This is a genomic window from Amycolatopsis sp. PS_44_ISF1 (assembly GCF_032335455.1).
Lineage (GTDB): Bacteria > Actinomycetota > Actinomycetes > Mycobacteriales > Pseudonocardiaceae > Amycolatopsis.
This window is the reverse complement of record NZ_JANUXO010000002.1, coordinates 570,709-684,874: the sequence shown is the minus strand read 5'-3', so window position 1 is coordinate 684,874 and position 114,166 is coordinate 570,709. Positions and strand designations below refer to the sequence as shown.

The 114,166-nt window shown below is 72.7% G+C and carries 102 protein-coding genes and 1 pseudogene (2 of these 103 running past the window's edge); 34 read left to right on the top strand and 69 right to left on the bottom strand.

Annotated elements, in window-relative coordinates; translation table 11 throughout:
• The 3 genes from NYF13_RS17900 to NYF13_RS17890 form a co-directional block, all read left to right on the top strand.
• On the top strand, positions 1-1,857 hold the 3' portion of the coding sequence (locus NYF13_RS17900) for a DEAD/DEAH box helicase (RefSeq protein ID WP_315660353.1). The gene continues 513 nt to the left of window position 1, outside the view; only the last 1,857 of its 2,370 coding nucleotides appear in the window; its start codon lies beyond the left edge, outside the window; the stop codon is at positions 1,855-1,857.
• On the top strand, positions 1,854-2,501 hold the full coding sequence (locus tag NYF13_RS17895) for an SWIM zinc finger family protein (RefSeq protein WP_315658230.1): 648 nt from the start codon (positions 1,854-1,856) through the stop codon (positions 2,499-2,501). The genes NYF13_RS17900 and NYF13_RS17895 overlap by 4 nt, the downstream gene beginning before the upstream one ends.
• Before the next feature lie 141 nt (positions 2,502-2,642).
• Complete coding sequence (locus NYF13_RS17890) at positions 2,643-3,743, top strand: NAD(P)/FAD-dependent oxidoreductase (protein WP_315658228.1); 1,101 nt, start codon at positions 2,643-2,645, stop codon at positions 3,741-3,743.
• Here the strand turns inward: NYF13_RS17890 and NYF13_RS17885 are convergent.
• The 3 genes from NYF13_RS17885 to NYF13_RS17875 all read right to left on the bottom strand — a co-directional run bounded on the left by NYF13_RS17885 (position 3,729) and on the right by NYF13_RS17875 (position 6,664).
• Positions 3,729-4,391 carry a class I SAM-dependent methyltransferase gene (locus NYF13_RS17885; RefSeq protein ID WP_315658227.1) on the bottom strand — a complete coding sequence of 221 codons (663 nt, stop codon included), beginning with the start codon at positions 4,389-4,391 and terminating at the stop codon, positions 3,729-3,731. The two genes, NYF13_RS17890 and NYF13_RS17885, sit on opposite strands and share 15 nt — an antisense overlap.
• A gap of 67 nt (positions 4,392-4,458) precedes the next feature.
• On the bottom strand, positions 4,459-6,075 hold the full coding sequence (locus NYF13_RS17880; protein ID WP_315658226.1) for an acyl-CoA dehydrogenase family protein: 1,617 nt from the start codon (positions 6,073-6,075) through the stop codon (positions 4,459-4,461).
• Positions 6,059-6,664 carry a TetR/AcrR family transcriptional regulator gene (locus NYF13_RS17875; protein ID WP_315658225.1) on the bottom strand — a complete coding sequence of 202 codons (606 nt, stop codon included), beginning with the start codon at positions 6,662-6,664 and terminating at the stop codon, positions 6,059-6,061. The genes NYF13_RS17880 and NYF13_RS17875 overlap by 17 nt, the downstream gene beginning before the upstream one ends.
• 634 nt (positions 6,665-7,298) lie before the next feature.
• Between NYF13_RS17875 and NYF13_RS17870 the strand changes: the two genes are divergently transcribed.
• The gene (locus tag NYF13_RS17870; RefSeq protein ID WP_315658224.1) at positions 7,299-8,288 is read left to right on the top strand and encodes a tyrosine-type recombinase/integrase; all 990 of its coding nucleotides are present in this window, start codon (positions 7,299-7,301) and stop codon (positions 8,286-8,288) included.
• 15 nt (positions 8,289-8,303) lie between these two features.
• On the opposite strand, the gene NYF13_RS17865 is transcribed toward NYF13_RS17870, so the two are convergent.
• Positions 8,304-8,687: a hypothetical protein gene (locus tag NYF13_RS17865; protein ID WP_396287611.1), complete on the bottom strand. Its 384-nt coding sequence runs from the start codon at positions 8,685-8,687 to the stop codon at positions 8,304-8,306.
• 66 nt (positions 8,688-8,753) lie between these two features.
• Between NYF13_RS17865 and NYF13_RS17860 the strand changes: the two genes are divergently transcribed.
• A complete protein-coding gene (locus NYF13_RS17860; RefSeq protein ID WP_315658222.1) occupies positions 8,754-9,539 on the top strand; it encodes a glycerophosphodiester phosphodiesterase in 786 nt (261 codons plus the stop codon).
• Positions 9,540-9,625: 86 nt separating this feature from the next.
• Here NYF13_RS17860 and NYF13_RS17855 read toward each other — a convergent pair whose 3' ends face one another.
• Positions 9,626-10,324 (bottom strand): transglycosylase family protein, encoded by a 699-nt coding sequence (locus tag NYF13_RS17855; protein WP_315658221.1) that lies wholly within the window; start codon positions 10,322-10,324, stop codon positions 9,626-9,628.
• Positions 10,325-10,571: 247 nt separating this feature from the next.
• Between NYF13_RS17855 and NYF13_RS17850 the strand changes: the two genes are divergently transcribed.
• The 4 genes from NYF13_RS17850 to NYF13_RS17835 all read left to right on the top strand — a co-directional run bounded on the left by NYF13_RS17850 (position 10,572) and on the right by NYF13_RS17835 (position 13,906).
• The gene (locus NYF13_RS17850; protein ID WP_315658220.1) at positions 10,572-11,972 is read left to right on the top strand and encodes an MFS transporter; all 1,401 of its coding nucleotides are present in this window, start codon (positions 10,572-10,574) and stop codon (positions 11,970-11,972) included.
• A 21-nt stretch (positions 11,973-11,993) separates the two neighbouring features.
• Positions 11,994-12,773 carry a thymidine kinase gene (locus NYF13_RS17845; RefSeq protein WP_396287610.1) on the top strand — a complete coding sequence of 260 codons (780 nt, stop codon included), beginning with the start codon at positions 11,994-11,996 and terminating at the stop codon, positions 12,771-12,773.
• A 225-nt stretch (positions 12,774-12,998) separates the two neighbouring features.
• Positions 12,999-13,346 (top strand): RNA polymerase-binding protein RbpA, encoded by a 348-nt coding sequence (locus NYF13_RS17840; RefSeq protein ID WP_315658219.1) that lies wholly within the window; start codon positions 12,999-13,001, stop codon positions 13,344-13,346.
• A 188-nt stretch (positions 13,347-13,534) separates the two neighbouring features.
• A complete protein-coding gene (locus NYF13_RS17835) occupies positions 13,535-13,906 on the top strand; it encodes a VOC family protein (RefSeq protein ID WP_315658217.1) in 372 nt (123 codons plus the stop codon).
• Positions 13,907-14,146: 240 nt separating this feature from the next.
• Here NYF13_RS17835 and NYF13_RS17830 read toward each other — a convergent pair whose 3' ends face one another.
• From NYF13_RS17830 to NYF13_RS17820, 3 genes are read right to left on the bottom strand one after another with little or no spacing between them, the layout of a single operon-like run.
• Positions 14,147-14,914 carry a polyprenol monophosphomannose synthase gene (locus NYF13_RS17830; protein ID WP_315658216.1) on the bottom strand — a complete coding sequence of 256 codons (768 nt, stop codon included), beginning with the start codon at positions 14,912-14,914 and terminating at the stop codon, positions 14,147-14,149.
• Between the two features lie 60 nt (positions 14,915-14,974).
• Positions 14,975-16,570, bottom strand: coding sequence for an apolipoprotein N-acyltransferase (gene lnt, locus NYF13_RS17825; protein ID WP_396287609.1), 1,596 nt, complete (start codon positions 16,568-16,570; stop codon positions 14,975-14,977).
• A gap of 10 nt (positions 16,571-16,580) precedes the next feature.
• The gene (locus tag NYF13_RS17820) at positions 16,581-18,185 is read right to left on the bottom strand and encodes an amidohydrolase (protein WP_315658215.1); all 1,605 of its coding nucleotides are present in this window, start codon (positions 18,183-18,185) and stop codon (positions 16,581-16,583) included.
• A 156-nt stretch (positions 18,186-18,341) separates the two neighbouring features.
• Here NYF13_RS17820 and NYF13_RS17815 point away from each other — a divergent pair, with 156 nt between their 5' ends.
• A complete protein-coding gene (locus tag NYF13_RS17815) occupies positions 18,342-19,730 on the top strand; it encodes a lysine 2,3-aminomutase (protein WP_315658214.1) in 1,389 nt (462 codons plus the stop codon).
• 61 nt (positions 19,731-19,791) lie between these two features.
• Here the strand turns inward: NYF13_RS17815 and NYF13_RS17810 are convergent, their stop codons facing one another.
• From NYF13_RS17810 to ahcY, 3 genes are read right to left on the bottom strand one after another with little or no spacing between them, the layout of a single operon-like run.
• Complete coding sequence (locus NYF13_RS17810) at positions 19,792-21,048, bottom strand: aminotransferase class III-fold pyridoxal phosphate-dependent enzyme (protein ID WP_315658212.1); 1,257 nt, start codon at positions 21,046-21,048, stop codon at positions 19,792-19,794.
• A 22-nt stretch (positions 21,049-21,070) separates the two neighbouring features.
• Complete coding sequence (locus NYF13_RS17805) at positions 21,071-22,018, bottom strand: cupin domain-containing protein (protein ID WP_315658211.1); 948 nt, start codon at positions 22,016-22,018, stop codon at positions 21,071-21,073.
• Between the two features lie 13 nt (positions 22,019-22,031).
• Positions 22,032-23,474, bottom strand: a complete 1,443-nt coding sequence (gene ahcY / locus NYF13_RS17800; RefSeq protein ID WP_396287689.1) for an adenosylhomocysteinase — start codon at positions 23,472-23,474, stop codon at positions 22,032-22,034.
• A gap of 524 nt (positions 23,475-23,998) precedes the next feature.
• On the opposite strand from ahcY, the gene NYF13_RS17795 reads away from it, so the two are divergent.
• Complete coding sequence (locus tag NYF13_RS17795; RefSeq protein ID WP_315658209.1) at positions 23,999-24,829, top strand: hypothetical protein; 831 nt, start codon at positions 23,999-24,001, stop codon at positions 24,827-24,829.
• Between the two features lie 40 nt (positions 24,830-24,869).
• Here NYF13_RS17795 and NYF13_RS17790 read toward each other — a convergent pair whose 3' ends face one another.
• From NYF13_RS17790 to NYF13_RS17750, 9 genes are all read right to left on the bottom strand, one after another.
• The gene (locus NYF13_RS17790; RefSeq protein ID WP_315658208.1) at positions 24,870-26,177 is read right to left on the bottom strand and encodes a hypothetical protein; all 1,308 of its coding nucleotides are present in this window, start codon (positions 26,175-26,177) and stop codon (positions 24,870-24,872) included.
• 33 nt (positions 26,178-26,210) lie between these two features.
• Positions 26,211-26,996, bottom strand: coding sequence for an ABC transporter permease (locus NYF13_RS17785; RefSeq protein ID WP_315658207.1), 786 nt, complete (start codon positions 26,994-26,996; stop codon positions 26,211-26,213).
• Positions 26,997-27,006: 10 nt separating this feature from the next.
• Complete coding sequence (locus NYF13_RS17780; protein WP_315658206.1) at positions 27,007-27,777, bottom strand: ABC transporter permease; 771 nt, start codon at positions 27,775-27,777, stop codon at positions 27,007-27,009.
• Entirely contained in the window at positions 27,774-28,736 is a 963-nt protein-coding gene (locus tag NYF13_RS17775) for an ABC transporter ATP-binding protein (RefSeq protein WP_315658205.1), read from the bottom strand. Before NYF13_RS17775 ends, NYF13_RS17780 begins: the two co-directional genes overlap by 4 nt.
• Positions 28,733-29,794 (bottom strand): nucleotidyltransferase family protein, encoded by a 1,062-nt coding sequence (locus NYF13_RS17770; RefSeq protein WP_315658204.1) that lies wholly within the window; start codon positions 29,792-29,794, stop codon positions 28,733-28,735. The genes NYF13_RS17775 and NYF13_RS17770 overlap by 4 nt, the downstream gene beginning before the upstream one ends.
• Positions 29,795-29,807: 13 nt before the next feature.
• Positions 29,808-31,010 (bottom strand): pitrilysin family protein, encoded by a 1,203-nt coding sequence (locus NYF13_RS17765; RefSeq protein ID WP_315658203.1) that lies wholly within the window; start codon positions 31,008-31,010, stop codon positions 29,808-29,810.
• A 95-nt stretch (positions 31,011-31,105) separates the two neighbouring features.
• Entirely contained in the window at positions 31,106-32,491 is a 1,386-nt protein-coding gene (locus tag NYF13_RS17760) for a helix-turn-helix domain-containing protein (protein WP_315658202.1), read from the bottom strand.
• A 72-nt stretch (positions 32,492-32,563) separates the two neighbouring features.
• Positions 32,564-33,247: a hypothetical protein gene (locus NYF13_RS17755; protein ID WP_315658200.1), complete on the bottom strand. Its 684-nt coding sequence runs from the start codon at positions 33,245-33,247 to the stop codon at positions 32,564-32,566.
• 356 nt (positions 33,248-33,603) lie between these two features.
• The gene (locus NYF13_RS17750) at positions 33,604-33,741 is read right to left on the bottom strand and encodes a hypothetical protein (RefSeq protein WP_315658198.1); all 138 of its coding nucleotides are present in this window, start codon (positions 33,739-33,741) and stop codon (positions 33,604-33,606) included.
• Positions 33,742-34,285: 544 nt separating this feature from the next.
• On the opposite strand from NYF13_RS17750, the gene NYF13_RS17745 reads away from it, so the two are divergent.
• A complete protein-coding gene (locus NYF13_RS17745; RefSeq protein ID WP_315658197.1) occupies positions 34,286-34,486 on the top strand; it encodes a helix-turn-helix transcriptional regulator in 201 nt (66 codons plus the stop codon).
• 100 nt (positions 34,487-34,586) lie between these two features.
• Here the strand turns inward: NYF13_RS17745 and NYF13_RS17740 are convergent, their stop codons facing one another.
• Complete coding sequence (locus NYF13_RS17740; protein WP_315658196.1) at positions 34,587-35,522, bottom strand: hypothetical protein; 936 nt, start codon at positions 35,520-35,522, stop codon at positions 34,587-34,589.
• A gap of 325 nt (positions 35,523-35,847) precedes the next feature.
• Between NYF13_RS17740 and NYF13_RS17735 the strand changes: the two genes are divergently transcribed.
• A complete protein-coding gene (locus tag NYF13_RS17735) occupies positions 35,848-36,615 on the top strand; it encodes a trypsin-like serine protease (protein ID WP_315658195.1) in 768 nt (255 codons plus the stop codon).
• Positions 36,616-36,695: 80 nt separating this feature from the next.
• On the opposite strand, the gene NYF13_RS17730 is transcribed toward NYF13_RS17735, so the two are convergent.
• Positions 36,696-37,028: a hypothetical protein gene (locus NYF13_RS17730; RefSeq protein WP_315658193.1), complete on the bottom strand. Its 333-nt coding sequence runs from the start codon at positions 37,026-37,028 to the stop codon at positions 36,696-36,698.
• Positions 37,029-37,460: 432 nt separating this feature from the next.
• On the opposite strand from NYF13_RS17730, the gene NYF13_RS17725 reads away from it, so the two are divergent.
• The 3 genes from NYF13_RS17725 to NYF13_RS17715 are packed head-to-tail and all read left to right on the top strand — an operon-like array spanning position 37,461 to position 39,679.
• Complete coding sequence (locus NYF13_RS17725; protein ID WP_315658192.1) at positions 37,461-38,612, top strand: hypothetical protein; 1,152 nt, start codon at positions 37,461-37,463, stop codon at positions 38,610-38,612.
• A gap of 45 nt (positions 38,613-38,657) precedes the next feature.
• Positions 38,658-39,101, top strand: a complete 444-nt coding sequence (locus NYF13_RS17720) for a MarR family transcriptional regulator (RefSeq protein WP_315658191.1) — start codon at positions 38,658-38,660, stop codon at positions 39,099-39,101.
• Between the two features lie 17 nt (positions 39,102-39,118).
• On the top strand, positions 39,119-39,679 hold the full coding sequence (locus NYF13_RS17715) for an isochorismatase family protein (protein ID WP_315658190.1): 561 nt from the start codon (positions 39,119-39,121) through the stop codon (positions 39,677-39,679).
• Here NYF13_RS17715 and NYF13_RS17710 read toward each other — a convergent pair whose 3' ends face one another.
• The 5 genes from NYF13_RS17710 to NYF13_RS17690 all read right to left on the bottom strand — a co-directional run bounded on the left by NYF13_RS17710 (position 39,680) and on the right by NYF13_RS17690 (position 47,745).
• Complete coding sequence (locus NYF13_RS17710) at positions 39,680-40,438, bottom strand: DUF3592 domain-containing protein (protein ID WP_315658189.1); 759 nt, start codon at positions 40,436-40,438, stop codon at positions 39,680-39,682.
• Between the two features lie 92 nt (positions 40,439-40,530).
• Positions 40,531-41,409 carry a lysozyme gene (locus NYF13_RS17705; protein WP_315658187.1) on the bottom strand — a complete coding sequence of 293 codons (879 nt, stop codon included), beginning with the start codon at positions 41,407-41,409 and terminating at the stop codon, positions 40,531-40,533.
• A 162-nt stretch (positions 41,410-41,571) separates the two neighbouring features.
• Positions 41,572-42,843: a S53 family peptidase gene (locus tag NYF13_RS17700; RefSeq protein ID WP_315658185.1), complete on the bottom strand. Its 1,272-nt coding sequence runs from the start codon at positions 42,841-42,843 to the stop codon at positions 41,572-41,574.
• Positions 42,844-43,004: 161 nt separating this feature from the next.
• Positions 43,005-46,421, bottom strand: a complete 3,417-nt coding sequence (locus NYF13_RS17695) for a glycoside hydrolase family 3 C-terminal domain-containing protein (RefSeq protein ID WP_315658184.1) — start codon at positions 46,419-46,421, stop codon at positions 43,005-43,007.
• Positions 46,422-46,620: 199 nt separating this feature from the next.
• The gene (locus NYF13_RS17690; RefSeq protein ID WP_315658182.1) at positions 46,621-47,745 is read right to left on the bottom strand and encodes a S1 family peptidase; all 1,125 of its coding nucleotides are present in this window, start codon (positions 47,743-47,745) and stop codon (positions 46,621-46,623) included.
• 308 nt (positions 47,746-48,053) lie between these two features.
• Here NYF13_RS17690 and NYF13_RS17685 point away from each other — a divergent pair, with 308 nt between their 5' ends.
• Positions 48,054-50,384: a chitobiase/beta-hexosaminidase C-terminal domain-containing protein gene (locus tag NYF13_RS17685; RefSeq protein WP_315658181.1), complete on the top strand. Its 2,331-nt coding sequence runs from the start codon at positions 48,054-48,056 to the stop codon at positions 50,382-50,384.
• A 75-nt stretch (positions 50,385-50,459) separates the two neighbouring features.
• Here NYF13_RS17685 and NYF13_RS17680 read toward each other — a convergent pair whose 3' ends face one another.
• Positions 50,460-51,377 (bottom strand): family 16 glycosylhydrolase, encoded by a 918-nt coding sequence (locus tag NYF13_RS17680; RefSeq protein WP_315658180.1) that lies wholly within the window; start codon positions 51,375-51,377, stop codon positions 50,460-50,462.
• A 281-nt stretch (positions 51,378-51,658) separates the two neighbouring features.
• Here NYF13_RS17680 and NYF13_RS17675 point away from each other — a divergent pair, with 281 nt between their 5' ends.
• On the top strand, positions 51,659-52,006 hold the full coding sequence (locus NYF13_RS17675; RefSeq protein WP_315658178.1) for an STAS domain-containing protein: 348 nt from the start codon (positions 51,659-51,661) through the stop codon (positions 52,004-52,006).
• A 7-nt stretch (positions 52,007-52,013) separates the two neighbouring features.
• On the opposite strand, the gene NYF13_RS17670 is transcribed toward NYF13_RS17675, so the two are convergent.
• The gene (locus NYF13_RS17670; RefSeq protein ID WP_315658177.1) at positions 52,014-52,817 is read right to left on the bottom strand and encodes a helix-turn-helix transcriptional regulator; all 804 of its coding nucleotides are present in this window, start codon (positions 52,815-52,817) and stop codon (positions 52,014-52,016) included.
• Positions 52,818-52,913: 96 nt separating this feature from the next.
• Here NYF13_RS17670 and NYF13_RS17665 point away from each other — a divergent pair, with 96 nt between their 5' ends.
• Both NYF13_RS17665 and NYF13_RS17660 read left to right on the top strand, forming a co-directional pair.
• Positions 52,914-53,768, top strand: coding sequence for an oxidoreductase (locus NYF13_RS17665; protein WP_315658176.1), 855 nt, complete (start codon positions 52,914-52,916; stop codon positions 53,766-53,768).
• 62 nt (positions 53,769-53,830) lie between these two features.
• Positions 53,831-54,910, top strand: a complete 1,080-nt coding sequence (locus NYF13_RS17660) for a GDSL-type esterase/lipase family protein (RefSeq protein ID WP_315658174.1) — start codon at positions 53,831-53,833, stop codon at positions 54,908-54,910.
• Positions 54,911-55,015: 105 nt separating this feature from the next.
• Here the strand turns inward: NYF13_RS17660 and NYF13_RS17655 are convergent, their stop codons facing one another.
• The 6 genes from NYF13_RS17655 to NYF13_RS17630 form a co-directional block, all read right to left on the bottom strand.
• Entirely contained in the window at positions 55,016-55,315 is a 300-nt protein-coding gene (locus NYF13_RS17655; protein ID WP_315658172.1) for a hypothetical protein, read from the bottom strand.
• Positions 55,302-55,529, bottom strand: a complete 228-nt coding sequence (locus tag NYF13_RS17650) for a hypothetical protein (protein ID WP_315658171.1) — start codon at positions 55,527-55,529, stop codon at positions 55,302-55,304. The genes NYF13_RS17655 and NYF13_RS17650 overlap by 14 nt, the downstream gene beginning before the upstream one ends.
• Before the next feature lie 82 nt (positions 55,530-55,611).
• The gene (locus NYF13_RS17645) at positions 55,612-56,067 is read right to left on the bottom strand and encodes an Lrp/AsnC family transcriptional regulator (protein ID WP_315658169.1); all 456 of its coding nucleotides are present in this window, start codon (positions 56,065-56,067) and stop codon (positions 55,612-55,614) included.
• Positions 56,064-57,206, bottom strand: coding sequence for a Xaa-Pro peptidase family protein (locus NYF13_RS17640; protein ID WP_315658166.1), 1,143 nt, complete (start codon positions 57,204-57,206; stop codon positions 56,064-56,066). The genes NYF13_RS17645 and NYF13_RS17640 overlap by 4 nt, the downstream gene beginning before the upstream one ends.
• 36 nt (positions 57,207-57,242) lie before the next feature.
• On the bottom strand, positions 57,243-57,911 hold the full coding sequence (locus NYF13_RS17635; RefSeq protein ID WP_315658164.1) for a CPBP family intramembrane glutamic endopeptidase: 669 nt from the start codon (positions 57,909-57,911) through the stop codon (positions 57,243-57,245).
• Positions 57,908-58,804, bottom strand: a complete 897-nt coding sequence (locus tag NYF13_RS17630) for an NAD(P)H-binding protein (protein ID WP_315658162.1) — start codon at positions 58,802-58,804, stop codon at positions 57,908-57,910. Before NYF13_RS17630 ends, NYF13_RS17635 begins: the two co-directional genes overlap by 4 nt.
• 149 nt (positions 58,805-58,953) lie before the next feature.
• On the opposite strand from NYF13_RS17630, the gene NYF13_RS17625 reads away from it, so the two are divergent.
• On the top strand, positions 58,954-59,898 hold the full coding sequence (locus tag NYF13_RS17625) for a 5'-3' exonuclease (RefSeq protein ID WP_315658161.1): 945 nt from the start codon (positions 58,954-58,956) through the stop codon (positions 59,896-59,898).
• A 63-nt stretch (positions 59,899-59,961) separates the two neighbouring features.
• Here NYF13_RS17625 and NYF13_RS17620 read toward each other — a convergent pair whose 3' ends face one another.
• The 11 genes from NYF13_RS17620 to NYF13_RS17570 form a co-directional block, all read right to left on the bottom strand.
• The gene (locus NYF13_RS17620; protein ID WP_315658159.1) at positions 59,962-61,179 is read right to left on the bottom strand and encodes a GNAT family N-acetyltransferase; all 1,218 of its coding nucleotides are present in this window, start codon (positions 61,177-61,179) and stop codon (positions 59,962-59,964) included.
• Positions 61,180-61,211: 32 nt separating this feature from the next.
• Positions 61,212-61,577 carry a DUF4333 domain-containing protein gene (locus NYF13_RS17615; protein ID WP_315658157.1) on the bottom strand — a complete coding sequence of 122 codons (366 nt, stop codon included), beginning with the start codon at positions 61,575-61,577 and terminating at the stop codon, positions 61,212-61,214.
• Positions 61,578-61,620: 43 nt separating this feature from the next.
• Complete coding sequence (locus NYF13_RS17610; protein WP_315658155.1) at positions 61,621-62,820, bottom strand: GNAT family N-acetyltransferase; 1,200 nt, start codon at positions 62,818-62,820, stop codon at positions 61,621-61,623.
• A gap of 63 nt (positions 62,821-62,883) precedes the next feature.
• Positions 62,884-63,690, bottom strand: coding sequence for a DUF4333 domain-containing protein (locus NYF13_RS17605; protein ID WP_315658154.1), 807 nt, complete (start codon positions 63,688-63,690; stop codon positions 62,884-62,886).
• A 133-nt stretch (positions 63,691-63,823) separates the two neighbouring features.
• The gene (locus NYF13_RS17600; protein ID WP_315658153.1) at positions 63,824-66,607 is read right to left on the bottom strand and encodes a DEAD/DEAH box helicase; all 2,784 of its coding nucleotides are present in this window, start codon (positions 66,605-66,607) and stop codon (positions 63,824-63,826) included.
• Positions 66,608-66,676: 69 nt separating this feature from the next.
• The gene (locus NYF13_RS17595; RefSeq protein WP_315658152.1) at positions 66,677-67,561 is read right to left on the bottom strand and encodes a YegS/Rv2252/BmrU family lipid kinase; all 885 of its coding nucleotides are present in this window, start codon (positions 67,559-67,561) and stop codon (positions 66,677-66,679) included.
• Between the two features lie 7 nt (positions 67,562-67,568).
• Positions 67,569-68,534, bottom strand: a complete 966-nt coding sequence (gene tatC, locus NYF13_RS17590) for a twin-arginine translocase subunit TatC (RefSeq protein ID WP_315658150.1) — start codon at positions 68,532-68,534, stop codon at positions 67,569-67,571.
• A gap of 92 nt (positions 68,535-68,626) precedes the next feature.
• Positions 68,627-68,998, bottom strand: coding sequence for a Sec-independent protein translocase subunit TatA (tatA, locus tag NYF13_RS17585; protein WP_315658149.1), 372 nt, complete (start codon positions 68,996-68,998; stop codon positions 68,627-68,629).
• A 36-nt stretch (positions 68,999-69,034) separates the two neighbouring features.
• The gene (locus NYF13_RS17580) at positions 69,035-69,247 is read right to left on the bottom strand and encodes a bacteriophage holin (RefSeq protein WP_315660349.1); all 213 of its coding nucleotides are present in this window, start codon (positions 69,245-69,247) and stop codon (positions 69,035-69,037) included.
• A gap of 10 nt (positions 69,248-69,257) precedes the next feature.
• Positions 69,258-70,238 (bottom strand): WYL domain-containing protein, encoded by a 981-nt coding sequence (locus NYF13_RS17575; RefSeq protein WP_315658148.1) that lies wholly within the window; start codon positions 70,236-70,238, stop codon positions 69,258-69,260.
• On the bottom strand, positions 70,235-71,227 hold the full coding sequence (locus NYF13_RS17570; RefSeq protein ID WP_315658147.1) for a WYL domain-containing protein: 993 nt from the start codon (positions 71,225-71,227) through the stop codon (positions 70,235-70,237). Before NYF13_RS17570 ends, NYF13_RS17575 begins: the two co-directional genes overlap by 4 nt.
• Positions 71,228-71,363: 136 nt before the next feature.
• On the opposite strand from NYF13_RS17570, the gene NYF13_RS17565 reads away from it, so the two are divergent.
• Positions 71,364-72,062, top strand: coding sequence for an SDR family NAD(P)-dependent oxidoreductase (locus NYF13_RS17565; protein WP_315658146.1), 699 nt, complete (start codon positions 71,364-71,366; stop codon positions 72,060-72,062).
• Between the two features lie 9 nt (positions 72,063-72,071).
• Here NYF13_RS17565 and NYF13_RS17560 read toward each other — a convergent pair whose 3' ends face one another.
• Entirely contained in the window at positions 72,072-73,106 is a 1,035-nt protein-coding gene (locus tag NYF13_RS17560) for a WD40/YVTN/BNR-like repeat-containing protein (RefSeq protein ID WP_396287688.1), read from the bottom strand.
• 102 nt (positions 73,107-73,208) lie between these two features.
• Complete coding sequence (gene pafA, locus NYF13_RS17555; RefSeq protein ID WP_315658144.1) at positions 73,209-74,567, bottom strand: Pup--protein ligase; 1,359 nt, start codon at positions 74,565-74,567, stop codon at positions 73,209-73,211.
• Between the two features lie 145 nt (positions 74,568-74,712).
• On the opposite strand from pafA, the gene NYF13_RS17550 reads away from it, so the two are divergent.
• Positions 74,713-76,212, top strand: coding sequence for a phosphatase PAP2 family protein (locus NYF13_RS17550; RefSeq protein WP_315658141.1), 1,500 nt, complete (start codon positions 74,713-74,715; stop codon positions 76,210-76,212).
• Between the two features lie 133 nt (positions 76,213-76,345).
• Complete coding sequence (locus NYF13_RS17545; RefSeq protein ID WP_396287607.1) at positions 76,346-77,578, top strand: alpha/beta hydrolase; 1,233 nt, start codon at positions 76,346-76,348, stop codon at positions 77,576-77,578.
• A gap of 85 nt (positions 77,579-77,663) precedes the next feature.
• Here the strand turns inward: NYF13_RS17545 and NYF13_RS36735 are convergent.
• From NYF13_RS36735 to dop, 5 genes and pseudogenes are all read right to left on the bottom strand, one after another.
• A pseudogene (locus NYF13_RS36735) lies at positions 77,664-78,534 on the bottom strand (FAD-dependent oxidoreductase); the annotation flags it as partial.
• Between the two features lie 384 nt (positions 78,535-78,918).
• Entirely contained in the window at positions 78,919-79,725 is an 807-nt protein-coding gene (gene prcA, locus NYF13_RS17525; RefSeq protein ID WP_315658133.1) for a proteasome subunit alpha, read from the bottom strand.
• A gap of 67 nt (positions 79,726-79,792) precedes the next feature.
• Positions 79,793-80,653 carry a proteasome subunit beta gene (gene prcB, locus NYF13_RS17520; protein WP_315658131.1) on the bottom strand — a complete coding sequence of 287 codons (861 nt, stop codon included), beginning with the start codon at positions 80,651-80,653 and terminating at the stop codon, positions 79,793-79,795.
• Positions 80,654-80,791: 138 nt separating this feature from the next.
• A complete protein-coding gene (locus NYF13_RS17515) occupies positions 80,792-80,986 on the bottom strand; it encodes a ubiquitin-like protein Pup (RefSeq protein WP_315658129.1) in 195 nt (64 codons plus the stop codon).
• Positions 80,987-81,073: 87 nt separating this feature from the next.
• Positions 81,074-82,576 carry a depupylase/deamidase Dop gene (dop, locus tag NYF13_RS17510; RefSeq protein WP_315658127.1) on the bottom strand — a complete coding sequence of 501 codons (1,503 nt, stop codon included), beginning with the start codon at positions 82,574-82,576 and terminating at the stop codon, positions 81,074-81,076.
• 41 nt (positions 82,577-82,617) lie between these two features.
• On the opposite strand from dop, the gene NYF13_RS17505 reads away from it, so the two are divergent.
• Complete coding sequence (locus tag NYF13_RS17505) at positions 82,618-83,130, top strand: NUDIX domain-containing protein (protein WP_315658126.1); 513 nt, start codon at positions 82,618-82,620, stop codon at positions 83,128-83,130.
• Here NYF13_RS17505 and NYF13_RS17500 read toward each other — a convergent pair.
• From NYF13_RS17500 to arc, 4 genes are all read right to left on the bottom strand, one after another.
• Positions 83,121-83,732: a hypothetical protein gene (locus tag NYF13_RS17500; protein WP_315658125.1), complete on the bottom strand. Its 612-nt coding sequence runs from the start codon at positions 83,730-83,732 to the stop codon at positions 83,121-83,123. The genes NYF13_RS17505 and NYF13_RS17500 overlap by 10 nt on opposite strands.
• Before the next feature lie 69 nt (positions 83,733-83,801).
• Positions 83,802-84,725: an aldo/keto reductase gene (locus NYF13_RS17495; protein ID WP_315658124.1), complete on the bottom strand. Its 924-nt coding sequence runs from the start codon at positions 84,723-84,725 to the stop codon at positions 83,802-83,804.
• 73 nt (positions 84,726-84,798) lie between these two features.
• Positions 84,799-85,140: a hypothetical protein gene (locus tag NYF13_RS17490; RefSeq protein ID WP_315658123.1), complete on the bottom strand. Its 342-nt coding sequence runs from the start codon at positions 85,138-85,140 to the stop codon at positions 84,799-84,801.
• Positions 85,141-85,272: 132 nt separating this feature from the next.
• Positions 85,273-87,075 carry a proteasome ATPase gene (gene arc, locus NYF13_RS17485; RefSeq protein WP_315658122.1) on the bottom strand — a complete coding sequence of 601 codons (1,803 nt, stop codon included), beginning with the start codon at positions 87,073-87,075 and terminating at the stop codon, positions 85,273-85,275.
• A gap of 351 nt (positions 87,076-87,426) precedes the next feature.
• Here arc and NYF13_RS17480 point away from each other — a divergent pair, with 351 nt between their 5' ends.
• On the top strand, positions 87,427-88,374 hold the full coding sequence (locus NYF13_RS17480; RefSeq protein WP_315658121.1) for a hypothetical protein: 948 nt from the start codon (positions 87,427-87,429) through the stop codon (positions 88,372-88,374).
• A 10-nt stretch (positions 88,375-88,384) separates the two neighbouring features.
• The gene (locus NYF13_RS17475; protein ID WP_315658120.1) at positions 88,385-88,852 is read left to right on the top strand and encodes a hypothetical protein; all 468 of its coding nucleotides are present in this window, start codon (positions 88,385-88,387) and stop codon (positions 88,850-88,852) included.
• 3 nt (positions 88,853-88,855) lie between these two features.
• Here NYF13_RS17475 and NYF13_RS17470 read toward each other — a convergent pair whose 3' ends face one another.
• Complete coding sequence (locus NYF13_RS17470; RefSeq protein WP_315658118.1) at positions 88,856-89,686, bottom strand: tRNA (adenine-N1)-methyltransferase; 831 nt, start codon at positions 89,684-89,686, stop codon at positions 88,856-88,858.
• A 73-nt stretch (positions 89,687-89,759) separates the two neighbouring features.
• On the bottom strand, positions 89,760-90,917 hold the full coding sequence (locus NYF13_RS17465; protein ID WP_315658117.1) for a M50 family metallopeptidase: 1,158 nt from the start codon (positions 90,915-90,917) through the stop codon (positions 89,760-89,762).
• Positions 90,918-91,530: 613 nt separating this feature from the next.
• Here NYF13_RS17465 and NYF13_RS17460 point away from each other — a divergent pair.
• The 3 genes from NYF13_RS17460 to NYF13_RS17450 are packed head-to-tail and all read left to right on the top strand — an operon-like array spanning position 91,531 to position 94,213.
• Complete coding sequence (locus NYF13_RS17460) at positions 91,531-92,424, top strand: RecB family exonuclease (protein WP_315658115.1); 894 nt, start codon at positions 91,531-91,533, stop codon at positions 92,422-92,424.
• Entirely contained in the window at positions 92,424-93,242 is an 819-nt protein-coding gene (locus NYF13_RS17455) for a thioesterase family protein (protein WP_315658114.1), read from the top strand. The genes NYF13_RS17460 and NYF13_RS17455 overlap by 1 nt, the downstream gene beginning before the upstream one ends.
• A gap of 35 nt (positions 93,243-93,277) precedes the next feature.
• On the top strand, positions 93,278-94,213 hold the full coding sequence (locus NYF13_RS17450) for a ParA family protein (protein WP_315658113.1): 936 nt from the start codon (positions 93,278-93,280) through the stop codon (positions 94,211-94,213).
• Positions 94,214-94,535: 322 nt separating this feature from the next.
• Here the strand turns inward: NYF13_RS17450 and hisG are convergent, their stop codons facing one another.
• The 3 genes from hisG to NYF13_RS17430 form a co-directional block, all read right to left on the bottom strand.
• Positions 94,536-95,381: an ATP phosphoribosyltransferase gene (gene hisG / locus NYF13_RS17440; protein ID WP_315658111.1), complete on the bottom strand. Its 846-nt coding sequence runs from the start codon at positions 95,379-95,381 to the stop codon at positions 94,536-94,538.
• A gap of 35 nt (positions 95,382-95,416) precedes the next feature.
• Complete coding sequence (locus tag NYF13_RS17435) at positions 95,417-95,680, bottom strand: phosphoribosyl-ATP diphosphatase (RefSeq protein ID WP_091614552.1); 264 nt, start codon at positions 95,678-95,680, stop codon at positions 95,417-95,419.
• 66 nt (positions 95,681-95,746) lie between these two features.
• Entirely contained in the window at positions 95,747-96,433 is a 687-nt protein-coding gene (locus NYF13_RS17430) for an HAD family phosphatase (RefSeq protein WP_315658108.1), read from the bottom strand.
• Between the two features lie 158 nt (positions 96,434-96,591).
• Here NYF13_RS17430 and NYF13_RS17425 point away from each other — a divergent pair, with 158 nt between their 5' ends.
• The gene (locus tag NYF13_RS17425) at positions 96,592-97,506 is read left to right on the top strand and encodes a PAC2 family protein (RefSeq protein ID WP_315658106.1); all 915 of its coding nucleotides are present in this window, start codon (positions 96,592-96,594) and stop codon (positions 97,504-97,506) included.
• 173 nt (positions 97,507-97,679) lie between these two features.
• Here the strand turns inward: NYF13_RS17425 and NYF13_RS17420 are convergent, their stop codons facing one another.
• The 3 genes from NYF13_RS17420 to NYF13_RS17410 are packed head-to-tail and all read right to left on the bottom strand — an operon-like array spanning position 97,680 to position 100,332.
• Positions 97,680-98,510 (bottom strand): metallophosphoesterase, encoded by an 831-nt coding sequence (locus tag NYF13_RS17420; RefSeq protein ID WP_315658105.1) that lies wholly within the window; start codon positions 98,508-98,510, stop codon positions 97,680-97,682.
• Positions 98,474-99,748, bottom strand: coding sequence for an MFS transporter (locus NYF13_RS17415; RefSeq protein ID WP_315658103.1), 1,275 nt, complete (start codon positions 99,746-99,748; stop codon positions 98,474-98,476). The genes NYF13_RS17420 and NYF13_RS17415 overlap by 37 nt, the downstream gene beginning before the upstream one ends.
• Positions 99,745-100,332 (bottom strand): helix-turn-helix domain-containing protein, encoded by a 588-nt coding sequence (locus NYF13_RS17410; protein ID WP_315658101.1) that lies wholly within the window; start codon positions 100,330-100,332, stop codon positions 99,745-99,747. The genes NYF13_RS17415 and NYF13_RS17410 overlap by 4 nt, the downstream gene beginning before the upstream one ends.
• Before the next feature lie 147 nt (positions 100,333-100,479).
• Between NYF13_RS17410 and NYF13_RS17405 the strand changes: the two genes are divergently transcribed.
• Positions 100,480-100,968 carry a MarR family transcriptional regulator gene (locus NYF13_RS17405; RefSeq protein ID WP_315660347.1) on the top strand — a complete coding sequence of 163 codons (489 nt, stop codon included), beginning with the start codon at positions 100,480-100,482 and terminating at the stop codon, positions 100,966-100,968.
• 150 nt (positions 100,969-101,118) lie between these two features.
• Complete coding sequence (locus tag NYF13_RS17400) at positions 101,119-102,744, top strand: ABC-F family ATP-binding cassette domain-containing protein (RefSeq protein WP_315658099.1); 1,626 nt, start codon at positions 101,119-101,121, stop codon at positions 102,742-102,744.
• Positions 102,745-102,774: 30 nt separating this feature from the next.
• Here the strand turns inward: NYF13_RS17400 and NYF13_RS17395 are convergent, their stop codons facing one another.
• Positions 102,775-105,813: a DEAD/DEAH box helicase gene (locus tag NYF13_RS17395; RefSeq protein ID WP_315660346.1), complete on the bottom strand. Its 3,039-nt coding sequence runs from the start codon at positions 105,811-105,813 to the stop codon at positions 102,775-102,777.
• Between the two features lie 303 nt (positions 105,814-106,116).
• On the bottom strand, positions 106,117-107,355 hold the full coding sequence (gene mshC, locus NYF13_RS17390; protein ID WP_315658098.1) for a cysteine--1-D-myo-inosityl 2-amino-2-deoxy-alpha-D-glucopyranoside ligase: 1,239 nt from the start codon (positions 107,353-107,355) through the stop codon (positions 106,117-106,119).
• 195 nt (positions 107,356-107,550) lie between these two features.
• Between mshC and NYF13_RS17385 the strand changes: the two genes are divergently transcribed.
• On the top strand, positions 107,551-110,832 hold the full coding sequence (locus NYF13_RS17385) for a beta-galactosidase (protein WP_315658096.1): 3,282 nt from the start codon (positions 107,551-107,553) through the stop codon (positions 110,830-110,832).
• 45 nt (positions 110,833-110,877) lie between these two features.
• On the opposite strand, the gene NYF13_RS17380 is transcribed toward NYF13_RS17385, so the two are convergent.
• Together NYF13_RS17380 and NYF13_RS17375 are read right to left on the bottom strand one after the other, a co-directional pair.
• A complete protein-coding gene (locus NYF13_RS17380) occupies positions 110,878-112,842 on the bottom strand; it encodes a VWA domain-containing protein (RefSeq protein ID WP_315658095.1) in 1,965 nt (654 codons plus the stop codon).
• Between the two features lie 113 nt (positions 112,843-112,955).
• On the bottom strand, positions 112,956-114,166 hold the 3' portion of the coding sequence (locus NYF13_RS17375; RefSeq protein ID WP_315658093.1) for an ATP-binding protein. Its footprint extends 190 nt past the window's final position; the window shows 1,211 of its 1,401 coding nt (coding positions 191-1,401); its start codon lies off the right edge, out of view; its stop codon occupies positions 112,956-112,958.

The window sequence follows — 114,166 nt, the reverse complement described above, 5'->3', positions numbered from 1 at the left end:
TCGGGCGGCACGCAGCGGCTAGCCGAGGCGGGCATCGCCGTGCACTGGCCCGCGGAGCTGACCGGACTGAGCGCTCGGGCGGTGGTGGCCGCCGGGGACGCGCCCGGCGATCTGCCGTCGTTCTTCGGCGGCGGCCGGGTGCTGGAGTTCGACTGGCAGCTCGCGCTCGGCGGCGCGGCGCTGACCGCGGCCGAGCTGGACGAGCTGGCCCAGGCGCGGCGTCCGGTGGTCCGGCTGCGCGACCGCTGGGTGCTGCTCGACCCGGTGTCGGCGGACCGGGCCCGGCAGCGGACGCTCGAGCCGCTCACCGCGGTCGGCGCACTCGGCGCGGTGCTGACCGGGACCACCGAAGCCGACGGCCGACCGGTGGAGGTCATCACCGAAGGCTGGCTGGAGGCGGTGCGCGAACAGCTCTCCCGGGCTCCCGAGCCGGGGGAGCAGCCGCCCGGACTGGCCGCGACGCTGCGGGACTACCAGCTGCGCGGACTGCGCTGGCTGAGCACCCTGACCTCGCTCGGGCTGGGCGGCTGCCTGGCCGACGACATGGGCCTCGGCAAGACCGTCACGCTCATCGCGCTGCACCTGCACCGCCATCCGGACCACCGCGGCGGCCCGACGCTGGTGGTCGGCCCGGCCTCGCTGCTGGGCACCTGGGAGGCAGAGATCCGCCGGTTCGCACCCGGCACCCCCGTGCGCCGCTTCCACGGTGGCGAACGCTCGCTGGACGACCTCGCCGGGTTCGTCCTCACCACCTACGGCACCCTGCGCTCGGACCCCGGCCCGCTGGCCGGGATCGACTGGGACCTGCTGGTGGCCGACGAGGCCCAGCACGTGAAGAACTCCCGCTCGGAGACGGCGAAAGCGTTGCGGGAACTGAAATCCGCGGCCCGCGTCGCGCTCACCGGAACCCCGGTGGAGAACACGCTCTCGGAGCTGTGGGCAATCCTCGACTGGACGACGCCGGGCCTGCTCGGCTCCCACGCGGAATTCCGGGCCCGATGGGCCCAACGCGTCGAGTCCGGGGGCGACCCGGCGCCGGCGGAGCGGCTTTCCCGCCTGCTGCGGCCGTTCCTGCTGCGACGGCGCAAGTCCGACCCCGGGATCGCGCCCGAGCTGCCGGCCAAGACCGAGACCGACCGGCCGGTGCCGCTGACCACCGAGCAGGCCGCGCTCTACGAGGCGGCGGTGCGGGAGCTGCTGGCCGAGGTGGGCGCGAGCGACGGGATGGCGCGGCGCGGCCGGATCGTCAAGCTGCTCACCGCGCTCAAGCAGATCTGCAACCACCCGGCCCACTACCTCGGCGAAGGCGAGGACGCGCCGTTGCCCGGGCGCTCGGGGAAGCTGGAGCTGCTCGACGAGCTGCTGGACACCGTCCTCGCCGAGGGCAGCTCGGTGCTGGTGTTCACCCAGTACGTGGCGATGGCCCGCCTGCTGGAGCGCCACCTGGCCGCCCGCGGCGTCGCCACCCAGCTCCTGCACGGCGGCACGCTGGTGCGAAGGCGGGAGGAGCTGGTCCGCCGGTTCCAGGACGGGGCCGTGCCGGTGTTCCTGCTCTCGCTCAAGGCCGTCGGCACCGGGCTCACCCTCACCCGGGCCGATCACGTCGTGCACTACGACCGCTGGTGGAACCCGGCGGTGGAGGACCAGGCGACCGACCGGGCGCACCGGATCGGGCAGACCCGCCCGGTCCAGGTGCACCGCCTGATCGCCGAAGGCACGATCGAAGACCGGATCGCGGTGATGCTGCGAGAGAAGCGGGCACTGGCCGACGCGGTGCTCTCCGGGGGCGAGGCGGCGTTCACCGAGCTGTCCGACGCCGAGCTGGCGGAACTGGTCACGCTGGGGCGGCGCGGATGAGCGAGCGGGTGCGGGGCTTCCCAGCGTTCCCGGCCCGCGCCGGACGGGGCCCGTTCGCCCGGTCCTGGTGGGGCCGCGCGTGGCAACGGGCGATGGAGGACACGGCACTGGACCGGCGGCCGCTGCGGCGCGGCCGGCAGTTCGCGGCGGCGGGGCTGGTCGGGCCGATCGCGGTCGGCCCGGGGCGGATCGCCGCGACGGTGGAGGACGCCGACGGCGGCCCGTACCGCACCGCCCTGCGGCTGGCCGAACTGTCCACAGCGGACTGGAACCGGCTGCTCGGCCGGGCCGCGGACCGCGCGGCGCACCTGGCCGCGCTGCTGGACCGCGAACTGCCGCCGGAGCTGGCCGACGACGTGGGCCTGCTGCCCGGCCTCGGCGACCTCGACCCGGAGTGCGACTGCCCGGGCTGGGAGCTGCCGTGCCGGCACGCCGCGGCGCTGTCGTTGCAGGTGTCGTGGCTGCTGGACGCGGACCCGTTCGTGCTGCTGCTGATGCGGGGCCGCGCCGAGCGGGAGGTGCTCGACGAGCTGGGCCGGCGCACCTCGCGTCCACCGGAGGGGGTCTCGGCCGCGCAGGCCTACGCCCGGGCGCGGCCGCCGTTGCCGGACCTCGCGGCGTTCACCCCGGTGCCGCGCCGCTGAGCGGATTTCCGCGACCGCGCCGGTGGTCGGGACCGGGAGCAGCCGGGTGATCGCCCGGGTTTCGCCTCTGCCCACCCTGGGTTGACGCGAACGGTGTTCGTAATATAGAACATTGTTCGTTACCTAAACCAGGAGGTTGTCATGCGAGTAACGATCAGCGGAGCCGGACTCGGGGGCCTGTGCCTGGCGCAGGGCCTGCGCCAAGCCGGGATCGACATCGACGTGTACGAGCGGGACCCGGCGATCACGGCCCGGTTCCAGGGCTACCGGCTCATGCTGAGCCCGGCCGGCCTCGAGGCGTTGCGCGGCTGCCTGCCCCCGCGCTGGCACCGGCTGCTGGACGCGATCCTCGGCGACGCCCGCGCCGGGCGGCTCATCCTCGACCCCCAGCTCAACCCGATCGGCGAGCTGGGCCAGGTCCGGACCGGGATCGTGGCCGACCGGCACGTACTCCGGCACCTGCTGCTGACCGGGCTCCCCGTACACACCGGCGCCGCGCTGACCGGCTACGAACCGCGGGACGACGGCCGGGTCGAAGCCCGCTTCACCCACCGTGACCCGGTCACCGCCGACCTGCTCGTCGGGGCGGACGGCATCACCTCCGCGGTCCGCGCCACGCTCTCTCCGCAGACGCGCCCGACCGACACCGGAGTCCGGTTCGTCATCGGCCGCACACCGTTGACCGGGCAGTTCGCCTCACTGGAACCGGCGCTGGGCTCGAAGATCACCGGCGACGGGGTGAGCCTGCTGCTCGGCGCCATGCAGTTCCGCACCCCGCCCCGGGAAGCGGCGGAAACGCTGGCGCCCGAGGTGACGCTGCCCGACGTCGGCGACTACATCCGCTGGGCGATGGTGCTGCCGCCGGCGGGCTCGCTCGACGGGATGACCCCGCAGGAAGCCGTGCTGTCGAGGACCGAAGGCTGGCACCCGGACCTGCGGGCCCTGATCGAACAGGCCGACGCCGACCACAGCACGCTGCTGTCCATCCGCGTGGTCGAGCCCCGCGAACGCTGGACCCCCGGGCCGGTCACCCTGCTCGGCGACGCCATCCACGCCACCTCACCCACCGGCGGCAACGGCGCGAACACCGCCCTGCGCGACGCCGACGTCCTGCGCCGCTGCCTGATCGCGACACCCCAGGACCGGCTGGGCGCGGTCGAGCACTACGAGCGCCAGATGTTCGAGTACGGCGCCGAGGCAGTGCGCTCCAGCCTCGACGCCCTTCCCTCACTGACGCGCTGACGAGGAACCGAGCCCCTTCCGCACCACCACATACGCCTGCGGAGTGCGCTCGGACGGCGGCTCCGGCGCCCGCACCATCCGCGACTCCACCGTGAACCCGGCGGCCACCGCCCACTGCTCGACCGACTCCGGCCGCAACCGGTACGCCACGAGCGAAAGACCCTCGTGCCCATACCCCCGCTCGATGCGCCGCACCTCGTCACCCACCTGGAACGCCAGCAGCACCCGCCCACCCGGCACCAGCACCCGCGCCAGCTCCGCGAACACCTCCGGCTGCCGGGCCGGCGGCGTGTGGATGATCGAATACCACACCAGCGCACCGGCCAGCGAAGCATCCGCCTGCCCCAACCCCAGCAGCGAACCCACCTCGAACACCAGCCCGGGATGCTCGCGCCGCGCGACCTCGACCATGCCGGGGGAGAGGTCCACCCCGAACACGTCCAGCCCCCGCGCCGCCAGATAACCCGTGATCCGCCCCGGACCGCAGCCCAGGTCACCCACCGGACCGGCCGGGCCGACCAGCTCCGCGAACGCATCGAGCATCGCCCGGTCCCACGGGCTGCCGGCCAGCCGGCCGCGCAAGGTCTCGGCGTAGCCCGCGGCCACGGTGTCGTACGCGGTCCGCGTCTCGGACAGGAAATCAGTCATGACCGCAGACCGTATTCCCCGCACCCCCGATTCCCCGCACCCCCGGCCCGTCCGCGAAACGCCCGGACTACACCCGGGCCCGCCCGAGGATCGCCGAAGTGTCCGTCCCCGGCGGCAGCGTGCCGTACGCGAGACCCCAGTCACCGGCGAACCGCGACGCGCAGAACGCGTCCGCCACCGCCGGGTCCCCGTCCCGCACCAGCAGCGAACCCTGCAACACCAGCGCCATCGACTCCACCACCCGCCGCGCCCGGAACTCGAGGTCATCCACATCGGACAGCTCCCGCTTCAACCGGCCCACCGCGTCGTCCAGCCGCGCATCCCCACCCGAAGCCAGCTCGACCTCCCCGAAGAACGCCGCCACCGACTCCGGCTGCCGCGCCATCGCCCGCAACGCGTCCAGCGCCGCCACGTTGCCCGAGCCCTCCCAGATCGACATCAACGGCGCCTCCCGGTACAACCGCGGCATCCCCGACTCCTCGACGTACCCGTTGCCCCCGAAGCACTCCAACGCCTCCGCCGCGTGCGCCGGCGCCCGCTTGCACACCCAGTACTTCGTCACCGCCAGCCCCAGCCGCCGGAACGCCTGCTCCTGCTCGTCACCCACCCGATCACCCGCCGCCGCCAGCCGCATCGCCACCGTCGTCGCCGCATCCGCCTCCACCACCAGGTCGGCCAGCACGTTCGCCATCAACGGCTGCTCCACCAGCGCCTTCCCGAACGCCTGCCGGTGCGACGCGTGGTGCACCGCCCGCACCGCACCCAGCCGCATCCCCGAAGCGCTGCCCAGGGCACAGTCCAGGCGCGTGTTGTTCACCATCTCGATGATCGTCCGGACCCCACGGCCCTCCGCACCGACCAGCCAGCCCACCGCGTCCTCGTACTCGAGCTCCGAAGACGCGTTCGACCGGTTGCCCAGCTTGTCCTTCAACCGCTGCAACCGGATCGGGTTCCGGCTGCCGTCCGGCAGGACCCGGGGGAGCAGGAAGCACGACAACCCACCCGGCGCCTGCGCCAAGGTCAGGAACAGGTCCGACATCGGCGCCGAGGTGAACCACTTGTGACCCACCAGCCGGAAGCTGCCGTCACCCGCCGGCCGCGCCGTCGTCGTGTTCGCCCGCACATCCGACCCACCCTGCTTCTCGGTCATCGACATGCCCGCGATCAACCCGCGCTTGGTACCCGGCTCCCGCAACCCGAAGTCGTACTCCGTCGACGCCAGCAGCGGCTCGTACCGCTGCGCCAGCTCCGGCGTCGCCCGCAACGCCGGCACCGCCGCGTAGGTCATCGAAATCGGGCACGTGTGCCCGGCCTCCACCTGCCCCCACACGTACAGCTTCGCCGCCCGCGCCGCGTGCGCCCCCGCCCGGCCGTCCCGCCACGGCGCCGCCTGCAAACCGTGCGACACCGCCACCCGCATCAGGTCGTGCCAGTGCGGGTGGAACTCCACCTCGTCGATCCGGTGCCCGCGACGGTCGTGCGTGCGCAGCACCGGCTCGTTCTCGTTGACGATCCGGCCCCACTCCTGCGCCTGCTCACCACCGGCCAGCCGGCCCAGCTCGTGCACCTCACCGGCCGCCCACCCGGCGCCCGCGCGGCTCAGCGCCGCCAGCAGCGCCGGATCGTCCGCGACGTCGTAGACCAACGGTGGCACCTGGTTGGTGACCTCATGCGTGACGGACATCCGGACCTCCCAAGGACCGCACGACAAACGTGCGCAACTCGACGACATCAGTGGTTCCACCGCTGGTCAGCGGGCCGATCAGCACTTCGGCGGCCGCGCCCACCAGCGCGGCCGCGGTGATCTTCGCGTCCTGCGCGGGCAGCGCCCCGGCCCGCACCCCGGCGGCGACGTGCTCCGCCACCACATCCCGGAAGGCCCGCCGGAACTCCAGCCGTTCCGCATCGATCGACGCGTCCACCGGCTCGGCCAGCAGCGCGTACGCCAGCCGCGGAGCCTTCAACGCCCGCGCCGAGAACGTCTCGAACACCGCGACCACCCGCTCAGCCGCGTCACCCGGCCGCTGCGCCGCCGCGCGCACCGCCTCCACCTCCCGCGACACGACCTGCCGGAACACCCGCACGACCAACTCGGCCTTGGTGGGGAAGTGGCGGTACACCGTGCCCACCGCGATCCCGGCCCGCTCGGCGACCGCAGCGACGGAACACCCGGCGTACCCGCGCTCGGCCAGTTGCTCCATCGCGGCGATCACGATCGTCTCGCGCTGGGCGTCCAGGCGTTCCTGCACTCTGGGGGTGCGGCGGTAGGGCACGGCAAGAAGTGAAACATCGATTCACATCTTCAGTCAATCGAAGAGGGTTCCAGACGCCAACTTGACATAATGTACATTATCGGCGCACGGATGACCTGCTGCGGGAGACTCTGGAGAGGGGCTTCAAGGCGAGTGATCCGGGCGGGTTCATTATCGAGTGCGCTGAGGCTCCAAGGCTGCGGCGGTCGTGACCCGGACTGCTACCTTCGGCCACCCTTACGTCCGCCGACGCCCCGGCGCGGATTGCCAACCGAAGGAACCTACGAAAGAGATGTCCCCGAGTTCGCTGTCTTTGCGCCGTGGTTACCCCGGGTTGATTTCGTCACCGTGACGTATTGAGGTCGACTGGCCGGACGTTCCATCGCAGCACTCGTGGAGCCACCCGGCGAAGTTGATCTAGCCGCGCCAAATCGGCGTCAGGCTGGCTGAGCGGCGCCGATCGAACAGATGAGCGTTTGGCGCTCGCAAAACACGTCGCCACACCGTCAGGATGTGCTCGGCGAACCGTTCGGAGTGGATTGGCTGGGTCGAGAGTCCCCCGGAGGCCGATCGCCGCCCGGTATGGTCTATTCATGCATAATTGCTATTATGCATGAATACGGATGATCATCCAGGGGCGCAGAATGTCGGTGCTGTGCGGTACAAGATCGGGATGCAGGTTTCCGAGGCGCAGCAAGCCTTCTTCGCGGCGCGGCGGCCGCGCAAGGATTCGCCGCACACCACGGCCGCCTACCGGCGTGACCTCGCCGGGATCACCACTCTCCTGCGGGCCGAGGCGGGCCGCTCCGAGCACGAGCTGGACGTCGAGCACCTGACCGCTCCGGTGCTGCGGGCGGCGTTCGGCGCGTTCGCCGACGGGCACGCGAAGAGCTCCGTGCTGCGGGCCTGGTCGACGTGGAACCAGTTCCTCACCTTCTGCGTGTCCGACGGGCTGCTGCCCGGCAATCCGATGGGCGCCGTGGCCCGGCCCAAGACTCCCCCGCTGACGCCGAAACCGTTGCGCGGCGAGGAAACCCCGGAGCGTCTGCTCGCCGCGGCGGCCGACGGCGCGCGGCGGGCGCGGGACCCGTGGCCGGAGCGGGACGTGCTGGTGCTGGCCCTCGGGCTGGTGGCCGGTCTGCGCGCGGCGGAGATGCGGGCGCTGACCCCGCGGTCGGTCGTGGGCCGGGCGGGCGAGCTTCGGCTGCACGTCCACGGGAAGGGCAGCCGTGACCGGTCGATCCCGGTGCAGCCGGTGCTGGCGAAGCTGATCGAGACCTACACCGAGTCGTGCCGGCGGCGGTTCCCCCGCTCGCGGTTCTCGTCTTCGGAGCCGTTGCTGCGGGATCGCGCCGGTGAGCCGATCGGGCGCGGGGCGCTCGATTACCTGGTGAAGTCGTGCTACCGCTGGGCGGGGCTGCACGACCGGGTGCCGACGGGCGCGAACCTGCACGCTCTGCGCCACACCTTCGCGACCCGGCTGGCCGAGGACGGCGCGACCGCGTCGGAGATCATGAATCTGCTCGGTCACGCCAGCCTGGCGACGAGTCAGAACTACATCGAGGCGACCGGACGGGAGCAGCGGGCGGCGGCGGCGAGCAACCGGACCTACCGTGCGCTGGAGGGGTGGAACGGCGGCGCCTGAGCCGTGCGAGCGGGTTCAGCGGAGTTGTTCGAGGTCCTTGGCGGCGTGGGCGATCTCCTGGGCCAGTTTGCGCAGCTCCCCCGCGGCGGCGCCGTCCTCGGCGGCGGTGACGATGTCCTCGGCGGCGCAGCGGAGCTGGAAGAGGCGGTCCTGCAGCGAGGCGATCTCGGTGTCGGAAAGCACCACGGCGTCTTCGGGCAGTCCGCTGCGTTGCAAGGCGGTGCGGCGTTCGTACGCGCGCTGGCGGCACGATTGGCCGCAGTAGCGGCGGCGACGGCCGACGTTGCCGCCTTCGGGAAGGCGGCGGCCGCACCAGCCGCAGTGCTTAGGTGCGCCGGGGCGGCGTGGGACGACGAGCTCGTCGCCGGTCAGCGGGGCGTGTTCGGCCAGATCCCTCACCCGGCCGACCCTAGCTGGCCCCCGCTCCCCCGTGCCGGGGCCATGCCGGTGGAGGACACTGGATTCATGCGTCCTGCGTTCCCGTACCTGGCCGACCCGCTCCCCCGTGCCTTCGCCCACCGCGGCTGGCACCTCGGTGACCTGGCCGGGATGGAGAACTCGTTGCCGGCGTTCCGGCAGGCGGTGGCCGAGGGCTACCGGTACGTCGAGACCGATGTGCAGGTGACTTCGGACGGGGTGGTCGTCGTGCACCACGACGGCACGCTGGATCGGACCACCGACGGCGGCGGGGAGATCGCGGCGCGGACCTGGGCGCAGCTCAAGCACGTGAAGGTGGCCGGGCGGGAGCCGTTGTCGCGGCTGGAGGACGTGCTGGAGGAGCTGCCGCGGACGCGGTTCAACGTGGACGTGAAGTCCGACGGCGGGGTGGAGCCGTTCCTGCGGGTGCTGGAGCGCACGGGTGCGATGGGGCGGGTCGCGGCGGCGTCGTTCTCGGATTCGCGGCTGGCGCGGTTGCGGCGGCTGGCGGGGCCGGAGCTGCTGACCGCGATGGGCCCGAGGTCGGTGCTGGCGCTGTGGGCCCAGGGGTGGCTGCCGCTCGTGCCGGTCGGGCGGCTGGCCCGGGGCCGGCTGGCGCAGGTGCCGGTGCGGCAGGGGCCGTTGACGGTGGTGGACCGGTCGTTCGTGCGCGCGGTGGAGCGGGTGGGGGGCGAGGTGCACACGTGGACCATCGACGATCCGGCGCAGATGCGGGAGTTGCTGGACCTGGGGGTGCACGGGATCGTGACGGATCGGCCGGACCTGCTGCGGGACGTGCTGGTCGAGCGGGGGGCGTGGCGCCCGGCCGAGTAGGCGGCCGTGGGCGGTGCTGCGCGTGGTTCGGGCCCCCTCTCCCGCGTCGCGCGTGGATGAGGGGGGCCTGACCGGTGGGGCCGGGGTCAGCGGGGTGCTTTGCCCTGCCAGGCGGCTTTCCAGGTCAGTGGCCCGAGCCGGCCGGAGTCCTTGATGCCGTTGGCGCGCTGGAGGGCGACGACGGCGTCGCGGGTCTTGTCGTAGTAGCAGCCGGTGCCGGTGAAGCCGTAGCCGAAGGCGTTCATGCGGAGCTGGAAGGTTTTGAGGGCGGGGGCGCAGTCGCCGTAGGCGTAGACCAGCCCGGGCCAGGCGGGCATCGCGCCGGAGGGCGGGGCCGGGGTGGGCCGGGGTTTGGGTGCGGGCGGGGCGGGGGTGCCGCCGCCGATGTAGGCGGATTCGTCGTAGGAGGGGACGCGTTTGCTGCGGGCGTCGCCGTCGGCGGCGAGGCTGAGCATGCCCGCGCATTCCCAGGGCTGCCAGCCGCGCATGCGGTACAGGTAGAGCGCGCGGTAGTCCTGTTCGCGGGGGCTGGCCTGGTCGGGGCGGCCCCCGCCGCCGACGCTGCGCCAGGTGCCGAGGTTGAACTGGTAGGCGCCGTAGTAGCCGTTGCCGGTGTTGGTGGTGTAGCGGCCGCTGGACTCGCACATGCGGAGCTTGGCCCAGGAGGCGGAGCTGGGGTCCGCGGACGCGACGCCGGTGACGGCGAGCGGCACGCCCAGCACGGCCAGGGCGAGGATCAGGCATCTCGTCGCAGCCCGGTGAGCTGTGCTTACGCGGTGGTTCATGGGATGCACAGTAAGCAGGTGCCCCACTGTCCACAAGAGTCACACTGCGAACACCAGTCTCACACGCACCGGTGAAGAACCGGGTCAGCGACACGCGGGAAACGCGGCGGCGGCGGCCGTTCGGAGTAGGCCCGGGAAGCTCCGGCGACGAACGGGACACGGTTTCGCTCATTCGGCGGTGTCCCCCGCCTTCGCCCCCGTAGTGTGCCGCCTGACCTGGCGGTTCTTGATCACCGAGGAGTACCGGATGACACTGGCCGAAGCCCGTGACCGAAAGCGGGAACGGTGGGGCTGGTACTTCTACGACTGGGCGAATTCGCCGTTCTACTCGTCGGTCACGACGGTGTTCGGCGCGCTCTACATGAGCACGATCGCGGCCTCCGACGCGAAGCAGAACATCACCCTTAATGGGGACACGCCCTGTGTCGACGCGGCGGGCGCGGACGACAAGCTGCGCCACTGCGACGTGTCGTTGTTCGGTCTCCACTTCCCCGCCGGTTCGACCTGGGGCTACCTGTTGTCGGTGGCGACGGTGGTGCAGGTGCTGGTGCTGCCGATCGCGGGCGCGGTGGCGGACCGCAGCCGGCACAAGCGGCGGATCCTGGGCGGGTTCGCGCTGCTGGGGGCGGTGGCTTCGGCGCTGATGTTCGGCATGGCCGGCTCCGACTGGCAACTGGGCGCGGCGCTGTTCGTGGTCGCGAACATCGGGTACGGCGGTTCGCTGGTCGTCTACTACTCGTTCCTGGTGGACATCGCGGAGCCGGACGAGCGGGACGAGGTGTCGGCCAAGGGCTGGGCCTTCGGCTACCTGGGCGGCGGGGTCGCGCTGGCGTTGCAACTGGCCTTCTACCTGAGCCGGGACTCGCTCGGGGTGAGCACGGAGATGGCGGTGCGGGTCTGCTTCCTGACCTCGGGGCTGTGGTGGGCGGTGTTCACCGTGCCGACGGTGCGGGCCCTGCCCCGGGTCCACGTGCCGGTGGCGGTGGAGCGCGGGGTTTCGGTGCTGCGGGCGGGGTTCCGGGAGCTGCGGCAGACCCTGCGCGAGGCGCGGCGGTTCCCGCTGACGCTGGCGTTCCTCGGGAGCTACCTGCTGTACGCGGACGGGATCAACACGGTGGTGTCCGTGTCGGCGCAGTACGGGAAGGACGAGCTGCGGTTCTCCGACGAGGTGCTGATCGTGACGGTGCTGGTGATCCAGTTCGTGGCGTACGGGGGCGGGGTGGTGCACGGACTGGTGGCGCGTCGGTTCGGGGCGAAACGGACGATCCTGGGCAGCCTGGTGCTGTGGGTGGCGGTGCTGGGGGCGGCGTACTTCGTGGAGCCGGGGCAGCAGGCGCAGTTCTACGCGCTGGCGGTGGGGATCGGGCTGGTGCTGGGCGGGACCAACGCGCTCTCGCGGTCGTTGTTCAGCCAGCTGATCCCGGCCGGGAAGGACGCGCAGTACTACTCGCTCTACGTCGTGGGCGAGAAGGGCACGTCGTGGCTGGGGCCGCTGGTGTTCGCGGGGGTCGGGCAGGCGACGGGGTCGTTCCGGTGGGCGATCGTGGCGCTGGTGGTGTTCTTCGTGCTCGGATTGGTGTTCGTGGCGCTGGTGCCGGTGCGGCGGGCGATCGTGGCCGCGGGGAACCGTCCGCCGGAGCTGCTGTGAGCCCCGATAGGGTCGAACGTCGTGACTGCGCTCAACGACGGCGGGCTCGACGCTCCCCGGCCCGTGGAAGACCCCACCGACGCCCTGTCCCCGGTCCCGCCGGCGGGTGCGCGGCGGAGCGCGGTCCCCGGGGGCCGGTTGAAGTTCTGCTACGGACCGATGGACTGCGGGAAGTCGACGCTCGCGCTGCAGATCGACCACAACCACGCGCGGCAGGGCCGGCACGGGCTGGTGCTGGTGCGCCACGACCGGTCGGGGGTGCCGCAGATCACCAGCCGGATCGGGATCACCCGGCGGGCGACGGAGGTCGCCGCGGTCACCGATGTGCGCGAGCTGGTGCGGGCGCGGTGGGCGCGGGGTCAGCACGTGGACTACATCATCGTGGACGAGGCCCAGTTCCTCTCCCCCGGGCAGGTGGACCAGCTCGCCGAGCTGGCGGACGAAGCCGGGGTCGACGTGTACTGCTTCGGCATCGCGACGGACTTCCGGAGCCGGCTGTTCCCGGGGGCGGCGCGGTTGTTCGAAGTGGCCGATGAGCTGCAGCCGGTGCAGGTGGAGGTGCTGTGCTGGTGCGGGCTGCCGGGCCGGTTCAACGCGCGGGTGAGGGATGACAAAATCCTTCGCGAGGGTGACACTGTTGTCGTAGCAGATACCGAACAATCCGTAGTTGAAACTTCAGCTTCGACACGATCCGAGGCAGATTTGGCTACGGTCCGTTATCAGGTATTGTGCCGCCGACACTTCCGTTCGGGCGACCTGGGTCCCGCGACCGAGCACCACGGTCAGTTACGGTTGTCGTAGACACAGAGTCAGTAGCCCAACTGGGGGATATCCGCACTACGAAGGCGGTGACCGCGTCATGCCAGAGCGCGGAAAGTCTCCTAATAGTGGAAGCTGACGCCGAGGGGTGACGCAGCTCATCGTGAGCGACGACATGGTGGTCCGGGAATCCCTCGGCCGCCGCGATCGTTGCATAGGGTGAGCATCACCCCGGCTCCGCCCGGAGCTGACTGAAAGGACTCCAACATGGCCGACCGTGTTCTCCGTGGAAGCCGGCTGGGAGCGGTCAGCTACGAGACCGACCGCAACCACGATCTCGCCCCGCGCCGTACCGTCCGCTACGCCTGCCCCAAGGACCACGAGTTCGAGGTGCCGTTCTCCGACGACGCCGAGATCCCGACGGTGTGGGAGTGCCGGCTGCACGGCAGCGAGTCCGAGATCGTCGATGGCGGGCAGCCTGAGCAGAAGAAGACCAAGCCCCCCAGGACGCACTGGGACATGCTGCTGGAGCGCCGCTCCATTCCCGAGCTCGAGGATCTGCTGAACGAACGTCTCGCCGAGCTCAAGGGACGCCGGACCAGCCGGTCCGCGTGAGCCTCGGCCAGTAGCTGGCTCCCACCACCGGAAAGCCCCCGTGTCCCCCACGGGGGCTTTCCGCTGTCCGGGGGTGCGGCGACTCGGTGAGGTCGGTCGTGGCGTCCGGCCGGTCCGGCTTGACGAGTGTCAGCATCATGACATACGTTCGTATGTCAGTGCGTTGACACCAAGACCGGAGGACGACCATGACCGTGACCGGACCCGATTTCCTGGCTCTGCAGGTCCGCGACCTCGACCGGGCCGCCCGGTTCTACGAGACCGAACTCGGGCTGCGTCGCCAGCCCGCCGGCCCGCCCGGCGCGGTGGTGTTCGACACGCAGCCCCTCGCGTTCGCCGTGCGGGAGCCGCTGCCCGGGGTCGATCTGGACACCGCTTCCCCGCGTCCGGGCTTCGGGGTCGCGCTGTGGCTGAGCTGCGATGACGCGCAGGCGCTGCACGACCGGCTCGAAGCCGCGGGCGTCACCATCCTCACCGAGCCGTTCGACGGCCCGTTCGGCCGCACGTTCGCCTTCGCCGACCCCGACGGCTACGCGATCACCCTCCACGACCAGGGTTGACGCCGGAGCCTGGATCGAGGCGGCGCTGCGCGAGCACGGGCTGATAGTGGCTGGGCTCGATCGACGTGGCCGTGCTGCCGATCACCAGTCCGACCCGGCAGAACGTGCCCGGCCTGCGCCCCGGCAACCCGCGGCCCGCCGTGCAGTTGCCCGAGCAGACCGTACTGGCGCCGAGGGGAAGAGTTCAGCCGGTGAGGCGACCGCGGCGGCCGGTGGGGACCAGGCCGCCGCGGTTTCGGCTCAGCCGCGGCCGAGCAGCCGCTTCACCTGGGCCAGCCGCCGCTGCACGCCCCAGGCCGCCACGCGGAAGAACGCCTCGCGCATGATGTCGCTGCTCATCTTCGACTGGCCGATCTCGCGGTCGGTGAAGGTGATCGGGACCTCGACGATGTCGAAGCCCGCATCGGCGGTGCGGCGGGTCAGGTCGATCTGGAAGCAGTAGCCGTGCGAGGCGATCTCGTCCAGCTCCAGCTTCTCCAGCACCGGGCGGCGGTACGCGCGGAAGCCCGCCGTCATGTCCGCGATCTTGAACCCCATCGCCAGGCGCGAGTACAGGTTCGCGCCGCGGGAGAGCAGCTGGCGGCTGAGCGGCCAGTTCACCGTGGCGCCGCCGGGCACGTACCGGGAGCCGATGGAGAGATCGGCGTCGGCGACCGCGTCGAGCAGACGCGGGAGGTCCTCCGGGGCGTGCGAGCCGTCCGCGTCCATCTCCACGAACGTCGCGTAGCCCTGGGCCAGGCCCCAGCGGAACCCGGCGATGTAGGCCTTGCCCAGACCGGCCTTTTCGGTGCGGTGCAGCACGTGCACGCGCTCGTCGGCCTTCGCGCGCTCGTCGGCCAGCTCACCGGTGCCGTCCGGGCTGCCGTCGTCGACGACCAGCACGTGGACCTCCGGGAGCGCCTGGTGCAGGCGGTCCAGAACCGGGCCGAGGTTGTCCCGCTCGTTGTAGGTCGGGACCACCACCAGCACCGGCTCGATTCCTTCGGCCCCCCGCGGCGCCTGCGCCATCCGTACTCCTCCGAATTCCGCGGGCTCGCACCCGCCGCTTCCCCTGCTGTCGTGCCGGCGCTAGTTCGCGCGCCGGGTGCGAAAACGGAGCACGAACCCACCGGCGACACCCGCGATCGCCAGTGCCAGCAGTCCGTACTCCGTCCACGCACCGAGTCGATCCGACAGCGTAGTCTGCGTCCGCAACGGCACGCGGCCGACCAGGGCATCTGCCGTGAAAAGGCCGGTTGAGCTGGTGATCGTTCCATCCGGGGCGACGAGCGCGCTCACCCCGGAGGTGGCCGTCACCACCACCGCGCGGCCGTGCTCGACCGCGCGCAGCCTCGACATCGCCAGCTGCTGGTAGCTCATCTCCCCCGGCCCGTACCACGCGTTGTTGGTCGGCACCACGAGCAGTTCGCCGCCGGCGTCGGTGGCTTCGCGGGCCGGGTAGTCGTATGCCGTCTCGTAGCAGATGAACACGCCGACTTTGGTGCCGGCGACCGAAAGCGCGGTGTTGCTGCCGTCGCCGGGGGTCTGGTCGAGGGTGTCGTCGACGAACGGGGTGACCAGCCGGGCGATCGACCGCGCGGGCACGACCTCGCCGAACGGGACGAGCTGCTGCTTGGCGTAACGCTGGCCCGGGCCGGTGCGCGGGTCCCAGACCACCGCCGAGTTCTGCGCGGACCCGTCGGGCAGGCGGACCAGCGCGCCGATGACGGCCGGCACGCCGAAGGCGGACACCATCTGGTCGATGCCGGGGTCGTCGCCGTCGTAGGAGGTCGCGGTCTCGGGCCACAGCAGCAGGTCCGGCTTCGGGACCTGGCCGGACCGGATCGCCTGCAGCAGGCGCGCGCTCTCGGCGAGGTGGTTGTCCCGCAGCACTTCGCGCTGCCCCTGCAACGCCACCCCGATGTCGGGGGCGTTGCCCTGCACGGCGGCGACGGTGAGGGAGCCGTCCTGCGCGGCGGTGCCGATCGTCGGCCACAGCGCCAGCCCCGCGAGCACGGGCACCACGGTGAACACCACGGGCGCGACGAGGGGGCGCACCTTCCGCGCGGCCCCCAGCCGGGTCACGAGCGCGGCCAGGCCGAAACCGGTCAGCACCACGGCCAGGCCGACCAGCGGGGCGCCGCCGATCGAGGCCAGCGGCAGGAACGCGCCCTCGGGCTGGCTGAACGCCACCCGGCCCCAGGGGAAGCCGCCGAGCGGGAACCAGGCCCGGGGCGTTTCCATCCCGACGAACACCAGCGCGCCCCACAGCGGCGCCAGCGGCAGCCGGGAGACGACCGTGATCAGCCCGCCCGCGAGTCCGAAGTAGAGCGCCAGCACGATCGACAGGCCCAGCCACGGCCACGGGCCGAAGTCGCGGCCGAGGAAGTCCTGCAGCCACAACAACTGGGTGAGGAAGAACACGGTGCCGAACACGAACCCGTACCCGAAGCCGCCGCGGCCGGTCCGTCCACGCAGGACCAGCGCGAAGAGGGCGAACGCGAGCGGCGCGAGCCACCACAGCGGGCGCGGCGCGAAGCTCAGGTAGTAGCCGTAGCCCGCGACCGCCGCGGCGGCGAGCCGCAGCAGCCACGCTCGCGTGGATCGCCGCTTCCCGGTGGTTGCGGCGGCGGAGTTCGCATCGGGGGGCACGTCCGGTTCGGGATCCGCGACTTTCACTGGCACGACGGGAACTCTAGGCGGCAGGCGTGAAATCGTCGTGGATGACCGCCCCGTCGCGGACCGTGCGCAGGCAGCGCGGCAGCGGGGTGCCGGCGTCCAGGCGCGGCAGCGGGGGCACCCCGGAGCGCGGATCAGTGGACCAGCGCTGCACCCGGGAGTCGGCGGTGGCCACCACGAGCTCGGCCGCGTCCCAGATCGCGTAGTGCGCCGGGGCGCCCGGGACGAGGCTGCCGGTGACGCCGTCGTTCACCCCGGCGGCCCGGTGCCCGCCGCGGGTGTGGGCGGTGAAGGCGGCCCGCGCGGACAGCCGGGCGCCCTGGGTGTGGTGGTGCACCGCGGCGCGCACCGACGCCCAGGGGTCGAGCGGTGTCACCGGCGAGTCGGAGCCGAACGCGAGCACCACGCCCTCCGCGGCGAGGGTGGCGAACGGGTTGAGGCCCGCGGCCCGCCCGGCGCCGAGGCGGTCGGCGTACATCCCGGCTTCGCCGCCCCAGGCCGCGTCGAACAACGGCTGCGCGGACGCGGCGACACCCCAGCCGGCCAGCTCGCGGGCCTGGTCGGCGGTGGCCATTTCCAGGTGTTCGAGCCGGTGGTGGCTCGCGGCCAGCGCCCGCCGGCCGGCCTCCTTGCCGGCGAGCCGGAAGCCTTCGACGATCTCGGCCGTCGCCGCGTCGCCGATCACGTGGAAACCGGCCTGCAACCCGGCTTCGGTGCAGGCGACGAGGTGGGCGGCGATCGCGTCGGCGCCGAGGTAGAGCGAGCCGGACGTGCCGGGCGCGTCGGCGTAGGGCGTGGTGAGCGCGGCGGTGCGGGAACCGAGGGCGCCGTCGACGAACAGGTCGCCGCCCGCTCCGTGGGCCCCGAGGGAGCGAGCGGCGCCGACGTCGGGTTCGCCCCAGTAGCCGACGACCTCGGGCGTTTCGGGGCCGGCGAGGGCGAGCAGTCCGGCGAAGTCCTCGCGGCCGGCGATGTCCGGGCCGCCGCACTCGTGCACCGAGACGATCCCGCGGGCCGCGGCCGTGGCGAGGAACGCGCGCTGCGCGGCGGTGCGCTGCTCCGGGGTGATCGCGGCGCGGGCGGCCGTGCGGACCTCGTGGTGGGCGTCGCGGGTCAGCGGGCCGTCTTCGGACCAGCCGGCGGCGCCACGGGCCGCGGGGGCCAGCTCCACCAGCGCGGTCGACACCAGGGCCGAGTGGACGTCGACCCGGCTCAGGTACACCGGCGTCGCGCCGGCGGCCCGGTCCAGCTCCGCCCGGCTGGGCAGGCGGGGCTCGGCCCAGGCCGACTCGTCCCAGCCGTGCGCGAGCAGCACCCGCCCGGGCCCGGCGGCCGAGCGCACCGCGGCGAGCAGCTCGGCGGCGCCGCGAACGCCGGTGAGGTCCAGACCGGTCAGGTGCAGTCCGGTCGCGGTGGCGTGGACGTGCGCGTCGACGAAGGCGGGGGCGACGAACGCGCCGCCGAGGTCCACGACCCGGGCGCCGGGGTGCAGAGCGCGGGCGGGGGCGTCCTGACCGACCCAGACCACCGTGCCGCCGGACACCGCCATCGCGGTCGCGTCCGGCGAGGAAGGGGTGTAGATCCGGCCGCCGAGCAGGAGCGTGGTGCTGTCGCTGGTCACGGTGCACGAGTCTGCCCCCGCGGCCCGGGTCGGCTCGGCCGGGGTGGGCCGGGCCGCGGCCACTAGTGGATCACCAGCCAGTTTCACAGGAAGATTTACGTCGAGCTAATGTTATGACAGGATATTTTAACGCGATACCGACGACTAGGAGTACAAGTGACTGCGATCCAGGAACCTGTGACGCCGGCCGCCGCCCAGGATCAGCCCTACGAGTACGCCCGCGCCGAGCTGGTCGAACCCGACTGGCGCCGGTTCCCCGGCTGGGCCGGCGTCACCGAAGCCGAGTGGCGCGACGCGCAGTGGCAGCGGGTGCACTGCATCCGCAACGCCAAGCAGCTGCGCGCCCTCATGGGCGATCTGCTGGAGGATCGCTTCTACGAAGACCTGCTCGCCGACCAGCGCGAGATGGCCACGATGTCGATGCTGCTGCCCCCGCAGATGCTCAACACCATGGCGCCGACGGCCGGCACCGACCCGGCCAAGGTCACCGAGGCGTTCTACGCCGACCCGATCCGCCGGTACATGATGCCGGTGCGCAGCGACCGCGACCCGGTGTGGCCGAACCACCCGCACTCCGAGCGCGACTCCCTGCACGAGGCGGAGATGTGGGTCGTCGAGGGCCTCACCCACCGCTACCCGACGAAGGTGCTGGCCGAGATGATCTCGACCTGCCCCCAGTACTGCGGTCACTGCACCCGGATGGACCTGGTCGGGAACTCGACCGAGCAGGTGGAGAAGCACAAGCTCGCCCTCAAGCCGGTCGACCGCCAGGACGCGATGATCGACTACCTCAAGCGCACCCCCGGCGTCCGCGACGTCGTGGTGTCCGGCGGCGACGTGGCCAACGTGCCGTGGCCCCAGCTCGAGTCGTTCCTGATGCGCCTGATGGACATCGAGACCGTGCGCGACGTCCGGCTGGCCACCAAGGCCCTGGCGGCCCTGCCCCAGCACTGGATCCAGCCGAAGGTCGTCGAGGGCCTCGAGCGCGTCGCGGTCACCGCGCAGCGCCGCGGGGTCAACCTGGCCATCCACACCCACGTCAACCACGCCCAGTCGGTGACCCCGCTGGTGGCGGAGGCCGCGCGGACCGCGCTGGAGATCGGCGTGCGCGACGTGCGCAACCAGGGCGTGCTGATGCGCGGGGTGAACGCGACCCCGGCCGAGCTGCTGGACCTGTGCTTCGCGCTGCAGGGCGAGGCGAACATCCTGCCGTACTACTTCTACATGTGCGACATGATCCCCAACGCCGAGCACTGGCGGGTCTCGGTGCACGAGGCCCAGGAGCTGCAGCACTCGATCATGGGCTACCTGCCGGGCTACGCGACGCCGCGCATCGTGTGCGACGTGCCCTACGTCGGCAAGCGCTGGGTGCACCAGCTCGCGGAGTACGACCGCGAGAAGGGCATCTCGTACTGGACCAAGAACTACCGGACCGGCATCGAGCTGGCCGACCCGGAGGCCCTGAACCGCCGCTACCCGTACTACGACCCGATCCAGTCGCTGCCCGAGGCCGGGCGCCGGTGGTGGGCCGACCAGCCCCGCTGATCCCGGCCGGGGCCGAGGGTGCCCGCCGCGGGCACCCTCGGCCGGACGCCACCCCGTGGCTTCACCTCGGCAGTTCCTCCTGAGTGCGTTCCATCGCCGTTTCGGCGGCGGCCAGGGTCTGCTCCACCAGTTCCGCGTCGTGGGCGGTGGACAGGGCCCAGTTGTGGGACGGGTGGATCAGCACCCCCGAAGCGGCCATGTGCGTGGCGAACCGGGCCATCCACCGGCAGTCCTCATCGCCCTCCACGACGATGCTCGGCATGGCCGGCGGACCACTGGCGGCCAGGGGCACACCGACCCGTTCGGCCGCCTTGACCAGTCCTTCGGTCAGCTGGAGCCCGGACCGGCGCATGGTCGCCACCCCGTCGGTCTCCCGCAGCAGGGTCAGGTTCGCGATCGCGGCGGCCATCGAGTTGGCCGAGTTCCAGAACGTGCCGGCCAGGAAGATCTCGGCCGCGGCCGCGCGCAGGGCTTCGGCGCCCACCAGCGCGGACAGCGGCCAGCCGTTGCCCAGGCCCTTGGAGAAGCACACCAGGTCGGGGCGGAAGCCGAACAGCGCGTGGGAACCCCGCAGGTCGAGGCGGAACCCCGCGCGCACGTCGTCGATGACCAGGAGCGTGCCGGCCCGCCGGCAGTGCCGGTGCAGCGCTTCGATCCACGCCGGGTCCGGCAGTTCGGCCGCACCGGGGATCGGGTGGTGGTAGGGCGTCACCATGATCGCGGCCAGCTCGGGCCCGTCCCGGCCGAACAGCTCGTCCAGCCCGGGGATGTCGTTCCACCGCACGAATCTGACCGCGTCGGTGTCGGCGGTGATCCGGCCCGGTTGCGCGGTCGGGAAGCCGTTCCAGCCGTGTGAGCCGTGGTAGGCGCCGTCCACCGCGGCGACCAGCGGGCGGCCGGTGTGCGCCCGCGCGACCACCAGCGCCGACCAGGTCGCGTCCGAACCGTTGGCGCCCCAGCTCGCCCACGCCGCCCCGTCCACCAGGTCCACCAGCAACTCGGCCAGCTCCACCGAACGCTGCGTGGCGTGGCTCAGCGTGCTGCCCCGGGCCGACTGCTCGCGGACCGCGTCGTCCACCTCGGCCCGGGCGTAGCCGTTGATCATCGCGCCGTAGCCGCAGATGTAGTCGATGTACCAGTTCCCGTCGACATCGCGCATCCGCGCCCCCTCCGCCCGCTCGGCGAACCAGGGCAGGGCATCCGGCGCGAACGACGAAGGAATGCGGTTGTGGCCCCACACACCGCCGGGGATCACCCGCTCCGCCCGGCGCAGCAGCTTGAGGGATTCCGGGTAACGCCGGTCCTCGATCGAATTCATCGGCTGGGCCTTTCGCAGGGTTTCAGTGGCGGGAGACGTACGGCGCGAGTTCCCGGACCCGGTCCGGGAACAGCGCGGTGAGCCGCTCGAGGGTCAGCAGTTCCTGGTCCTCGTAGCGGAAACCGGGTGCGACCACCTCGCTGATCAGCCCGTGGCCGACCCCGGGCGGCAGCATGCTCGTCTTCCACCAGCCGCCCGGGCAGGTCAGCACCGGGACCTCGCCGGCGGCCACGTCGAACCCGAGCACCTGTTCGTGCACCACCCCGTCCGGGGCGAGCATCCGGTACCGGATCGGTCCCCCGCTGTGCAGGAAGTGCGTGATGTCGGGGACGTTGCTGTGCAGGTGCCCGACCGGCGAGGCCTGGTCGAGCAGGTAGATGATCGAGTTGGCCACCGGCCGGTCACCGCGCGGGGTCTTCACGAACGCCCCGGACTCGTAGGTCTGCCGGAAGTAGCCGCCTTCGATGTGCCGCTCCAGGTCGAAGCCGGCCGCGAGGGAGCCTTCCGGGCCCGGTTTCCGCCCCGGCTGATGGTCGGGCAGCGGCGCGAGCGGCTGAGCCTGCGCCGCCGGCTCGGCCCCGCCCGGCATCGACGCCTGGCTCCACAGGGCGAAGCCGCCCGATTCCGGTGCGAGCGCGAAACCCGTGCCGGCCGGCACCAGCCACTGGGGGGTCGAGTACGACGGGTCGGCCCCCAGCACCACCGTGGACGCATCACCGGCGGGCTCCCGCAGGGAAAGCCGGAGGGGCTCGCCGGTGTGGAAGAACAGGAGCGTGTCGCTGGTGCTGCTGCACCAGGCCGACCGCTGCCCGGGGGCCAGCAGCCGGGTACGGGCCAGCACGGGGACGGACGGGAAGAGGTGAGTCAGCGCCGGCCCGGTCCGCCCGCCGCGCGGGTCCGGGCGCAGCGCGAGCCCGTCGGTGAGCGCCTCGACGGTGGTGCCCGTTCGTGACGAGGACTGGTTCGACATCGTGCGACCCCGATCAGTAGCGGTAGTGAGCCGGTTTGTACGGACCTTCGACAGCCACGCCCAGCACCCGCGCCTGGTGCTCGGTGAGCACGGTGAGGCGGGCGTCCACCGCGGCGAGGTGCAGCCGGGCCACCTGCTCGTCCAGCACCGGCGGCAGCGTGTGCACGTCCACCGGGTAGCGGTCGCTGCCGCCGAACAACTCGATCTGCGCCAGCACCTGGTTGGTGAACGAAGTGGACATCACGAAGCTCGGGTGTCCGGTGGCGTTGCCCAGGTTCATCAGGTGCCCGTCGGACAGGACGATGACCGAGTGGCCGTCGTCGAACGCCCACTCGTCCACCTGCGGCTTGACCGGGACGCGGCGCACGTGCTCGGCCGCGCGCAGCCCCGCCAGGTCGATCTCGGTGGCGTCGTGGGCCATGTTGCCGACGATCGCCAGGTGCTTCATCCGGGCCAGGTGGTCGATCGTCACCACGTCCGGCAGCCCGGTCGTGGTGATCACCACGTCCGCCCGGTCGGCGACCTCGTCCAGGGTGACCACCGGGTAGCCGCTCATCACCGCCTGCAGCGCGCAGATCGGGTCCACCTCGGTCACCACGACCCGGGCCCCCTGCCCGCGCAGCGCTTCCGCGCACCCCTTCCCCACGTCACCGAACCCGCACACCACGGCGAGCTTCCCGCCGAGCAGCACGTCCGTCGCCCGGTTCAGCGCGTCGACCACCGAGTGCCGGCAGCCGTACCGGTTGTCGAACTTGGACTTGGTCACCGCGTCGTTCACGCTGATCACCGGGAAGCGCAGTTCGCCGTCGGCCGCGAGCTTGCGCAGGTGCCTAGCCCCGGTGGTGGTCTGCTCCGTCGCTCCCTTCAACCGGGTCGCGATGTCGTGCCAGCGGCCGGCTTCGGCCTCGAGCACCTCGGTGACCGCCGCCACGGCCGGCTCGGGCAGACCGCTCTCGGCGGCCGGGAACTCGCCGTCCTTCTCGTAACGCAGCCCCCAGTGCACGAGCGTGACCAGCCCGGCACCGTCCTCCAGGAACAGGTCCGGCAGCCCGCCGTCCGGCCAGGACAGGGCGTGGCGCGCGCTCTGCCAGAACTCCCGGTGGTCCTGGCCCTTCCGGGCGAACACCGGGATCCCGTCGTCGCCGTGCGGGCCCGCGGCGACGGCCGCCGCAGCCGAGTCCTGAGTAGACAGTGGATCGGAGCCGGCCCAGCGCACCTGCGCGCCCAGCGCGACGAGCGTCTCGATGAGCACGGCGGTCTGCGCCGTCATGTGCAGGAACCCGCTGATCCGCGCACCTGCCAGCGGACGGAGCGGTCCCTGCGTCTCGCGCAGCTTCATCAACCCCGGCATCTCGTGCTCGGCCAGGCTGATCTCGCGTCGGCCCGCCGACGCCAGCGCCGCGTCGGCCACTCGGACGCCAGGGGTGGCCTCGATGACGCCGGCCCCCGTCCGCAGGTCTCTTTCAGTCGACACCATGGGATTTCCTGTCTTCGGGTATCCATCGGGTTGCTACCACGCCGAAACCGCCGCCGGCGTCGGATCCGAGTCTGCAAGAAAACCGCCACGGGCTGACAGGTGTTGCTCGGTGTCAGGTGGACGGACAACTCCCCCGCCGCCGGAAGGCGCACGTCAGCCCGGCCGGATGCGGTCACCGGCCTCCTCGCGCCCGCAGCGGCCGGTCTTCCCGCAGCTCCCGTGGTTGTCGTTCGACCGGAATCGCGGGGCACCGGTCAACCCGTTGCCGCACCGGGCTTCGGCCAGCAGAGTCGGGACCAGGCCGGCGGACCGCGGTTCGGCGGCCGGACCGCACACCGGAAGGGAGGTGACCCGATGCGCAAGCACGCCAGCAACCTGCGTCCTCGCCTGGACAAGGTCAAGACCAAGTAAGGCGGACCGCCCCGGCCCGCCGGGGCGAGAAGTGGGTGGTGGGGACCGCGTCCCCGCCACCCACCCCGGCCGGATCGGACTGCGGAGAGACCATGGACCCCTTCGAACGTTACGTGGCCGCGGCGGAGGCGGCGGGTGCGCTGTTCACCAGTGGGAGCGGCAGTTTCGTCGGCGGCGAGTACGTCGACGCCGCCCGCGGCGAGACCCAGTTCCTGGTGACCTACTGCGACGAAGCGGCCGTGGAGGACGGCTCGCTCCTGCGCCGGCTGCCCGCGGTCGCCGCCGCGGAGGCCCCGGCCTGCACCGCGATCGTGGTACGCCTGCGCGCGGGCCGGGAACTCCCGTCACCGTGGGCCCGGCACGTGACCTACGTCCGTCACCGGGGAGCCGCGGCGGACCCCGCGCCCGCGGAGCACTGTGGACTGAGGATCGTACCGGCCGAGGACGGCCGGTACGAAGCCGTGATCGCCGGCTGGCTCGCCGACGCGGTCCGGGAGGCGGTCGTGCTGCAAGGCGGCGGGCTCCTCGACGATCAGCCGGCCGAGATCGCCCGGCAGCTGCTCGCGACGCCGGGCCGGCGGACGTTCGTCGCGCTCGCCGACGCACTGCCCATCGGGCACGCGACGCTGCTGTGCGCGGAAGAGGACGACGTCACCGGCGAGCCGTTCGCGGAACTGTTCGACACCCTCGTGGTCCGGGGCCACCCCCGCCACAGCGAGGCGATCGCCGGGCTCGTCTCCGCCGCGGTCGGCCACGCCGCGGAGCTCGGCCTTCCGTTGCTGGGCAACGTGATCCACCAGGGCGCGACCGCGCCGGGCGCCGATCCGGGCGCGCGGGTCGTGTCGATGCTGGCCCGGTCCGGCTGGGCCGTGGACCACGTGCTGTGGCGGTGCGCGGTGGTGGGGGAATCCACGCCCGCCTGAACCGGCCCGGGGCCGGTGCGCGGTTCGCGCACCGGCCCGCTCAGCGACCCCGCCACAACTCGAGGTCACCGTCTTCGGCGGTGTCCTCGCCGGGCCCGGCCACGACCACCTCGCCCCGCCGCAGCAGGATCGCCGTGGCCCGCCCGGCCCGCCGCACCGGCGCGGTCTCCCGCCAGGCGTGGTCGATGAGTTTCACGGTGGCGCTGTCGTCCCAGTCGTCGGCGTGATCGAACCAGGACACCGAGTGCAGCCGGGCCGCCGCGGTCTCCGCGGACGCCCCGTCCGTAACCTCCTGCACGGCTCGCCGGGTCCCCTCCAGCGCGACGAACGGCCTCGTCACCACGTATCGGGCCGGCACGCCGGCCGCCTCGAACACCCGGCCGGGCCGGGTCCGCCCGGGCTCCAGGCCGAACCAGGTGGCCGCGTCCTGAAGGGCCTCCACCGCCCCGTTGCTCAAGTGCACCCCGTTGGCGGTCCGGACGACCCGCCCCCCACCCGGACCGAGCACTTCGATCAGGCCGGCGAAGGCGTCACCCCGGATGCTGCCCGGCCAGGCGAGCGCCGGATCGGTCACCCCGCAGAACTCCCTGCGCATCCGGGGCCACGGCAGCGCATCGTCGGTGACGGCCGCGATCTGCACCGCCAGCGCGCTTCCCGCCTGGTGGTAGCGGGTGAGGATCCCGGGGATGTGGGGGTTCAGCGAGACGAACGGCCGGCCGGCGTGGTAGCGCGGATCCTGGAACACGTGGGCGAAGAGGCAGTCGCCGATGCAGTTGGGCCCGTCGGGCGCCCCGCTGTCGAGGCCGTGGCGGGCCGTGTCCCGCAGGCTCCACTCCGTCTGGGTCCGCTGCGGTACGCCGAGCCGGTCGATCACGGTCTGGGCCGGGAAGACGTCCAGATCCTCCGCGCGTTCGCCGAACCGGCCGGGGAACCCCGGATTGTCGTGCCGGTTCAAGAACGTCACCCGCTCCCGCGCGGTCATCGTGCCCCGCTCGGCGAGGTCGGCGTGCGGACGGTGGTGGTCCACGGCGAGGTTGCCCTCTCGGATCTCCCGTTCGGTCAGCCGCCGAGCCCGTTCGGCCCGGTACCCGCACTCGGCCAGGCGGACCCCGATGTCCCGGATCGCCGCGGCCGACACCGTGGTGCCGGGTTTCACCAGCAGCACGCCGGAGAGCTCGGAGAAGCCCGGGGCGGCGTCGGGATGGGTCCAGGTGCCGTCCGCCAGGACCCGCTCCAGGCCGGGAGAAGCGGCCCGCCCGGCCGCGCGCACGGTGCGCCCGGCCCGGTGCCGGGCCGCGCGGACCGCCCAGCCGGCCGATCCGGTGTCGTGGGCTTGGCCGTCGCTCATGGCCGGCCTCCTTTCTCTCCAGGGCGCCGCCGATCAGAAGTGATCGGCGGCACCGCTCCGCTTCGCCCGGTCCATGAACTTGTCGAACGCCACGTACGCCGCGGCCAGCCACGCCGCCCCGGTCAGCACGGTCCAGCCCAGCTCGGCGAGCACCGTGGCCGGTGCGCCGTCCGCCGCCACGGCCCGGATGGCCGCCAGCCCGTGCGTCAGCGGCAGGCCGCGGGCGATCACGCCGACGGCGGCCGGCCACCGGTCCAGGGGGATCTGCACCCCGCAGATCGCCATCATCAGCAGGTACGCGCTCTGCGAAACCAGATTGCGCACACCTGGTGCGTTCAGCACCAGCGCGGCGAGGAACAACCCGAAGCAGTAGGTGGCGAACGCGTTGAGCAGCACCAGGGCCACGACGGGCGCGATCTGCCACACCGGCCAGTGCACGCCGAACAGCGGCCCCAGCCCGAACAGCGCGACCAGCGAGGTGCCGCTGCCGCTGATCGGCCACTGCACGCTGCGGCCGAAGAACACCCACAGCGGCCGGGCCGGGGCCGCGGCGAGCAGCACCAGGGTGCCGGTCATCCGCTCCCAGGTGGTGGACGCGACGACCGAGAGAACCTCGATCACCGAGGTCATCACCGCGTTGCCGATCACCAGGAAGCCGGTCTGGCCGCCGCCGACCGCCTGGCCGAGGTAGGTGAAGAAGGTGACCTGGGCCAGCATGCGGCCCAGCCAGCCGAAGGTCCAGGTCTTCCAGGTGTAGGTCGCGCGCAGATCCGCCAGGGCGTTTCCCGCGCTGTGGCGGATGATGGTGATTGCCGACATGACCGCCGCCTCAGCTGTGCGAAAGCGTGCCGGCGCGGCGCGCGTGCTGGACGACCCGGTGCAGCAGGGCCATGCCCACGGCGTAGCCCACCGCACCCAGGCCGAGCATCACCCCGAGCCGGGGCAGCACGTCGAGCACGGCCGGGGTGGCGAGGCTGTCACGCAGCAAGTCGGCGCTCCAATACAGGAAGACCACGCGGGCCAGTGGCTGGAGCCAGTCCGGCAGGAAGCCGATCGGCACCAGGACGCCGCTGAGCAGGTAGAAGGGGTAGGTCAACGTGTTCTGCACCGTCCGCGCGGACGGGGTGAGGACGAACAGCGACGCCAGCAGGCTGGCGGTACCCGCGGTGGCCACCCCGGTGACCAGGACGCAGGCGGCGAGCACGCCCGGATGGGGGACGGCCAGCCAGCGGCCGAAGGTCAGTCCCGCGGTCAGCCAGGCTTCGGCGAACACGGCCAGCCCGATCAGCAGCACCGCGCACATCCGGCCCAGCACGGTGACGAACAGGGACGAGGGGGCCGCCAGCTGCCCCTCCAGCGTGCCGAGCATCCGGTCGTCGGTGATGATGTTGCCCGCGGTGGAGAGCGCGAAGGTCCAGAGGGCCATCAGGGTCGGGGCCACGACGCCGTAGGCGGCCAGGTCCGGGCGGTGGGCCGCCTCGGTGAACGCGAGGATGACGAAGGTGAACAGCGGGGTCGTCACGAGGACCTGGAGCATGTCGGGCTGCCGCCGGGCCAGGCGGCACTGGACCAGGAACGCACTGCCCAGGTGCCGGATCACGCCTCCACCGCCATGCCCCGGCTGCCGATCAGCCGCAGGTAGACCTCTTCGAGCCGGGGTGGACCGGTGACCAGCCGGGTCACCCCGGACCGCACCAGCAGCGCCAGCACCTCCCGGGTCGCGTCGGGCCCGGAGGTCCGCACCACCAGCCGCCCCGGTGCGGGCCCGGTCGTGCCGAGGACCCCCGCCACCCGCGCGATCGCGGAGCCGGCGGCTTCGGGCACGTCGTCGGCCTCGATGCGCTCTTCGGCGCCGATCAGGGCACCGATCCGCTCCGGCGACTCGGTGGCCAGGATCCGGCCGCGGTCGACGAGGGTGACCTGGTCGCAGAGGGCCTCGGCCTCGGCCATGTCGTGGGTGGTCAGCAGGATGGTGCGCTGCTCCGCCCGCAGTTCGGCCACCAGCGCGCGGAAGTCGTGCGCGGCCACCGGGTCCATGCCCACCGTGGGCTCGTCGAAGATGAGCACCGGCGGATCGGGCACCAGCCCGCGGGCCAGGTGCAGCCGTTGTTTCATGCCCCGGGACAGGAAGTCGACCCTGGTGTCGGCCCGCTGGGTCAGCCCGGTGCGCTCCAGCAGCGCGTCGGTCCGGTTCCGCAGCCGCCGGCCGTGCAGACCGTAGAGGGCGCCCCAGAACTGCAGGTTCTGCCGCGGGGTCAACCGGTTGTACAGTCCACGCTCGCCGCCGAACACGACACCGACGACCCGGCGCACCGTGGCGGCGGCCGAGACCACGTCGTGCCCGAGCACCTCGGCGGTCCCGGAGGCGGGGAGCAGCACCGTCGACAGGATGCGGCACAGCGTCGTCTTGCCCGCCCCGTTGGGCCCGAGCAGCCCCCGGACCTGTCCCGGCTCGACGTCGAGGTCGAAGTGGTCGAGCGCGGCCACCGGTCCGGTCCCGCGGTCGGTTCGGCGCTGCCCGTAGTACCGGCTCAGCGCCCGGGTCCGGATGGCACTCACCGCGGCCCGTCCAGCGACTCCCACGCGGCCACCGCCGCCTGGTAGCGGCCGGGGTCCACCAGCGGTTCGGCCACCAGCAGGTAGTCCCCGACCGGGGTCAGCAGCAACGCCTCGTCGCCGACGACGTCCACCCGGCTGCACTCCAGCTCGGCGCTGCGGGCACGGACCCCCAGCGGCATGCCCAGCAGCAGGGCCCCGGTTTCCAGCGCGGTGAGCGTGCCGCCGGCCTCCGTGGCCGCGGCGCGGCGCTCGTGGCGCAGGTCCAGCTCGCGACGGGCCGGTCCGGTGAGCGCGTCGCCCAGCCCGGACAACCCGCCGAGCGGCACCCGATCCCCCGCGTACTCCATCAGTTCGCCGACCTCCGGGGCCAAGTGGTAGTCGCCCGCCGCCTGCACGATGTCGTCGACCGACAGCTCGGCCTGGGCCAGCGCGTGCACGTCCAGCGCGTCGCGGACGTGGAACGGCCGTTGCAGCCGTTCCTCCGCGACGCACAGCAGCGAGGCGAGGTCGGGATCGCCGGGCAGGGCCGGCCGGACCGGCACCACCTCGAAGTCACCGGTCAGCGCCGCCGTGGAGATGTCCACCCGCAGATGGGGATCGACCAGCGGTTCCTCCGAGTCCCAGGACAGCGCGACCATCAGGTGCCGCTCGGCCGCACCGAACACCGACACCGCGATGTCCCGCGGGGGCCGCCCGGCCAGGACCCGCACGGCCCGCCAGAGGTCGAGCTCGGTCGAGGTGACCAGGTCCAGGTCGCCCTGCGGGCGGAGCACGCCCTCCGGGTAGTGCCGGGCCAGGTGCACCCCCTTGATCGGCGTGACCTCGGCCTGGGCGGAGGTCTCGGTCAGCAGGGCGCGGTAGAACGCGTCCCGGTCCATCGCGCGCCGGAGCTGCCCGGCCGCGGCCGGACCCATGGGCAGGCCCTCGGCCCGCAGCACCGACAGCACCAGGTAGGGCAAGGTGTAGTGCTCCCGGCGGGCCGCCGCCATCAGGCGCACCGGGCCTTCCTCCTCGGCCACGTCGAGCGCCTCGTACAGGGTGTGCAGATCGAGCACCATCGCACTCCTTCGATCAGCGGTTCAGGTTTCGGCTCGCGGTGGGCCGGGCCGAGACGACCAGGTCGCCGGCGATCTCGGCGGCGGCCGCCCGGACCTGCTCCGCGGTGACCTCCGCGATCGCCGCCAGCTCGGCCTCGACCGACCACTGTGGACCGTTGACGAGGGCGCGGTGGGCCAGCAGCCGGGCGTGGTCCAGCGGCCGCTCCGTCTCGAACACGAGCTGGCCGCGGACCTGCCTGCGGGCATCGGTCAGGTCGTCCGGGGCCGGGCCGTGCTCGGCCAGCCCGGCCAGCGTCGTGGTCACGGTGTCCACAACGGACTGGCAGTTCGCCGGTTCGGTGCCCACGAGCACCCGCCACGCGCCCGCCTCGGTGTAGGGCCGGTCCCAGGCGTGGAAGGAGTAGGCGAGCCCCTGCTCGCCCCGAAGCTGCCGGTACATCGGCGAAGCGGAGCTGGACGCGCACAACTGCGCCAGCACCGAGAAAGCGTGGCGGCGCCGGTCGCCGCGCGCGGCCGAACGGCCACCGACCGACACCCAGCTGAACTCCTCCGGCCACGCGACGGGTTCGCGCGCCACCGGTCCCAGCGGGCGCGCCGGACGGGCCGGCGCGGGGACCCAGCCGGTGCCGATGCCCGCACCGGTGACCGCGACCGGGGCGACCACGGCCAGCACGGCCCGGCTGGCCAGGAACTCCTCCCGGTGCCCGGCCAGCAGCCGGGCACCGTCGAGCCGGGTGATCTCCCCCGCGGAGCCGGCCACCGGGCGGCCCAGCGGGTGGTCCGGGAACAGGGCGGCCAGGAACGCGTCCTGCACCACGTCCGCGGGGTCGGCGGCCGCCGCGGCCAGTTCCTGGAACACCGCGGCCCGTTCGGCGGTGAGCACGTCTTCGGCGTGCTCGGGCGTGCTCACCGCCCGCAGCAGCAGTTCCAGCACTTCGGTCAGGTCCTCGGCCAGCACCTGCGCGTGGAAGAGCATGTGCTCCAGCCCCGTCTCCGCGTTGACCTCGCCGCCCCGCCGGGCGACGTGCCCGGACAACGAGTCACCACCGGGGAGCCGGTAGGACATCAGCACGTGCTCCAGCAGGTGCGCGAGGCCGCCGCAGCCGTCCGGGTCGTGCCGGGCGCCGTAGTCGACCGCGAGGCAGATGCTCGCCGAGCGCAGCCGTTCGTCCACCACGGAAACCACCGGGATCACCGGGGTCGTCGGTCCAGTCATCGTCCATCCCTGTCTTCGTGCCGGAGCCGCCCGAGCGTAGGAGCGGAAATCCGGCGGCGGCCAGCAGTTGACCGGTGTCCGCTGAAACGGCAACGTCACGAGCCGGTGTCGCCGGCGCCGGGGCAGGCCGCCAGACCCCGGCCGCGCCGCAGCCGGGCCGGGGTGCGGGCCTGGTCGTTACCGGTCCACCCGTCCGCGCGGCCGGATGGCGGCCCCGGTTCGCCGGGCCGCCCGACCATGCTGAGCACGGTCGGGCCGGCCACCAGGCTCAGCTCGGTGGCGTAGGCCGCGACGATGGTGTCGACCTGGAAGAGACCCGGTTCGAGCAGATCGACCAGGTGCAGGCCGGTGAGCAGGTCCAGCAGCTCCGCCGCGGTGTCCCGGCTGGTGCCGAGCCATTCCCGGGCCGAGGACAGCGTGAAGACACCGCCGGCGGGCCGGCGCCCGGCGATCCCGCGGAACGCGGCCGCCGCGGCCACCGACAGCTTCGAATAGGACCAGGACAGCACTGCGCGCATCGTCGTCGCGGGGTCCGGTACGGCGTCCCGGCCGTCGAGCGGGGCCCGGCGCCACGCCTCGGTGTCCTCGGCGGCGATCCTGATCGCCAGGGGGAGGTAGCCGCAACGGCGCACGAGTTCGGCCGCCGTCCCCGTCTCAGGGCGGCGCCGCGCCGTCTTGGCCAGCAGCGCCAGCGATTCACTCTCCGACAAGCGGGGCAGGGTGAGGCGCGCCACCCCGTCCCGGGCCGTCAGGCCGGACATCCGGCAGCGGCTGGTGATCACCACGAAGCAGCCCGGTGCGGCCGGCAGCAGCGGCCGCACCTGCTCGGCGGTCACCGCGTTGTCCAGCACGACGAGCACCCGCCGGCCGACCAGCAGGCTGCGGTAGGTCGCCGAGAGCCGGGTGTGGTGCACCGGCTCGGCTTCGACCGGACCGCCCAAGGCGGCGATGAAGTCCCGCAGCACGTCGTTCGGGTCGGCGGGCTCGCCCTCGGAGCTGAACCCGCGCAGGTCGGCGAACAGCACCCCGTGGGGGAACTCCCGGCTGACCCGCTGGGCCCAGTGCACCGCGGCGGCCGACTTGCCCACCCCCGCCGGACCGTCGATCAGCACCGCGCCGCAGGCGCCCGCGCCCCGCCCGGTCCGGTCCAGCCACCGCAGCGCCGGGGCCCGGCCGACGAAGTCCGGCACGGACCGGGGCAGCTGGGACAGGGCGGACACCCGCCCTCTGCGGCCGTCCACCGGGCCGAGCAGACCGGCCAGCAGATCTCCGCTGTGCAGCGTTTCGTCACACGCCCGCGCCAGCGATTCGGTCGCCAGTTTGTGCCCGGTCTCGACCCGGCTGAGATGGCTCTTGCTGTAGTTGACGATTTTCGCCAGTTGCCCGAGTGAGACACCGCGGCTGGACCGCAGGGCCCGCAGGGCCGAGCCGAAGGACAGTCCTTCCACGAGCTCTTCGTCGCCGCGATCCGCACTACCCACGTGATACCGTCCCGAATTGTTCCACCCGGCTCGAGAACCGCGTTTCCGCCGGGTTTTCACGGCCTGGGGCTTTCACTGCACGGCGGCCGGCTGCTGGTAGTAGGCGAGCTGGGACCGGCGCGCGATCCGGCGGTAGTTCTCCAGCACGCCCGGCTGACGGCGCAACCGGGCCTTCTCCGCGGCACGGATGGACATCAGCAGCCCCAGAGTGCGGTCGAAGTCGTCGTTGACGACGTGGTACTCGTGCTGGTCGACGAAGTCGAAGTCCTGCTCCGCCATGTGCTGCCGGTGCACCAGTTCCGACTCGGTCTCGGTCGCCCGCCCGTGCAGCCGCTGCCGCATGGTCGCCACCGTCGGGGCCATCACGAAAACGCCGATCGTCTGCTCCGGGTACCAGCGGCGCAGGTTGAGGTAGCCCTCGGGAACCCAGTCGAAGACCAGGTCGACGTCGGATTCGATAGCCTTGGTCACGGTCTCCCTCGGCATGCCGTAGTACTCGTCGAACGACGGGTGGATCCATTCGATGAACTCGTCGTTCTCCACCATCTCGAGGAACTTCTTCCGGCTGACGTGCTCGTACTGGTCCTCCGCGCCCGGCCGGGGGCTTCTCGTGGTGACGTTCAGCGCGCAGCGGATCTTCGGGTCCGCGCCGGCCATCGCCCGGGCCAGCGAGGTCTTTCCGATTCCGGAAGGCCCGGACAGGACGAGCAGGCACGGGCTCGACGGAACGGCAAGCGGCAGATCATCGGTATTCACGACGGTAGTCCTTTTTTTCGGCTCGAACACGAGCGGCGAAGGAAGGGTGCAGCCGAACCGTGCGGGCAGTCCCCGGCCAGCGGTACTTTCGACATCGTTCGACGATAACGGCGAGCTGGTAACCCGAGCTTAACCTGATCGCCATCTGCCGTCCAGTGATCGACAACGCATTTTCCGTCCACCGAGTCCGCTCAGTATTTCGGGCAGCACCAATGCCTCATTGCCCGGGTAAGAAGTGCACTCTTCGGCCAGGAGAAGCACGGACAAGTGCCCGCCGCGCGATCAGCGGCGGGCACTTTTTCGGCTTTTCCCGGCAGGCACGACGAGACCCCGGGAAAACGATTTCCAGGGGTCGGTCACGAACCGATCGGCTCGGCGACGCAGACCTCCTCGGCGTCCGGATGGGCCGCGCGGAGCGCCGCTTCGGTCGCGCTGGCCGTCGGCGCGAAGGCATCACCAGCGCTCGCTTCGGCAATCGGAAGGTCCAGCGTCATCGAAGCTGCCTTTCTGGCGATGCCTGCCGCGTCTCGGGAATACCCGTGCTCCCGTCGGTACGGAGGTGACGCTAACCAGAGCGGCCGTCCATCCGGTAGTCGCGGCGGTTCGGGACTTGACAAGACGCGACAAGTCAATTCGTTCGAAACATGCAGCCTTGAAGCAAATCGGCAATAGGCCGAACAGGTGACCCTTCGGCGGTCTCTGTCACCTGTTCGCCGCGGCCTCATCCGGCCTCCGACATCGACCGGATCCACGCGCATTCGGAATGGCGTTATACCAGCAGCGCCTTGCTCCATTCCGGTATTTCCACCGCCGACGGCCGTTATCAACGACACTATTGCTTATCGGCGTCGCTGCGGCCGCGTTCGGCATCGATCCACCGGCGGAACCAGGGCCTGGACCGGCGACTCCGTGACAGCATTGCCCGAACTTCCCTCTCCCGCCGCCGACCCGGGGGATCCGTTACCGACCGTGCCATGATGGCGGATGCGTCCGGCCTAGGAGGTTGTGGAGTTGAGTTGCTGCGACCAGTCTCAAACGGTGAAATACAGCCCCCGTGAAATGGAGGTGCTCAGCCACCTCGCCGACGGTCTCACTTACGCGTCGATAGCCCGCAGAATGAAAATAAGCCTGCACACGGTCGATGAATACATTCGCCGGATCAAAAAGAAGTCCGGCTCATTGGATTACTACCGCCTCCGGTTGCTCGCCGTGAACATCGCCAAACCCGAACATCCGTGACGCCCGGGCGCCGATCTTCGTGTTCCCTCGCGGCCCCGGATCGGGCTGGCGACGAATCCGGTTCCCCCGCCCGGCCCCTCGCGGGCGGGGGAACCGGACGTCACGGCCAGCGCCAGCGCATCCCGTGGATCCCGGGCGCGGCCCCGGTGGTGATCACGTGCGCGGGCACCGCCGGGGACAGGGGCACCTCCGCCACCTCGCGTTCGGGGCCGTCCGGGGCGTCCTGGCGGTAGGAGTGGCAGGACACCGGCATGGTGGCCGGGTCGAAGTGCACTTCCATCAGGTGGTCGGCCACCGGGTGGCGGAAGCGGCGGTCGTAGCCGGTGTCCGGGATTTCGTCGGTGTACTCGAACTCGTACTCCAGGATCGCGGTCTCGCCCTCGGCCAGCGAGCGGCCCAGCACCAGCTCGCAGATGGTGAACGGCTGCCCGGGCACCGTCTCCACCCGGCCGGGGGTGCAGTAGCGGGTCGAGATCAGCCGCGGGCGGCTCTCCGGCATCAGCCCGCGCAGCGTGACCACCTTCGCCTGCACCTGTTCCTCGGTGGCGCGCACCACCTCACGCACCCGCAGCCGCCGCATCAGCCGGTCCGCGCCGATGTGCAGGGACTCGTGCAGGCTGAGCACCACCAGTGAAGCCTCGTGCGAGGCTTCGAAGGTGTGCAGCACCGGCAGCATCCGGTTCCCCTGGCCCCACAACCGCTCCCAGCGCACCACGTTCACCGGGGGGCCGCCGTCCGGGCGGGCGAGCAGTTCGGTCAGCGAGCGGTGCGGCAGGCCGAGTTCCTGCTCCAGCAGCGTGACCGCGCGCAGCGAGCCGGCCCGCTCCGGGCGGGTGCGCCCGGTCCGCCAGTAGCTGAGCGTGGTGGTGCTGACCGACGCGCCCGCGGCGTCGAGCCGTCCCTTCAGCCGGACCAGGCCGAGCCCGCTCAGGTCGATCGCCAGCGAGAGCGCCCGGCTGAACGGGCCGCAGGCCAGCGCCAGCTCCAGTTGCTCCCGCGGCCCGGGCCGCGACGGCTTCAACGCGAACAACGGCATGGACGAGTCCTTCACCGGCGAATTCCGGACGAACGCGGCCGGTCGGCGCGCGGGACGGCGGATCGCGCCTGGTCCCCGCCTCCGGTACCGGGCCGGACGATCAAGGTCCGGCGTGCTCACCGGTGTAACACGCGCGGACACGCCCTGTCACGCGACGAAGGTCGGGTCATTCGGTCCGAAAAGGGCGCAACCCTCCGAAGGGTCCGAATTTTTCCGTTGACCGGAGCAGATCTTCCAGCGGATTACCGCGCCTGCCCCGGCCGCTTACGTTCGACCGGTCCCCATCGAACATCCCGGTCCCCACCCGGAACGTCAAGGAGTACCGATGCGTGAAACCCACGGCCGGCTCGTCCGGGCCGCCGCCCTGCTCACCGGTTCCTGTGCTGTCCTCGGCGCGCTCGCCGTCAGCCCGGCCGCCGCGAGCACGCCGGCCACCCCGTCCGCGCCCGCCGCGTCCCCGTCGATCATCGGTGGCAGCACGGCCCAGAACCCCGGTTACATCACCCGGTTCAACGGCCACGCCAACGGCTACACCTTCTTCTGCACCAGCACCCTGATCGGCTCGCGCTGGGTGCTCACGGCCAAGCACTGCATGTACGACAACAACAGCCAGCGCCTGACCGACATCGACCTCTACATCGGCTCCAACAGCGCGTCCGGCGGCGTGCACGCCAAGGCCGCGCAGACCTACGTCGAGGGCAACGGCGACCTCGCGCTGATCAAGCTCGACTCCGACGGCGGCGGCACCTTCGCCCGGCTCGCCAGCAGCTCCTCGGACGCGCGCGTCGGCGACGCCGCCACCGTCTACGGCTGGGGCGCGACCCAGGCCGACGACGAGGGCCACCACCAGTCGAGCGTGCTGAAGAAGGCCAACGTCACCATCTCCAGCACCAACGCCACCGACAACGCCGGCGGCCGCGCGATCAGCGCCCGCACCCCGAACGGCGCCGTGGCCGGCGGCGACTCCGGCGGCCCGATGGTCGACGGCGGCGTGCAGGTCGGCGTGTGCTCGACCAGCGACCGCTCCAGCATCACCACCTACGGCAGCGTGGCCGCCGGGCGTAGCTGGATCAAGCAGGTCAGCGGCATCTGATCCCCGGGCCCCCGGGAGGGGGGAAGGCCGGCCGGGCCCGTCCGCCGCGGGCCCGGCCGGCCTCACCGGAAGCGGCGGGCTCAGGCCGGGGAGCGCAGTCCACGGCCGAGCCGGCCGAGACCGGACAGGCACCGGCCGAGGGCCTGGCTCAGCACGTGCACGAACGGCTCCCCGGCCACCCCCCGCTGCGCCCGGTTCCACACCTGGCAGAACACGGCGACCACCACGTCGTCGGCCGTCGCCCGGTCGGCCAGGCGCGAACGCACGATCCACAGGACCGCCGAGCTGTACCGGCAGACCAGCACTTCGAACGCGTCCAGGTCTCCCACCGCGGCCAGCGCGAACAACGTGTCGTCTTCCAGCGCCCGGACGGTGCGCGCCGCCCCCGCCGGACGGCGGAGGACTTTCTTCACGACCAGATTCACTCGATCACCCCTCAAGCGGAACCGGTCACCAGGTGAATGCCGCCCAGAGCATCACCCAGGCGACCACACAGACGAGAACGATCACACCCACGATGTCGGCGGCGTTGCGGAGGATCTTCCGAAAAGCCGGCACAGGGCGAACATTCATGACGAATCCCCTTCCCTCCAGCGATGATGATCGAACGCTACCGCCCGCTCGCGCAACGTCACCGCTCTTACGGGCGTCACCCACCCAGGGGATCCGCCGGAGTGGTCGGCCGGTGGAACCGGGAAAAGCCCGCCGGTGAACCCCGTTAATGTGACGCGACAGACGCCCGGAAAGTGTGCCGGAATCCCCCGCGGAATAGCGGAAATACGAGCCTGGCCCGCATTCGGCGTCCTCCGCCGCTCGGACCGCGCGCCCGTGATCTACTGCGCGTCGTGTCGCTGACCTCCGAGCTGGCCGATCCCGCCGGCGCGCTCACCTCCTGGTGCGCGCGCGTGTTCACCGGCACGTCGGCCGTCGCGGCGGAGGTCGCGCGGGCGGTGCGGTCGGTCGAGCCGGTGCGACCGGCCGGGCGCGACGTCCCGAGGCGGCACTGGGCCGAGATCGGCGGGGCGTTCGGGCAGCGGCTGGCCGACCTGGTGCAGCCCGCGCCGCCGTACTACGCGCTGCTCGGCCTGGTCGGCGCGCAGTGGGTGACCGGGGCCTGGGCGCACCGGCAGGCCGCCGCCTACCCGACCCACCGCGGCCTGCCCGGGGAGTACCGGGCGCGGGCCCTGTTCGTCCGGCCCGCGGCGACGACCTGGCTCGACCTCGGCGACCCGTTCCCGCCCGCCGGGCCCGCACCCGACACCGAGGAGCTGTGGGGCTCGCTGCTGGACCGCTCCCGCGACTACCTCGCCGAGCACGCGCCGCCCGGCACGCTCGCGACCGCGGGTGCCGAAGCCGGGCTGGCCCGCACGAACTGGCTGCTCTCGGCGTGCGAAGACATCTACCGCTCGAGCGCCATCGACCCGCGGCTGGCCCGCGCCGTGGACGGCGAAGCCGGCGGGATGGGCATCGACGCGGGGGTCGGCCTGCTTCGTGGGCTGGCCGGTGAGGACCAGGTCGCCGAGCTGGTCCGCCTCGCCCGGCGGCTGCACGAACGCGGGACTTCGTGGGAGCTGCGCGCACTGGCCGGCCACCCGCCCGAAGGCCACCAGTTGGGCATCGCCGGGCCGACCATCGTGCCCGGCTGGGCCGACGGCGACCTCCTGCTCGGCGCCATCGACCCGGAGACCGGCGTCGACGAGCGCGGCACGACCCTGGTCGACGTCAAGACCGTGGTCACCGTCCGCGATCCGGACCGCGTCGGCCGCTGGCTGTGGCAGATCCTGCTCTACGCCTGGCTCGACACCCGGGGCGCGTACGACATCCGCCGCACCGGACTGCTGCTCGCCCGGCACGGCGAGCTGATCACCTGGCCGGTCGGCGAGCTGGCCGCGAAACTGCTCGGCGGCCCGGAAACCGTCGAGTACCGGCGCGACGAGGCTCGGGGGATCGTGGGCCGGATCCTGGCTTCGGCCGGTCTCGAACTACCGCCGTATTAGACAGCCAACTGCACAGTTTGGTGACTACCTGCTAGAGTGGCCGCCATGCGGGCGAAAGCACGGACCCCCGAGGTCGCCAGTGAGCTCCGGATCGTGCTCGGGCACCTGGTCCGGCGGCTGCGCGAGCAGGCCGAGGGCGCCGACCTCACCCGGTCGCAGACCGCGGTGCTGCTCCGCCTGGAGCGCAACGGGCCGTCCACCGCGACCGCGCTGGCCCGGGCCGAAGGGGTTCGGCCGCAGTCGATGGCCAAGATCGTCGACGCCCTCCAGGAGGCCCGCCTCGTCGGCGGCTCCCCCGATCCGAAGGACGGCCGCAAGACGGTGCTCAGCCTCACCGGTGCCGCCCGCGAGCAGTTCCGCACCGGGCGGCTGGCCAAGCAGGACTGGCTGTCCGGCGCCATCGACGCCACGCTCACCGCCGCGGAGGTCGACCAGCTCGCCGCCGCCACCCGCCTGCTGAAACGCCTGGCGAACACCCCTGACCCCTGAACCCCTGAGGAAACCCCATGCCCGTCACCACCCTCGACCCCCGGACCGCGCTGATCGTGGTCGATCTCCAGCGCGGCATCGTCGGGCTGGCCGGTGCCCACCCGGTCACCGGCGTCGTCGAGCGCGCCACCACCCTCGTGCGGGCCTTTCGCGCCCGCGGGCTGCCGGTGGTGCTGGTCACCGTCGCCGGCGCCCCCGCGGGCCGGACCGACGCCGGGCCCACACCGCTGGACTTCCCGGACGGCTGGACCGACCTGATCCCCGAACTCGACCAGCAGCCCGACGACATCCTCGTCACCAAGCACAGCCGCAGCGCCTTCCCCGGCACCCGGCTGGAGGAGCACCTGCGCGCCCTGGACGTCACCCAGGTGGTGGTCGTCGGCATCGCCACCAGCAGCGGGGTGGAGTCCACCGCCCGCGACGCGCACGAGCACGGCTTCCACGTGACCCTGCCGGTGGACGCGATGACCGACCGCACGCTCGAACGGCACGAGCACAGCGTCACGCGGATCTTCCCGCGCATCGCCGAAACCGGCACCACCCAGGACGTGCTCGACCGGCTCGGGCGCCGCGCCTGATCAGCGCCCGGACCGGCCGAACAGCCCGGAGAACTGCCGTTCGACCTCGTCGAACTGCTGCTGGGTGAGCCGGCCGTCGCCGACCATGGCCCGGAGCTGGTCCAGGGCCGTGCCGAGGCCGTGGGCGCTGGCCTCCTGGATGTGGGCGGCGAGGTCGCTGGCCACCCCGTCGGCCCCGGACACGTGCACCGTCGTGGTGGTGAACACCGACGCGCCCCGGGACGAGGTGCGCTTCCCCTGCTCCCGGAACATCTCGTCGATCCAGGCCTGGCGCCGGCCCTCGGCGCGCCCGGCCAGCTCGGCCGCGAGTGCGGTGAGGTCGTCGGCCACCACCGCCTTCGCCGGGTCGGCCGGGTCGTAGGCGAGGGTGGCGGGGGTGCCCTCCGGCAGCGCGGCCGTGGTGCGCTCCACCGCGCGGATCGGGGTGCCGGTGGAGCGGGACTCGAAGGTCAGCTTCCGTACCGCGCGCCCGTTCACCCTGGTCCCGGTGAAGGCCACGCCGACCAGCAGCGCGGGCACCCGCAGTCCGGTCTCCAGCAGCCGCCGCCGGGTCCGGGCCGCGGACCGCCAGCGCCCGGCCAGGACCGCGGTCACCACCAGCACGGCCACCGCGACCAGGCCGAACGCGATCGCCGCCACCAGCAGGCCCGGCTCCGGCGTGCTCCGGTACGCGCGGCCGAAGACCAGCGCCAGGGGCGCCGACCAGACCACCTGGACGAGCAGGACCACCACCAGGATCCAGCGGGCGCTACGCGGCATGAAGTGAACTTAACCAGCCCGGGGCCCGAGTCAATCGGCCGGTCGGACGCCGCCTGCGGCCGGTCCGGGACGAGCCAGGGCGCCGGCCGGTCTCAGGCCCGGCCGGCCAGCGCCTGGACCCGGCTCATCGGCCCGTTGTAGTAGTTCTGGTCGCCGGGCAGGCTCCCGGTCCGCGAGAACTGCCAGATGCTCTGCTTGTCCCAGCCCGCGGGCAGTTCCCCCACCTCGGTGGCGTAGTGCGCGACCCACAGCGGGTCGGTGTCGCCGAAGCGGCTGGTGTTGCCGGTGCACAGCTTCCACCACTTGGTGCTGGTGTAGATCAGCGCGCTGCGCTTCTCCTTCGCCAAGTAGGTGCGGGTGAAATCGGCGATCCAGTTCGTCATGTCCGCCGGGCTGAGGCCGTAACAGGCATCACCGTAGGGGTTGTATTCGACGTCGAGCGCGCCCGGCAGCGTCGTGCCGTCGGAGCGCCAGGCACCGCCGTTCGCGATGAAGTACTCCGCCTGCTGCGCTCCGGTCGAGACGTCCGGGCGGGCGAAGTGGTAGGCGCCGCGGATGATCCCGGCCGCGTGCGCGCCGCCGTACTGCCCGGCGAACTGCGGGTTGACGAAGTCGGTGCCCTCGGTGGCCTTGACGTAGGTGAACCGCGCGCCCTGTCCGCTGGCCGCCGGCCAGTCGATCACCCCCTGGTGGCCGCTCACGTCGTGGCCCAGGGTCTGGTCGGCGGTGCCGGCGCGCGAGGTACCCGGACGGCCGTGCACCCCTTCGTGCGCCTCGATCTGGGAGCCCGCATAGTGGTCCGCGGCCTGGGAGCGGACTGCGTCTGGGGAGTGGCCGGTGGCTGGGGAGTGATCCGCGGCGGCGGCCGGTCCCGCGGCGGCCAGTCCCCAGGGCGCCGCCGCACCGACGGCGAGCAGCAGCACCCCGGTCCGCCACCGTCGGACCCGCTCGTTTCCCGGCAGTGCAGGCATCCCGGCTCCGATCTCGGCGTGGGCAGGTCTGCTGATCATGGTGCCTGCGCGATACCGGGCCCGCGAGCCGTGGGTCACCCGTCCGTGGTGACCGCGAAACGGGAAAGGGACCGTCGGACCCGGTCGTGACCCGGTCCGACGGTCCCTTCCCGGCCGGTCCGGTCAGCCGATCTGCCGGACCAGGGCCGGGACGAACTTGGCCGCGTCGAGCGTGCCCCAGCCGGACACGATGTCGAAGCCCTTGCCCGCCTGGTAGCCGGCCACGCCGCCGCTGGCGTTGCTGCCCGAGGTCACGTCGACGATGCCGTTGGCCGTGGCGCCGGAGCCGATCCGGTACAGCGCCGGGTTGATGAAGCCCAGTCCCTTGCCCGCCTTCTGCGAGGCGAGCGCGACGACCGCGGCGAACAGCGGCGAGGACTGCGAGGTGCCCGAGGTGCCGAGCAGCGAGATGTCCGGCAGCGAGCGGCCGGTGGCCTTGGTGGACTGGTCCACCGCGGCCTGCCAGTCCGGGGCGGGGTACTCGTGGGAAACGCCGCCGCCCGACTCCGGCCAGACCGTGTCCGGCGAGGTCCGGGTGCCGTTGGAGTTCAGGTGCAGCACGGTGCCGCCGACCGCGGTCACGTACGAGTTCGCGGCCGGGAAGCTCACCACCTTCTTGCCCCAGGGCGAGTCGTCCTTCTTCTTGCCGGTGGAGCCGTCGTCACCGGTGGACGCGGTGACCGTGATGCCGGCGTCGGTCGCCTTCTTGAAGTGCGCGTCGAGGCCGTGCAGCTGCGCGGAGCTGTCGAAGTCGTCCTCCGGGGTGCCGAGGCTCATCGAGATGACGTTCGCGGAGTGGTGGTCGGCCAGGTAGTCGATGGCCTTCATCATGTCCGGGAATCCGTCGATGCCCTGGGTCTCCGAGGTCGGCGTGGCCACCACCAGGATCTTCGCCTTCGGGGCCAGGGTGTGGAACATGGCCACGTCGAGGTCGGTCTCGCCGCCCCAGCTCGAGCAGTCGGCGGGCGTGCCGGGGTCGTCGCAGGACGGGACCGGGCCCGCGGGCTCGAGGATCTGCACGTCCGCGGCGGGCAGCCCGTGCGACCTGGAGTAGCTGTCGATGTAGGACTTGATGTCCTTGTCCCCGTAGGAGACGACCGTGGCCAGCGTGGTCCCCGTGCCGTCGATTCCCTGGTTGTACAACGGTTTCGTGTCGTAGGCGGTCTGGAGGCTGTTGCCGCTCGCCGCGAGCGCGCGGTCGGTCAGCGCCGCCCGCTCCGGCGCGGACCTGGCCCCGGCCAGCAGCGACACCGCGGGACTGAATTCGTGGTGCTTGCCCACCGAGGCCGCGACCGCCGGCACTCCGGCGCTGCACAACGACAGGGCGGTGGCTGCTCCCACCGCCAGTGCGAGGGTCCGGCGCGTACGAGGGATCTTGCCGAGCTGAGCAGCCATTCTGTTCCTTCCGGCGGCTCCCGCGCCGGGCGCGGGATTTTCGGGGTGGACCACCGGATTAAAACTGTCCCACCCCGCCGCTGCCACGGCCATTGGTCGCGGATGCCCCCAAGCGCCCAGTTACCCGACAAAGCAGACAACCGGCGGCCGAAGGCCCGCGCTCAGGCTCCGCTGAACGCCGTCGCGAACACGTGCAGCTGCCGGTTCACGGGCAGGGTCACGAAGGCGACCGGCTTCCCCGCGGTCAACGGGATCGAAGCCGAGTACAGGCTCACCTCCTGGTCGTGGGGGTAGGTGCTCCCCGGCGGCCGGTTCCAGTAGGGCGCGGTGGCCACCAGGACGCAGCCCTCGACCGCCCGGTCGGAATACCAGTCCGCGACGGTGAGGTTCGAGGTGGACGTGGTGCCGTCGGTGTAGGTGACGGTGACCGGGCCGCGCTGGGTGCCGTGGGTGCCGGCCGCGAGGAACGACAGCGCCGGGCCCGAGCCGGAGAGGGCGATGCTCTGCCCGGCGGCGGTGACGGTGTCGGCCCGGCCCGCCGGGACGTCCGGCCAGGTGAACTCCGCCGAACCGGACACCACTGTCCTACCCGGACTGATCCCGGCCGAAGCGAGGGCCTGGGCGGAGAAGCTGAAACCCGCGCCGTCGAAGTCGCCCGGGGCCGGGTTCGCGTCGTCGGTCACGCCGACGTCGGTGTACGCCGCGGCCAGGTCCGGATAGGACACTTGCACGGCCGTCGAGCCGGGTCCGGTCGAACCGCCCGCGTACCGCGTGGTCGCGGTGAGGCCGGCCGGGCCGGGGGCCGCGGTGGGCGCCGCGGTGACCGACCAGGTCGTGGACACCGTCTGTCCCGATCGGACGGTGCGGAACGCGGCCGGCGTCCGCGGGGCCGCGGTCCAGCCCTTCGGCAGCGACAGCGCGGTGACGGCGTCGCGCACCGGCTCGGTGGCGCCGTTGGTGAACCCGGTGGTGACCGCGAACGTCGTGCCACCGGGGGTGATGGCGGGGGCGGTCACCTTGGTGAACCGCGGACCCGAGGTCCGGTCCACCCGGAACTCACCGGACAGCGGCAGGTTCCGCGAGGAGTCGCCGACCCGGACGGTGTACCGGCCCGCGCCGAGTTCCCACGCCTGCGCTTCGCTGCTCCAGTAGGACGCGTCCCGCGCGGTCAGCGCGAAGCGCACGCGTTTGGTCTGGTGCGGCTGCAGGGCCACCTTCTGGAAGCCTTTGAGCTGGCTGGCGGGCTCACCGGTGGCCGCGGGGTCGCCCAGGTAGAGCTGCGCCACCTCCGAGCCCGCCCGGGCGCCGGTGTCGGTGACGTCGGCGCTGACTTCGAGCCGCCCGTTCTCCCCCAGGCCGGTGGGGTCGACCTGCAGGTTCGAGAACCGGAAGCTGGTGTAGGACAGTCCGTAACCGAACGGGTAGAGCGGGGCGAGCCGTTGCCGGTCGTACCAGCGGTAGCCGACGTCGAGCCCTTCCGAGTACCGGACCTCGCCCCCGGCGCCCGGCCACTGCTGCGGGGCCGAAGCGGGCACCTGCCCCAGCGACGCCGGGAAGGTGACCGGCAGCTTGCCCGAAGGCGCGACGTCGCCGAACAGCAGCGCGGCGATCGCGTTCCCCGATTCCTGGCCCGGGTACCACGCCTCGAACACCCCCTTGACCTTCGCCAGCCACGGCATGGTCACCGCGGAGCCGGTGTTGAGCACGACGACGGTGTTCGGGTTGGCCGCCGCCACGGCGTCGATCAGCTCGTCCTGGCCGGCGGGCAGGTCGAGGTCGGTCAGGTCGCTGCCCTCGGACTCGAAGTCGTTGGCGTACACGACCGCGACATCGGACTTCGCGGCCAGTGCGGCCGCCTCGCCGGTCAGGTCCTGGCCCGGCGGCAGCCAGCCCAGGGTGACGGTCGAGTCGCCGCCGCCCTGGTAGTAGTCGACCTCGACCGGCACCGGCCGGCCCGCGGTGAGCGCGACCTGCGCGGTCTTGGTGGCGGCCGCGTGATCGCCCCAGTTGTCGATCACCGGCTTGCCGCCGATCAGCAGCCGGCTGCCGTCGTCGCTGGTCAGGCCGAGGGTGTAGGTGCCGGTCGCGGGCGGGGTGAGCGTGCCGGTCCACTTGGTGGAGAAGCCGGTCGACGGCAGGCCGGGCGCGGGCGGGGCACCGGTCCAGGTGAAGTCGACCTGAGGATCGGTGCGGGTGAGCGCGGGCGGTCCGGAGGAGTCGGTGTTCGGGTAGTACTGGCCCAGCAGTCCGGGGCCGGCGCCGGACGGCGGGGCCAGGTACTGGCTGCCGATCGCCGGGAGCGCGCTGCCCTGGCCGAGGTAGCCCTGCGCGTAGTCCACCTGCACTCCGGCCCCGGCCCGCGCCTTGATCCCGTCGAACGGTGTCACGGTGCCGGTGCCGGCGATGTGCGCGCTGCCGCCGCCGGCGCTGAGCGTGTTCTTGCCCGCGCCGTCGCCGATCACCGCGACGGAGTGCACTTTCGCCGGGTCCAGCGGCAGCAGCCCGCCGTCGTTCTTCAGCAGGACCGTGCCGTCCTCGGCGGCCTTCCTCGCCACGTCGAGGTGGGCCGGGGTCGAGGCGGGCGCGTCCGGGGTGTCCGGTGACGGGTGTTCGAACAGCCCGAACCGGAACTCCTCGCGCAGGATCCGGCCGACCATGTCGTCCAGCCGGGACGGCGGGACCTGTCCATTCCGGACTGCGGTCTTCAGGGCGGAGCCGAAGAAGTCCTGCCCGGGCATTTCCAGGTCCATCCCGGCGTTGGCCGAACCGGCCGTGCTGTGCGTGCCGCCCCAGTCGGAGGTGAGGAAGCCGTCGAAGCCGAAGTCCTGCTTCAGGATGTGGTCGAGGTAGGCGTTCTCGCAGGCGTAGGTGCCGTTGATCGAGGAGTAGGAGCACATGGCCGAGGCCGGCCGGGCCTGCTCGACGATCGCGCCGAACGCGCTGGTGTAGATCTCGTGCACGGTCCGGTCGTCGATCACCGCGTCGTCGGCCGGGGTGTTGCGGCCGGTCTCCTGGTTGTAGACCGCCCAGTGCTTGACCTGCGCCATCACCCCCTGGGACTGGACGCCCTCGACGTCGGCCGCGCCCATCCGACCGGCCAGGTACGGGTCTTCGCTGTAGGACTCGAACGCCCGGCCCCAGCGCGGGTCCCGGACGATGTTCACGGTCGGGCCGAGGTCGACGTCGGCCCCCTTGGCCCGGTCCTCGGCGCCGATCACCGATCCGTAGGTCTCGGCCAGCGCGGAGTCGAACGAAGCGGCGACGGCGGAGGCGGCGGGCAGCTGGGTGGTGCCGCCCAGGTTCACCCCGAGCGGCCCGTCCTCCAGCTTCAACGAAGGCACGCACAGCCGGCTGTTGCCCGCCACGCGGCCGGTGTACCCGGCGGCGGCCGTGCCGTGCACCATGGCGATCTTCTCGTCGAGCGTCATCTGCCCGAGCACCTGCGCGACCCTCGTCGCGACCGGCGCGGTGGAGCCCACCCACGGACAGGCGGCCGGTGCCGCGGGGGCGGCCACCGCGGGGGCCGGGAGGACGGGGCCGGCCACCAGCACGGCCGCGATCAGGACTGCTCCGCGCATGAGGACCGTCTCCCGCCGTCACCGCCAGGTCCGGGCCCGGCCGGATTCTGTCTACAACCACGGCCGGGCGGAAAACAACGAACGGGGGCGAACCTGTCCGGATCCGGTCAGCGGAAACCACCGCATCCGCCCCTTGACACGGTTCGGCGCTGCGCCGAACGGCGCAGCGCCGAACCGTGTGTCCACTATGGATGGTGAGTCAGCCCGTGACCAGGGAACGGCCGTAGGTCCGCAGAATCTCGTTGACCGGCTGGAACCAGGTGTTGCCCCCGGCGCTGCAGTCGCCGTACCCGCCGGAGGTGACCCCCTGGGCCTGGTCCCCGGTGATGAACGAGCCGCCGGAGTCGCCGGGCTCGGCGCACACGCTCGTGCGGGTGACCTCGTAGACCGCGCCCTGGGCGTAGTTCACGGTGTCGTTGATGGTCAGCACGGTGCCGCAGTGCCAGTGCGAGGTCGAGCCGGAGCGGCAGATCGAGGAGCCGACCGGGGCGACCGAGGAGCCGCGGACGATCACGTCGCTGACCGTGCCCCAGCCGAGCACGACCGGGGCCGTCCACCAGCCGTTGCCGATGTTGATGATCGAGTAGTCGTTGCCGGGGAAGGAGGAGCCGCCGAAGGTGCCCATCGCCGAGCCGTCCCAGCCGACCACCGAGCTGCCCGCGCCGCCGCAGTGCCCGGCGCTGACGAACCCGCCGTTCACCGAGAAACCGATGGAGCAGCGGGTGTTGCCGTTGATGTAGTAGGGGTCGCCGCCGACGGTGCCGGCCGAGAAGGTCTGCGGCTTCGGCCCGGTCACCGTGGTCACGGGGCCGGCCTCGCGGGCCCGGGCGAGGAAGGCGTCGACGTCCGCGCCGTGCGCGCCCGGCTGGAGGGTGACGACCACGCTGCCGGTGCGCGGGTCCGCGCCCCAGCCGCTGACCGACGCCGGGGCGGGCTTCGCCTTGGCCGAAGCGTCGACGGCCGACTTGGCCGCGTCGAGCGCGACGGCGCTGATCCGGGCCGGGGCGGTCGCGGCGCCGGTGCGGTGGACCGCTTCGGCCACGGCCGGGTCGGTCACGCCGACGACGAGCTTGCCCTGCGCCGGGTCGAACCAGGCGCCGCCGTAGGCCGCACCGGCCGCCTGCTGCGCGGCCGGCATCAGGTTCGAAGCGGCCCGCTCCTGGCTGAGCCGGGTCTGCGCCTGTTCGGCGTTCAGGCCCAGGTCGCGCTGCATGGCCGCGAGCTGGGCGGGCGAGGCCAGCGCGGTGGCGGGGGCCACCACCGTGGCCAGGCCCGCGGTGAGCAAGGCCGCACCGGCGAGTCCGAGGGTGATTCTTCGACGCATCGGAAACCTCCAAGGTCGGGGGAAAGAAACCCACTGACCGCGAGTGTGGGAAGCCGCTCCGAAGTGGTCCAGACCTGCTCCTCGTTTTGTCCGAAACCTGTCGTTGTGACTACTCCGTGCGTCCTCCTCCGGGTGGACTTCCGGGCACCCGGGTGCGGCGGCGCCCCGACTGGTCCAGACAAGCGTTACCCAGTCGTGACGACGGGGTCACGGTCCGGGAGCTACTTTGTTGGGACTCGCAACAAAAGTGGCCGATCTGTGATTCCCGACAGCGGCAAGCGCATCCCCAACGGCGGAGGTGTCACGGCGTGAACCGGACTTCTGTGGTGTCCCGAAGATCCCGGCGGGGTTCCCTCGCCACGCTCGCACTCGCCGCGGCCGGCCTGCTGGCCGCCGCGGGACTCGCGGCCCCCGCCTCGGCGGCCGCGGACTACACCCAGAGCGCGACCCAGCTCAGCGACAGCCAGGCTCAGCTCTCCTTCACCCCGGCCACCGCGTCGCTCTACGTCGACGTGCACTACACCGGCGTCCCCGGGGCCGGCCAGCAGAACGTCCGGATGACCAACAGCTCCGGCACCTGGCGTTCCACCGTCGCCGGTCTGAGCACCGGCACCGTGCTGGACTACTGGTTCACCTACGAGAAGAGCGGGCCGCAGTACGACACCCCGCACTTCGGCTACACCCAGGGCGGGGTGTCCGGCCCGGCCGCCGCCCCCGCGTTCAGCCCGGCGGGCGGCAGCTACCCCGGTGCCCAGACCGTCACCCTGACCACCGCGACCGCCGGCGCGAGCATCCGGTACACCACCGACGGCTCGAACCCCACCGCGTCGTCCACTTTGTACAGTGGCCCGATCACCGTGCCCAGCTCCCGCACCATCTCCGCGATCGCGGTCAAGTCCGGTTCGGCCAGCTCCCCCGTGGCCAGCGCGACCTACACGATCGGCACGCAGGCGGGCTGCACCACGCAGCCGGCCGTGCCGAACTTCGGGCCGAACGTGCGGATCTTCGACCCGGGCATGTCCGCCGCGACGATCCAGTCGCAGCTCGACACCGACTTCGCCAACCAGAAGGACACGCTGTCCGCGCAGTTCGCCGACCGGCGGGTGGCGCACCTGTTCAAGCCGGGCGCCTACAACGTGCACGACAACGTGGGCTTCTACACCTCGGTCGCCGGTCTCGGGCAGAACCCGGACGACGTGCAGATCAACGGCGACATCACCGTGGACGCCTTCAACGCCTCCGACCAGGGCGTGGCCTTGCAGAACTTCTGGCGCTCCGCGGAGAACATGGCGGTCACCCCCAGCAGCGGCAACGACCGGTGGGCGGTGGCGCAGGCCGCGCCGTTCCGCCGGATGGACGTCAAGGGCGGGCTCCAGCTGTACCCGGCCAGCTACGGCTACGCCAGCGGCGGCTACATCGCCGACACCCGCGTGTCCGGCCAGACCGCGTCGATCTCCCAGCAGCAGTGGTACACCCGCGATTCCGCGCTGGGCAGCTGGAACGGCGGGGTGTGGAACATGGTCTTCTCCGGGACCACCGGCGCCCCGGCGAACACCTTCCCCAACCCGCCGGAGACCACGCTGGCGACCACCCCGGTCTCGCGCGACGTGCCCTACCTCTACGTGGACGGCAGCGGCAACTACCGGGTTTTCCTGCCGTCGTTGCGCACGAACGCCTCCGGGCCCAGCTGGGCGGGCGGCTCCACCCCGGGCTCGTCGCTGCCGATGACCCAGTTCTACGTGGTGAAGGCGGGTGACACGGCTTCCACGATCAACAGCGCGCTGGCCTCGGGCTGCAACCTGTTCTTCACCCCGGGGGTCTACCACCTGAACCAGACCCTGAACGTGACGCGGGCGAACACGGTGGTGCTGGGCATCGGCTACCCGACCCTGGTCCCGGACAACGGGGTCAACGCCATGCAGGTCGCCGACGTCGACGGCGTCCGGGTCAAGGGCCTGCTGTTCGACGCCGGGACCACGAACTCGACCGCGCTGCTGACCGTGGGCGCGAGCGGGTCGACCGCGAACCACGCGGCGAACCCGACGACGCTGCAGGACGTGTTCTTCCGGATCGGCGGCCGGATCGCCGGCAAGGCCACCACCAGCCTGGTCGTCAACAGCAACAACACCATCATCGACCACACCTGGGCCTGGCGGGCCGATCACGGCAACAGCGGCACCGTCGGCTGGACCACCAACACCGCCGACACCGGGGTGCTGGTCAACGGCAACAACGTGCTGGCCACGGGCCTGTTCGTCGAGCACTACCAGAAGTACCAGGTGATCTGGAACGGCCAGGGCGGCAAAACCATCTTCTTCCAGAACGAGATGCCCTACGACGTGCCGGACCAGGCCTCGTGGAACGCGCCCTCGGGCGTCGCCGGGTACGCCGCGTACAAGGTGGGGGCGAACGTGACCTCGCACGAAGCCTGGGGATTGGGCAGCTACTGCTTCTTCGACACCAACCCCGCGGTCTCCAGCTACCACGCGTTCGAGGTGCCGAACAACGCCGGAGTGCGGTTCCACAGCCTGCTCACGGTGTCCCTGAACTACCGGGGCACGATCACCCATGTGATCAACGACTCCGGCGGGACCACCCCATCGGGGACGGTCCCGGTCGACGTGGTGAGCTACCCGTAGCCCCTTCGATGGGGTAGAAAGCAGATGGCCTCCTTGCCGGTCCCCCGACCCGGCAAGGAGGCCATCTGTAATTGCTCAGCTCGTGCTGGTCTTCACCGTGAACGAGTCGATGCTCAGGCCCGCGCCCGGGGTGATGTCGGCCGAGGGCGAGGTGCAGCCGCAGACCTTGTTCGGGTACGAGCCGCCGATGGCGACGTCGAAGATGGCGAAGAAGCCGTGGTCGACCGCGGCCTTCCAGGTGGCGTCGGAGACCTGGTTCTGCTTGACCGCGAAGGTCTGCGCGCCGTCGAGGGAGAAGCGCAGTTCCTCGGCCGCGGCGTCACGGCGGTCGACGACCACCGAATAGGTGTGGTACCCGCTCTGGCAGCCGGGGCAGTCCTGCAGGTTACTGGTGATGCCGTCCGGGTCGTGGCACTCCCCCGCCCATTGTCCACAGTGGAACGTGGTGGAGTGCTTGCTCAGGGCGTTGACGTCCTCCATGATGTCGAGCTCGCCGATGCCGGGCCAGTTGGTGGCGCCGACCGGGCGCGCGTCGCCACCCATCGCCCAGAACGCGGGCCAGTAGCCCAGGCCGCCGGCCGGGGCGGGCTGCTGCAGGGTCGCGCTCAGTTCCAGCTGACCGCCGGCGGGCGCGCCGAAGTCGGTGCGCTGGGTCTCGATCCGGCCCGAGGTCCAGTGGCCCGCGCCGTCGCGCAGCGGCTTGATCACCAGGTGGCCGCTGCCGTCGTGGTAGACGTTGCCGGTGGAGTCGGTGGCGGTCTCGATCTCGCCGGTGCCCCAGTTCGCGGCCCCGCCGGGGTAGCCGGTGCCCTGGTCGTAGAGCCAGTCCTGGGCGTTGAGCCCGGTGCCGGCGGGACCGTCGAAGGTGTCCTGGAAGACCGTGGTCCAGGTTTCGGCCGCCTGCGCCGGGACGCCCGTCACCGCGGTGGCGAGCGGGAGGGCGGCCGTGGCCAGGAAGAGGGAGAGCCTGCGCGCCGAGCTGCGTCGAGACATGAGTCCGCCTTCTCGTCGATGAGATCGGAATCGAGTCCGATCCACTTTCGGCCGCCGTTCGCACGGCGGTCAAAGAACGTCGAAGAACACTGCCCGGGCAGGAAGGCGCCCCGGTACGCGGGGGCAGGCCCGGGCCCGGTGCGTTTGACCGGAAGATCGGCCGGGAACGAGCCGTTCCTTCCGTGCACCCAGGGTCATGCTCCGTGACCGAAGCGTGACTATTCCGGTCCCCCGCTGAGGGCGCGACGGACGCGGCGCCTGTCGTACGCTGGACTTTCCCGGTGACGCCGCGGTTGGAGGCCAAGATGAGCCTGCTGAGCGTCTTTCTCGACGAAGAAGTACTGCTCACCGTGGACGGCGTGCTCGGCCGGGGCGCGGCCCCGGACTACCGCCGGCTGGTGCACGAGGCGTTCGAGCAGCAGGCCCGGAGGGTCGTGCTCGACCTGACCCGCACCACGGCGGTGGACGCGGACGGCGCCGCGGCGCTGGCCGAGACGGCCGCGGACTGCGTCGCGCGGGACACGCACCTGATCATCGCCCTGCCGAACGGCGTCGAGGCCGAGATCACCGACCCGGCCCAGATCCGGCTGCTGCTGCGCAGCGTCGACCCGTGGCAGGACGCGGGCTGAGGCGCGCTCAGGCCAATTCGCGCAGCGCTTCCTCGGCTGCGCCGCCGGGCTGGGGGAAGTACACATACAGCACGTGGCCCTCGGGCCCGGCGAGCGCGAAGGTCTCGAACTCGAGACTGAGGACGCCGGCGCCGTCGACGAGCAGTCGTTTCGCGCCGGTCGTGCGCTCGTCCACCTCGTGGGCGTCCCAGAGGTCGCGGAAGGTGCGGCTGCGCTCGCGCAGCCCGGTCACGAAACCGTCGAGCTCCCCGCGGCGCGCGGCGGCGGTGGCGCGCAGGCCGGCGACCGCTTGCCGGGCGATCTCCTCCCACTCCGGATACACCGTGCGGGCCCGGGGGTCGAGGAAGGTGAATTCGACCAGGTTGTGCCCCGGGCTCCAGGCGGGGTTGACCCGGGCGGCGAGCGCGGTCCCGGCCAGCACGCCGCGGTTCGGGCCGACGATGAACGCGGGCAAGTCGGCCCACCGCTGCAGCAGCACCAGCACTCCGGGCCGGACCCGGGCCGGGGACCGGCCGGGCTCGGCGGGCGCCGGCGCCGGGACGGCCAGCGACCACAAGTGGGCCCGCTCGGTGTCGTCCAGGTGCAGCGCCCCGGCCAGTGCCGCCAGGATCTCGCGGGAGGGACGCCGGTCGCGGCCCTGCCCCAGCCGCGTGTAGTAGGAGGGGCTGAGCCCGGCCAGCAGCGCCAGCTCCTCGCGGCGCAGCCCTTTCACCCGCCGTCGGGTGTTGGCCACGACCCCGGCGGCGGCCGCGTCGACCTTCTCCCGGCGGCTGCGCAGGAAGGAACCGAGCTGGTTGTCGTCACCGGTCATCGCGGCCCAGGCTACCGCCGCGCGGGAAGCTGACCCGGCGGGAGCCACCCTCAAGGGGGTGTGGCGGGCTCCGGCGCGCGCCGCTGTGATGGGTGCATGCCGAACGACGAAAACAACACGCCGGTGTGGCTGATCACCGGATGCTCCCAGGGCCTGGGCCGCGCCCTGGCGCGGCACGCCCTGGCGCGAGGCGACCGGGTCGTGGTGACGGCCCGCGACCGCGCGGCCGTGGCCGGGCTCGCCGCCGAGCACGGCGACCGCGCGCTGGCACTGGCGCTGGACGTCACCGACCCCGCCTCGGTGACCGAGGCGGTCCGGGAAGCCGAGTGGGTCTTCGGGCGCATCGACGTCCTGGTCAACAACGCCGGGTACGGCTATCTCGCGGCCATCGAAGAGGGTGAGGACGCGGCCGTCCGCGCGCTGTACGAGACCAATGTGCACGGGGTGGTGACGGTCTTGAAGGCGGTGCTGCCCGGTATGCGGGCTCGTCGCTCCGGGCGCGTGGTGAACATCTCCTCCTTCGGCGGCTTGGCCGCTTTCGCCGCGACCGGGTACTACCACGCGACGAAGTTCGCCCTGGAGGGCCTGTCGGAGTCGCTGGCCGCGGAGCTCGCGCCATTGGGCATCGCGGTGACGATCGCCGAGCCGGGTGGCCTGCGCACCGAGTGGGCGAGCCGGTCCATGCAGCAGTCCCCGGTGCGCCTGGACGATTACCGGCCGACCGCCGGGAAACGCCGGGAGTCCACAATGGCCGCTTCCGGCCGCCAGCCCGGCGACCCGGCCCGCGCCGCCGCGGCCATCGCCGCGGCCGTGGACACCGAGGTTCCGCCCCTGCGCCTGCTCCTCGGCTCCGACGCCCTCGGCGGTGCCCGGGCCCGCCTGGACCGGCTGCGCGCCGAGATCGAGGCGAACGAGGCGCTGACCGTGAGCGTGGACCGGGCGCAGGGGTGAGCGGCGCTCGTCCTCGGGAGGCTGACCGCCGCGGTACGGGCGCTCGCTAGACTCGGGGTGCGATGCGACGATTCCGGTGGTGGTGGGGGGCGCTGGTCCTCACCTGCGTGGCCGTTCTGGCCGGGGTGTTCCTCTTCTTCGGGGCCGCGAGCCGGTCCGGGCAGCCGCTGGCGCGGCCGGGACCACCGGGCACCGGGCCGTTGACCGTGGTCGCGCTGGGCGACAGCACGGTTTCCGGCGAGGGCGCGGGCCGCTACACCGCGGACACCGACGGCCGGGGCGGCGACTGGTGCCACCGCTCGGCCGAGGCGTTCGTGCAGGAGGTGCGGATCCCCGGGGTCACGGCGCGGGTGAACCTGGCCTGCTCCGGCGCGCCGGCCGGGCAGGTCGCGCTGGGCGACGTGCGGCAGTGGGGCGAGCCCTCGCAGGCGCAGCAGCTGGCGGACGTGGTGAAGGACCACCGGGTGGCCGCCGTGGTGATCGCCGTGGGGGCGAACGACGATCCGCAGTTCTCCGCGCAGGTGACCACCTGCTTCAAGGCCTGGTTCAGCTTGGGCGGGCCCTCGTGCAACGAGGCGCTGCAGCGGACCTGGAAGTCCAAAGTGGACGCGATGGTGCCCAAGGTGGTCAACGCCGTCGGTGACGTGAAGAAGGTGCTGGCGCTGGCCGGTTACGTCCCGGCGGACTACCAGCTGGTGCTCCAGTCCTACGCCGCCCCGGTCGGGCCGGGCATTCCGGCCGCGCTGCAGAGCCTCGACGGCTGCCCGTTCCGCTCCGACGACCTGAGCTGGATCGCGGGCACGGGCATCACCACCCTCTCGGCCGGGCTCAAGCAGGCCGCGGTCCAGAGCGGCGCGCGGTTCCTCGACCTGGCGCGCGCGGGCGCGGGCCACGAGGCGTGCAGCGGTGGCTCGAACCCGGCGCAGGAGTGGTTCACCCGGCTGACCCTGCACCTGAGCGATCTCGGGCAAACCGACCGCGCGCAGCACGCGCTGCAGGAGTCCTTCCACCCCAACGCCGCGGGCCACGCCGCGATCGCCGGGTGCCTGACCGAGTTCCTCGCCGTGCGCACGGGCAACGCGGCCTGCCTGAGCACCCCGGACGGCCGGCTGCACGCGGCCCCGGAGGTCACCGCCCGCTGAGCAGGAGCGTCCGGCCGGAAGACGGCGGGGCGCTTGGCGACGTGACCGCAGCTACCCCGGGGAGAGGCCTGCTGCGCGGCCGGGCGGCGATCCGGCTCCGGGCGGTCAGAGGTCGAGCGCCGCCCGGAGGGCGACTTCGATGTTCTCCTGCACCTCGGCGTCGATCTCGGCGATGCGCTCGTGGAACCACGGCCGGTACAGGCGGGTCAGGTTGAGCGTGGACACCCAGTAGCGGGCGTCCACGGCGACGCCGAGGATGTCCTGGGGATCGCGGTCGAGCAGCTCGGCGCCGAGCAGCCAGGGCCGCTCGGACTCGTTCACCCCGTCCGAGGAGAGCAGGACCACGGTGCGGGCCCGGGACGGATCGCTCGGGGGGTGGTACGTCCAGACTTCACCCCTGCGCACGCAGGTCCTTTTCCGCCGCGGTGCGCTCGGCCTCGTCCGATTCCGCGGCCGGCGCGGCGGGCGCCGGTTGCGGGGTGTAGCCCGTGCGTACCGCCTCGCGCCGGGCGGCCTTGGACAGCCAGGACGAGACCGAGACTCCGTGGGCCTTCGCGGCCCGCTCGGCGAATTCCAGCGCCCCGCTGTCGAGCGAAAGCGTCACCTTACGCGTTGCCATACCTTTTATCGTACCAGTGACCGCACCCGATGAGCCGGTGTTCCCGGGTGCCGCCCGCCCCGGGAGGCAGGCGGCACCGGGGTCACAACCTCGGCGAACGGCCTTCGAACGGCGTCGAGAGCACCACCGTGGTCCGGGTCGAGACCTTCGCCGCCTCGCGGATGCGGCGCAGCAGGTCTTCCAGCCCCAGCGGCGACGCGACCCGCACCAGCAGGATGTAGGACTCGTCGCCGGCCACCGAGTAGCAGGACTCGATCTCGGTGATGTGCTGGATCCGCTGCGGGTAGTCGTCCGGGGCGGCGGGGTCGTTGGGGGTCAGCGAGATCAGCGCGGTGAGCGGCAGGCCGATCTGCTCCCCGTCGAGCCGCGCGGTGTAGCCGAGGATGACCCCGCGCTGCTCGAGGCGCCGGACGCGCTGGTGCACGGCCGAGACCGACAGGCCGACCCGTTCGGCCAGGTCGGTGAAGCTGCGCCGGCCGTCGGCCGCGAGTTCCTGCACGATCGCCTGGTCGAGCGGCTCCAGGCCGGGCCCGGTCATGCGTCCAGCACGACCAGCTCGTGCGGACGGGTGTTGAACGACTCGACGCCGTCCTCGGTGCACACCACGATGTCCTCGATCCGCGCGCCCCAGCGACCGGACTGGTAGATGCCGGGCTCGACGCTGAAGGCCATGCCCGGCTCCAGCGGCAGCGGGTTGCCGGCGATGATGTAGGGCTCCTCGTGCACGTCGAGGCCGATGCCGTGGCCGGTGCGGTGGATGAAGTACTCGCCGAATCCGGCGGCCGCGATCACTTCGCGGGCGGCGGCGTCGATGCTCTCGGCGGTGGCTCCCGGGCGCACGGCGTCCACCGCGGCCTGCTGGGCGCTTTGCAGCACCGCGTAGGTCTCGGCGACGTCGGCGTCGCGCGGCTCGCCGACGCAGTAGGTGCGGGTGCAGTCGGAGTTGTAGCCCTCGGGCAGCGGGCCGCCGATGTCGACGACCACGACGTCGCCGCGCTGGATCACGCGGTCGGACACGTCGTGGTGCGGGCTGGCGCCGTTGGGGCCGGAGCCGACGATGACGAAGTCGGCGTGGGTGTGGCCCTCCTCGACGATGGCGGCGGTGATGTCCGCCCCCACCTCGGCCTCGGTGCGCCCGGCGCGCAGCCATTCGGGCACGCGGGCGTGCACGCGGTCGATGGCCGCGCCGGCCGCGCGCAGGGCGGCGATCTCGGTGGCGTCCTTGCGCATCCGCAGCTCGCGCACGACCGGGCCGGCCAGGGTCTGCTCGGCGTCGCCGAGGGCGGCGCGCAGGGCCAGCACGTGCAGGGCCGGGGTGAAGTCGCTGACCGCGACGCGGCCGGGGCGGCCGAGGCGGCCGGCCACCAGCCGGTACGGGTCTTCGCCGTCGACCCAGGTGAGCACCTCGATGCCGAGGTCACCGGTGGGCACGTCGGCGTAGCCGGGGGCTTCGAGCTTGGGCACGACCAGCGCCGGGGCCCCGTCGGCGGGCACCACGAGGGTGGTCAGCCGTTCGAACGAGCCGCCCGCCTGCCCGAGCAGGTACCGCAGGTCGGAACCGGGGGCGATGAGCAGGGCGTCGGTGTCCGCCGCGGCCGCCGCGGCGGCGGCGCGGTCGAGGCGGGCGCGGAGCGCCGCGGTGTCGGGGGCAGGCGTGTGGAGGGATCGGCTCGACATGCCCTGGAGCCTAGTACCGGCACCGGCGGCGGCTCCTCACCCGGGCGGCGCCGGGGTTTCGAACAGCGGCGGCAGGTAGCGCAGCATCAGCGCGGACCACACGAGGTGGGTCAGCAGCGGGGCCTGGATGCCGCCGGTCGCGCGTCGCTGGAGCCCGAACACCGTGCCCATCACGATCGAGGCCAGCACCAGCGCCGGGTTGCGGGTGGCCACCGTCGACAGCGCGTACACCGCGGTCGAGGTGGCGACCGCGGTGCCCGGCTCCTGCACGACGCCGCGGAAGAAGACCTCCTCGGCCGCGCCCGTGGCGAGGGTGGTCACGAGGACCGCCGGGCCGGAGCCGCGGTGGGCGTAGGCGAGCACACCGGTGAGCGCGCGGGCGAGCACCGGGATGCGGCGGGCGACCAGCGCGGTGGCGTAGAAGGCGCCGAACGCCCCGGCGCCGATCAGCACCGGGGTCAGCACCGGGTGGCGCGATCGGCCGCGCGGGGGTGGCCCGGCGGCCAGACCGCCGGCGACCCAGGTGGCGGCCACGGCGTTGGTGAGGACGTAGAACCGGCCGGAGCCGGGCCGGGTGGCCAGCGACAGGCCGAGCAGCCCGGTGCCCGCGGCGGTGAAGCCGGTGAGGAGCCGTCGGCGTCCACTCCCGGCCGCCGCCCGCCCCCGGCCCGCGGCGGTGAGCAGGCCGCCTCGCGACGAGGTCAAGCCGACCTCCGTTCGCGGGCGCGCTCCCCCAGCGCGGCCAGGGCGGCGGCGTCGTAGTCCATCGGCTCGAACGGGACGACCTTGCGGATGCTGTCGTCGCGCACCACGACCTCGTTGGCCATCGAATCGATCAGGGTGCGACCGGTGGTGACGTCGACGTCGGTGACCAGCGCCAGCCAGTAGGAAGACAGCCGCGGGGTCAGCAGCGGCACCGGCACGATCAGCGGGCGGCGGCCCTCCAGCCCGGCCAGGCGCCGGAGCATGTCCACGTAGGCGAGCTGCTCGGTGCCGCCGATGTCGAAGGTGCGGCCCTCGGCCTCGGCGGGTTCGAGCACGCCGGCGAGGTAGCGGATGACGTCGTCGATCGCGATCGGCTGGGTGCGGGTGGCGGCCCACCGCGGGGTGACCATGGCCGGCAGGTGCTCGACCAGCTGGCGGGTGATCTCCCAGGAGATGCCGCCGTGCCCGACGATGATGCCGGCCCGCAGCGCCGTGACGGGCACGCCGGTGGAGCCGAGCAGGTGCTCCACCAGGCGACGGCTGCGCAGGTGGGCGGACAGGTCGTCGGTGTCGTCGCCGAGCCCGCCGAGGTAGATGATGCGGCCCACCCCCGCCTCCTTGGCGGCCTGGGCGAAAGCGCGGGCGTGGTCGGCGTCGCGGCGTTCGAAGTCCTCATCGTCGAGGGCGTGGATGAGGTAGTACGCGGCGTCGGCGCCTTCCAGCGCGGTGCGCAGCGAGCTCGGCTCGGCCACGTCACCGCGCACGGCGGTACCGGCTCCGGTGTACTTCTCGGGCTGCCGGGTCATCGAGCGGACCTCGTGGCCGGCCTCGGCGAGCACGGGCGCGAGCCGACCGCCGACGAAGCCGGACGCCCCGGTCACCAACACCTTCACGGCCGTCCCCCGCTCTTCGCCTGCCCTTGTGCGTCCGGTGTGGACATCGTGCTCCCCTCGTGGCTCGTCCCCTCCCGGTTACCCCGCCCGGGCCCGGCGCAACCGGCGCGCCACCCGCGGCCCGGCCCGCGGCGTGGCAGGCTGTCGGGGTGACCGGACCACTCGCCCTGCTCGACTCGGCCAGCCTGTACTTCCGCTCGTTCTACGCGCTGCCCGATTCGATGACCGCGCCCGACGGGACCCCGGTGAACGCGGTGCGCGGCTTCACCGACACCGTCGCCCGCATCCTCACCGACCGCCGCCCGTCGCGGCTGGTGGCCTGCCTGGACGCGGACTGGCGGCCGAAGTTCCGCACCGACCTGCTGCCGAGCTACAAGGCGCACCGGGTCGCGGTGCCGGGCCACGGCGAAGCGGACGTGGAAGAGGTGCCGGACACGCTCACCCCGCAGGTGCCGGTGATCCTCGACGTGCTGGCCGCGTTCGGCTTCGCCACCGCCGAGGCGGCCGGGTACGAGGCCGACGACGTGATCGGCGCGCTCGCCACCCGCGAGCGGGACGCGGCGGTGGAGGTCATCACCGGCGACCGCGACCTGTTCCAGCTGGTGCGCGCGGAGCCGACGCCCGCGTCCGTGGTCTACGTCGGCAAGGGGTGGGCGAAGGCGGAGGTGCTGGGCCGAGAGGAGATCGCCGAGCGCTACGGCGTGCCGGTCGAGCACGCGGGCCGGGCCTACGCCGACATGTCCGCGCTGCGCGGCGACCCGTCCGACGGCCTGCCCGGCGTCGCCGGGATCGGCGAGAAGACCGCGGCCAAGCTGATCACGCAGTTCGGCTCGCTGGAGGAGCTGCTGGCGGCGGCTTCCTCGGGGGACTCGCGGGTCCCGCCGAAGACGCGGCTGCGGCTGTCGGAGGCCGCCGACTACCTCGCGGTCGCGCCCACGGTGGTGCGGGTCGCGGTGGACGCCGCGGTCGAGGTCTCCGGCTCCGACGCGGTGCCGGCCGCCCCGGCCGATCCCGGACGGGTCGCGGAGCTGGCCGAGCGGTGGAACCTGGGCCGCTCGGTGGAGCGGCTGCTCGCGGCGCTGCCCCGGCGCTGAGCCCGCCACCGGGTCCCCGGCCGGGTCCGAAGTGGACGGACACCGGGAATCCGGTGCGGCGCTTCAGAAGTGCGTGCCGCACCAGGGCGGGCGTTCGGTGGTGAACAGGGCGTCGGCGCGGGCGGCGGCGGACGGGTCGGCCGCGGTGAGCCGCCCGGCCTGCCACAGCGTGCTCGCCCGCCATTCACCGAGGTAGAGCTGGCCGAGGGCTTCGGCGTCGAGGTCCAGTTCGGCCGGGGCCTGCGTGCGGTGGGCGCCGCCGGGGCCGATGAGGTAGCGACCGGTGTTGGCGGGGAGCTGCCGGTCGGTGAGGGCGAGGACCACGGGCTCGGCCGCACCGTAGGTCCGGGCGGCGAGCGCGGCGGGCACGTCGACCAGGCGTAGCCACAGCTGGTCGGTCACGGCGTCGGTGTGGGCGCGGCGCGGGTCGGTGAGCAGGGCGCCGACCGGCTCGTCCACCGGGCGGTCGCGGGCGAGGACCGTGCCGGTCAGGTCGATCGACAGCAGGAACCGCCAGAGCCCGGTGACCGCCGCGGGGCCGGCGCCGATGAGGTCCCGCACGTCCAGGGCCGCGCGCCGGTCCGGCTGGTCGAGGGTGGCGCGCTCCCGGCTGCGGAAGACGACGAACCCGTCGTCTTCCCCGTTGTGTCCGGTGTGGACGGCCACGCGGTACCCGGCGCCGTAGCGGATCTGGCGGTTGCGCTCGATCGGCCACCAGGCCGCGGGACGGCCGAGCCGGCCCGGCCGGGTGGTGGCGCACTGCTGGTAGAGCGCGGGAAGCTGCGCGGCCGCCGTGGTCTCGTCGAGCAGCCGGACGGTGCCGGTGGCCGGGACCCCGGGACGCAACCGGGCCGGGTGCTCCACGCGGATGGTGCGGCCCAGGGTGGCCGCGCCGTAGCCGAAACGGCCGTAGATGGCGGCTTCGCTGGGGTACAGCGCGGCGAGGGCGTGGCCGCGGGCGGCGAAGTCCTGGAGCTGGACGCGCATGAGCTCGCTGACCACGCCGCGGCGGGTCCAGTCCGCGCGGACCGCGACGCCGTCGACCGCCGCCGTGCTCAGGCGCGCGCCGCCGGGCACGACCAGGTCGGTGTCGAACGAGCCGGTGATCCCGATCGGACGGTCCCCGGCGAAGGCGCCGAACTTGTGGTCGGCGACCCAGGCATCGCCGTGCTGACGCCAGAACTCGTCGTCCGGGGGCGGCGAGTGCAGCGCCTGGCGAAGCAGGGTGAAGGTGGGCCGGCGCTCTTCGTCGGTGATGGGGCGTACCGCGAAACCCGTCATGATCCGATCCAACCACCCGCCGCCACCCGGTTTCAGCGCGGCGCGTCGACCCGGTACCGGCCCTCGGCGCCGGTCACGGTGATCGGCACGTGCCTGCGCTCCCCCGCGACGTCCACTGTGCACTGGAACTGGTTGCCGTCGGTGACGGCCTGCCGGTCGGGGCAGATGACGTCGCCGAAGCCGCGCAGGGCGAAGTCGTCGGTGAGGACCTTCGAGACGCCGGCGCTCATGGCCTTGGCGTCGAAGAACCGGACCGGCGGGGCGGAGGAGGCACCGGTGGCGGCGGGGCCGAAGGTCGTGGTCCACCCGGGCGGGTGCGTCGCCGGGCCCGATCCGCAGCCCGCGGCCAGCAACCCGAGCACGCCCAGGCCCAGGATCCGCACCGCGCGTTCGCCCACGATCGTCCGCCTCCAGCCCGTCTGCCGGGCCCCTTGGTCGAGGTCAGAAGAAGGTACCGCACCAGGCCGCGGTGCGCGTACCGAATAGGGTGTCCGCGCGGGCCGGTGCTTCCGCGTCGGGCGCCTCGATCCGGCCGACGGCGGCGAGCCCGGTGGCCTTCCAGGTGCCGAAGTAGAGCATCGCGAGGGTGGAGACGTCGAGGCGCAGGTCAGGTTCGGCGTCCGTGCGTCCGGCGCCTTCGGGCCCGACGCGGTAGCGGCCGGCGTTGGCCGGCAGGAACCGGTCGCGCACCTCGATCACGACCGGCTCGGCGCGGTCGTAGGTGCGGGCGGCCAGTGCGGCGGGCACGTCGACGAGGCGGAACCAGCTCTCGTCCTCCGTGCGGGCCACGGTGGCGCCGCGGTGGTCCTCGAACAGCAGCTCCACCGGCTCGTCCAGCGGCCGGCCCAGCGCCCGGATCTCGTCGACCAGGTCGATCGACAGCAGGAACCGCCAGAGCCCGGCGAACGCGCCGGGGTTGGTGTGGTGGAAGTCGAACAGCTCGAGCCGGGTGGGGCGTTCGTCTTCGCGGACGACCCGGTAGCAGGCGTAGCCGTCGGTCCCGTCGAGACCGCGGTGCACCGCGGTCTGCAGGCCTTCGGACAGCCGGTGGAACATGCTCTCGTAGCCGGACCAGCAGGCCGCGGACCGGGTGATCGTGGCGGGGCGCGAAAGGCCCGTCGCGCGGTACAGACCGGGCCAGCGGCCCACGGACTCCTTGAGGCTGTGGACGGAGACCTCGCCGCCGGCCGGGGCTTCGGGCCGCAGCCGGGCGCGGTGGCGGTCCACGTGGATGTCCCGGGCCAGGGTCGCCGGGCCGTAGCCGAAGCGGCCGTAGATGGTGCCTTCGGTGGGGTGCAGGCTCGCGGCAACCACTTCGCGCTCGGCGAACTCCGCGAGCTGCGCGGTCTGCAACGCGGTCAGGACCCCGCGGCGGGTGCGGCCGGCGCGGACACCGATCCCGGTGACCGCGGCCATCGGCACGAGTTCGCCGCCGGGCACGCGCACCTGCGCGTCGAACGACCGGGCGGTGCCGATCAGCTCCGGGTCGCACGCGCCCCACACCCGGCCGGGCACGTGGCCCGCGCGGGCGCGGTCCCAGTCCTCGTCCTTCGGCACCGGCGCGTGCAGCGCGGTGCGGAACAGCTCCCAGGCCGCCCGGTGCTCCTCGGCGTCCAGCCGGCGGACCGTGTAGTCGCTCATGCCCGGATCATCGCCGCACCGGACCTCGTCGGGCCACCGGTTTTCCCGGCGGCCCGGCGAAGGTCACTTCGACACCGGCGGCGAGACCTCGTAGTTGCCGTCGGTGCCCTTGACCGTGATCGGGACCTGCTGCGGCTTGCCGCTGATGGTGGCGGTGCACTCGAACCGGGCGCCGTCGGCGACCTTCTGCTCGGCCGGGCAGGTGACCCCGCTGACGCCTTCGATCTTGTAGGTGCCGGTGAGCAGCTTGGCCACGTCGGTCTGCATCTGCGCGTTGTTGAAGACCTCGGTCCGGAAGAACCCGGGGGCCACGAAGCCGAGGATCGCCACCACGGCGACCACGACCACCAGGGCGCCGATGCCGATGAACAGGCCCTTCTTCGAGCCGCCCGGCTCGGGCTCCTTCTCCGCCGCCGCGACCGCGCCGCCGGACCGGCCGTAGTCCCACGGGCCCTGCTGCTGCGGGTCCTGCCCGTACGTCGGCTGGGCCTGCGGCCCGCTCGGCGGCTGGCCGTACCCGGGCTGGGCCTGCGGACCGCTCGGCGGGTAGCCGCCGTACTGCTGCTGGTTCGGTTCGTAGGGCTGCCCGTACTGCGGCGGTTGCCGGCCCCACTGCGGCTGCTGCGGCGGGGTGTACCCCCCGGGCGCGCGGCCGTAGGGCTGCTGGGGCTGCTGCGGCTGCACCCACTGGGTGGGCTGCGCCGGGTCGTAGGGCGGCGGGGACGACGGCTGACCGTACTGCTGCGGGTGGTACGGCTGCTCCTGCGGTCCGCTCGGCGGGTACGCGCCGCCCGGCTGCTGCCCGTACTGCGGCTGCTGCCCGTAAGGGGGCTGCTGCTGCGGGTCGTTGCCGCCATACGGCGTGCTCATCGTTCGCCTCCGCTTCGCCTGGTCTCGAGCGCGATCCAACCACAGGTCGCGGCCGAGCACACGCGCCCACCCGGACGCGGTCGGCCGGGTGCGCCGCCGCGGCCCCCGAACGCGCCGGGGGCTGACGCGGACCTCACGCCGCCCCGGCCGCGACGACCCCGCGCCGCAGCGCGCGAACGGCCTCCGCGGCGGTGGCGCCGACCGGGTCGGCCTTCCCGAGCACGACGCGGACCTGGTCGAGCAGGTCGATCACCTGACGGCACCAGCGGACGAAGTCGCCGGCGGAGAGCTCCTGGCCGTTGGTCTCCGCGGCGGTGAGCACCTTCTCCAGCGACTCGCCGCGGGCCCAGCGGTAGACCGGCCAGGCGAACCCGGCGTCGGGCTCGCGGGTGCGGTCCAGGCGGTGGCGGCGCTCGTCCTCGGTCAGCTCCACCCACAGCCGGGTGGTCTCCTGCCAGGCCGCGGGCACGGCGCCGGTGGGCAGCCGCGGCTCCCCCGCGGTGTCGCGGCGGGCCTCGAACACCAGCGTCGAGACCACCGCGGCCAGCTCGGCCGCCCCGAGCCCGGCCCACACGCCGTGGCGGATGCACTCGGCCGCGAGCAGGTCGGACTCGCTGTAGAGGCGGGTGAGCCGCCGGCCGTGCTCGGTGACGCGGTCCTCGCCGTCGCCGGCGCCGGCCGGCCCGAGGTAGCCGCGTTCGCCGAGCAGCGCCAGGATCCGGTCGAACGCCCGCGCCAGCGAGTGGGTGGTGGCGGCGACCTTGCGTTCGAGCTGCTCGGTTTCGGCGGTGAGCCGCTGGTAGCGCTCGGCCCAGCGCAGGTTCGCCTCGCGTTCGGCCAGGCCGTGGCTGGGGTGCGCACGCAGGGCGCGGCGCAGCGTGGCCAGCTCGGCGTCGTCGTCCGCGCCGCCGCGCCGCCGCTGGCGGCCGGGCAGCGCGATCCCGGCGTTGCGCAGCGAGGAAGCGATGTCGCGGCGGGTCCGCGGGGAGCGCAGCTCGAGGTGCTTGGGCAGCCGGATGTGCCCGAGCGGCTCGACCGGGGCCGGGAAGTCGGCCACCGACAACGGCCCGGACCAGCGGTCCTCGGTGACGACCACGGGCCGCGGTTCGCGGATCGGGTCGAGCCCGGGGTCGACGACCACGGCGAGCCCGGCGCGGCGGCCGGCCGGGACCGCGATCACGTCGCCCTTGCGCAGTTTCTCCAGCGACTCCGCGGTGCCCGCGCGCCGGGACGCGGTGTTCTGCCGGGCCAGCACCTTCTCCCGGGCGGAGATCTTGGCGCGCAGCTCGACGTACTCCAGCGTCTGCTCGAAGTCGCCGGTGACGGCCGCGGCGTAGCCCTTGAGCGCTTCGGTGTTCCGCTCGATCCGGCGGGCGGTGCCGACCACCGAGCGGTCGGCCTGGAACTGCGCGAACGACTGCTCCAGCAGGTCGCGGGCGGCGTCCGCACCGACCTGGGAGACCAGGTTGACGGCCATGTTGTAGCCGGGCCGGAACGAGGAGCGCAGCGGGTAGGTGCGGGTGGAGGCGAGCCCGGCGACCTGCTTGGGGTCGACGCCGGGCTGCCAGGACACGACGGCGTGGCCCTCGACGTCGATGCCGCGGCGCCCGGCGCGGCCGGTGAGCTGGGTGTACTCGCCGGGGGTGAGGTCGACGTGCGCCTCGCCGTTGTACTTGACCAGCCGTTCGAGCACGACGGTGCGGGCGGGCATGTTGATGCCGAGCGCGAGGGTCTCGGTGGCGAACACGGCCTTCACCAGGCCGCGGACGAACAGCTCCTCCACGGTTTCCTTGAACGCGGGCAGCAGCCCGGCGTGGTGCCCGGCGATGCCGCGCTCCAGCGCTTCGCGCCACTCCCAGTAGCCGAGGACGCCGAGGTCGCCTTCGGGCAGGTCCTTGGTGCGCGCGTCGACGATGCGGCGGATCTCCTCCACCTGCTCGGGGCCGTTGAGCCGCAGACCGGAGCGGACGCACTGGGTGACGGCGGCGTCGCAGCCGGCGCGGGAGAAGATGAACACGATCGCGGGCAGCAGGCCGGCGCGGTCGAGGCGGTCGAGCACGTCCACGCGGGAGGGCGGCCGGAACCGCGGACCGCGCTGGGGCGGGCCCGCCCGGCGCCCGCCGCGAGGGCCGCGGAAGCCGCTGGGTCCGGCGAAGCGGCCCATCTCCTCGGTGCGGCGCAGCAGGCTGGGGTTGATCCGCAGCTCGGCGCCGGGGTCGGCCTCGTCCTGGCCGGCGAACAGGTCGAGCAGCTGGTTGCCGACCTGCATGTGCTGCCACAGCGGCACGGGCCGGTGCTCGTCGACCACGACGGTGGTGTCGCCGCGGACCGCGACCAGCCACTCGCCGAACTCCTCGGCGTTGCTGACCGTGGCGGACAGCCCGACCACGCGCACGTGCTCGGGCAGGTGCAGGATCACCTCTTCCCACACCGCGCCGCGGAACCGGTCGGCGAGGTAGTGCACCTCGTCCATCACCACGTAGCCGAGCTCGGGGATGGCGGAGCTGCCGGCGTAGAGCATGTTGCGCAGCACCTCGGTGGTCATGACCACCACCTGGGCGTTGCCGTTGACCGAGGTGTCGCCGGTGAGCAGGCCGACCGCGTCGGCGCCGTAGCGGGCCACGAGGTCGGTGTACTTCTGGTTCGACAGCGCCTTGATCGGCGTGGTGTAGAAGCACTTGCGGCCCTCGGCCAGCGCCAGGTGCACGGCGAATTCGCCGACCACGGTCTTGCCGGCGCCGGTGGGCGCGCAGACCAGCACGCCGTGGCCGTTCTCCAGGGCCTCGCAGCCGCGGACCTGGAAATCGTCGAACTCGAAGGACACCTCGCCGGTGAAGCGGGTCAGCTGGGGGTACTTCCCGCGGCGCCGTGAGACCGCATAAGCCTCGGCCGGGGACTGAGAAGGGCTACTGGCCACTCCGCCAGGGTTCCACACGGCACCGACAGTTCGCACGTCGCGTGACGATCGGCGCGCCGGGGGCCGGGGTCAGGCGACGACGGTGAGCGCGTCGGGCACGCAGGTGACGGCGAGCGGCGCGTGGCCCTGGTCCTCGCCGTCGGCGTAGGCGGGCCAGGCGGGGCCGGTGAGGGTGAGCTCGCGGGCGCGCAGGGTGCGGACGGCGGGGTGGCCGACGTGGCCGCCGCTGCGCAGCCCGGGCAGCAGGCGCAGCAGCTGGAGGCGGGTGGCGGCGCCGATGACCGTGATGTCGAAGAGGCCGTCGTCGGGGGTGGCGGCGGGGCAGATCGGGACGCCGCCGCCGTAGAACGGGGTGTTGCCGACGGCGACCAGGGTGGCGTCGAGTTCGAGGGTGGTGCCGTCGGCGGTCAGGGTGAGCGGGCTGGGGCGGAAGGCGGCCAGCTCGGCCAGGATCGCGACGTCGTAGCGGTGCGGGCCGGAGGGCCAGCGGAGCCGGTTCGCGCGGGCGTTGACGCCGGCGTCGAAGCCGGAGCAGAGCACGGTGGCGAACCAGGTGCCGTCGCCGGTGCGGCCGAGGTCCAGGCGGCGGCGGGCGCCCTGCCGCAGGGCGGCGGCGAGGGCGGTGACGGCGGCGTCCGCATCGGGTGGGCTACCGAGCGCGCGGGCGAAGTCGTTACCGGTGCCGGAGGGGACGAGGCCGAGGGCCACGTCGTTGGCGGCGCAGAACTGGACGCCCTGGTGGGCGGCGCCGTCGCCGCCGAGCACGATCAGCACGTCGAGGCCCGCGGCGTGGGAGCCGCGCATCAGCGCGCGGGACTCCTCGACGGTGGTGGCCACCAGCACGTCGAGGCGGTCGACGCACGGGCGCAGCCGGTCGGCGACGGTGCCCGCGATGCGGGCGGCGGCGCCGTGGCCGGAGGCGGGGTGCACGGCCAGCGCCGCGTGCAGGCCCATCCCGGGCTCAGGTGATGTCGTCGGTGCGGCTGCCGCCGCCACCGCCGCGGGTGGCGGGTTCGTCGTCGGCGGTGCTCGGGGTGTAGTCGAACGGCGCGGCCTCGTCGTCGGCGAGCTGGTCCCAGCCCTCGTCCTCGCGGACCTTGTCGAGCTTGCGGTCGTGGAACCGCGCGATCTGGATGGAGATCTCGAACAGCACGGTCAGCGCCGCGGCCAGGCCGAGCATGGAGAACGGGTCCGAGCCCGGGGTGGCGAAGGCGGCGAAGACGAACAGCGCGAAGATCAGCCCCCGTCGCCACTTCTTCAGCTGCTGGTACTTGACCACGCCGACCTGGTTGAGCATCACCACGAGCAGGGGCAGCTCGAAGCTGACGCCGAAGATCAGCAGCAGCGACAGGATGAACGAGATGTACTTGTCCGCGGTGAGCGCGGTGACGAACTGCTCCTGGCCGAACCCGGCGAGCAGGGCCAGCGCGTGCGGGACGAGGAAGTAGGCCAGCGCCGCACCGGCGGCGAACAGGACCGAGGCGAACGCGACGAAGGTCAGCGCGTACTTGCGCTCCTTGGTGTACAGGCCCGGGGCGATGAACGCCCAGAACTGGTAGAGCCAGAACGGCGAGGTGAGCACGGCGCCCGCCGCGACACCGATCTTCAGGCGGACCATGAAGATCTCGAACGGCGCGGTGTTCAGCAGCTTGCAGCCGCCCTGGTCACCGCCGAAGCGCTGGGAGGCCGGGATGGCGCAGTAGGGCTGGGTCATGATGTTGCCCAGCGACGGGACCGGGCCCAGGTGCTGCTCGAACCAGATCCAGCCGAAGATGCCGCCGAGAACGATGAACAGCAGGGCGAAGCCGAGCCTGCGGCGGAACTCGTAGATGTGCTCGATCAGCGTCATCGTGCCGTCGGGGTTGACCCGGCGGCTTCGGCGCCGACGCTTGCCTCGGCTGCCGTTGCCGTTGGCGGCTTCCGCCACTGGTCGTTCCGTTCTCGTCGTCGACCGCGCCGGTGCGCCGGGGGTTCAGCGCGCCGGGCGGGATGGGGGGACCCGGGTGGTGCCCGGTGGGCTCAGCTGGCGTTCTTCTGGGGCTGCTCGGCGGCCTGCTGCTTCTTCAGCTCGTCCAGCTGGCGCTGGAGCGCGGCGACCTGCTGTTCCTGGGCCGAGGCGACCGGGGCGGCGGGCACGACCGGGGCGACCGGGGTGGCTGCGGCGGCGGGGGCGGCCGGGGTCACGACGGTGGCGGCCGGGGGGATCTGCTTGGTCTCGACCGGCTCGGCGTCCTCGGCGTGCTTCTCGCCGGAGAGGTCCTTGGTCTCGGCCTTGAAGATCTTCATGGACTTGCCGATGGCGCGGGCCGTGTCCGGGAGCCGCTTGGCACCGAACAGCAGAACCACGAGCAGCACCAGGATGATGATGTGCCACGGCTGGAGCGCGTTCATGGTCGGTGGCCTCCTTCTTTCCGTCTCAGCGAGATGTTACTGGTTTTCCGGGGCCTCGCGGCGCCGCGCCACGGCCACGCGGAGCGCGGCGGTCCGGGCGCGGAGCAGTCCAGTCCGGTCCTGGGTATTCGTAGCCACCATGCTCATGGTGCGGCGGAAACCGCGCAAGACCCTGAGCGTCCGGACGAGCAGGACAATCAGGACAAGAAGACCCGCCGCGAGGAGCACGACGGTGGGCAGGTACGGCACGGTGGTCACCTTAGTGCTCGTAGGTTGACGGTAGGTGACGGGCTCGGGCCACGGCGTCGGCGGCGCGCCGACGGACCGCCTCGCCCAGGCTTTCGGGCCGCTCCACCAGCGCGTCCCCGGCCAAGCTGAGCACCAGCCGGACCATCCAGGACTCGTCGGCGTAGCGCATCCGGATCCGCAGCCGGCCGCCGTCGAGCTCGGCCAGCTCCTGGCACGGGTAGTACTCGGCGACCCAGCGGGCGTCCGGGCCGAGGACCAGCTCGGCCTCCCGCTGGCCGGGGCGCGGGGAGAACAGGCCGTCGGACAGGTCGGTGGGCCGGGCGTGCGCGGGCGGGGCGGCGGGCTCCTCGAGCACGGTCAGCTCGTCGATGCGGTCCAGGCGGAAGAGCCGGACGCCCTCCACGCGGCGGCACCAGGCTTCGAGGTAGCCGACGGCCTGCACGATGAGCAGCCGCATCGGGTCCACGGTGCGCTCGGTGACCTGGTCCTTGGACGCGGTGTAGTAGCGGATCCTCAGGGCCCGCCCGGTCTGCAGGGCGCGTGCGACGGTCTCGCGGGTCTCGGCGGTGCGCTTGCCCTCACGGACCCCGCCCGCGACGACCACGCCGGCGGGCTGGGCCTGGCCGGCCGCGACCTCGATCTTGGCGATGGAGCGGCGCACGGCGTCGGCGTCGACCACCCCCGGCGTCTCCGCCAGCGCGCGCAGCGCGACCAGCAGGGCGGTGGCCTCGCTGCCGGTCAGCCGCAGCGGGCGGTTCATTCCGGCGTCGTGGGTGACGACGATGGTGTCGCCTTCGAAGGACAGGTCGATCAGGTCGCCGGGGCCGTAGCCGGGCAGCCCGCACATCCACAGCAGCTCGAGGTCCTTGCGCAGCTGCTTGGGCGTGACGTCGAAGTCCTGGGCGGCCTCGTCGACCCGGATCCCGGGCCGGGCCAGCAGGTAGGGCACGAGGGCGAGCAACCGGGGCATCCGCTCGGTGGAGCTGCTCATCGGCCGCTCCCGTCGCCGGTGCGGACCAGGACGGCTTCGAGGCGGTGCTGCACGGCCTTGGCGAGCACGTCGGGCTCCAGCACGAGCACGTCGGGGCCCTGACCGGCGATCCAGTCGGCGGCGGACTCGGGGAAGGACAGGCCGATCTCGACCAGGTCGCCCTGCTCCCCGCCGATGGTCTCGCGGCCGACGACCCGGCCGCGGCGGCGCACCCCGGCCGCGCGCCCGTCGGCGACCCAGAGCCGGGCGGTGGTCACCGGCGAGGACTCGTCGCCACCGCCGGTGACCGACACCAGCTTCAGCAGGTTGACGCCCTCGGGCCGGGTCACCGCGCCGGCCGGGCCGAACGGGGTGACCCGGCCGGTGACGCGGGAGAGCCGGAAGCACCGGGTGGCGCCGCGGTCGCGGTCGTGGCCGACGACGTACCAGCGGGCGCGCCAGGAGACCACGCCCCACGGTTCGAGCGTGCGCACCATTCGCTCCGGCGAGCCGACGCGGCGGTACTCGAAGCGCACCGCGCGGCCGTTCTGGACGGCGGCGAGCAGCGGCCCGAACGCCGGCTCGGCCCGCACCCGCGGCTCGATCACGGTCGGCGCCTGGTCGTCCACCTCGACCCCGGCCGCCCGCAGCTTGACCAGCGCGCCCTGGGCCTGCCCGGTCAGCTCGGGCGAGTCCCACAGCCGCACGGCCAGCCCGACGGCCGCGGCCTCGTCGGGGGCCAGGTCGATTTCGCCGAGCTCGTAGTCGCGGCGGGCGATGCGGTAGCCCTCGACCGCGTCGAAGGCGGAGTTGCGGCCGGTCTCCAGCGGGATGCCGAGCTCGCGCAGCTCGGTCTTGTCGCGTTCGAAGGTGCGGAAGAACGCCTCTTCGCTGGCCGCGTCGGCGTACCCGGGCACGATCCCGCGGATCCGCTCAGCGGTGAGGTACTGCCGGGTGGAGAGCAGGGCGAGCACGAGGTTGACCAGCCGTTCGGCGCGTGCGGTGGACACCCGGCCAGACTAGCCCGCGCCCGTAGGCCCGATCGTGAGGTCCGGTGTACGCGCGTCGTAACCGCTTCGCACGCCACGGTCCCTCTCGCGCCGAGGCCGGGTCGATCTCCGGGCCGGAGGTGCCTAGCCTGGGGGCATGACTGATCGTGTGCTTCTGGTGACCGGGGCGTCCCGGGGAATCGGCGAGGCGACGGCGCGGCGGGCGGCCGGGGCCGGCTTCCGCGTGGCGCTCGTGGCCCGCCGGCAGGAGTCCGTGGCCGGGCTCGCCGCCGAGCTGGGTGCGGACCGGGCGCTGGCGCTGGGCGCCGACGTCGCCGAGTGGGAGGCCGTGTCCGGGGCGGTGGAGGAGACGGTGCGGCGGTTCGGCCGCCTCGACGCCGCGTTCGCGAACGCGGGGATCGGGATGGGCACGTCGTTCTTCGGCGACGGCGGCACGGATCCCGCGCAGTGGCGGGACATGGTGCTGACCAATGTGGCCGGCGCGGCGCTGACCGCCCGGGCCGCGCTTCCGGCGCTGGCCGGGTCGGGCGGGCACCTGCTGCTCACCGGTTCCGTGGCCGGGCGCTACCTGCGCAAGGGCAGCCTGTATTCGGCCACGAAGTGGGCGGTGACCGGTCTGGCCGGGGCGATCCGCGAAGAGGCCGTGGGCACCGGGGTGCGGGTCACGCTGGTGCAGCCCGGGGTCACCGACACCGACATCCTCGACGAGGAGCTGCGCAAGAAGCCGAAGCTGGCGGCGGACGACATCGCCCGGGCCGTGCTGTACGCGCTGGAGCAGCCGCCTTCGGTGGACGTCAACGAGATCCTGGTCCGGCCGACCGGTCAGGAGCGCTGAGGGCGGGGGTCACCGGCGCAGGCGGGCGACCCGGCCCTTCTCGCCACTGGCCCAGCAGCTTCCCGACGCGGTGCAGTCGACCGTGTCGAAGCTGCCGGTGTCGAACGCGGTCCAGTGGCGTCCGCCGTCGGGGCTGAGGTCGCTGCCGCCCGGGCCGACGGCGAGCACGGTCCCGCCCAGCCAGGCCAGTCCGGAACGGTAGCCCGCCGGGTGCTGCGGCGGGGTGCGCCAGGTGCGGCCGCGGTCGCCGCTGAGCGCCACGGCCGGTCCGGGCGCGGTGGGGTTCGCGAAGTCGCTGCCGATGGCGACGCCCTGCCACGGGGTGCGGAACGCGAGGGCGAACACGCCGGCGGAGGCGCTGCTCGGCAGCGGGGTGACCGCGGCACTCCAGTGCCGTCCGCCGTCGCCGGAGTGCAGGACGCGGGCCTGGGCGCCGCCGCCGGTGGCCAGCCACGCGTCGGCCGGTCCGGAGGTGGTCACGCACTGGCCGCTGGCGGCGAAACCGGCTTCGGCGGGCAGCGCGGGCGGGAACGCGGCGGCGGGGATCTGGTGCCAGCTGCGGCCGCCGTCGAAGGTGGCCTGAAGGCGGAACCGGCCCTCGACCGGGTCGCTCATCGCCAGGCCGCGCCACGGGTCGAAGAACGCCAGGCAGTCGTAGAAGGCCGCGGTGTCGGGGTTCTGGAAGGTCTGGCGCCAGTGCCGGCCGCCGTCGTCGGTGCGGTAGATGCGCGAATCGGTGCCCGGGCCGATGGACAGGAGCACGGCGTGCTCGGCGTCGAACGCCTCGATGTCGCGGAACTCCAGCGCAGCGGTCCCGGGCGGGCCGACCGAGGACCAGCTCCGCCCGCCGTCGACGGTCCGCAGCACCGTGCCCTGGGTGCCGCTGACACAGGCGACGCGGCCGCTGACCGCGGACAGGCCGCGGAACTGCGCGGTCACCCCCGTGGGGACCGGCTGCCAGGACGGCAGCCGGTTCGCGGCCGAGGCCCCCGCCGGGGCCAGCAGCGGCAGGACCGCTCCGAGCAGGACGAGCACCGCACGCACCAGACGCATGGGCCAGATCCTGCCCCAGGCGGCCGGCGACTTTCGTAGGGAACGCGGCCCGGGCCCGCTCCGGACCAGGACGGCCCCCGGCCGCGACGCGCGCTAGAGCGAGCTGATCAGCCGTTCCACCCGCTCGTCGACCGAGCGGAACGGGTCCTTGCACAGCACGGTGCGCTGCGCCTGGTCGTTGAGCTTGAGGTGCACCCAGTCCACGGTGAAGTCACGGCCCGCGGCCTGCGCCGCGGCGATGAAGTCGCCGCGCAGCTTCGCGCGCGTGGTCTGCGGCGGGGTGTCCTTGGCCACCTCGATCTCGCCGTCCTCGGTGACCCGGCGGACCAGGGCTTTGCGCTGCAGCAGGTCGAAGATGCCCCGGCCACGGCGGATGTCGTGGTAGGCCAGGTCGATCTGCGCCACCCGGGGACTGGACAGGTCCAGGTCGTGCTTGGCCCGGTACCGCTCGACCAGGCGGTGCTTGATGGCCCAGTCGATCTCGGTGTCGATCTTGCCGAAGTCCTGCTGCTCGACCGCCTCCAGCGCGCGGCCCCACAGCTCGACCACCCGCTCGTTGGCCGGGGTGGTGCCGTTCTCCTTCAGGTGCTGCACGGCGCGGGCGTGGTATTCGCGCTGGATGTCCAGCGCCGAGGCCTCGCGGCCGCCGGCCAGCCGGACCTGGCGGCGCCCGGTCAGGTCGTGGCTGATCTCGCGGATCGCGCGGATCGGGTTGTCCAGGGTGAAGTCCCGGAACTGGACGCCGGCCTCGATCATCTCCAGCACCAGGTTGGCCGAGCCGATCTTGAGCATGGTGGTGGGCTCGGCCATGTTCGAGTCGCCGACGATGACGTGCAGGCGCCGGTAGCGCTCGGCATCGGCGTGCGGCTCGTCGCGGGTGTTGATGATCGGGCGGGAGCGGGTGGTCGCGCTGGAAACGCCCTCCCAGATGTGCTCGGCCCGCTGCGACAGGCAGTACACCGCGCCGCGCGGGGTCTGCAGCACCTTGCCCGCGCCGCACACGAGCTGGCGGGTGACCAGGAACGGCAGCAGCACATCGGCGATCCGGGAGAACTCCCCGGCCCGGGTGACCAGGTAGTTCTCGTGGCAGCCGTAGGAGTTGCCCGCCGAGTCGGTGTTGTTCTTGAACAGGAAGATGTCGCCGCCGATGCCCTCGTCGGCCAGCCGCCGCTCGGCGTCGATGAGCAGGTCCTCCAGGATCCGCTCCCCCGCCTTGTCGTGGGTGACCAGCTGGACCAGGTCGTCGCACTCGGCGGTCGCGTACTCCGGGTGCGAACCCACGTCCAGGTAGAGCCGGGACCCGTTGGACAGGAACACGTTGGACGAGCGCCCCCAGGACACGACCCGCCGGAAGAGGTAGCGCGCCACCTCGTCGGGCGAGAGCCTGCGCTGGCCGTGGAAGGTGCACGTGACCCCGAACTCGGTCTCGATGCCAAAGATCCGCCGCTGCATCCCTCCAGAGTAGGCGCCCGACCCCCTCCGGCGGTGCGCCGTTCGGGCGGCGACACGCGGCCGGTACGTTGCGTTCGGTGAAAAACCACGCGAATCCGGCATCGCCCGGGCTCGTGCCCCACCCGACGGACCGGAGGTCCCCAGCGTGTTCTCGCAGCTCAGCCGGACGTTCCGGCGGGTCGGCCGCACCGATCGCGCGCTGATGCGGCGCAGTGCCGCCCTGCCGAAGACCCGGGCCGACCAGGTGCTGGGGATGCTGTCGAAGTCGGCGAACAAGTCCCGGCTGTGGTGGGCGGTCGCCGCGGTGCTGGCGGTGCGCCCGGGCCCGGCGCGCCGGGCGGCGCGGCGGGGGGTGGCCGCGATCGCCGGGGCCAGCGCGGCGGCGAACCTGATCGGCAAGCCGCTGTTCCCGCGCCGCCGACCGGCCGAGGACGAGGTGCCCGAGCACCGCCGCCTGCGCCACCGCCCGACCTCCTCCTCCTTCCCCTCCGGCCACTCCGCCTCGGCCGCGGCGTTCGTCACGGCGGTGGCGATGGAGTCGCCGCGCGCCGGGCTCGCGCTCGTGCCGCTCGCCGGCGCGGTCGCGTACTCGCGGGTGCACACCGGTGTGCACTGGCCGAGCGACGTCGGCGCGGGCCTCGCGATCGGGGTCGGGGTCGCCGCGCTGACCCGGCACTGGTGGCCGCTGGGCCCCGAAGCGCCGGCCCGCACCGCGCACGCCGCCGAAGCCCCCGAGCTGCGCGAAGGCGAGGACCTGCTGGCGCTGGTCAACCCGCACTCCGGGATCGACGGCCAGGACCCGACCGAGGACGTCCGCCAGGCCTGGCCGAAGGCCACGATCCTCCACCCGGACCCGGCGCAGGACCTGCGCGACCAGCTCAACGCCGAGATCGACGCCCGGGTCGGCGGGATCCGCGCGCTCGGGGTCGTGGGCGGGGACGGGACGGTGGCCGCGGTCGCCTCCGTCGCGGCCGAGCGGAACCTGCCGCTGGCGCTGATCCCGGCCGGCACCCTCAACCACTTCGCCCGCGACGTCGGGGTCCGTTCGATGCCGGACGCGGACGAGGCGACCGAGGCCGGCCAGGCCGTCGGGATCGACCTCGGCGAGGTCGAGGTCAGCGGGGCGGGCGAGCCCGGGCACCGCTGGTTCGTCAACACCGCGAGCCTCGGCGGCTACCCGGAGATGGTGCGGCTGCGCGAGAAGCTGCAGCAGAAGCACCCGAAGTGGCCCTCGGCGGCCATCGCGCTGACCCGGGTGCTGCGGCGGGCCAAGCCGTTGCGGATCCTGCTCGACGGCGAGCCGGCCGAGGTCTGGCTGATCTTCGTCGGCAACGGCACCTACTCCCCGAAGGGGTTCGCCCCGTCGCGCCGCCCGGCGCTCGACACCGGCCTGCTCGACGTCCGCTACCTGCGGGCCGACCTGCCGTACTCGCGGGCCCGCTTCCTGCTCGCCATGGTCACCAACAGCCTCGACGCCAGCCACGTCTACCAGCAGCTCGACCGGCCCGAGCTGCACGTGCGGCTGCTCGACGGCAACCGCCGCGTGGCCACCGACGGGGAGGTCGGCCCGCTCGGCAACGAGTTCCGCTTCCGGGCCCGGCCGAGCGCGCTGACCATCTACCGCAGCCACGACCAGCAGATTTGAGGAAGTCTTTACCCTTTCTCAACGAATCCACAGCGGGCCGTCCCTAAGATGATCTTTCGAAGTGCGGGTGAGCCTTGCCCGTACCGGCTCAGGGCAGGGACACCCAGGTGCGTTTCCATTTCCGCGGCGGCTCGTGCTGCCCCCGACCGGCGGCACGCCGGTGATCCCGCTGGCCGCCGGCGACCCGGTGCTGCCCCCCGACGTCACCGCGCAGGCCCGTGACCTGGGGCCGCTGGAGTCGCCGCTGATCTGGCTGACCGCGGCCGGCGCCGCGGTCGCGGTCCTCGCCGTCACCATCGCGCTGTCGCACCACCGGCGGGCCCGGCGCTGGGGCACCTCGGGCGCGGTGGCGCTGTTCCTGGTCGCGGCGGTCACCGCGGTCAACAGCTACGTCGGCTACGTCCGCACGGCCGGCGACCTCGGCCGCCTGTTCGAACGCGGCTCCGGGGCCGCGAACGCCGTCGGCCGGGTCCTGGCCGACGGCGCCGGCGACTCGGAGTCGGTGCTCACCACAGGCAGCCGGCCCGGCCCGGCCGGCGCGGGCGCCCCCGGACGGCCGGTGAACAGCGGCCAGTCCATCGACGTCCTCCCGGTCGCCGACCCGGCCCGCAACGTGCCCTCCGGTGACAACTACGTGATCCTGCCGCCCGGGTACTCCGACCCGGCCAACGCGCAGCACCGCTACCCGGTGGTCTACCTGATCCACGGCTACCCCTACGGCGGCCCGCGCGACTGGCTGACCTCCGGCGCCGCTCCGGACACGCTGCGCAGCCTGGCCTCGGCCCAGGTGATCGAGCCGATGATCGTGGTCAGCGTGGACATGACCGCGGGCCAGCCGAGCAAGGACTGGGAGTGCCTCGACGTACCCGGCGGCCCGCAACTGGAGACCTACCTGGCCAAGACCGTGGTGCCGGCCGTGGACCAGCACTTCCGCACCGTCGCCGACCGCAAGCACCGGGCGCTCGGCGGCATGTCCGGCGGCGGCTTCGGCGCGCTGAACATCGGCCTGCACCACGTGGACGAGTTCGGCACGCTGATCATCGCCCTGCCCTACGACGACCTGAACGACTCGATCAGCGTGCTGAACGGCAACCAAGCGGTGATCGCCGCGAACACCCCGCGCCGCTACCTGCCGACCATGGCGTTCAGCGCGCCGGTCTCGGTCATGCTCGCGGTCGGCACCGGCGCACCCACCGACGTCGCCACGGCCCGCCGGATCGCCGCCGCCTTCCACGCGCGCGGCCAGGAGGCCGTGGTGCACTCCGAGCACGGGTTCAACCACACCTGGCACACCGCGCGGGCGACCCTGCCCTACCTGCTGGCCTTCGCCGACCAGAACTTCCGCGCGACCGGTCCGGCTTCCTGAGCTGTACGAGGCTCGCTCGTTCTCGCCGAACCGGCTGACGGCGTCTTCGAGGGCCGGGGTTGGAGTCGGCTTCGGCCTTCACCTCGGCCGCCGCCTCGGCGTTGCGAGGGAACAGCGCCCTGTTCGTATTCGGTGAGCGCGGCCTCGACGTCGTCCGGGCGCGCGGCCAGGGCCCGCCCGAGTTTGGCGGCGTCGTAGAGAGCCCAGTTCGCGCCCTCGCCGTTGAAGGCGCGGAGATGGGCGGCGTCACCGAGCAACGTCACGCCCGGCACCCGCTCCCGCCGGGAGCGCGCGGGACCGGCTGGGCGTCGCTCCCGGTGAGTTCCGGGGCCCAGCCCCAGAACTCTTCCGCGATGCGGCCCCCGGCGGCGGTGCCGGCGAAATCGATGGTGGCGAACCACTCCAGCGGCTCGGTTAGGGCCACGTAGACGTACAGGGTGTCGCCGGTCTCCAGGTTCGCGCAGATCTCCCGGTCCGGCCGCCATCACCGCTCCCCCGCCGACCGATCTGACCGTGGCCGCGTGCCGGCGTCGAACAGGTAGGTCTCGACGAACGAGGTGCCTGCGTATTCGGGCGTGGCCGACGAAAGCAGGGGCCGCACGCGTGACCAGGCCCCGTCGGCGCCGATCAGCAGATCGGTGGTGGCGGTACTGCCGTCGGCGAAGGCCGGGTCGTGCCGCTTTCCGGCCACGGAACGGATCCCGCTGAGATTGTGTCCCCAGTGGACGGTCCCGGGCGGGAGCGAGCCGAGCAGCATCCGGCGCAACTCCGCGCTGAACCTCGGTGCGGCCGCCGGTACCGTTGTCGTCGTGGATGTCGAGCATCCCGCCCTGCGAGCGCGCGACCGGCGGGACTTCGGCTTCGTAGACCGTGGCGGGAATGCCGTGGACGTGCAGGACTCCGGCCAGAGTGAGGCCGCCGAGCCCAGCGGGCGGATCGCCGGGCTGCCGGTGCACAGGGCCGGGAGCGATCCGCGGGTCAGTTAGGGGTCCGCTCCGCAATGGCCGTCGAGGTACTCGCGGGCCAGGTGGCGAAGGACCTCGGCCGGACTGGTCCCGCCTGGCCTGCCTAGGACGATCCGCGCGTACCGCTCGCGGATCTCCTCCCGCTTCCCCCACCATGATCTTGGATTAGCAACAAACTTTGTTTTAACCAAAGTTTCTACCGGACTCCAAGGCCGAAGAACGAGAACCCCAGGGGCGCAGTCGCCGGTAGCGCGGCAGATGTCGTCACTGGACCGCCCGTCGTGGGCGGCCCAGCGGTCCGGCCGACCACCACCACGGGAACAGAACGGGCCGCGCCCGGAGAATCCGGCGCGGCCCATCCCGATCGGCAACCCGTCACTCCTGGGCGGAATCACCCTTCGCGCCGGAGCCCTGATCCTTGCCGTCCCCGGGCGTCCCGTCCGAATCCGCGGCATCCTCGTCCGGCTTCTCCGGCGGAGCGGCCGGCAGCAACGCGTCCAGCGCCGCACCGGTCAACCGGCGGAACGCCCGCCGGGGCCGGTGACGGTCCAGGACCGCGACCTCCAGCTTGATCTGGTCCGGCACCCCGCCGTTCCCGCTCGACGAAGCCGCCGCCGTGGCCTTCAACGCCTCCACCGCTGTGCTCAGCGCGGTCTCCAGATCGTGGTCCGGGTCGACCGTGTCCTTCAGCTTCGTGCTGATCGGCTCGGTCTGCCCGCCCATCACCACATACGGCGACTCGTCGAAGATCGAACCGTCGTAGGTCAGCCGGAACAGCTGGTCGTCGGCCTGGCTCGCCCCCACCTCGGCCACGCAGACCTCCACCTCGAACGGCTTAAGCTGCTCGGTGAAGATGCTGCCCAACGTCGCCGCGTAAGCGTTCGCCAGCGCCCGCGCCGTCACATCCCGCCGGTCGTACTGGTACCCCTTCAGGTCCGCGTGCCGGATCCCGGCCACCCGCAGGTTCTCGAACTCCGAGTACCGCCCGACCGCGGCGAACCCGATCCGGTCGTAGATCTCCGAGACCTTGTGCAACGTCGCCGACGGGTTCTCGGCCACGAACAGGATCCCGCCCCGGTACTTCAGCACCACAACGCTCCGGCCACGCGCGATGCCCTTGCGCGCCAGCTCGGAACGCTCCCGCATCAACTGCTCGGGAGAGGCATACAACGGCATCGTCACGGTGTCGGCTCCACGTTCTTCGAGATAACGGCGTTCGATGGTCCAGCGCTGAGCACGATCACGGGCCTCAGCTCACCCGGTGGTGCGACCGCTGCGCGCGCCCGGCCACCACGGCCTCCGCCACCGCGGCCGTCTCCTCCGCCGGCAACTGCACCGCACCCCCCGCGGTGATCGTCACCACCGTCGGGAAGATCCGCCGCACCAGGTCCGGCATCCCACTCGCCGTGTCGTCGTCCGCGGCGTCGTACAACGCCTCCACCGCCGACCGCACCGCCGCGTCCACGCTCGCCTCGGGATCGTGCAGCTTCTTCAACGCCGACTTCGCGAACAGCGAACCCGAACCCACCCCGGCGTACCCGGCGTTCTCCTCGTACCGCCCACCCGCGGCGTCGTACGACACGATCCGGCCGGCGCGCTTCACGTCCACCGCCTCCAGGTCGTACCCGACGAACAACGGCACCACCGCCAGCCCAGCCATCGCCATGTCCAGGTTGGCCTTCACCATCCCGGCCAGCTTGTTCGTCTTGCCGTCCAGCGACAGCGTCACGCCCTCGATCTTCTCGTAGTGCGCCAGCTCCACCGCGTACAACCGCACCATCTCCACGGCCAGCCCGGCCGTGCCCGCGATCCCCACCGCCGAGTACTCGTCGGTGACGTGCACCTTCTCCATGTCCCGGCTCGCGATCAGGTTCCCCGACGTCGCCCGCCGGTCACCGGCGATCAGCACGCCCCCGTCGAAGGTCAGCGCCACGATCGTCGTCCCGTGCGGCACCCCCAGCTCACCCGCCCCGGACGGCACCCGCCGCGCCGGCAACAGCTCAGGCGCCTGGTCCCGCAGGAAGTCCGCGAACGACGAGGACGCCGGCGAGAAGTACGCGGCCGGCAGACCCGGACCGGAAAGCCCCGCGCGAGGGAAGGTGTTGTCCATACGTGCTCTCGGTTCCCATCTGTGCTGTGGTTGTCCAGAAGAAAGCGACCCGGCCTGACCCGGCCGACCCGGCGAACGGTGCGCGCGCCCGTGACCACCGCCCCGGGACCACACCGGGACGGCAACCACGGAAGGCGACTACTCGCCGCCCTTCTGCACGTAGGCGCGCACGAAGTCCTCGGCGTTCTCCTCCAGCACGTCGTCGATCTCGTCGAGGATCGTGTCGACGTCCTCGCCGAGCTTCTCGCGCCGCTCCTGACCCGCCGCCCCGGCCCCGTCGAACTCCTCGTCGGAGTCGCCGCCGCCGTGCTTCTCGACCTTCTCCTGCGCCATCTCGCCTCCCGGTGTGGCTGATGATCCCTAGCCTACCCAGCGGCCCCGACATTCGGGGCAACGCCGCGATCGCGATCCCCGGCCGTCCTACTCCGAACCGGTGATGGCCTCGACCAGCTCCTCCGCCGTCGCCGAAGCGTCCAGCAGCTTCCCGACGTGCGCCTTCGTCCCCCGCAGCGGCTCCAGCGTCGGGATCCGCACCAGCGACTCCCGGCCCACATCGAAGATGACCGAATCCCACGACGCCGCCGCGATCGACGACGCGTACTTCTCCAGCGCCCGGCCCCGGAAGTACGCCCGCGTGTCCGAAGGCGGCGTCGTGATCGCCGCCCGGACCTCCTCCTCGGTCACCAGCCGCTTCATCGAACCCCGCGTGACCAGCCGGTTGTACAGCCCCTTGGCCAGCCGCACGTCCGAGTACTGCAGGTCCACCAGCCGCAGCCGCGGAGCGCCCCAGGCCAGCTGATCCCGCTCCCGGTACCCCTCCAGCAGCCGCAGCTTCGCCGGCCAGTCCAGCCGGTCCGCGCACTCCATCGGATCCCGCGCCAGCGCGTCCAGCACCTCACCCCAGACCCGCAGGACCTCCTTCGAACCCTCGTCCGCGCTCGTCCGCTCCAGATTCGCCGCCGCGATCTCGTGGTAGGCGAACTGCAGGTCCAAACCGGTGAACTTCTTCCCGTTGGCCAGCTCCACCTTGGTCTTCAACGACGGGTCGTGGCTGATCCGGTGCACCGCCCGCACCGGCTCGTCCAGCTTCAGCCCGTCGAACCGGATCCCCGACTCGATCAGGTCCAGCACCAGCGCCGTCGTGCCGACCTTCAGGTACGTCGAATACTCGGCCAGGTTCGCGTCACCCACGATCACGTGCAGCCGCCGGTACTTGTCCGCGTCCGCGTGCGGCTCGTCCCGGGTGTTGATGATCCCGCGCTTGAGCGTGGTCTCCAGGCCGACCTCGACCTCGATGTAGTCCGCCCGCTGCGAGAGCTGGAACCCGGCCTCCTCGCTCTGCTGCCCGATCCCCACCCGGCCCGAGCCGGTGACCACCTGCCGCGACGCGAAGAACGGCGTCAGCCCCGCGATCACCGCGGTGAACGGCGTCGACCGCGCCATCAGGTAGTTCTCGTGCGTGCCGTAGCTCGCACCCTTGCCGTCCACGTTGTTCTTGTACAGCTGCAACGGCGGCTGCCCGGGCACGGTCGCCGCCTTCAGCGCGGCCTCCTCCATCACCCGCTCGCCCGCCTTGTCCCAGATCACCGCGTCCCGCGCGTTCGTGACCTCCGGCGCCGAGTACTCCGGGTGCGCGTGGTCCACGTACAACCGCGCCCCGTTGGTCAGGATGACGTTCGCCGCGCCCAGGTCCTCCACGTCCGGGTCGTGCCCGGGACCGGACGGACCGGTCAGGTCGAACCCCCGCGCGTCCCGCAACGGGGACTCCACCTCGTAGTCCCACCGGGCCCGCCGGGCCCGGGGGATGTCCGCCGCCGCCGCGTAGGCGAGCACGACCTGAGTCGAGGTCAGCACCGGGTTCGCCGTGGCGTCCCCCGGCACGGAGATGCCGTACTCGACTTCGGTTCCCATGATCCGACGCATACCGCCCACCCTACGGGGTGCGACCGTGCGACGATGCCCCCATGCCAGGCAGTGACGAACTCGTTGCCCGCTATGACCAGACCGGCCGGGTCACCGGGACCGCACCCCGCTCCCAGGTCCGCGCCGAAGGACTCTGGCACGCGGCGGGCGTCGTACTGGTCCGTTCGGGCGACGGCGGCTCCGTCTACGTCCACCTCCGCACCCCGGACAAGGACATCTTCCCGTCCACCTGGGACTGCTGGGCCGGGGGCGTCGTGGCCGCGGGTGAGACCCCCGCCGAATGCGCCCGCCGCGAACTCGCCGAAGAACTCGGCATCCGCGGAGTGGAACCGGAACCACGGTTCACCCTCGTCTACGACCAGGGCACCGTCCACTGCCACAACTTCGCCTTCGAAGCCCGCTGGGACGGCCCCATCCGCCACCAGCCCGAAGAAATCGCCGAAGGCCGCTGGCTCCCGATCGAGGAACTGCGCGCCTGGGTCGAAGACCCCGGACGGCCCTTCATCCCCGACGGCCGCGCCGGTGTCCTCGAATGGTTCCGCCGCTACGGCTGAGCAACCAGCTTCGCCACGAGCTTCGGCACCAGCCGCTTCGCCGCATCCGCCGCCCGCGTGGGCGTACTCGCCGCGACACTCAGCGCCGACACCAGGTTCCCCTTCGACACCAGCACCGTGCAGGTCGAGCCCTCACACCACGCCCGCTGCGCGGTCACACCCGGCTGCACCGGCAGGTCCAGCACCTTCCCGGCACAGTCCGCGCCGGACACCACGTCCGCTCCCGACCGGTCCGGATAAGCCGTCACCCGGTGGTCCAGCACCGAACCACTCGGGTACACCCAGCTCGCCGACCGCCGCTCCCCCTCGGCCGGCCCGCCCAGACAGCCCGAAACCCCGCCCGCGCCCGGGTGCACACCCTCCTCGGCAACGTCCTCATCGGACAGCAGCGCCCCGGCCAGGGCCGTCACCGCCGCCGCCCGCGGTTCCGGCGGCGCCGGCTTGACCGGCGCTGGCGGAACCGGCGCCGCGGCGGCCGACGGGGTGTCGCTCACCGGCGCCGGATCGTCGTAGTACGTCTCGAGATCGTTGGGCCGGTTACCGCACCCGGCCAGCCCGACGAACGCGACCGCGGCCACGGCGAGCACCTGCCGATGACGCACTTGCTGCCCCTCCGGAAGATCCGCGCCCCGCCCAGCCGGGACGCGATGCTGCGAGGGTAGTGCAGCCCCTCAGTCCCACCCGAGCCGGGACCGGTGCCGCCAGTACGACTCCGGCTCCTCCGCCAGCGCGGCCAGCTCAGCCCGTTCGTCCGGCGCCAGCGAGACCTCCGCCGAGGCCAGGTTCGCCGCCAGCTGCCCCGGGCTCGACGGCCCGATCACCGCCACCGACGTCCACTCCTGCGCCAGCACCGCCGCGACCGCCACCGCGTCCGGCCCCACCCCGTGCGCCGCCGCGATCCTCGCGAGCGCGGGCGGGGCCTGGACCGCGAGCCGACCGTTCGCCAGCGTCTCCTTGACCAGCACCCGTTTCCCGGCCGCCCGCGCCTCCGCGAGCGCCGGACCGGCCGAGGTCTCCAGCACGTTCCAGGTGGACTGCACCGCCGTGAACACCGGCCGCCCGGCCACCTCCAGCCCGAACGCGCGCCGCACCGCGTCCGCCTGTGCCGGCCCCGAAGTGGAGAACCCGACCTCGACGCCGGACGCGGAAAGAGCGGCCAGCGCTTCGATCAGCGGCCCGTCCGAGAACAGCGGACTGTCCACAGTGAGCGAATGCACCTGGTACAGGCCCACGCGCCCACCCAGCACCTCGCGCGTCCGCGCCCACTGTTCGTGGAACCGCTCGACGGTGTGCTCCTTGACCTCGTGGACTTCGGCGTCCAGCCGCCACTCGCCGACGTAGCGGTAGCCCCACTTGCTCGACACCGTCACGTCCCGGTGGCCGCGCTCGGTGAGCCAGCCGGCCAGGAACTCTTCGGACAATCCGTACGAGCGCGCGACATCGACCCACCAGACGCCTGCTTGGTAAGCCTCGTCCAGCACGGCGTGGGTGGCTGCCCGCATCGCCTCGACCTCCCGCGACTCCGGCAGATCCCGGCCCAGGTTGATGTATGCGGGCCGGCCCAATGCGGCGAGTCCCACGGCGATGCGTTCCACGACTTCCCTTGTCTCGGCTGAGTTTTTATGTTTTCCGTCAGTAATTTGTTGAAACGCCAACCCGTATAGGTCGTTATACACTTTGGTTGTGCCGGAGGATGGCCAGCCATTGGCCGGAGTTCTGGGCTTGGCGATGGAGCTTCTCCAGTCGCGCCGCCGGTGCCCGGACGTAGCCCTTGCCGAAAACGGGCGCGATCTGCCGGAGGCTCGCTCCCTCCTCGCGGGCGGCCAGCAGCGCCCAGTCGGACGCGTCGGCGCAGGCCGCCGAGGCGCGACGCAACTCCCCCAGCAGCTCGATCAGCTCCGGGGCGCTCACCTCCCCCGCCTGGACGGCGGCCGCTGTCGTCTCCAGCCAAGCCAGAACGTCGGCTTCGGTGATCGGTGCCCGCGGGTGACCCGGTTCGTCGTTGCTCACGGGCAGAAGTATAGGGCGTTATACAGCCAGCGCCGGGGTGAAGTCCCCAACCCGCTGACTGCCCGGCGCGGCGGCCCGGACACGGCAGTGGGGCCGCCGGCGGACCGGCGACCCCACTGCTTCTTCCGTTTCCTACAGGTACTGACCCGTGTTGGTGGCGGTGTCGATCGCCCGCCCCGAGTCCTGGTTCTTGCCGGTGACGAGGGTGCGGATGTAGACGATCCGCTCCCCCTTCTTGCCGGAGATCCGGGCCCAGTCGTCCGGGTTGGTGGTGTTCGGCAGGTCCTCGTTCTCCGCGAACTCGTCGACGATCGCGTCCAGCAGGTGCTGCACGCGCAATCCGGGCTGATTGGTCTCCAGCACCGACTTGATCGCCGACTTCTTCGCCCGGTCCACGATGTTCTGGATCATCGCGCCCGAGTTGAAGTCGCGGAAGAACAGCACCTCCTTGTCCCCGTTGGCGTAGGTCACCTCGAGGAACCGGTTCTCATCGCTCTCCTCGTACATCCGCTCGACCGTGTGCTGGATCATCGCGTCGAACGTGGCCTTCTGGTCCCCGCCGAACTCCGCCAGGTCGTCGGCGTGGATCGGCAGGCCTTCGGCCAGGTACTTGGAGAAGATGTCCTTCGCGCCTTCGGCGTCCGGACGCTCGATCTTGATCTTGACGTCGAGCCGGCCCGGCCGCAGGATCGCCGGGTCGATCATGTCCTCGCGGTTGGAGGCGCCGATGACGATGACGTTCTCCAGTCCTTCGACACCGTCGATCTCCGAGAGCAGCTGCGGCACGATCGTGGTCTCCACGTCGGAGGACACGCCCGAGCCACGGGTGCGGAAGATCGAGTCCATCTCGTCGAAGAACACGATGACCGGGGTGCCCTCGGAGGCCTTCTCCCGAGCCCGCTGGAAGATCAGGCGGATGGACCGCTCGGTCTCGCCGACGAACTTGTTGAGCAGCTCGGGGCCCTTGATGTTCAGGAAGTAGGACTTCCCGTCCGCGTTCTCGCCCCGGGCCAGCGCCACCTTCTTGGCCAGGGAATTGGCCACCGCCTTGGCGATGAGCGTCTTCCCGCAGCCCGGAGGGCCGTACAGCAGCACGCCCTTGGGCGGCCGCAACTGGTACTCCTGGTAGAGGTCGGCGTGCAGGAACGGCAGCTCCACCGCGTCGCGGATCTGCTCGATCTGCCGTCCGAGGCCGCCGATGTCCTCGTAGCGGACGTCCGGCACCTCCTCCAGCACGAGGTCTTCCACCTCGGCCTTCGGCACGCGCTCGTAGGCGTACCCGGCCTTGGAGTCGACGAGCAGCGAGTCCCCCGGCTTCAGGGGCTGCTCGGCCAGCAGATCGGAGAGCAGCACGACCCGCTCTTCGTCCGCGTGCCCGACGACCAGCGCGCGAAGACTCTCGCCCTCCACGTCCGCCGCGAGCACTTCACGCAGGGAACAGACCTCGCCGGTGCGCTCGAAGCCGCCGCCTTCGACGACGGTGAGCGCCTCGTTGAGGCGCAGCGCCTGGCCACGCTGCAGCGACGAGACCTCCACGGCCGGCGACACCGAGACCCGCATCTTGCGGCCCGAGGTGAAGACGTCCACCGTGTTGTCCTCGTACGCCGTCACGAACACCCCGTAACCGCTGGGCGGCTGGGCCAGGCGATCGACCTCCTCGCGGAGGGCGAGCAGCTGTCCCCGGGCCTCACGCAGGGTCTCGACCAGCTTGGTGTTGCGCTCGGTGAGCTGGCTCACCCTCTCCGACGCCTCGGCGAGGCGCTGTTCGAGAACCCGGTTCTGCCTGGGCGAATCGGTCAGTTTGCGGCGCAGCAGCGCCACTTCCTCCTCGAGAAAACGAATCTGCCGGGCTTCCTCGTTCGATGGCTGCCCTGCTCCGCTCGTTGCTGAAGGGTCGGCCTCCTCGCGCCGACCTCCGGGAAGGTCATGATGCATCGGGCACCTCCTCGGAGTGCTTTTCATTCCACGGTACCGGCGATCACCGACAATAAAAGGTCTTTCCGCATTACAAGATCGGCGCGTCGCGGCTCCCGCGCCCGTCCAGCACGGAGGCCCCCGCCGCGCAAGCGGCCATTTCGGTACCGGGGCACCGGTCCGCCACCCACCGGGTTCCACCAGGCGGGAAAACGACCGGCCCGCCGGTACCCGCCGCGCTGCCCGTCGAACCCTGTTTCGCCCCCGGATCCGGCCTCGGACCCCGGATCGGGACGGTGGTGGCTAGCATCGGCCGCGACCGCACCACGCCTGGTGGTGGGGTGGTTCGAGCAGGAGCTAGGGGGCACAGTCATGACCTACCCGCCGCAGCAGCCCGGTGGCCACGGCCAGCAGGGCGGCGGTTACGGGCAGCAGCCGGACCCGTACGGCCGGCCCCAGCCCGGTTATCCCCAGCCCGGTCACCCCCAGCCCGGCCCGCAGCAGCCCGGTCAGGACCCGCAGTACGGCCAGAACCCGCAGTACTACGGGCAGCAGCCCGGCGGCTACTCCCAGCAGAACAGCGGTTACGGACCGCCGCCCGACTCGTACGGCCCGCAGCCGGGCTACCCGCAGTCCGGTCCCTGGCCGCAGCCCGGTCAACCGGGTGGCACCCAGCAGTTCCCGCAGGCCGACGGCTACCAGCAGGGCGGTTCCGGTGACCAATACGGCCAACCGGGTGGTTATCCGCCGGGCGGCTACGGTGAGCAGCCGCCGCCGAAGAAAAAGAAGACCGGCCTGATCATCGGTCTCGCCATCGCGGCGGTGGTCGTCATCGGCGGTGCGGTGGGGCTGTTCATCGGCCTCTCCGGCAACGACGACAGCCCGCCCGACACCGCGGCCCCACCGGCCACCAGCGCCCCGGGCCTGCCCGGCGCCGGCTCGACGGCGCCGAAGAAGCCGAAGACCAGCTCACCGCGCAGCCCGTCCAGCTCCGGCCCGTCGACCGGCACCCACGGCTCCGGACCCGCCCCGGGCGGCAAGGGCTCCTCGCAGGAGCTGTTCCAGGCCGCGGCGGCCGACTTCAGCAGCGGTGACGGCCAGGCGCTGTCCAGCCTCGCCTGCCGCAGCGTCTACTCCGGCGGCTCGGTGGACATCCAGACCATCCAGGTCCAGCTCACCGGACCCGCGCAGGAGAACGGCGACAGCGCCACCGTGCGGTACAAGGCCACCCAGGGCGCCAAGACCGCGGACGGGACCATGACGTCCAAACGCGAGTCCGGCGTCTGGTGCCTGGTGGACGCCCAGGCGGACAAGAAGTGAAGCACCGGCGGTGAGCGGGCGGCTCACCGCCGGGCTCGCCCTGCTCGGCGCCCTCGTGGCCGGCGTGGTGATCGGGCTGCTCCTGATCGCCCCCGCCGGTCCGGACGACGCTGCCGCGCCCCCGGCCTCGCAGCCTTCGCCGGTCCCCCGCTCCACGGTGTCCGCTGCGGTCACCCCGGCGCCGGACGCCGACACCGCCGCGGTCACCGTGCTCGCGCACGCCATCGCCGACGCGATCGAACGGCGCGACGCCACCGAGTTCGGCACCCTGACCTGCGCCGCGCAGACCGCGGACGCGCTTTCCGCCCTGCAGAAGCGGTGGGACGCGGCCGGTCCGATGACCGTCACGCTGCCCGGGGCGCCGGTCGTCGACGGTGATTCGGCCAGCGTGCAGATCCACGTCCAGAGCGGCGGGGGCCACAAGGACACCCCGTTCCCGATGCGCCGGGAGCACGACCGCTGGTGCGTGCCGGGCTGAAGCTCAGCCCTTGCCCTTGCTGGGCCGCCGCGAGACGCGCGGGGACACCGTGCCGTCCGCCAGCCGCCGCGCGGTGAGCAGGAACGCGGTGTGCGCGACCATCCGGTGGTCCGGCCGCACCGCGAGCCCGACCACGTGCCAGGGCCGCACCAGCGACTCCCACGATTCGGGCTCGGTCCAGCACTGCTGCTCCCGCAACGACTCCGTCACCCGTGAGAGCTGGGTGACGGTGGCCACGTAGACGGTCAGCACGCCGCCCGGCACCAGGTGCGCGGCGACGTTCGGCAGCTGGTCCCAGGGCGCCAGCATGTCCAGCACCACCCGGTCCACCTGGCCGGAGTGGGTGGCGAGGTCGGCGACGGTGAGCGTCCAGTTGCCCGGCTTCTCGCCGAAGAACTTGACCACGTTGCGCTCGGCGTGCTCGGCGTGGTCGTCGCGGATCTCGTACGAGGACACCCGTCCGGCCGGGCCGACCGCGCGCAGCAGCGAACAGGTCAGCGCGCCGGACCCGGCACCGGCCTCCAGCACCCGCGCGCCCGGGAAGATGTCGCCGAACATCACGATCTGCGCGGCGTCCTTCGGGTAGATCACCTGGGCGCCGCGCGGCATGGACAACACGTAGTCCGGCAGCAGCGGGCGCAGCGCGAGATAGGTGCTGCCGCCCGCGGAGGTGACCACGGAGCCCTCGGGCCGCCCGATCAGGTCGTCGTGCACGAGCGCGCCGCGATGGGTGTGGTACTCCCCGCCTTCGGCGAGGGTCAGGGTGTAGTGGCGGCCCTTCGAGTCCGTCAACTGAACCCGGTCGCCCGCACTGAACGGTCCGCTGACCGACAACTTCGTCCTCCACCCTCACCCGGAACGCTGGTCCCCGATCTTCCCAGGTCGCCCGCGCGGGCCGTGGCGGGGGTCAGTACCCGCGCCGCCCGCGCGCGAGCGCGGCCCGCAGGTCCTCCCGGCGCAGCACCCCGGCCGGGCGGCCTTCGTCGTCGACCACCAGGAACTGCCAAGCCGGGGTCTCGCGGACCCGCTCGGCGATCTCCGCCCCCGGCTCCGAAGCCAGCAGCACGGTTTCCGCGCGGATCGGCTCGGCCGCCAGCTCCGCCGGGGCGTGCGGGCTGGTGGCGGCGAGCTGTTCGGCCGCCTGCTCGTGGAGCAGCCCCGCGGCGACGCCGTCGGCCCGCACGAGCACCACGCCGCGGCCGGCGGACGCGGCGAGCGCGTCGGACACCGGGCTCTCCGCGGGCAGTTGCAGCACCGGCCGCACCAGCTCGGTCACCTCCAGCCCGTCGGGCCAGCCGCGCCGGGCCTCCGCGGCCAGCTCGGCGCGGGCACCGAGGATCACGAACCAGGCCGTGACCACGCAGACCCCGAGGCGCAGCCAGCGGTCCGGGCTCCCGGTCGCCAGCCCCCACAGCGCCCACACGATCAGCGCGGTGGCGACCAGCGCGCCGCCGGCCACCGCGGCGCGGGTGCCCTTGGCCCGCCGCCCGGTCGCCGCCCAGACGCCGGCCCGCACCAGGCGGCCCCCGTCCAGCGGCAGCCCCGGGAGCAGGTTGAACAGGCCGACCGCGAAGTTCGCCACGGCGCACTCGGCGACCAGCAGCCAGACCGCGCCGTCCGGCGGCACCGCGAGCAGCAGCAGCGCGCAGAACCCGCCGAGCAGCAGCGAGACGGCCGGCCCGGCCGCGGCGACCAGCCCCTCCTGCCCCGGTCTGCGCGGGGTTCGCGCCACTTCGGACAGTCCGCCGAGCAGGAACAGCCGCAGCCGCCGCACCGGGATGCCCAGCCGCAGCGCGACCAGGCAGTGCCCGAGCTCGTGGGCGAGCACCGACAGCCCGAGCAGCACCGCGAACGCGGCCGCCAGCAGCCAGGAGGCCAGCGTCGAGGCCTCCGGCAGCAAGCGCCCGACCAGCGGCGCGTACAGCACGACCACGATCGCCGAGCCGATCCACCACGACGGCGCGAGCAGCACCGGCACCCCGCCGACCCGGAACAGCAGCAGCCCGCCGTCACCGGCCGAGGACCGACGCGACGGCCCGGCACCCTGCTGACTGGTCGCGGCCATGCGGGCCAGAGTAAAGGCCCCGGTGTGGGGAGCGGGTGACCCGCCCCGCCCGGACGGGTGGTGTCGGTCTTCACCGGGCGGGCCGGGGTGCGGGTTCTCCGGTCCGGTGAGCCGGGTGGTGGCCCCGGCGTTGCCGATCGCAGCGGTCACGGCGGGTCCCGCCGCTCGCCGCGGTGGCGGTGATCGTGGTGGTCGTCGTTGCGGTGGCGGTGGTGGCGGCAGTCGTAATTGCGGTGGTCGTCGTTGCGGTGGCGGCGGTCGTGGTTGTGGTGGTCGTCGTTGCGGTGGCGGCGGTCGTGGTTGTGGTGGTCGTCGTTGCGGTGGCGGCGGTCGTGGTTGTGGTGGTCGTCGTTGCGGTGGCGGCGGTCGTGGTTGTGGTGGTCGTCGTTGCGGTGGCGGCGGTCGTGGTTGTGGTGGTCGTCGTTGCGGTGGCGGCGGCGGTCGTGGTTGTGGCGGCGGTCGTAGTAGTGGCGGTGGCGGCTCGCCGGTCGCGGCCTCTTCCCGGCTCCCCCCGCCCGGTTTCCCCGCCCGTTCCCCGCAGGTCGCGGTGGAACGGCCGTGTCCCGCGAGTCGCGCGGGCGGGATTGTCGGTGCCCGGCGTTACGCTCTGGCCATGCCCGACACCGCTACGGTCACCACTCCCCCCGAGGCCGGTGGCGCGCGCGTCCGCAGGCGGCCCGCGCTTTCGCCGTCCCGAGCGAGCGACTTCAAGCAGTGCCCGCTGCTCTACCGGTTCCGCGCCGTCGACCGGCTGCCGGAGGTGCCCACCCGGGCCCAGTTGCGCGGCACGCTCGTCCACGCCGTGCTGGAGCGGCTCTTCGCCCTGCCTGCGGCCGAGCGCCTCGCCCCACGGGCGAAGGAGCTGATCGAGCCGACCTGGAGCGAGCTGTCCGCCGGCAGTCCGGAGTGGACGGACCTGTTCGCGGGCGAGGATCCCGAGGAGACCGGAAAATGGCTCCAGTCCGCGGAAAAGCTGCTCGACTCGTACTTCGGCCTGGAGGACCCGCGCCGGCTGGAGCCGGAGGCGTGCGAGCTGCACGTGGAGATCGAGCTGGGTTCCGGGGTGCTGCTGCGGGGCTACATCGACCGCGTCGACGTCGCGCCCACCGGCGAGATCCGGGTGGTGGACTACAAGACCGGGGCCGCGCCGCGCGAGATCGGCGAGGCCAAGGCGCTGTTCCAGATGAAGTTCTACGCCGTGGTGCTCTGGCGGCTGCGCGGGGTGGTGCCGCGCCAGCTCAAGCTGATGTACCTGACCGACGGCCAGTCGCTGGCCTACACCCCGGACGAAGCCGAGCTCGTCCGCTTCGAGCGGACCCTCGAGGCGATCTGGCAGGCCATCCTCAAGGCGGGCCGGACCGGTGACTTCCGGCCCAACCCGGGCCGGCTGTGCTCGTGGTGCGACCACCAGGCGCACTGCCCCGAATTCGGCGGCACGCCCCCGGAGTACCCGGGCTGGCCGGAGCCGGACGCGGGCGAGGAGACGCCACTGGACCGGGCCGACTGATGGCCGACGCCTTCTACGCCCCGCTCGGCGAGGACCGCTTCGCCGCCACCGAGCACACCAGCGGCCCGTGGGCCCCGGGTTTCCAGCACTTCGGCCCGCCCTCGGCGCTGCTGGTCCGCGGCCTGGAGCGCCTCGAAGCGCCGCACCCCTCACTGCTGGCACGGGTGACGGTGGAGATCCTCGGCCCGGCGCCGGTCGCGGAGCTCGACCAGCGCTCGTGGGTCGAGCGGCCGGGCCGTTCGGTCGAGCTGCTCCAGTCCGAGCTGGCCGCCGGGGGCCGGGTCGTCGCCCGGGCGTCGGCGTGGCGGATCGCGACCACCGACACGGCGTCGGTGGCCACCGACGCCGGCCCGCTGCTGCCCTCGGCCGAGTCGGGCACCCCGGCCGCGTTCCCGGACGACTGGTCCGGGGGGTACCTGCAGGCCGTGGAGTGGCGCGCGGTGCGCGGCGGGATCTCCACGCCCGGTCCCGCCGCGATCTGGGGCCGGCAGCGGATCCCGCTGGTCGACGGCGAGGAGCCGAGCGGACTGCAACGGCTGTTCGCGATCGCCGACTCCGGCAACGGGGTCTCGCACTTCCTGCCGGCCGCCGGCTGGTGGTTCATCAACTCGGAGCTGACCGTCCACCTGCGCCGCGAGCCCGCGGGCGCGTGGATCGGGCTCGACGCGGTCACGCTGCTCGGTACGCACGGGATCGGCACCGCCACGAGCACCCTGCACGACGGCGCCGGTCCGGTCGGCACCGGGGCGCAGGCGCTGATGGTCCGGCCGCGACAGGCCGGGGCCGATGACCGCGCGGACCCGCCCCGGATCCAATAGCCTTCGCGCAACGACCGACAAGGGAGCGCTCCGGCATGCAGATCACCTCGGTGGTCAACCAGAAGGGTGGGGTCGGCAAGACCTCGTTGAGCGTCGGCACGGCCGCGGCACTGGCCGAGCGCGGCCGGCGCGTGCTGCTGATCGACCTCGACCCGCAGGGGCACGCGACCACGGAGATGCTCGGGCTGGACGAGGTCGCCGCCGGCGCGCCCAGCCTGGCCAAGGCGCTGACCAAGCTGTGGAAGGGCTCGATCGAGGAGCTGGCCGTCCCGCACCCGCGCAGCAACATCGGCCGGGGCGGGGCGTTCGACGTCGTGCCGACCTCGCCGGGGATGTTCGACCTGATCCGCCGGCTCGATCAGTTCCGGGTGCCCGGCTGGCAGCTGGCCCGGGTGATCCAGTTCGCCCACTACGACCACGTGGTGATCGACTGCCCGCCGGCGCTCGACGTGCTGACCAACAACGCGCTGGCCGCCTCGCACGGCATCCTGGTGCCGGTGCAGCCGGACAAGACCAGCATCCGCGCGATCCGGCTGCTGGCCGACCAGGTGCGCTACGTGGAGCAGACCACCGGCCGCTCGCCCCTGGCCTGGTACGGCATCGTGCCCGGCCTGTACCGGCGGCCCATCTCGCACTACGCGGCCGCGGCGCTGCAGGACATGTACCACTTCGGCGTGCCGATGCTCTCGCACGTCCCGCTCGGCGTGGTGATGAACGAGGCGGCGGCGAACGGCGTCCCGGTCACCACGTACGCGCCGGAGACCCTGCAGGCGCTGTCCTTCCGCGAGATCGCCGACACCCTCGACGGCTACCTGGTCCAGAACCCCGGCCCCACCGAGGTCCCGGCCGACGACGAGTTCGTCTTCGAGGACTTCATCTCCGAGGTCGCGGTGGCCCGCAACGTCAACGACAACGGGGCGCGCAAGAAGCTCTACGACCTGATGCCCAAGCGCCCGCACCGGCCTCGCTGAACCGGCTTCGCAAGTCCCACGGAAAAAATCCGCGTCCAGCGTCGGATCGGGACCGCCGCGTTCGTAGCAGGAGTGAGGGGCGGCGATAGACGGGTCGCAGTTCGCGCTGACCGCTGTCGACCGGCTCGAAGACCGAACGGCGGGCTACCACGCTTTCCGCGCCGATCTGCTGCGCCGCCTGGGCCGGAGCCGGGTTTCGCGCGCCGTGTACGAGCGGGCCATCGGGGCTGGCGAGCAACCCCGCCAGAGCGGTCCCACCGCCGCGACCAGCTCGGATGACGCCGTCCCCGGGTGGAGAGCACCCGGGAACGGCGCCCCGGGTTCAGAGGCGGCAGGACCGGATGTCCGAGGCCAGGATGGCCTTCGCGCCGATCTCCGCCAGCTCGTCCATCACCCGGTTGACCGCCTTGCGCGAGACCATGGCCCGCACCGCCACCCAGTCGTCGTCCGCGAGCGGGGCGACGGTGGGTGACTCGAGGCCGGGGGTGATGGCGATGGCCTGCTCCAGGATGGAGCGCGGGCAGTCGTAGTCCAGCATCAGGTACTGCTGCGCGAACACGACCCCGCGCAGCCGGGCGGCCACCTGCGACTTCGCCTTCGACGGCCCGCTGCCCGCCCGCTCCAGCAGGACCGCCTCGGACACGCAGATCGGGTCGCCGAAGGCCACCAGGTTGTTCTGGCGCAGCGAACGGCCGGACTCGACCACGTCCGCGATCGCGTCGGCGACGCCGAGCTGGATCGAGATCTCCACCGCGCCGTCGAGGCGGATGACCTCGGCTTCCACGCCGTGGCGCCGGAGGTCCTCGCGGACCAGCCGCGGGTACGAGGTGGCCAGGCGCTTGCCGTGCAGGTCGGCCGGCTTCCACTCCTGTCCGGCCGGACCGGCGTAGCGGAAGGTCGAGCCGCCGAAGCCCAGCGCGAGCACCTCGGTCACCGGAGCGCCCGAATCCAGGGCGAGGTCCCGGCCGGTGATACCGAGGTCCAGGTCGCCGGAGCCGACGTAGATGGCGATGTCCTTGGGCCGCAGGAAGAAGAACTCGACCTCGTTGACCGTGTCCAGCACGGTCAGGTCGCGCTGCTCGTGCCGCCGGCGGTACCCCGCCTCGCCGAGCATCTCCGTCGCCGTGGCGGCGAGGGCTCCCTTGTTCGGCACGGCCACACGCAGCATTTCGCTCTCTCCTCGGTCTCGGGTGCGCGAGCGCGTCACAGGTAGCGGTAGACGTCCTCGGCCGAGATCCCCCGGCCGAGCATCAGCACCTGGACCCGGTACAGCAGTTGCGAGATCTCCTCGGCCAGGCGGTCGTCGGACTCGTGCTCGGCGGCGATCCACACCTCGCCCGCCTCTTCGAGCACCTTCTTGCCCTGGGCGTGCACCCCGGCGTCCAAGGCCAGGACGGTGCCGGAGCCGTCGGGTCGGGTACGCGCGCGCTCGGCCAGCTCCGCGAACAGCTCATCGAAGGTCTTCACGGTCTGCAGATCCTTCCACCCCGCGCCCGCGTCCGCCGCCCCGGGTGACCCCGCGCGACGCCCAGGTCACAGCCGGGCGCGCACCCCGGCCAGGGTGCCGGCGTCCACGCCCACGAGCGAGCCCCGGAACACCCGCCGCGGCCCGGCCGGCACGTCCACGTCGTTGGGCACCACGAGCACGGCGCAGCCCGCCGACTCGGCCGATTCCGCGCCCGGCGGCGAGTCCTCCACCGCGACGCAGGACGCGGGCGGCACGCCCAGCAGCTCGGCCGCCTTCAGGTACGGGCGCGGGTGCGGCTTGTTCAGCCCGTCCACCTCGTCGCCGCACACGGTGACGGTGAACAGCTCGCGGCCGAGGGTGTTCAGCGCCAGCTCGGTCAGCGCCCGCTCGGTGGAGGTGACCAGCGCGGACGGCAGTCCGGCGGCCTTGACCGCGGCCAGCGCCTCGCGCGCGCCCGGGCGCCACGGCAGCTCGTCGTCGAACAGGTTCGCGGTGCGCCGGCGGATCCACTCGCCGGTCTCGGCCACCGCTTCGGGCGTGGGCTCGTGGCCGGTCGCTTCGAGCAGCACGACCGAGGTCGCGTCCATGTTGGACCCGACCAGAGTCAGCCGGACCTCTTCGCTCAGCCGGCCGCCGAGGCGCTCGGCGGTCTCGTAGAGGGCGACGTCCCAGAGCTTCTCGGAATCGACGAGGGTGCCGTCCATGTCCCACAGCACGGCCGCCAATCCGTCCGAAGAGGACGGTGCAGTCACGGTTGTCTCCTTAGTCGTCTCGGGCACCACGCCGGGTGAGAACCCGCCCGGAAAGTGTGGTCTTCGCGCCCGCCCGGCCGCCGCGGGCGGGCCGGCGATCACGGGCTGCGGTCGGACATGCTGCACAGGGTACGGGCGGAGGGTCGTAGGCTGGCCGGGTGAGTGAGCCCGTCGACGAGACCCAGCGACCCCCCGAGCCGGATCGCACCCGCCCGGAACCGAACCGCCCGCTGATGGTGGTGGCCTTCGAAGGCTGGAACGACGCTGGTGACGCGGCCAGCCAGGCGGTCGAGCACCTGCAGCTCACCTGGGACGCCACGCCGCTGGCCGAGGTGGAGCCGGACGACTACTACGACTTCCAGGTGAGCAGGCCCACAGTGGGCATGGTGGACGGGGTCACCCGCCGGGTGGACTGGCCGACCACGCGGCTGTCGGTGTGCCGGCCCGAGGGCCTCGACCACGACGTGGTGCTGGTGCAGGGCCCGGAGCCCAACATGCGCTGGCGCGCGTTCTGCGCGGAGCTGCTGGAGCACATCATGCAGCTCGACGTGGCCACCGTGGTCACGCTCGGTGCCCTGCTGGCCGACACCGCGCACACGCGTCCGGTCCCGGTCACCGGCACGGCCTACGACAAGGACACGGCCAGCCAGTTCCGGCTGGAGCTGAACAACTACCAGGGCCCGACCGGCATCGTGGGCGTGCTGCAGGACTACTGCGTGCAGGCCGGCATCCCCGCGGTGTCGATCTGGGCCGCGGTGCCGCACTACGTCTCGCACCCGCCGTCCCCGAAGGCCACCCTGGCGCTGCTGCACAAGCTGGAGGACGTCCTGGACGTCGAGATCCCGCTGGGCGCGCTGCCGGAGCAGTCCGAGGAGTGGGAGCGCACGGTCACCGAGATGGCCGAGGAGGACGAGGAGATCGCCGAGTACGTCCGCGGCCTCGAAGAACGGGGGGACGCCGAGACCGACGTCACCATGGAGGAGGTCTCCGGCGACAAGATCGCCGCGGAGTTCGAGCGGTACCTGCGCCGGCGGCGGCCGGGCCAGGAGGGCGGCGGCTTCGGGCGGCGCTGAGCGAAACTCGGTGAAGGGGCTTCCCACGGTGGTGGGGAGCCCCTTTTCCTGTGCCCGGGACCAGCCCACCGGCCCCGGCGGACGCGGACCGGCCGCGCATCGGTCAACTCGCCGCCCGGCGCGGGCAGAACGGTCCGCGACAGGAGTTCCCCGGTCACGCGTCGGCCCGGTCGTCAGGCCGTGAGGAGCTTCCGGATCGGCACCGCGCCACGGGCCCGGCGGCTCCACTCGCGCGGGTAGCCGAGGGAGACCTCCTCGAACCGCACGCCGTCGGCCGAGGTGGTGCGCGGGATGTGCAGGTGGCCGTAAACGGCTAGCTCCGCGCGGTAGCGCAGGTGCCAGTCCTCGGTTTCCGTGGTGCCGCACCAGAGCGCGAACTCCGGGTAGTACAGCGGTTCGGTCGGGTGGCGGTGCAGCGGCCAGTGCGACATCAGGATGGTCCCGTGCCCGTCCGGCACGGCGTCCAGCCGCTCGGTGCTGAGCTTCAGCCGCTGCGCGCACCAGGCCTGCCGGCTCGGGTACGGGTCCGGGTGCAGGAAGTACTCGTCGGTGCAGACCACCCCGGCCTCGCGGGCCTGCGCCAAGGCGACCTCCCGCGACCGGCCCTCGGCCGCCGGGGTGCGCCAGCTGTAGTCGTAGAGCACGAACAGCGGCGCGATGGTCAGCGGCCGCGGGCCGGCCTCCCACACCGGGAACTCGTCCTCGGGGGTGAGCACGTCGATCGAGCGGCACAGCTCGACCAGGTGCTCGTACCGGGCCTGGCCGCGCAGCTGGACCTCGTCCTTCGGCGTGGTCCACAGCTCGTGGTTGCCCGGCACCCAGACGACCTTCGCGAACCGCTCCCGCAGCGTGGCGAGCGTGTCGCGGATCACCGAGGCGCGCTCGGCGACGTCGCCGACGACCAGCAGCCAGTCTTCCGGCGCGTCGGGCACGACCCGGTCGAGGAGCGGCGCGTTGCCCTCGTGGGTCACATGGAGGTCACTGGTGGCGAAGAGAGACGGCACCCCTCCACCGTAACCACTTCCGGCCCGCCGGACCGCCGCCACCGCCCCTTACCCGCCCCCAGCAGCACCAGCCCGGCCAGCACGTAGATCCCGGCCTGGACGTCGAGCAGCACCGCGGGCCCGGTCACGGTGACCAAGGCGCCCGCGAGCAGCGCCCCGGCCGCCCCGCCCGCGGCCAGCACCGCGAACACCGTGCTCAGCACCCGCCCGGCCCGCTCCGGCGCGGCCCCGCCCTGCAGGTGGGAGAGCAACCCGGCGCCGGTCACCACCGCCGGGGCGCCGACCACCATGAACAGCCCGACGTAGAGGCCCAGCGCCGTGGTGGCGAAGGCCAGGTTCCAGACCAGCGCGGACAGCACCCCGGTGGCCAGCGAGCCCCACGCGAGCAGCTTCACCGGCGCGACCCGGCGGGCGATCGTGGCCACCGCGAACCCCGCGCCCAGCCCGCCGATGGCCTGCACCCCGCGCAGCAGCCCGGCGTCGGCCTCGTTGCCGTCCAGCACTTCGAGCACGAACACCACGAACAGCACCAGGAACATGCCCTGGGCGATCGCGATGAGCACCGTCGCGACGCCGGTCCCGCGCAGCCTCCGGTCCCCGGTCAGCTCACGCAGGCCCGTCAGCCACGCCGAGAACACCGGTTCCTTCTCCGGCGCCACGGCGGCCACCGGCCCCACTCCCCGGAACGGGCGCGCCAGCAGCACCGCGGCGATCGCGAGCGCCCCGAGGTAGCCGAGCACGACGCCGTGGAGCCCGCCCCAGCCGACCAGCACCCCACCGGCCCAGCCCCCCGCGAGCCGGGCGACGCTGCCGTTCACGCTCATCAGCCCGATCGCCCCGGTCATCTCCCCCGGGCCGACCAGCTCCTGCACCAGGGCGTTGCGCGCCGGTTCGAACACCGACGCGAGGCCGGCCTGCCCGGTCATCACGGCGTAGACCAGCGCGACCGGAACCCCGACGCCGGCCAGCAGCGGCAGCACCACCACGGCCTGGCCCGCGCTCACCGCGACCAGCACCACCCGGCGGTTCCACCGGTCGGCCACCACCCCCGCGACCGGGCTGAGCAGCACGGCCGGCAGCAGTCCGAGCGCGACGCTCAGCCCGGTCGCCACGGCCGAACCGGTGCTGGCGAACAGGAACAGCGGCACCGCGACCTGCAGGATCCACTCGGCCGTCTCACCGAAGAAGGCGGCCACCCACAGCCGCACGAAAGCGGGGATCGCCAGCAGCTTCCTCATGCGCTCGGCTTCCCGTCGTGCTCCAGCCGCAGGAACGCGCGCACCCCCAGGTGCACCGGGAGCGCGTCGGCGGGGGTGTCCGCCCGGATCGGGCCGGCGTACGGGCGGACCAGTGCATCGATGGCGTTGACCAGGCGGTCCAGCTCCGCGGGCGTGACGCGCAGCGTGTAGTTGGTCATCCCGCCGGCGTCGCGCCACTCGGGCTCGATGTGGTCGAAGGAGTCCAGGTACCGCTGGGTCAGCTCCTGCTCCTGGTTGAGCTGGGTGCCGGTGACGGCGAGCTGGGCCCCGGTCAGCACCGGGTCGTCCCCGAACTCGCCGAAGTCCAGGCCGACCTGGCGGGCCCGCCACGGCCGCTCGCGGCCGTCCCCGCTCTCGGACCGCTCGACCAGCCCGTGCTGCGCGAGCTGGCGCAGGTGCCAGCTGCAGTTGGACGCCGTCGAGCCGACCGCGTCCGCGCACTCACTCGCGGTCCGCGGGCCGATGGCGGTGAGGTACTGCAGCAGCGCCATGCGCAGCGGGTGCGCCAGCGCGCGGAGCAGCTCGGCGTCGTCGACGCGCTTGCGCGGGGGCAGTTCGGCCACAATTCGCTCCCCTATCTGAAAGGATAGTTTCGAAAGAGTTCCTTCAGACTTGCAGCCGCCGATCCGGCTGTCAATCGGCTTCGCTACGCTTGCCGGCAGTTACTGCGCGAAGCAGCAACTGTGCTCACCAGCTCCGAGGACGGCCCGTTGACCCACCAGCGAGAACTCGCCACCACCGCCGCGCTGGCCCTGCCCGGGTTCGTCAGCTCCACCGTGCGCTTCCACACCGCGGTGGCCGAACGGCTCGGCGTCACCCCGGCCGAGCTGCACTGCCTCCAGCTCGTGCACAGCGGGGCCACCGACTCCCCCACCGAGCTGGCCCGGATGCTCGGGATGGCCACCGGCGCGTTCACCCGGATGCTCGACCGGATGGAGCGCGCCCGGCTGGTCGAGCGGGCCACCGACACCGCCGACCGGCGACGGCTGCGCGTGCGCCCGCTGCCCGACCGGATGACCGAGCTGACCGGTCTCTACGCCCCGCTCGCGCAGCGGCTCGGCCTGCGGATGGGCTCGTTCGACCGGCGTCAGCTGAGCGCGCTGGTGGCGTTCCTGACCGAGGGCGCGGCGGCCGCCGACCAGGAAGCCGCCGCCCTGCTGGCCGGCGAGGGAGAACCGGTGCGCGAAAAAACCGGTTGACCGGACCGGTGGCCGCCGCGTTAGGCTGCCGCCACTGTGAACAGCTGAGCCGAGCCCTTCCCCGCATCGAGGCCGCCCCGGTCGAGCACCGCTCCCGGCGCCACCAGTCCCGTCGGGGAACCCTCCACGCCCCAGGCCCGGTGATCGCTCATGGCTCTTTTCCTGCAGGCCCAGGACATCGTCTTCGGCTACGGCGCCCGCACCGTCCTCGACGGAGTCTCGCTCACGGCCTCGCCCGGCCAGCGGCTCGGCCTCGTCGGCGAGAACGGCTCGGGCAAGTCCACGCTGATGCGCCTGCTCGCCGGCTTCGAGGTCCCGCGTTCGGGTGAGGTCGTCCGCGGTGAAGACCTCGGGTTCCTGCTCCAGGAGCTGCCGTTCCCGGGCACCGCCACCTTCGCCGACGTCATCGACGACGCCCTGGCCGAGATCCGCGCGGCCGCCGCCCGGCTGGAACGGCTCACCGCCGCGATGGCCGATCGGCCGGACGACCCGGAGTTGCTCGAGGAGTACGGCCGGGTGCTGGAATGGGCCCAGTCCCACGAACTCTGGGACGCCGACCGGCGAGCCGGGCTGGTCACCGGCGGCCTCGGCCTCGGTGGCTTCGACCCGGCCCGGCGGCTGGCCACGCTCTCCGGCGGCGAGCGCTCGCGGCTCGGGCTGGCCGCGCTGCTGATCCGGCGGCCGGCCACGATGCTGCTCGACGAGCCGACCAACCACCTCGACGACGCCGGGATGGAGTTCCTCGAACGCCACCTGGCCGAGCTGACCGGGGTGGTCGTGCTGTCCTCGCACGACCGCGTGTTCCTCGACGCGGTCTGCACCGCCATCGTCGACCTCGACCCGGCTCCGGCCGACCGGCTCACCGGCGGCGCGACCCGCTACGGCGGCGCGTACACCGACTACCTGAAGCAGAAACGCGCGGAACGCGCGCGCTGGGAGCAGCGCTACACCGAAGAGCAGGAGGAGCTGAAGGAACTGCGCGAGTCGGTGGCGGTGACGGCGCGGCGGGTCGCGCACAACCGGCCGCAGCCGGACAACGCGAAGACGCTCTACGACCGCAAGGGCGGGAGAGTCGAGAAGCAGGTCTCGCGGCGCGTCCGCAACGCGCGGCTGCGATTGGCCGAGCTGAGCCGAGACCAGGTGCGGAAACCACCCGCTCCCCTGCGTTTCCAGGCCGCGCTCACCACACGCGCCCCCGGCGACGGCCCCGCGATCTCGGTGCGCGGGATCGAGGTGCCGGGCCGGCTGAGCCTGCCGCGCCTGGACGTCACCGCCACGGCTCGGCTGCTCGTCACCGGTGGCAACGGGGCGGGCAAGTCCACCCTGCTGTCGGTGCTGGCGGGCCGGCTCGCCCCCTCGGCCGGGTCCGTCCACTTCGGACCCGGGGTGCGGGTCGGGCGGCTGGAGCAGGACGTGGAGTTCGCCGATCCGCACCGCAGCGCGCACGAGGTCTACTTCGCCGCGCTGGGCGAATCGGCGCCGCCGATGTCCGGGCTGGGCCTGCTCGGCCCGCGCGAGCTGGGCCGCCCGGTGGGCGAGCTGTCGGTCGGGCAGCGGCGGCGGGTCGCGCTCGCCGTGCTGCTGGCCGACCCGCCGGACGTGCTGCTGCTGGACGAGCCGACGAACCACATTTCGCTGACCTTGGCCGAGGAGATGTTCGCCGCGCTCGCCACGGCGCCGGGGGCGGTCGTCGTGGCGTCCCATGATCGGTGGCTGCGCCGGGACTGGCAGGGCGACCGGCTGGAACTTGAAACCGGCCAGCGAGGAGCCGTATAGGGCGTTATACAGAAACCGTGGACGGCCGCCTCATTCTTCGATGGCGTCTTCCCCCAGCGTGAGCACCCTTCGCAGGGCGTCGGTGGACAGTTCGGTGAGATGGCTATCGCCCTCGTCGACGACCATTCCCGCGAGCGCGCGCTTGCGGGTGATCAAGGTGTCGATGCGGTCCTCGATCGTGCCCGGGCAGACGAACTTCCGCACCTGCACGGTGCGCCCCTGCCCGATCCGGAACGCCCGGTCGGTGGCCTGGTCCTCCACCGCCGGGTTCCACCAGCGGTCCAGGTGCAGCACGTGGCCGGCCGCGGTCAGCGTGAGCCCGGAGCCCCCGGCCTTGAGCGAGAGCATCAGGATCCCCGGCCCGGCCCCGGACTGGAAGCGCTCCACGATCTCGTCCCGCGCCCGCGGGGCCAGGCCGCCGTGCAGGAAGGCGACCTCGGCGCCGAGCCGCTCCGACAGGTGGGGCACGAGCAGGTGGCCGAATTCGGTGTACTGCGTGAAGCACAGCACCCGGTCGCCCGAGGCCAGGATTTCGGCCAGGACCTCTTCCAGGCGGGTGACCTTGCCGGAGCGGTGCCCGATCGGTGAGTCGTCGTGCAGCAGGTGCGCCGGGTGGTTGCAGACCTGCTTGAGCTTCGTGATCGCGGCGAGGACGTTCCCGCGGCGCTTGATGCCTTGGCTGTTCTCGATCTTCTTCATCATCTCGTCGACGATCGTGCGGTACAGCGTGCCCTGTTCGCGGGTGAGCCGGTACTCCTGCCTGATCTCCAGCTTCGCCGGCAGCTCGGGCACGATCACGGGGTCCGTCTTCACCCGGCGCAGCAGGTACGGCTGGGTGAGCCGGCGCAGTTCGGCGGCCACGGCGGGGTCGCCCCGGCGCTCGATCGGAGCCGCGAACCGCTGCCGGAACCCGTACCGGGAGCCGAACCGGCCGGGGTTGAGCAGGTCCAGCACCGACCACAGGTCGGCCAGCCGGTTCTCCACCGGGGTGCCGGTCAGCGCGAGCCGGTGCCCGGCGGCGAACCGCCGCACCGCCTTGGCCGTGGCGGTGTCCGCGTTCTTGATGGCGTGCGCTTCGTCGAGCACGAGGCGTCGCCACGTGAACGCCGCGAGTTCGTCGGCGTCGCGAGCGGCGGTGGCGTAGGTCGTGACGACGAGGTCGGCCGCGGCGACCCGGCCGGCGAGCTCGTCGCCGCGCGCGCGGGCGCTGCCGTGGTGGACGTGGACCCGCAGCGCCGGGGCGAACTTCGCCGCCTCGCGCTGCCACATGCCGACCAGCGACATCGGGCACAGCACCAGGGTCGGGCCGCGCTCGGGGCCCGCCCGCTCGACCGCTTCGAGGGCCAGGGTCTGGACCGTCTTGCCCAGGCCCATGTCGTCGGCCAGGCACGCGCCGAGGCCCAGCGCCGCCATGAAGACCAGCCAGTCGACGCCCCGCTGCTGGTAGGGGCGCAGCGTGGCCCGGAACGACGGGGGCAGTTCGACCGGCCGGAGGGTCTGCTGGACCCGCTCGGCCAGGACGTCCCCGACCCAGCCGTCGGCGTGCACGCCGGTGACCGGCAGCGGTGCCGCCCGCGCCGAGTGGACCAGCTCCAGCAGTTCGGACGCGGTGAGGCCCGGGGTGGTCCGGTGCCGGTCGCGGCGCAGGAAGGCGAGACCGGCGCGGAGCCGGTCGGCGTCGACGCTGATCCACCTCCCCCGCAGCCGCACCAGCTGGGACTTCGCGGCGATGAGCCGGGCCAGTTCCTCTTCGCCGATCTCCGCGTCGCCGACCGAGACCGACCAGCGGAAGGTGGCCAGCTCGTCGCGGCCCACCCGGCTGCGGGCGACGACCTGCTCCGAGGGTGTGCTGTGCACCGACAGGCGCAGCCCGAGCCGACGGCGCCCGTCCCAGGTGGCCGGCAGTTGCGCTTCGAACCCGGCTTCGATCAGCCGGTTCGCGCCCGAGGTGAGGAAGCTTTCGGCCTCCTCGACGGTCAGGTCGTGCTCGGACGGCTGGGTCCGGCGCAGGGCGGGCGCCAGCATCGGCTCCACCAGCGCGGCCCGGCCCAGCTCGGCGGTGAAGAGCCCCTTCGGGTCGCGGACCAGACCGTGGGCCGCACCCGACCAGATCTGCCCGGCCGAAAGCAGCAGGCTCGGGTCGGCCGTGGCCCGCAGGAGGAACTGCAGCTGCCACTTGGTGCCGTCACCGGTCTGGTCGTCGGGGTCGTCCGGGTCACCGTGGTCACCGTGGTCGCCGGCGGCCGGCCGGCGCAGCGTGGCGACCTCGGCCAGCCGGAAACACGCCCGGCCGTCGGCGACGTCGGTATCGGCGACCTCGTCCCACTTCGCGACGGCCTCGGCCAGCACATCCAGCTCTTCCAGCGGCAGCTCGACGCGGGCGGCGCCGCCCGGCAACGCGGCCAGCCACACCCCGGCCGCGCCCGGGCGCCCGCGCAGCTCGACCGGCGGCTCCGCCCGGGCCAGCCGGTCCCGGACCGCGGTGTCGACCAGGGTGCGCAGGGCGTCGGCGGCCAGCGCGCGCGGCGATCCCCCGATACCGGGCGCCACTTGCTCGGCCCGGCCGACCGGCGGCATGGCCCCGGCCAGCGCGTCGAACGCGACGAAGTCCACCCCCTGCAGCACCGGGCGCCAGCGGGCCTGCGCCGCGTCACCCCGGCGGACCAGCGTCGGCAGGACCCGCCCGCGCCGCACCAGATCCACGGCCAGGCGGGCCACCGCCCGCAGATGGGTGACCGAAGCGCCGTAGGAGGCCGAGTCGTCGAGGTCGTCCAGCTCGCTCGCGTCCACGATCAACGCCGGCACCGACCACGCCCGCAGCGACAGCGCCGCGCCCCGCCGCTTGGCCGCGGTCTCGGAGGAGGCGAGCGGACGGCTCGCCCGCGAAGGCAGCAGCAACGTCGCCGAGGTGGGCTTGCCCGGGTGCAGGGCGGTCAGCTCGGCGCTGGACACCGCGAACGGGTGCGGGAGCGCGATCCGCGCCGAACGGCTCGCCGAGCCGGACGGGCCCCGCTCGCGCTCCGCCCACAGCAGCAGCCCCCGGCCCGGAGACCACAGCGCGTGCACCATGGGCAAGGTCTGCGGCTCCTTCGTCCGGTCCGGGTCTTTCCAGATCGTCGCACGGCGCGATCACCCGGGACGTCCGGCCGGAGTCCCCGGCCCGCTCACCCCGGCGGCCACCGGGATCACCGAGAGTCCTGACTCTTCCTCGGGCGGCGAACCACCCCTGCCCGCCGAAGGAGGGGACCTCTCGTGCGCGACGGCTGCCCGGTCAGTCCGCTCGACCCGATCGGCCTCGGCTTCTCCCCGAGCCGTCCAGGGGCGCCCGAGGGAGGGTGCCGGTGGCCGATGACCCCTCGGCACCCGGGTGGCTCAGAGCCGGATCCCCAGCAGCGCGTCCACCGCGTCGCGGACCAAGCCCGGCGCCTCGGGGTCCGTGCCCTCGCGGCGGAGGGCCGAAGTGGCCCACGCGTCCACCGCGGCCAGGGCCTTCGGGGTGTCCAGGTCGTCCGAGAGGTGGTCGCGCAGGCGGGCGGCGACCCCGGTGGCGTCCGGGCCCACCGGGCGGTCCACGGCCTCGCGCCAGCGGGCGAGCCGGTCCTGGGCCTCGGTCAGCAGGGCGCCGGTCCAAGGGCGGTTCTCGCGGTAGTGGCCGGCGAACAGGGCCAGGCGGATCGCGCCGGGGTCGACACCGTCGGCCCGCAGACGGGAGACGAAGACCAGGTTGCCGCGGGACTTCGACATCTTCTCGCCGTCGAGGCCGATCATCCCGGCGTGCACGTAGTGCCGGGCGAACGGGTGCTCCCCGGCCACCGCCTCGGCGTGCGCCGCGCTGTACTCGTGGTGCGGGAAGATCAGGTCGGAGCCGCCGCCCTGCAGGTCGAAGCCGAGGCCGAGGCGGTTCACCGCGATCGCGCTGCACTCGATGTGCCAGCCCGGCCGGCCGGCGCCCAGCTCCGAGTCCCAGGAGGGCTCGCCCTCGCGCGCCACCCGCCACAGCAGCGCGTCGAGCGGGTCGCGCTTGCCGCGGCGGTCCGGGTCGCCGCCCCGCTCGGCGAACAGCTTGCCCATCGTCTCGGCGTCGTAACCGGACTCGTAGCCGAAGCGGCCGGTGGCGTTGCGGTCGAAGTAGACGTCCGGGAACTCCGGGTCGTCGGCGCGGTAGGCGCTGCCGTCGGCCAGCAGCTTCGCGATCACCTCGACGATCTCCGGGATGCTCTCGACCGCGCCCACGAACTGGCGCGGCGGCAGCACCCGCAGCGCCGTCATGTCCTCGCGGAACAGCGCCGTCTCGCGCATCCCGAGTACCACCCAGTCGTCGGAATCGCGCTCGGCGCGCTCCAGCAGCGGCTCGTCGATGTCGGTGACGTTCTGCACGTAGTGCACCTCGTGGCCGTTGTCCCGCCACACCCGGTTGACCAGGTCGAACGCCAGGTAGGTGGCCGCGTGGCCGAGGTGCGTGGCGTCGTAGGGGGTGATGCCGCAGACGTACATCCGGGCAGTCGCGCCGGGAGCGGTCGGGCGCACCTGCCCGGTCGCCGTGTCGTGGAGCCGCAGGGGGCGTGGGGTGCCCGGGAGCCGGGGCACGTCTACGGATGACCAAGTCTGCATACCCCCGACTCTAAGCGTGACACCCGTTCGCTTTCCCACCCGGTGGGAGCGAGCTTCGCCACCCTCCCCCACCGAAGACGTGATCCATCCCGGTGTCGCATCTTGACGTCTTCTGTTGGAGTTCCCTAGCTTCGGTGTTCGATTCTGCGCGAACCCGGGCATTCTGGTTCGCCGCCGATCCAGGAGGACCCGCCCATGCGCACCGTCCGGATGCTGCTCGCCGCCCTGCTCTCGGTGGTCCTCCCGCTCTCGGGCGTGGCCGCCGCGCACCCGGCCGCCGCCGCGCCGCCGCCGAAACCGGGCCACACCGTCAGCTACGACGGTTACTCGTTCCTGGTCGACGGGCAGCGGACCTACCTGTGGTCCGGGGAGTTCCACTCCTACCGGCTGCCCAGCCCGGACCTGTGGCTCGACATCTTCCAGAAGATGAAGGCGGCCGGCTTCAACTCGACCTCGCTCTACTTCGACTGGGGCTACCACTCGCCGCGCCCGGGCGTCTACGACTTCAGCGGCGTCCGCGACCTCGACCGGCTGCTCGACCTGGCCCAGCAGGCCGGCCTCTACGTGATCGCGCGGCCCGGGCCCTACATCAACGCCGAGGTCGACGGCGGCGGCTTCCCGACCTGGCTGTCCACCACCCCCGGGCACACCCGCAGCGCCGACCCGGTCTACCTGAAGTACTCCGACGAGTGGCAGACGCAGATCGACCGGATCATCGCGCGCCACCAGCTGACCAACGGCACCGGCAGCGTGCTCGCCTACCAGGTCGAGAACGAGTACTACAACGGTGGGGCCGACGGGCGCGCCTACATGAAGCACCTGGAGGACAAGGCCCACGCCGACGGCATCACCGTTCCGCTGGTGGGCAACAACAACGGCACCTTCAACGCGGGTGAGGCCGCGCTCGACGTGGACGCCGCCGACTCCTACCCGCAGGGCTTCGACTGCTCGCACCCGGAGAAGTGGAACGGCGTCCCGGACATCAGCTACGACCACGCGCCCGGGAAACCGCTGATCACCGCCGAGTTCCAGGGCGGCGCGTTCGACCCGTGGGGCGGGCCCGGCTACGCCAAGTGCGCCCAGCTGATCAACGACAAGTTCGCCGACGTGTTCTACAAGCAGAACATCGCGGTCGGCGCCACCGGCCAGAGCTTCTACATGCTCCACGGCGGCACCTCGTGGGGCTGGAGCGCCATCCCGCAGAACTACACCTCCTACGACTACGGCGCGGCGATCACCGAAGGGCGGCAGTTCGACCCGAAGTACGCCGAGGACAAGCTGATCGGCTACTTCACCCAGTCCACCGCCCCGCTGACCAAGACCGAGGTGCTCGGCGCGGCGCCGCTGACCGACGCGTCGCTCACCGACACCGCCCGGATCAACCCGGACACCCACACCCAGTTCCACACCCTGCGCCACACCGACTCGACGTCGAACGACAAGAACACCACGAGCCTTTCGCTCGACCTCGCCGCGCACGCCGGGTACACCTACGACGACCGCGCGCCCGAGCTCGGCTACACCGGCACCTGGTCCCACCCCGGGTCCGAGGTCGACTACACCGGCGGCGACTACCAGCACACCGAGTCGTTCTCCGAGGTCACCGGCGACAGCGTGAGCATCCCGTTCACCGGCACCGGGATCCGCTGGGTCACCTCGAAGGACCCGAGCCACGGGATCGCCGACGTCTACCTCGACGACGCCAAGGTCAGCACGATCGACCTGTACGCCACGAGCAAGCAGAACCAGATCACCGGCTACGAGGCGCGCGGGCTGGCCGCGGGGGCGCACACGCTCAAGATCGTGGTCACCGGCCGGAAGAACCCGAAGGCGACCGGGCCGTTCGTCGTCGTGGACGCGGTCGACCTGCTCGCGGCGAGCAACGACTACTACCCGGTGGTGCCGCAGCAGCCCGGCACCGGCCTGACGCTGGACGGGCGGCAGTCGAAGATCGTCGTCGCCGGGTACGACCTCGGGCAGACGCGGATGCAGTACTCGACCTCGGAGGTCATGACCTCGGCCACCACCGGCGGGCGCGACCTGGCCGTGCTCTACGGCGATCACGGCGGGCCGGGTGAGACCTTGCTGCGGTTCGCCCAGCAGCCGAAGGTCCAGATCCTCGGCGGCTCGGCCACCAGCACCTGGGACGCCGCCCGCGGTGACCTGCGGCTGAACTACACCCACACCGGGCTGACCCGGGTGCTGGTCAGCAGCCCCGGCCGCCGGCCGCTGCTCCTGCTGCTGGCGGACAAGGCCACGGCCGCCACCTTCTGGCGCCAGGACACCGCGGCCGGCCCGGTGCTGGTGCGCGGCACCGACCTGCTGCGCACGGCGACCACCCGGCCCGGGCGCCTCGCCCTGACCGGCGACACCGGCACCGACGGCGCGTTCGAGGTCTTCGGCTCCGGCCTGCTGACCTGGAACGGGCAGCCGGTGGCGACGAGCCCGACCGCCAGCGGCAGCCGGACTGGCACGCTCCCGACGGCGAAGCCGGTGAACCTGCCGGCGCTCACCGGCTGGAAGCACCAGCCGGAGTCGCCGGAGAGCGCGCCGGGCTTCGACGACTCGTCGTGGCCGGTCGCCGACAAGGACCGCAGCAACAGCACCACCACGCCCGGGACCAAGCCGGTGCTCTTCGCCGACGACTACGGCTTCCACACCGGCAACACCTGGTACCGCGGCCGGTTCACCGGCGGTGGCGCGACCACCGGCATCGCCCTCACCAGCCAGAGCGGCGGACCGGCGGGTGCGTTCTCGGTGTGGCTGAACGGGGTCTTCCTGGGCAGCTCGACCACCCAGCAGCACACGTTCCCGTTCCCGGCCGGAGCGGTGAAACCGGGCGAGAACGAGGTCTCCGTGCTCACCGTGAACATGGGGCACGAGGAGGACTACAACGCCGCCAACGGCAACAAGGCCGCGCGCGGGCTCACCTCGGCGCAGCTGACCGGGACGCCGCAGACCCCGGTGACCTGGCGGCTGCAGGGCGTGCGCGGCGGCGAGCAGGGCGCCGACCCGGTCCGCGGCCCGCTCAACAACGGCGGCCTGTACGGCGAGCGGGCCGGCTGGTCGCTGCCCGGGTTCCCCGACGCGGGCTGGCAGCCGGCGACGCTGCCCTCGAAGGACGCCACCCCGGGCGTGTCCTGGTACCGGACCACCGCGAACCTCGACCTGCCGCACGGCCAGGACACCTCACTCGGCCTGACCATCACCGACGACCCGGGCCGGCAGTACCGCGCGCTGCTGTTCGTCAACGGCTGGCAGCTCGGCCAGTACGTCAACTACCTCGGGCCGCAGCACAGCTTCCCGATCCCGAACGGCGTGCTGAACCCGGACGGCCGCAACACGATCGCCGTCGCGGTGTGGAACCTGGACGGCCGCACCGGCGGCCTCGGGAACATCACCTGGACCGATTACGGCACGCACCGCTCGCCGCTGACCGTCCGGCCGAACCCCTCGCCGGGCTACCGCGGCCGGTGACGGGCCGGGCCCGGGACCGGCATCCGGTCCCGGGCCCGGTTCGCGCTACCGCCGCCGCGTGCGCAGGTAGTCGTTGACCACGGCGGCGCCGAGCCCGTCCACGTCCGGCGCCACCACCCGGCCGCCGCAGCGGCGGGCGATCAGGTCCACGAACGCCTCCAGCCGCGGGTCGTCCCCGAGCCGGAACACCGTGACCGAGGCGCCGAGCTTGGCGATCCGATCCACTTCGGACAGTGTCTTGTGGATGGTGCGCGGGTCCGGCGGGTAGTCGAAGACCGCCTCGCCGTCGGGCTCCAGGTGGGCCGTGGGCTCGCCGTCGGTGACCATCAGGACCACCGGCTGGGCGTCCGGGTGACGGCGCAGGTGCCGCCCGGCCAGCAGCAGCGCGTGGTGGGCGTTGGTGCCCTGCTCCCAGGTGCCCTCCAGGCCGATCAGCTCCGGCAGGTCCACCGGCATCGCGTGGCGGCCGAAGGTGATCAGCTGCAGCGCGTCGTTGCGGAACCGGGTGCTGATCAGCTGGTGCAGTGCCAGCGCGGTGCGCTTCATCGGCAGCCAGCGGCCCTCCTGGACCATCGACCACGAGGTGTCCACCAACAGCGCGACCGCCGCGCGCGAGCGGTGCTCGGTCTCCACCACCTCGACGTCCTCGACCTCGAGGGTGACCTCGCGCGAGCCCAGCGAGGTCGAGCGGAGCACGGCGTTGCGCACCGTGCGCGGCACGTCCCAGGGCTGCATGTCCCCGAACCGCCAGGGCCGCCCCGCCCCGGTCGGCTCGCCCGCCGCGCCGGCCGATTCGGTCTCCCGGTCGCCGGTCTTGCCGCGCAGCGCGTTCACGATGTCCGACAGCGCGGTCTCGCCCAGGCGCCGCAGGGCCTTGGGCGAGAGCCGGAGCGCGCCGTCCGCGGCCCGTTCGAACAGGCCCTGACGGCGCAGCTCCCGCTCCAGCTCGGACAGGCGCCGCGCGTCGACGCCGGCATCCGGGCCGAGCTGGCGCTCCAGTGCTTCGAGGTCGATGTCCTCCAGCCGCGCGCCCGGGTAGGACTGGCCGAGCTGCTCGGCCAGTCCGTCCAGCTCGGCCAGGTCGGCCATGGCCTGCGCGCCCTCGCCCAGGCCCAGCGGGTCCTGCCCGCGGAAGCGCTCCGAGGACGTCCAGTCCTCCCCCGGCCGCAACGACTGCAGTTGCGCGTCGAGCGCCGAGAGCTGCTGCGCCAGCCGCGGGTCGCCGAACGCCTGCCGGGACAGCTCGGCCAGCTCGGCCCGTTGCTCGGCCGACATCGAGTTCATCATCCGCTGGGCGGCGGCCGCGCGGGCGGCGAGCACGTCGATCAGCTCTTCGACCGTCCGCGGGTTCTCCGGGAAGAACTCCCCGTGGCGGTTCATGAACCCGGCGAACCGCTCCTCGATGTCGTCGGCGCCCTGGGCGTGCGCGGCCAGCAGGGCGTTGAGGTCGCCGAGCATCCGGTTGATCTGCTCGACGTCTTCAGGCCCGGCGTTCTGCAGCGCCTCCTTCATGCCCTGGAACCGCGAGTCCAGCAGTTCCCGGCCCAGCAGGTCGCGGATCTTCCCGTACTTCTCGCGGCCCTCCGACGAGCGCCAGTCGTATTCGTTCAGCTCCCGCACGGCCGCGGCGGTGCCCGGCGGCAGCGCGTCCAGCTGGGCTTCGCGGAACCGGGCGTCGTCGTCGGGGTCCGGGAACAACTCCCGGCGCTCGGCGGTCAGCGCCTCGCTCAGCAGCTGCTGGACCTCCTGCAGCGTCCCGTCCAGCCGGTGGCGGCGCTGGATCTCCGAACGGCGCTGCCACAGCCGCCGCGACAACTCGTCGAGCCCCGCGGTGCGCTCGGTGCCGCGCCGCAACAGTTCCTCCAGCGCGGACCGCGGCGACGAGCCGGCCATCACCTCACGGCCGATCTCGTCCAGCGCGTCCCGCAGGTCCGCCGGCGGCGCCAGCGGATCCGGGCCGTCGTGCCACGGGCCGTAGGCGTAACCCTCCCCCTCGGGAAACTGTGTCATTGCCGCCTCCGCGGGGAAGAGCACGTCGGCGGGGTCATCGCCGCCTCCGCGGGGAAGAGCACGTCGGCGGGGTCACTGCCGCCTCCGCGAGGAAAGGCACGTCGGCGGGCGCCTCATTGGCCGTACACCGTGGTGTGCTCGTCGGAGTCCTTGGCCAGCCGCCGGGCCAGGAACAGCGACTCCAGCGCCAGCTCGACGGCCGCGGCGATCCGGCCCGCGGGCTCGTCGGCGGCCACCCCGGCCCGCTGGGCGACCTCGTGCAGCACCGGCAGCTCCGGCAGCGCGGCGAGCACGTCCTTGCCGGGCACGCGCTCGCCGGTGGCCACCAGGTGCCCGTCGGCCACCGCGTCGGACAGCGGGCGCAGGTCCAGCCCGGCGAAGCGCTCGCGCGCGGTCTCCGCCACGGCCCGGCGCATCAGGTGCACCAGGTGCTCGACCTCGCGTCCCTCCTCCCCCGGCTCGAACTCGATCTTGCCGCGCAGCACGGCGGGCACCGCGTCGAGGTCGACCGGGCGGGCGACGGGCGGCTCTTCACCGATCAACGCGGACCGGCGCAGCGCCGCGGCGGCTACGGTCTCGGCCGCGGCCACCGCGAACCGTGCGGACACCCCCGAGCGCTGGTCGACCACCGGCGACTCGCGCAGGTTGCGCACGAACCGGGCCACCACCTCCAGCAGCGGTTCCCCCACCTCGGCGACCAGGTTCGCCTCCTGGCGCACCACGGCCACCTCGGCCTCGACCTCCAGCGGGTAGTGCGTGCGGATCTCGGCGCCGAAGCGGTCCTTGAGCGGGGTGATGATCCGGCCGCGGTTGGTGTAGTCCTCGGGGTTGGCCGTGGCGACGAGCAGCACGTCCAGCGGCAGCCGCAGGGTGTAGCCGCGGACCTGGATGTCGCGCTCCTCCATCACGTTCAGCAGCGCGACCTGGATCCGCTCGGCCAGGTCGGGCAGCTCGTTGATCGCCACGATGCCGCGGTGGGCCCGCGGCACCAGGCCGAAGTGGATCGTTTCGGGGTCGCCGAGGCTGCGGCCCTCGGCCACCTTGACCGGGTCGACGTCGCCGATCAGGTCGCCGACCGAGGTGTCCGGGGTGGCCAGCTTCTCGGTGTAGCGCTCGCTGCGGTGGCGCCAGGCCACGGGCAGCTCGTCGCCCAGCTCGGCGGCGCGGCGGATCGACGCGGGGGTGATCGGCTCGAGCGGGTGCTCGCCCAGCTCGGCGCCCTCGATCACCGGCGTCCACTCGTCGAGCAGCCCGGCCAGGGTGCGCAGCAGGCGGGTCTTGCCCTGGCCGCGTTCGCCGAGCAGGACGACGTCGTGCCCGGCCA

Excerpts from the sequence above, each read along its gene's own strand:
- NYF13_RS17895 (WP_315658230.1), top strand. The coding sequence starts at position 1,854 with ATGAGCGAGCGGGTGCGGGGCTTCCCAGCGTTCCCGGCCCGCGCCGGA.
- NYF13_RS17890 (WP_315658228.1), top strand. The coding sequence starts at position 2,643 with ATGCGAGTAACGATCAGCGGAGCCGGACTCGGGGGCCTGTGCCTGGCG.
- NYF13_RS17885 (WP_315658227.1), bottom strand. The coding sequence starts at position 4,391 with ATGACTGATTTCCTGTCCGAGACGCGGACCGCGTACGACACCGTGGCC.
- NYF13_RS17880 (WP_315658226.1), bottom strand. The coding sequence starts at position 6,075 with ATGTCCGTCACGCATGAGGTCACCAACCAGGTGCCACCGTTGGTCTAC.
- NYF13_RS17860 (WP_315658222.1), top strand. The coding sequence starts at position 8,754 with ATGCGTCCTGCGTTCCCGTACCTGGCCGACCCGCTCCCCCGTGCCTTC.
- NYF13_RS17855 (WP_315658221.1), bottom strand. The coding sequence starts at position 10,324 with ATGAACCACCGCGTAAGCACAGCTCACCGGGCTGCGACGAGATGCCTG.
- NYF13_RS17850 (WP_315658220.1), top strand. The coding sequence starts at position 10,572 with ATGACACTGGCCGAAGCCCGTGACCGAAAGCGGGAACGGTGGGGCTGG.
- NYF13_RS17840 (WP_315658219.1), top strand. The coding sequence starts at position 12,999 with ATGGCCGACCGTGTTCTCCGTGGAAGCCGGCTGGGAGCGGTCAGCTAC.
- NYF13_RS17835 (WP_315658217.1), top strand. The coding sequence starts at position 13,535 with ATGACCGTGACCGGACCCGATTTCCTGGCTCTGCAGGTCCGCGACCTC.
- NYF13_RS17830 (WP_315658216.1), bottom strand. The coding sequence starts at position 14,914 with ATGGCGCAGGCGCCGCGGGGGGCCGAAGGAATCGAGCCGGTGCTGGTG.
- NYF13_RS17810 (WP_315658212.1), bottom strand. The coding sequence starts at position 21,048 with ATGAATTCGATCGAGGACCGGCGTTACCCGGAATCCCTCAAGCTGCTG.
- NYF13_RS17805 (WP_315658211.1), bottom strand. The coding sequence starts at position 22,018 with ATGTCGAACCAGTCCTCGTCACGAACGGGCACCACCGTCGAGGCGCTC.
- NYF13_RS17795 (WP_315658209.1), top strand. The coding sequence starts at position 23,999 with ATGGACCCCTTCGAACGTTACGTGGCCGCGGCGGAGGCGGCGGGTGCG.
- NYF13_RS17790 (WP_315658208.1), bottom strand. The coding sequence starts at position 26,177 with ATGAGCGACGGCCAAGCCCACGACACCGGATCGGCCGGCTGGGCGGTC.
- NYF13_RS17785 (WP_315658207.1), bottom strand. The coding sequence starts at position 26,996 with ATGTCGGCAATCACCATCATCCGCCACAGCGCGGGAAACGCCCTGGCG.
- NYF13_RS17770 (WP_315658204.1), bottom strand. The coding sequence starts at position 29,794 with ATGGTGCTCGATCTGCACACCCTGTACGAGGCGCTCGACGTGGCCGAG.
- NYF13_RS17765 (WP_315658203.1), bottom strand. The coding sequence starts at position 31,010 with ATGACTGGACCGACGACCCCGGTGATCCCGGTGGTTTCCGTGGTGGAC.
- NYF13_RS17750 (WP_315658198.1), bottom strand. The coding sequence starts at position 33,741 with ATGACGCTGGACCTTCCGATTGCCGAAGCGAGCGCTGGTGATGCCTTC.
- NYF13_RS17740 (WP_315658196.1), bottom strand. The coding sequence starts at position 35,522 with ATGCCGTTGTTCGCGTTGAAGCCGTCGCGGCCCGGGCCGCGGGAGCAA.
- NYF13_RS17735 (WP_315658195.1), top strand. The coding sequence starts at position 35,848 with ATGCGTGAAACCCACGGCCGGCTCGTCCGGGCCGCCGCCCTGCTCACC.
- NYF13_RS17720 (WP_315658191.1), top strand. The coding sequence starts at position 38,658 with ATGCGGGCGAAAGCACGGACCCCCGAGGTCGCCAGTGAGCTCCGGATC.
- NYF13_RS17715 (WP_315658190.1), top strand. The coding sequence starts at position 39,119 with ATGCCCGTCACCACCCTCGACCCCCGGACCGCGCTGATCGTGGTCGAT.
- NYF13_RS17710 (WP_315658189.1), bottom strand. The coding sequence starts at position 40,438 with ATGCCGCGTAGCGCCCGCTGGATCCTGGTGGTGGTCCTGCTCGTCCAG.
- NYF13_RS17705 (WP_315658187.1), bottom strand. The coding sequence starts at position 41,409 with ATGCCTGCACTGCCGGGAAACGAGCGGGTCCGACGGTGGCGGACCGGG.
- NYF13_RS17700 (WP_315658185.1), bottom strand. The coding sequence starts at position 42,843 with ATGGCTGCTCAGCTCGGCAAGATCCCTCGTACGCGCCGGACCCTCGCA.
- NYF13_RS17695 (WP_315658184.1), bottom strand. The coding sequence starts at position 46,421 with ATGCGCGGAGCAGTCCTGATCGCGGCCGTGCTGGTGGCCGGCCCCGTC.
- NYF13_RS17690 (WP_315658182.1), bottom strand. The coding sequence starts at position 47,745 with ATGCGTCGAAGAATCACCCTCGGACTCGCCGGTGCGGCCTTGCTCACC.
- NYF13_RS17680 (WP_315658180.1), bottom strand. The coding sequence starts at position 51,377 with ATGTCTCGACGCAGCTCGGCGCGCAGGCTCTCCCTCTTCCTGGCCACG.
- NYF13_RS17670 (WP_315658177.1), bottom strand. The coding sequence starts at position 52,817 with ATGACCGGTGACGACAACCAGCTCGGTTCCTTCCTGCGCAGCCGCCGG.
- NYF13_RS17665 (WP_315658176.1), top strand. The coding sequence starts at position 52,914 with ATGCCGAACGACGAAAACAACACGCCGGTGTGGCTGATCACCGGATGC.
- NYF13_RS17660 (WP_315658174.1), top strand. The coding sequence starts at position 53,831 with ATGCGACGATTCCGGTGGTGGTGGGGGGCGCTGGTCCTCACCTGCGTG.
- NYF13_RS17650 (WP_315658171.1), bottom strand. The coding sequence starts at position 55,529 with ATGGCAACGCGTAAGGTGACGCTTTCGCTCGACAGCGGGGCGCTGGAA.
- NYF13_RS17645 (WP_315658169.1), bottom strand. The coding sequence starts at position 56,067 with ATGACCGGGCCCGGCCTGGAGCCGCTCGACCAGGCGATCGTGCAGGAA.
- NYF13_RS17640 (WP_315658166.1), bottom strand. The coding sequence starts at position 57,206 with ATGTCGAGCCGATCCCTCCACACGCCTGCCCCCGACACCGCGGCGCTC.
- NYF13_RS17620 (WP_315658159.1), bottom strand. The coding sequence starts at position 61,179 with ATGACGGGTTTCGCGGTACGCCCCATCACCGACGAAGAGCGCCGGCCC.
- NYF13_RS17610 (WP_315658155.1), bottom strand. The coding sequence starts at position 62,820 with ATGAGCGACTACACGGTCCGCCGGCTGGACGCCGAGGAGCACCGGGCG.
- NYF13_RS17605 (WP_315658154.1), bottom strand. The coding sequence starts at position 63,690 with ATGAGCACGCCGTATGGCGGCAACGACCCGCAGCAGCAGCCCCCTTAC.
- NYF13_RS17595 (WP_315658152.1), bottom strand. The coding sequence starts at position 67,561 with ATGGGCCTGCACGCGGCGCTGGCCGTGCACCCCGCCTCCGGCCACGGC.
- tatA (WP_315658149.1), bottom strand. The coding sequence starts at position 68,998 with ATGAACGCGCTCCAGCCGTGGCACATCATCATCCTGGTGCTGCTCGTG.
- NYF13_RS17575 (WP_315658148.1), bottom strand. The coding sequence starts at position 70,238 with ATGAGCAGCTCCACCGAGCGGATGCCCCGGTTGCTCGCCCTCGTGCCC.
- NYF13_RS17565 (WP_315658146.1), top strand. The coding sequence starts at position 71,364 with ATGACTGATCGTGTGCTTCTGGTGACCGGGGCGTCCCGGGGAATCGGC.
- pafA (WP_315658144.1), bottom strand. The coding sequence starts at position 74,567 with ATGCAGCGGCGGATCTTTGGCATCGAGACCGAGTTCGGGGTCACGTGC.
- prcB (WP_315658131.1), bottom strand. The coding sequence starts at position 80,653 with ATGGACAACACCTTCCCTCGCGCGGGGCTTTCCGGTCCGGGTCTGCCG.
- NYF13_RS17515 (WP_315658129.1), bottom strand. The coding sequence starts at position 80,986 with ATGGCGCAGGAGAAGGTCGAGAAGCACGGCGGCGGCGACTCCGACGAG.
- dop (WP_315658127.1), bottom strand. The coding sequence starts at position 82,576 with ATGCGTCGGATCATGGGAACCGAAGTCGAGTACGGCATCTCCGTGCCG.
- NYF13_RS17505 (WP_315658126.1), top strand. The coding sequence starts at position 82,618 with ATGCCAGGCAGTGACGAACTCGTTGCCCGCTATGACCAGACCGGCCGG.
- arc (WP_315658122.1), bottom strand. The coding sequence starts at position 87,075 with ATGCATCATGACCTTCCCGGAGGTCGGCGCGAGGAGGCCGACCCTTCA.
- NYF13_RS17480 (WP_315658121.1), top strand. The coding sequence starts at position 87,427 with ATGACCTACCCGCCGCAGCAGCCCGGTGGCCACGGCCAGCAGGGCGGC.
- NYF13_RS17465 (WP_315658117.1), bottom strand. The coding sequence starts at position 90,917 with ATGGCCGCGACCAGTCAGCAGGGTGCCGGGCCGTCGCGTCGGTCCTCG.
- NYF13_RS17460 (WP_315658115.1), top strand. The coding sequence starts at position 91,531 with ATGCCCGACACCGCTACGGTCACCACTCCCCCCGAGGCCGGTGGCGCG.
- NYF13_RS17455 (WP_315658114.1), top strand. The coding sequence starts at position 92,424 with ATGGCCGACGCCTTCTACGCCCCGCTCGGCGAGGACCGCTTCGCCGCC.
- NYF13_RS17450 (WP_315658113.1), top strand. The coding sequence starts at position 93,278 with ATGCAGATCACCTCGGTGGTCAACCAGAAGGGTGGGGTCGGCAAGACC.
- hisG (WP_315658111.1), bottom strand. The coding sequence starts at position 95,381 with ATGCTGCGTGTGGCCGTGCCGAACAAGGGAGCCCTCGCCGCCACGGCG.
- NYF13_RS17415 (WP_315658103.1), bottom strand. The coding sequence starts at position 99,748 with ATGAGGAAGCTGCTGGCGATCCCCGCTTTCGTGCGGCTGTGGGTGGCC.
- NYF13_RS17400 (WP_315658099.1), top strand. The coding sequence starts at position 101,119 with ATGGCTCTTTTCCTGCAGGCCCAGGACATCGTCTTCGGCTACGGCGCC.
- NYF13_RS17395 (WP_315660346.1), bottom strand. The coding sequence starts at position 105,813 with ATGGTGCACGCGCTGTGGTCTCCGGGCCGGGGGCTGCTGCTGTGGGCG.
- mshC (WP_315658098.1), bottom strand. The coding sequence starts at position 107,355 with ATGCAGACTTGGTCATCCGTAGACGTGCCCCGGCTCCCGGGCACCCCA.
- NYF13_RS17385 (WP_315658096.1), top strand. The coding sequence starts at position 107,551 with ATGCGCACCGTCCGGATGCTGCTCGCCGCCCTGCTCTCGGTGGTCCTC.
- NYF13_RS17380 (WP_315658095.1), bottom strand. The coding sequence starts at position 112,842 with ATGACACAGTTTCCCGAGGGGGAGGGTTACGCCTACGGCCCGTGGCAC.